Source organism: Cellulomonas phragmiteti (assembly GCF_016862775.1).
GTDB classification, from domain to species: domain Bacteria; phylum Actinomycetota; class Actinomycetes; order Actinomycetales; family Cellulomonadaceae; genus Cellulomonas; species Cellulomonas phragmiteti.
In genome coordinates this window covers 1-114,336 of sequence record NZ_BONP01000005.1, presented here as the reverse complement: position 1 = coordinate 114,336, position 114,336 = coordinate 1, and the positions used below count along the sequence as shown (strand labels likewise).

At 73.9% G+C, this 114,336-nt stretch carries 101 protein-coding genes and 2 tRNA genes (1 of these 103 only partly in view); 69 read left to right on the top strand and 34 right to left on the bottom strand.

Features of this window, described 5'->3' with window-relative positions:
• The 13 genes from Cph01nite_RS06215 to Cph01nite_RS06155 form a co-directional block, all read left to right on the top strand.
• Nucleotides 1–592: the 3' portion of a DUF4190 domain-containing protein gene (locus Cph01nite_RS06215; RefSeq protein WP_203672343.1), read on the top strand. It extends 65 nt beyond the left edge of the window; only the last 592 of its 657 coding nucleotides appear in the window; its start codon lies beyond the left edge, outside the window; its stop codon occupies nucleotides 590–592.
• On the top strand, nucleotides 589–1,047 hold the full coding sequence (locus Cph01nite_RS06210; protein WP_203672341.1) for a DUF2752 domain-containing protein: 459 nt from the start codon (nucleotides 589–591) through the stop codon (nucleotides 1,045–1,047). Before Cph01nite_RS06215 ends, Cph01nite_RS06210 begins: the two co-directional genes overlap by 4 nt.
• Nucleotides 1,048–1,095: 48 nt before the next feature.
• On the top strand, nucleotides 1,096–1,662 hold the full coding sequence (locus Cph01nite_RS06205) for a DUF4190 domain-containing protein (RefSeq protein ID WP_203672339.1): 567 nt from the start codon (nucleotides 1,096–1,098) through the stop codon (nucleotides 1,660–1,662).
• Between the two features lie 147 nt (nucleotides 1,663–1,809).
• Nucleotides 1,810–2,622, top strand: a complete 813-nt coding sequence (trpC, locus tag Cph01nite_RS06200; RefSeq protein ID WP_203672337.1) for an indole-3-glycerol phosphate synthase TrpC — start codon at nucleotides 1,810–1,812, stop codon at nucleotides 2,620–2,622.
• Nucleotides 2,623–2,660: 38 nt separating this feature from the next.
• Nucleotides 2,661–3,938 (top strand): tryptophan synthase subunit beta, encoded by a 1,278-nt coding sequence (gene trpB / locus Cph01nite_RS06195; protein ID WP_203672494.1) that lies wholly within the window; start codon nucleotides 2,661–2,663, stop codon nucleotides 3,936–3,938.
• A complete protein-coding gene (gene trpA, locus Cph01nite_RS06190) occupies nucleotides 3,935–4,771 on the top strand; it encodes a tryptophan synthase subunit alpha (RefSeq protein WP_203672335.1) in 837 nt (278 codons plus the stop codon). The genes trpB and trpA overlap by 4 nt, the downstream gene beginning before the upstream one ends.
• Complete coding sequence (gene lgt, locus Cph01nite_RS06185; RefSeq protein WP_203672333.1) at nucleotides 4,768–5,643, top strand: prolipoprotein diacylglyceryl transferase; 876 nt, start codon at nucleotides 4,768–4,770, stop codon at nucleotides 5,641–5,643. Before trpA ends, lgt begins: the two co-directional genes overlap by 4 nt.
• A 154-nt stretch (nucleotides 5,644–5,797) precedes the next feature.
• Entirely contained in the window at nucleotides 5,798–10,363 is a 4,566-nt protein-coding gene (gltB, locus tag Cph01nite_RS06180) for a glutamate synthase large subunit (RefSeq protein WP_203672330.1), read from the top strand.
• A complete protein-coding gene (locus Cph01nite_RS06175) occupies nucleotides 10,356–11,822 on the top strand; it encodes a glutamate synthase subunit beta (RefSeq protein ID WP_203672329.1) in 1,467 nt (488 codons plus the stop codon). Before gltB ends, Cph01nite_RS06175 begins: the two co-directional genes overlap by 8 nt.
• 106 nt (nucleotides 11,823–11,928) lie before the next feature.
• On the top strand, nucleotides 11,929–13,365 hold the full coding sequence (gene pyk, locus Cph01nite_RS06170) for a pyruvate kinase (RefSeq protein WP_203672327.1): 1,437 nt from the start codon (nucleotides 11,929–11,931) through the stop codon (nucleotides 13,363–13,365).
• Nucleotides 13,366–13,479: 114 nt separating this feature from the next.
• Nucleotides 13,480–16,008 carry a helix-turn-helix transcriptional regulator gene (locus Cph01nite_RS06165; protein ID WP_203672325.1) on the top strand — a complete coding sequence of 843 codons (2,529 nt, stop codon included), beginning with the start codon at nucleotides 13,480–13,482 and terminating at the stop codon, nucleotides 16,006–16,008.
• 201 nt (nucleotides 16,009–16,209) lie between these two features.
• Entirely contained in the window at nucleotides 16,210–17,436 is a 1,227-nt protein-coding gene (locus Cph01nite_RS06160) for a glycosyltransferase family 2 protein (protein WP_203672323.1), read from the top strand.
• The gene (locus Cph01nite_RS06155; RefSeq protein WP_203672321.1) at nucleotides 17,436–17,600 is read left to right on the top strand and encodes a hypothetical protein; all 165 of its coding nucleotides are present in this window, start codon (nucleotides 17,436–17,438) and stop codon (nucleotides 17,598–17,600) included. Before Cph01nite_RS06160 ends, Cph01nite_RS06155 begins: the two co-directional genes overlap by 1 nt.
• A gap of 49 nt (nucleotides 17,601–17,649) precedes the next feature.
• On the opposite strand, the gene Cph01nite_RS06150 is transcribed toward Cph01nite_RS06155, so the two are convergent.
• The gene (locus Cph01nite_RS06150; protein WP_203672319.1) at nucleotides 17,650–18,495 is read right to left on the bottom strand and encodes a hypothetical protein; all 846 of its coding nucleotides are present in this window, start codon (nucleotides 18,493–18,495) and stop codon (nucleotides 17,650–17,652) included.
• Between the two features lie 130 nt (nucleotides 18,496–18,625).
• On the opposite strand from Cph01nite_RS06150, the gene Cph01nite_RS06145 reads away from it, so the two are divergent.
• On the top strand, nucleotides 18,626–19,177 hold the full coding sequence (locus tag Cph01nite_RS06145; protein ID WP_203672316.1) for a cysteine hydrolase family protein: 552 nt from the start codon (nucleotides 18,626–18,628) through the stop codon (nucleotides 19,175–19,177).
• 28 nt (nucleotides 19,178–19,205) lie between these two features.
• On the opposite strand, the gene Cph01nite_RS06140 is transcribed toward Cph01nite_RS06145, so the two are convergent.
• Nucleotides 19,206–19,279: transfer RNA gene (locus Cph01nite_RS06140), tRNA-Leu, on the bottom strand.
• A 120-nt stretch (nucleotides 19,280–19,399) separates the two neighbouring features.
• On the opposite strand from Cph01nite_RS06140, the gene Cph01nite_RS06135 reads away from it, so the two are divergent.
• Nucleotides 19,400–20,086, top strand: coding sequence for an ANTAR domain-containing response regulator (locus Cph01nite_RS06135; RefSeq protein ID WP_203672313.1), 687 nt, complete (start codon nucleotides 19,400–19,402; stop codon nucleotides 20,084–20,086).
• A 205-nt stretch (nucleotides 20,087–20,291) separates the two neighbouring features.
• Complete coding sequence (locus Cph01nite_RS06130; RefSeq protein WP_203672305.1) at nucleotides 20,292–21,575, top strand: ABC transporter substrate-binding protein; 1,284 nt, start codon at nucleotides 20,292–20,294, stop codon at nucleotides 21,573–21,575.
• A 199-nt stretch (nucleotides 21,576–21,774) separates the two neighbouring features.
• Here the strand turns inward: Cph01nite_RS06130 and Cph01nite_RS06125 are convergent, their stop codons facing one another.
• The 4 genes from Cph01nite_RS06125 to Cph01nite_RS06110 are packed head-to-tail and all read right to left on the bottom strand — an operon-like array spanning nucleotide 21,775 to nucleotide 25,971.
• Nucleotides 21,775–22,593 (bottom strand): ABC transporter ATP-binding protein, encoded by an 819-nt coding sequence (locus Cph01nite_RS06125; protein ID WP_203672302.1) that lies wholly within the window; start codon nucleotides 22,591–22,593, stop codon nucleotides 21,775–21,777.
• Nucleotides 22,590–23,543 (bottom strand): ABC transporter ATP-binding protein, encoded by a 954-nt coding sequence (locus Cph01nite_RS06120; RefSeq protein WP_203672299.1) that lies wholly within the window; start codon nucleotides 23,541–23,543, stop codon nucleotides 22,590–22,592. Before Cph01nite_RS06120 ends, Cph01nite_RS06125 begins: the two co-directional genes overlap by 4 nt.
• Nucleotides 23,533–24,519 carry a branched-chain amino acid ABC transporter permease gene (locus Cph01nite_RS06115; RefSeq protein WP_203672297.1) on the bottom strand — a complete coding sequence of 329 codons (987 nt, stop codon included), beginning with the start codon at nucleotides 24,517–24,519 and terminating at the stop codon, nucleotides 23,533–23,535. The genes Cph01nite_RS06120 and Cph01nite_RS06115 overlap by 11 nt, the downstream gene beginning before the upstream one ends.
• A gap of 18 nt (nucleotides 24,520–24,537) precedes the next feature.
• Nucleotides 24,538–25,971 (bottom strand): branched-chain amino acid ABC transporter permease, encoded by a 1,434-nt coding sequence (locus Cph01nite_RS06110; protein ID WP_239069073.1) that lies wholly within the window; start codon nucleotides 25,969–25,971, stop codon nucleotides 24,538–24,540.
• Between the two features lie 326 nt (nucleotides 25,972–26,297).
• Here Cph01nite_RS06110 and Cph01nite_RS06105 point away from each other — a divergent pair, with 326 nt between their 5' ends.
• Nucleotides 26,298–26,966: a GNAT family N-acetyltransferase gene (locus Cph01nite_RS06105; RefSeq protein WP_239069072.1), complete on the top strand. Its 669-nt coding sequence runs from the start codon at nucleotides 26,298–26,300 to the stop codon at nucleotides 26,964–26,966.
• Here the strand turns inward: Cph01nite_RS06105 and Cph01nite_RS06100 are convergent.
• Complete coding sequence (locus tag Cph01nite_RS06100; protein ID WP_203672293.1) at nucleotides 26,882–27,286, bottom strand: PaaI family thioesterase; 405 nt, start codon at nucleotides 27,284–27,286, stop codon at nucleotides 26,882–26,884. The two genes, Cph01nite_RS06105 and Cph01nite_RS06100, sit on opposite strands and share 85 nt — an antisense overlap.
• On the opposite strand from Cph01nite_RS06100, the gene polA reads away from it, so the two are divergent.
• The 3 genes from polA to Cph01nite_RS06085 all read left to right on the top strand — a co-directional run bounded on the left by polA (nucleotide 27,285) and on the right by Cph01nite_RS06085 (nucleotide 32,233).
• Nucleotides 27,285–30,032, top strand: coding sequence for a DNA polymerase I (polA, locus tag Cph01nite_RS06095; RefSeq protein WP_203672292.1), 2,748 nt, complete (start codon nucleotides 27,285–27,287; stop codon nucleotides 30,030–30,032). The genes Cph01nite_RS06100 and polA overlap by 2 nt on opposite strands.
• A 174-nt stretch (nucleotides 30,033–30,206) precedes the next feature.
• Nucleotides 30,207–30,575, top strand: a complete 369-nt coding sequence (locus Cph01nite_RS06090) for a DUF485 domain-containing protein (RefSeq protein ID WP_203672291.1) — start codon at nucleotides 30,207–30,209, stop codon at nucleotides 30,573–30,575.
• Nucleotides 30,572–32,233 (top strand): monocarboxylic acid transporter, encoded by a 1,662-nt coding sequence (locus Cph01nite_RS06085; RefSeq protein ID WP_203672289.1) that lies wholly within the window; start codon nucleotides 30,572–30,574, stop codon nucleotides 32,231–32,233. Before Cph01nite_RS06090 ends, Cph01nite_RS06085 begins: the two co-directional genes overlap by 4 nt.
• A gap of 3 nt (nucleotides 32,234–32,236) precedes the next feature.
• On the opposite strand, the gene Cph01nite_RS06080 is transcribed toward Cph01nite_RS06085, so the two are convergent.
• Entirely contained in the window at nucleotides 32,237–33,064 is an 828-nt protein-coding gene (locus Cph01nite_RS06080; protein WP_203672286.1) for a class I SAM-dependent methyltransferase, read from the bottom strand.
• A gap of 155 nt (nucleotides 33,065–33,219) precedes the next feature.
• Between Cph01nite_RS06080 and Cph01nite_RS06075 the strand changes: the two genes are divergently transcribed.
• The 11 genes from Cph01nite_RS06075 to Cph01nite_RS06025 all read left to right on the top strand — a co-directional run bounded on the left by Cph01nite_RS06075 (nucleotide 33,220) and on the right by Cph01nite_RS06025 (nucleotide 47,315).
• Nucleotides 33,220–34,860, top strand: a complete 1,641-nt coding sequence (locus Cph01nite_RS06075; protein ID WP_203672492.1) for an ABC transporter substrate-binding protein — start codon at nucleotides 33,220–33,222, stop codon at nucleotides 34,858–34,860.
• Nucleotides 34,861–34,876: 16 nt separating this feature from the next.
• Nucleotides 34,877–35,881, top strand: a complete 1,005-nt coding sequence (locus Cph01nite_RS06070) for an ABC transporter permease (RefSeq protein ID WP_203672284.1) — start codon at nucleotides 34,877–34,879, stop codon at nucleotides 35,879–35,881.
• Nucleotides 35,878–36,822 (top strand): ABC transporter permease, encoded by a 945-nt coding sequence (locus tag Cph01nite_RS06065; protein WP_203672281.1) that lies wholly within the window; start codon nucleotides 35,878–35,880, stop codon nucleotides 36,820–36,822. The genes Cph01nite_RS06070 and Cph01nite_RS06065 overlap by 4 nt, the downstream gene beginning before the upstream one ends.
• Nucleotides 36,823–36,824: 2 nt before the next feature.
• Nucleotides 36,825–38,591, top strand: a complete 1,767-nt coding sequence (locus Cph01nite_RS06060) for a dipeptide ABC transporter ATP-binding protein (protein WP_203672278.1) — start codon at nucleotides 36,825–36,827, stop codon at nucleotides 38,589–38,591.
• Nucleotides 38,592–38,746: 155 nt separating this feature from the next.
• Nucleotides 38,747–39,772, top strand: a complete 1,026-nt coding sequence (locus Cph01nite_RS06055; RefSeq protein ID WP_203672275.1) for a 6-phosphofructokinase — start codon at nucleotides 38,747–38,749, stop codon at nucleotides 39,770–39,772.
• 190 nt (nucleotides 39,773–39,962) lie between these two features.
• Nucleotides 39,963–41,459, top strand: a complete 1,497-nt coding sequence (gene rpsA, locus Cph01nite_RS06050; protein ID WP_203672273.1) for a 30S ribosomal protein S1 — start codon at nucleotides 39,963–39,965, stop codon at nucleotides 41,457–41,459.
• A 130-nt stretch (nucleotides 41,460–41,589) separates the two neighbouring features.
• The gene (gene coaE, locus Cph01nite_RS06045) at nucleotides 41,590–42,219 is read left to right on the top strand and encodes a dephospho-CoA kinase (protein ID WP_203672272.1); all 630 of its coding nucleotides are present in this window, start codon (nucleotides 41,590–41,592) and stop codon (nucleotides 42,217–42,219) included.
• 184 nt (nucleotides 42,220–42,403) lie between these two features.
• A complete protein-coding gene (locus Cph01nite_RS06040) occupies nucleotides 42,404–42,850 on the top strand; it encodes a hypothetical protein (protein WP_203672271.1) in 447 nt (148 codons plus the stop codon).
• A 69-nt stretch (nucleotides 42,851–42,919) separates the two neighbouring features.
• On the top strand, nucleotides 42,920–45,025 hold the full coding sequence (gene uvrB, locus Cph01nite_RS06035; RefSeq protein ID WP_203672270.1) for an excinuclease ABC subunit UvrB: 2,106 nt from the start codon (nucleotides 42,920–42,922) through the stop codon (nucleotides 45,023–45,025).
• Between the two features lie 197 nt (nucleotides 45,026–45,222).
• Nucleotides 45,223–46,278, top strand: coding sequence for a TerC family protein (locus Cph01nite_RS06030; protein ID WP_203672269.1), 1,056 nt, complete (start codon nucleotides 45,223–45,225; stop codon nucleotides 46,276–46,278).
• Nucleotides 46,275–47,315: a TerC family protein gene (locus Cph01nite_RS06025; protein ID WP_203672268.1), complete on the top strand. Its 1,041-nt coding sequence runs from the start codon at nucleotides 46,275–46,277 to the stop codon at nucleotides 47,313–47,315. The genes Cph01nite_RS06030 and Cph01nite_RS06025 overlap by 4 nt, the downstream gene beginning before the upstream one ends.
• Before the next feature lie 40 nt (nucleotides 47,316–47,355).
• Here Cph01nite_RS06025 and Cph01nite_RS06020 read toward each other — a convergent pair whose 3' ends face one another.
• From Cph01nite_RS06020 to Cph01nite_RS06010, 3 genes are all read right to left on the bottom strand, one after another.
• On the bottom strand, nucleotides 47,356–47,646 hold the full coding sequence (locus Cph01nite_RS06020) for a YciI family protein (protein WP_203672267.1): 291 nt from the start codon (nucleotides 47,644–47,646) through the stop codon (nucleotides 47,356–47,358).
• Between the two features lie 67 nt (nucleotides 47,647–47,713).
• Nucleotides 47,714–48,430 (bottom strand): MBL fold metallo-hydrolase, encoded by a 717-nt coding sequence (locus Cph01nite_RS06015; RefSeq protein WP_239069071.1) that lies wholly within the window; start codon nucleotides 48,428–48,430, stop codon nucleotides 47,714–47,716.
• Nucleotides 48,427–50,289, bottom strand: a complete 1,863-nt coding sequence (locus tag Cph01nite_RS06010) for a glycoside hydrolase family 15 protein (RefSeq protein ID WP_239069070.1) — start codon at nucleotides 50,287–50,289, stop codon at nucleotides 48,427–48,429. The genes Cph01nite_RS06015 and Cph01nite_RS06010 overlap by 4 nt, the downstream gene beginning before the upstream one ends.
• A 126-nt stretch (nucleotides 50,290–50,415) precedes the next feature.
• Between Cph01nite_RS06010 and uvrA the strand changes: the two genes are divergently transcribed.
• The gene (uvrA, locus tag Cph01nite_RS06005) at nucleotides 50,416–53,277 is read left to right on the top strand and encodes an excinuclease ABC subunit UvrA (RefSeq protein WP_203672489.1); all 2,862 of its coding nucleotides are present in this window, start codon (nucleotides 50,416–50,418) and stop codon (nucleotides 53,275–53,277) included.
• An 8-nt stretch (nucleotides 53,278–53,285) separates the two neighbouring features.
• On the opposite strand, the gene Cph01nite_RS06000 is transcribed toward uvrA, so the two are convergent.
• Nucleotides 53,286–53,795, bottom strand: coding sequence for an OsmC family protein (locus Cph01nite_RS06000; protein WP_203672265.1), 510 nt, complete (start codon nucleotides 53,793–53,795; stop codon nucleotides 53,286–53,288).
• Between the two features lie 100 nt (nucleotides 53,796–53,895).
• Here Cph01nite_RS06000 and uvrC point away from each other — a divergent pair, with 100 nt between their 5' ends.
• From uvrC to Cph01nite_RS05955, 9 genes are all read left to right on the top strand, one after another.
• Nucleotides 53,896–55,929 (top strand): excinuclease ABC subunit UvrC, encoded by a 2,034-nt coding sequence (uvrC, locus tag Cph01nite_RS05995; RefSeq protein WP_203672262.1) that lies wholly within the window; start codon nucleotides 53,896–53,898, stop codon nucleotides 55,927–55,929.
• On the top strand, nucleotides 55,926–56,867 hold the full coding sequence (gene rapZ, locus Cph01nite_RS05990) for an RNase adapter RapZ (RefSeq protein WP_203672245.1): 942 nt from the start codon (nucleotides 55,926–55,928) through the stop codon (nucleotides 56,865–56,867). The genes uvrC and rapZ overlap by 4 nt, the downstream gene beginning before the upstream one ends.
• 11 nt (nucleotides 56,868–56,878) lie before the next feature.
• Complete coding sequence (locus Cph01nite_RS05985) at nucleotides 56,879–57,883, top strand: gluconeogenesis factor YvcK family protein (protein WP_203672238.1); 1,005 nt, start codon at nucleotides 56,879–56,881, stop codon at nucleotides 57,881–57,883.
• Between the two features lie 51 nt (nucleotides 57,884–57,934).
• Nucleotides 57,935–58,915: a DNA-binding protein WhiA gene (gene whiA / locus Cph01nite_RS05980; protein WP_203672228.1), complete on the top strand. Its 981-nt coding sequence runs from the start codon at nucleotides 57,935–57,937 to the stop codon at nucleotides 58,913–58,915.
• Nucleotides 58,916–59,174: 259 nt separating this feature from the next.
• Nucleotides 59,175–60,179, top strand: a complete 1,005-nt coding sequence (gap, locus tag Cph01nite_RS05975; RefSeq protein ID WP_203672221.1) for a type I glyceraldehyde-3-phosphate dehydrogenase — start codon at nucleotides 59,175–59,177, stop codon at nucleotides 60,177–60,179.
• Nucleotides 60,180–60,346: 167 nt separating this feature from the next.
• On the top strand, nucleotides 60,347–61,546 hold the full coding sequence (locus Cph01nite_RS05970; RefSeq protein ID WP_203672207.1) for a phosphoglycerate kinase: 1,200 nt from the start codon (nucleotides 60,347–60,349) through the stop codon (nucleotides 61,544–61,546).
• A 3-nt stretch (nucleotides 61,547–61,549) separates the two neighbouring features.
• Nucleotides 61,550–62,344, top strand: coding sequence for a triose-phosphate isomerase (gene tpiA / locus Cph01nite_RS05965; RefSeq protein ID WP_203672205.1), 795 nt, complete (start codon nucleotides 61,550–61,552; stop codon nucleotides 62,342–62,344).
• 237 nt (nucleotides 62,345–62,581) lie between these two features.
• On the top strand, nucleotides 62,582–62,827 hold the full coding sequence (secG, locus tag Cph01nite_RS05960) for a preprotein translocase subunit SecG (RefSeq protein WP_203672203.1): 246 nt from the start codon (nucleotides 62,582–62,584) through the stop codon (nucleotides 62,825–62,827).
• Between the two features lie 12 nt (nucleotides 62,828–62,839).
• Nucleotides 62,840–63,187, top strand: a complete 348-nt coding sequence (locus tag Cph01nite_RS05955; RefSeq protein ID WP_203672201.1) for an RNA polymerase-binding protein RbpA — start codon at nucleotides 62,840–62,842, stop codon at nucleotides 63,185–63,187.
• Between the two features lie 67 nt (nucleotides 63,188–63,254).
• Here Cph01nite_RS05955 and pgl read toward each other — a convergent pair whose 3' ends face one another.
• The 5 genes from pgl to tkt all read right to left on the bottom strand — a co-directional run bounded on the left by pgl (nucleotide 63,255) and on the right by tkt (nucleotide 70,654).
• Complete coding sequence (gene pgl / locus Cph01nite_RS19315) at nucleotides 63,255–64,742, bottom strand: 6-phosphogluconolactonase (protein WP_203672199.1); 1,488 nt, start codon at nucleotides 64,740–64,742, stop codon at nucleotides 63,255–63,257.
• 75 nt (nucleotides 64,743–64,817) lie between these two features.
• Entirely contained in the window at nucleotides 64,818–65,735 is a 918-nt protein-coding gene (locus tag Cph01nite_RS05945) for a glucose-6-phosphate dehydrogenase assembly protein OpcA (RefSeq protein ID WP_203672191.1), read from the bottom strand.
• Nucleotides 65,732–67,273, bottom strand: a complete 1,542-nt coding sequence (gene zwf, locus Cph01nite_RS05940; protein ID WP_203672189.1) for a glucose-6-phosphate dehydrogenase — start codon at nucleotides 67,271–67,273, stop codon at nucleotides 65,732–65,734. The genes Cph01nite_RS05945 and zwf overlap by 4 nt, the downstream gene beginning before the upstream one ends.
• Nucleotides 67,270–68,403, bottom strand: coding sequence for a transaldolase (gene tal, locus Cph01nite_RS05935; RefSeq protein WP_203672187.1), 1,134 nt, complete (start codon nucleotides 68,401–68,403; stop codon nucleotides 67,270–67,272). Before tal ends, zwf begins: the two co-directional genes overlap by 4 nt.
• Before the next feature lie 82 nt (nucleotides 68,404–68,485).
• Complete coding sequence (tkt, locus tag Cph01nite_RS05930; protein ID WP_203672185.1) at nucleotides 68,486–70,654, bottom strand: transketolase; 2,169 nt, start codon at nucleotides 70,652–70,654, stop codon at nucleotides 68,486–68,488.
• Nucleotides 70,655–71,195: 541 nt separating this feature from the next.
• On the opposite strand from tkt, the gene Cph01nite_RS05925 reads away from it, so the two are divergent.
• From Cph01nite_RS05925 to Cph01nite_RS05870, 12 genes are all read left to right on the top strand, one after another.
• On the top strand, nucleotides 71,196–72,104 hold the full coding sequence (locus Cph01nite_RS05925) for a heme o synthase (protein ID WP_373307548.1): 909 nt from the start codon (nucleotides 71,196–71,198) through the stop codon (nucleotides 72,102–72,104).
• A gap of 10 nt (nucleotides 72,105–72,114) precedes the next feature.
• Nucleotides 72,115–73,047: a site-specific tyrosine recombinase XerD gene (locus Cph01nite_RS05920; RefSeq protein WP_203672183.1), complete on the top strand. Its 933-nt coding sequence runs from the start codon at nucleotides 72,115–72,117 to the stop codon at nucleotides 73,045–73,047.
• A 109-nt stretch (nucleotides 73,048–73,156) separates the two neighbouring features.
• Complete coding sequence (locus Cph01nite_RS05915; protein WP_203672182.1) at nucleotides 73,157–74,020, top strand: ParA family protein; 864 nt, start codon at nucleotides 73,157–73,159, stop codon at nucleotides 74,018–74,020.
• Nucleotides 74,004–74,972, top strand: a complete 969-nt coding sequence (locus Cph01nite_RS05910) for a segregation and condensation protein A (RefSeq protein WP_203672173.1) — start codon at nucleotides 74,004–74,006, stop codon at nucleotides 74,970–74,972. The genes Cph01nite_RS05915 and Cph01nite_RS05910 overlap by 17 nt, the downstream gene beginning before the upstream one ends.
• Complete coding sequence (scpB, locus tag Cph01nite_RS05905) at nucleotides 74,969–75,643, top strand: SMC-Scp complex subunit ScpB (RefSeq protein ID WP_203672171.1); 675 nt, start codon at nucleotides 74,969–74,971, stop codon at nucleotides 75,641–75,643. The genes Cph01nite_RS05910 and scpB overlap by 4 nt, the downstream gene beginning before the upstream one ends.
• On the top strand, nucleotides 75,640–76,515 hold the full coding sequence (locus tag Cph01nite_RS05900) for a pseudouridine synthase (protein ID WP_239069069.1): 876 nt from the start codon (nucleotides 75,640–75,642) through the stop codon (nucleotides 76,513–76,515). The genes scpB and Cph01nite_RS05900 overlap by 4 nt, the downstream gene beginning before the upstream one ends.
• Entirely contained in the window at nucleotides 76,512–77,621 is a 1,110-nt protein-coding gene (locus Cph01nite_RS05895; RefSeq protein WP_203672168.1) for a prephenate dehydrogenase, read from the top strand. Before Cph01nite_RS05900 ends, Cph01nite_RS05895 begins: the two co-directional genes overlap by 4 nt.
• Entirely contained in the window at nucleotides 77,618–78,319 is a 702-nt protein-coding gene (cmk, locus tag Cph01nite_RS05890; protein ID WP_203672164.1) for a (d)CMP kinase, read from the top strand. Before Cph01nite_RS05895 ends, cmk begins: the two co-directional genes overlap by 4 nt.
• Before the next feature lie 29 nt (nucleotides 78,320–78,348).
• Complete coding sequence (locus Cph01nite_RS05885; protein ID WP_239069068.1) at nucleotides 78,349–79,011, top strand: lysophospholipid acyltransferase family protein; 663 nt, start codon at nucleotides 78,349–78,351, stop codon at nucleotides 79,009–79,011.
• A gap of 82 nt (nucleotides 79,012–79,093) precedes the next feature.
• Nucleotides 79,094–80,635: a ribosome biogenesis GTPase Der gene (gene der / locus Cph01nite_RS05880; protein WP_203672158.1), complete on the top strand. Its 1,542-nt coding sequence runs from the start codon at nucleotides 79,094–79,096 to the stop codon at nucleotides 80,633–80,635.
• A 7-nt stretch (nucleotides 80,636–80,642) separates the two neighbouring features.
• Nucleotides 80,643–81,698 (top strand): hypothetical protein, encoded by a 1,056-nt coding sequence (locus Cph01nite_RS05875; protein ID WP_203672155.1) that lies wholly within the window; start codon nucleotides 80,643–80,645, stop codon nucleotides 81,696–81,698.
• Between the two features lie 106 nt (nucleotides 81,699–81,804).
• Nucleotides 81,805–81,878: transfer RNA gene (locus tag Cph01nite_RS05870), tRNA-Pro, on the top strand.
• Between the two features lie 89 nt (nucleotides 81,879–81,967).
• Here Cph01nite_RS05870 and Cph01nite_RS05865 read toward each other — a convergent pair.
• Entirely contained in the window at nucleotides 81,968–82,264 is a 297-nt protein-coding gene (locus Cph01nite_RS05865; RefSeq protein WP_203672153.1) for a hypothetical protein, read from the bottom strand.
• Nucleotides 82,261–82,590, bottom strand: a complete 330-nt coding sequence (locus Cph01nite_RS05860; RefSeq protein WP_239069067.1) for an ArsR/SmtB family transcription factor — start codon at nucleotides 82,588–82,590, stop codon at nucleotides 82,261–82,263. Before Cph01nite_RS05860 ends, Cph01nite_RS05865 begins: the two co-directional genes overlap by 4 nt.
• 170 nt (nucleotides 82,591–82,760) lie before the next feature.
• Here Cph01nite_RS05860 and Cph01nite_RS05855 point away from each other — a divergent pair, with 170 nt between their 5' ends.
• Entirely contained in the window at nucleotides 82,761–83,537 is a 777-nt protein-coding gene (locus Cph01nite_RS05855; RefSeq protein WP_203672147.1) for a DUF899 family protein, read from the top strand.
• A gap of 68 nt (nucleotides 83,538–83,605) precedes the next feature.
• Entirely contained in the window at nucleotides 83,606–84,850 is a 1,245-nt protein-coding gene (locus Cph01nite_RS05850) for a glycosyltransferase family 4 protein (RefSeq protein ID WP_203672144.1), read from the top strand.
• Here the strand turns inward: Cph01nite_RS05850 and Cph01nite_RS05845 are convergent.
• Genes Cph01nite_RS05845 through Cph01nite_RS05830 form a run of 4 tightly spaced genes read right to left on the bottom strand, consistent with a single transcriptional unit; the run spans nucleotide 84,807 to nucleotide 88,847 of the window.
• The gene (locus Cph01nite_RS05845; RefSeq protein ID WP_203672141.1) at nucleotides 84,807–85,616 is read right to left on the bottom strand and encodes a glycosyltransferase family 2 protein; all 810 of its coding nucleotides are present in this window, start codon (nucleotides 85,614–85,616) and stop codon (nucleotides 84,807–84,809) included. The genes Cph01nite_RS05850 and Cph01nite_RS05845 overlap by 44 nt on opposite strands.
• Nucleotides 85,613–86,641 carry a hypothetical protein gene (locus tag Cph01nite_RS05840; protein ID WP_203672130.1) on the bottom strand — a complete coding sequence of 343 codons (1,029 nt, stop codon included), beginning with the start codon at nucleotides 86,639–86,641 and terminating at the stop codon, nucleotides 85,613–85,615. Before Cph01nite_RS05840 ends, Cph01nite_RS05845 begins: the two co-directional genes overlap by 4 nt.
• The gene (locus tag Cph01nite_RS05835; RefSeq protein WP_203672128.1) at nucleotides 86,638–87,741 is read right to left on the bottom strand and encodes a glycosyltransferase; all 1,104 of its coding nucleotides are present in this window, start codon (nucleotides 87,739–87,741) and stop codon (nucleotides 86,638–86,640) included. The genes Cph01nite_RS05840 and Cph01nite_RS05835 overlap by 4 nt, the downstream gene beginning before the upstream one ends.
• Entirely contained in the window at nucleotides 87,738–88,847 is a 1,110-nt protein-coding gene (locus tag Cph01nite_RS05830; protein ID WP_203672483.1) for a glycosyltransferase, read from the bottom strand. Before Cph01nite_RS05830 ends, Cph01nite_RS05835 begins: the two co-directional genes overlap by 4 nt.
• Nucleotides 88,848–88,948: 101 nt before the next feature.
• Between Cph01nite_RS05830 and Cph01nite_RS05825 the strand changes: the two genes are divergently transcribed.
• Together Cph01nite_RS05825 and Cph01nite_RS05820 are read left to right on the top strand one after the other, a co-directional pair.
• Nucleotides 88,949–89,992 (top strand): hypothetical protein, encoded by a 1,044-nt coding sequence (locus Cph01nite_RS05825; protein ID WP_203672126.1) that lies wholly within the window; start codon nucleotides 88,949–88,951, stop codon nucleotides 89,990–89,992.
• Complete coding sequence (locus Cph01nite_RS05820; protein WP_239069066.1) at nucleotides 89,989–91,236, top strand: glycosyltransferase family 2 protein; 1,248 nt, start codon at nucleotides 89,989–89,991, stop codon at nucleotides 91,234–91,236. Before Cph01nite_RS05825 ends, Cph01nite_RS05820 begins: the two co-directional genes overlap by 4 nt.
• A 35-nt stretch (nucleotides 91,237–91,271) precedes the next feature.
• On the opposite strand, the gene Cph01nite_RS05815 is transcribed toward Cph01nite_RS05820, so the two are convergent.
• Nucleotides 91,272–91,946 carry a DUF2231 domain-containing protein gene (locus Cph01nite_RS05815; protein WP_239069065.1) on the bottom strand — a complete coding sequence of 225 codons (675 nt, stop codon included), beginning with the start codon at nucleotides 91,944–91,946 and terminating at the stop codon, nucleotides 91,272–91,274.
• 372 nt (nucleotides 91,947–92,318) lie between these two features.
• On the opposite strand from Cph01nite_RS05815, the gene Cph01nite_RS05810 reads away from it, so the two are divergent.
• The 6 genes from Cph01nite_RS05810 to Cph01nite_RS05785 all read left to right on the top strand — a co-directional run bounded on the left by Cph01nite_RS05810 (nucleotide 92,319) and on the right by Cph01nite_RS05785 (nucleotide 98,196).
• Nucleotides 92,319–92,957, top strand: a complete 639-nt coding sequence (locus Cph01nite_RS05810; RefSeq protein ID WP_239069064.1) for a succinate dehydrogenase cytochrome b subunit — start codon at nucleotides 92,319–92,321, stop codon at nucleotides 92,955–92,957.
• The gene (locus tag Cph01nite_RS05805) at nucleotides 92,954–94,936 is read left to right on the top strand and encodes a fumarate reductase/succinate dehydrogenase flavoprotein subunit (RefSeq protein ID WP_203672120.1); all 1,983 of its coding nucleotides are present in this window, start codon (nucleotides 92,954–92,956) and stop codon (nucleotides 94,934–94,936) included. The genes Cph01nite_RS05810 and Cph01nite_RS05805 overlap by 4 nt, the downstream gene beginning before the upstream one ends.
• Nucleotides 94,933–95,682: a succinate dehydrogenase/fumarate reductase iron-sulfur subunit gene (locus Cph01nite_RS05800; protein ID WP_203672117.1), complete on the top strand. Its 750-nt coding sequence runs from the start codon at nucleotides 94,933–94,935 to the stop codon at nucleotides 95,680–95,682. Before Cph01nite_RS05805 ends, Cph01nite_RS05800 begins: the two co-directional genes overlap by 4 nt.
• Before the next feature lie 39 nt (nucleotides 95,683–95,721).
• Complete coding sequence (locus tag Cph01nite_RS05795) at nucleotides 95,722–97,008, top strand: MFS transporter (protein WP_239069063.1); 1,287 nt, start codon at nucleotides 95,722–95,724, stop codon at nucleotides 97,006–97,008.
• A 70-nt stretch (nucleotides 97,009–97,078) separates the two neighbouring features.
• Nucleotides 97,079–97,582 (top strand): RNA polymerase sigma factor, encoded by a 504-nt coding sequence (locus tag Cph01nite_RS05790; RefSeq protein ID WP_203672114.1) that lies wholly within the window; start codon nucleotides 97,079–97,081, stop codon nucleotides 97,580–97,582.
• Entirely contained in the window at nucleotides 97,579–98,196 is a 618-nt protein-coding gene (locus Cph01nite_RS05785; protein WP_203672112.1) for a methylated-DNA--[protein]-cysteine S-methyltransferase, read from the top strand. The genes Cph01nite_RS05790 and Cph01nite_RS05785 overlap by 4 nt, the downstream gene beginning before the upstream one ends.
• Here the strand turns inward: Cph01nite_RS05785 and Cph01nite_RS05780 are convergent.
• Nucleotides 98,186–98,551, bottom strand: coding sequence for a rhodanese-like domain-containing protein (locus Cph01nite_RS05780; protein WP_239069062.1), 366 nt, complete (start codon nucleotides 98,549–98,551; stop codon nucleotides 98,186–98,188). The two genes, Cph01nite_RS05785 and Cph01nite_RS05780, sit on opposite strands and share 11 nt — an antisense overlap.
• A 140-nt stretch (nucleotides 98,552–98,691) precedes the next feature.
• Between Cph01nite_RS05780 and Cph01nite_RS05775 the strand changes: the two genes are divergently transcribed.
• On the top strand, nucleotides 98,692–98,967 hold the full coding sequence (locus Cph01nite_RS05775; RefSeq protein WP_203672110.1) for a DUF2277 domain-containing protein: 276 nt from the start codon (nucleotides 98,692–98,694) through the stop codon (nucleotides 98,965–98,967).
• Nucleotides 98,968–98,977: 10 nt separating this feature from the next.
• On the opposite strand, the gene Cph01nite_RS05770 is transcribed toward Cph01nite_RS05775, so the two are convergent.
• From Cph01nite_RS05770 to Cph01nite_RS05760, 3 genes are all read right to left on the bottom strand, one after another.
• Complete coding sequence (locus Cph01nite_RS05770) at nucleotides 98,978–99,229, bottom strand: hypothetical protein (RefSeq protein WP_373307547.1); 252 nt, start codon at nucleotides 99,227–99,229, stop codon at nucleotides 98,978–98,980.
• A 70-nt stretch (nucleotides 99,230–99,299) separates the two neighbouring features.
• The gene (gene mqo, locus Cph01nite_RS05765; RefSeq protein WP_203672107.1) at nucleotides 99,300–100,790 is read right to left on the bottom strand and encodes a malate dehydrogenase (quinone); all 1,491 of its coding nucleotides are present in this window, start codon (nucleotides 100,788–100,790) and stop codon (nucleotides 99,300–99,302) included.
• 159 nt (nucleotides 100,791–100,949) lie between these two features.
• A complete protein-coding gene (locus Cph01nite_RS05760; protein WP_203672106.1) occupies nucleotides 100,950–103,751 on the bottom strand; it encodes a cellulose-binding domain-containing protein in 2,802 nt (933 codons plus the stop codon).
• A gap of 305 nt (nucleotides 103,752–104,056) precedes the next feature.
• Here Cph01nite_RS05760 and Cph01nite_RS05755 point away from each other — a divergent pair, with 305 nt between their 5' ends.
• Nucleotides 104,057–104,269, top strand: a complete 213-nt coding sequence (locus Cph01nite_RS05755) for a hypothetical protein (protein WP_203672101.1) — start codon at nucleotides 104,057–104,059, stop codon at nucleotides 104,267–104,269.
• Nucleotides 104,270–104,276: 7 nt separating this feature from the next.
• Here the strand turns inward: Cph01nite_RS05755 and Cph01nite_RS05750 are convergent, their stop codons facing one another.
• The 4 genes from Cph01nite_RS05750 to Cph01nite_RS05735 all read right to left on the bottom strand — a co-directional run bounded on the left by Cph01nite_RS05750 (nucleotide 104,277) and on the right by Cph01nite_RS05735 (nucleotide 108,061).
• Complete coding sequence (locus Cph01nite_RS05750; RefSeq protein ID WP_239069061.1) at nucleotides 104,277–105,473, bottom strand: App1 family protein phosphatidate phosphatase; 1,197 nt, start codon at nucleotides 105,471–105,473, stop codon at nucleotides 104,277–104,279.
• On the bottom strand, nucleotides 105,470–106,045 hold the full coding sequence (locus Cph01nite_RS05745) for a Dps family protein (RefSeq protein ID WP_203672099.1): 576 nt from the start codon (nucleotides 106,043–106,045) through the stop codon (nucleotides 105,470–105,472). The genes Cph01nite_RS05750 and Cph01nite_RS05745 overlap by 4 nt, the downstream gene beginning before the upstream one ends.
• 131 nt (nucleotides 106,046–106,176) lie before the next feature.
• Nucleotides 106,177–107,058 carry a non-homologous end-joining DNA ligase gene (ligD, locus tag Cph01nite_RS05740; protein WP_203672097.1) on the bottom strand — a complete coding sequence of 294 codons (882 nt, stop codon included), beginning with the start codon at nucleotides 107,056–107,058 and terminating at the stop codon, nucleotides 106,177–106,179.
• A 67-nt stretch (nucleotides 107,059–107,125) separates the two neighbouring features.
• Entirely contained in the window at nucleotides 107,126–108,061 is a 936-nt protein-coding gene (locus Cph01nite_RS05735; RefSeq protein ID WP_203672095.1) for an ATP-dependent DNA ligase, read from the bottom strand.
• 84 nt (nucleotides 108,062–108,145) lie between these two features.
• On the opposite strand from Cph01nite_RS05735, the gene ku reads away from it, so the two are divergent.
• The 3 genes from ku to Cph01nite_RS05720 all read left to right on the top strand — a co-directional run bounded on the left by ku (nucleotide 108,146) and on the right by Cph01nite_RS05720 (nucleotide 110,509).
• Nucleotides 108,146–109,054, top strand: a complete 909-nt coding sequence (ku, locus tag Cph01nite_RS05730; RefSeq protein ID WP_203672092.1) for a non-homologous end joining protein Ku — start codon at nucleotides 108,146–108,148, stop codon at nucleotides 109,052–109,054.
• A complete protein-coding gene (locus Cph01nite_RS05725) occupies nucleotides 109,051–110,088 on the top strand; it encodes a PHP domain-containing protein (protein WP_203672083.1) in 1,038 nt (345 codons plus the stop codon). Before ku ends, Cph01nite_RS05725 begins: the two co-directional genes overlap by 4 nt.
• Before the next feature lie 139 nt (nucleotides 110,089–110,227).
• Nucleotides 110,228–110,509, top strand: a complete 282-nt coding sequence (locus tag Cph01nite_RS05720) for an HU family DNA-binding protein (RefSeq protein WP_203672080.1) — start codon at nucleotides 110,228–110,230, stop codon at nucleotides 110,507–110,509.
• A gap of 82 nt (nucleotides 110,510–110,591) precedes the next feature.
• Here the strand turns inward: Cph01nite_RS05720 and Cph01nite_RS05715 are convergent, their stop codons facing one another.
• Nucleotides 110,592–111,128 carry a DUF6328 family protein gene (locus tag Cph01nite_RS05715; RefSeq protein WP_239069060.1) on the bottom strand — a complete coding sequence of 179 codons (537 nt, stop codon included), beginning with the start codon at nucleotides 111,126–111,128 and terminating at the stop codon, nucleotides 110,592–110,594.
• Nucleotides 111,129–111,163: 35 nt separating this feature from the next.
• On the opposite strand from Cph01nite_RS05715, the gene Cph01nite_RS05710 reads away from it, so the two are divergent.
• On the top strand, nucleotides 111,164–112,309 hold the full coding sequence (locus Cph01nite_RS05710) for a threonine aldolase family protein (protein WP_203672077.1): 1,146 nt from the start codon (nucleotides 111,164–111,166) through the stop codon (nucleotides 112,307–112,309).
• A gap of 60 nt (nucleotides 112,310–112,369) precedes the next feature.
• Here Cph01nite_RS05710 and Cph01nite_RS05705 read toward each other — a convergent pair whose 3' ends face one another.
• Entirely contained in the window at nucleotides 112,370–114,145 is a 1,776-nt protein-coding gene (locus Cph01nite_RS05705; protein ID WP_203672074.1) for a cellulase family glycosylhydrolase, read from the bottom strand.
• Nucleotides 114,146–114,336: the final 191 nt, after the last annotated feature.

Genomic DNA, 114,336 nt, shown 5'->3' with positions numbered 1-114,336 from the left:
GGCACCCGACGCCGCGGCTCAGCCGCCGGTGCCGCCGTCGGCGGGCGAGGTCCCGCCGTACCCGGCGGGCACCAGCCCCGACGCGCCGGGCGCTCCGGCGTCGGGTGGCGCTCCGGCGTACGGCCAGTCGCCGCCGCCCGGGTACGGGCAGCCGCCGGCCTACGGTCAGGGTGGGCCCGCGGGGCCCGGCCAGCCCCCGGTCTACGGTCAGGCGCCCGGGTACGGCCAGGAGGCGGGCGGCTACGGCGCCGCCGGGTACGGCGCGCCTGCCGCGCCCACGCGGAACTCCCTCGGTGTCTGGTCGCTGGTGCTCGGCATCGTCTCGCTGGGCCTGTGCTGCGTCGTCGTGGGCCTGGTGCCCGGCGCGATCGGCATCTGGCTCGGCATCAAGGGACGTGCAGCGGCGTCGCGCGGCGAGGCCAGCAACGGCGGGCTCGCGCTCACGGGCATCATCCTCAGCGTGCTCGGTGTCCTGGCGGGCCTGTACTTCCTCGTGAGCTACGGCGTGCTCATGAACCAGTACGGCGGGTGGGACGGCTTCGTCGAGTACCTCCAGCAGGAGATGGAGCGCCAGCAGCAGATGGCCCCGTGACCCCTGGACGGAGCCCTGTGCTGAGCACCGGCACCGCACCCCCGTCGCAGGTCCTGCGGCGGGGTGCGGTGCCGTTCGCCGTCGCGGCGGTCGCCGCGGCGGGCGCCGCCGTGCTGGTCGTGCGCTCGCCCTACACGCCCCTGAGCTACGGGCTCTGCCCGTCGGTGCTCCTGCTCGGGGTCTCCTGCCCCGGGTGCGGCGGCCTGCGCGCGACGCACGACCTGCTCACCGGCGACCTCGCCGGAGCCTGGCTCGCCAACCCCCTCTGGACGCTCACGGCACCGCTGCTGGTGGCGGTGTGGGGCGTCTGGACGGCGCGCCGGCTGCGCGGCGGTCCGCCGCTGACGACGCCGTCCTGGGTGCCCTGGACCGTGCTCGTCGTCGTCGTGGCCTTCACCGTGCTGCGCAACGTGCCCGCGCTCGTCCCGTACCTCGGCCCGGCGCCGCTGCCCTGACGCCGAGCACGCCGCGCCCTCGACCCGATCCGTCCGGAGGTCCCCCCGATGAGCCAGCCGCACGACCGACGACCCGCACCCGTGTACGGGCAGGAGGGTGCGTACGCCACGTACCCCGCCCCTGCCGATCAGCAGCCGGCCGAGCAGCCGCCCGCCGCGCAGCCTGCTGCCGGTCACGACCAGCCGACGGGGCCCTCCTCGACCGCAGGGCCCTCCCCGGCCGCAGGGCCCTCCCCGACCGCGGCCCCATACCCGATCGCGGCCGCCTACCCGACCGCGGGGCCCTACCCGCCGGGCGTGGGGCCGTACCCGCCCGTCGGGGCGCCCTACCGGCCGCGCAACGACCTCGCCGTGTGGTCGCTGGTCCTGGGCCTGCTCGGTGTCCTCGGGTGCGTCTTCTTCACCGGGGTACCGGCCGTCGTGATCGGGGGACGGGCGCGGCGCGCGGCCGCCGCCGGCGAGGCCGACAACGACGGCCTGGCGATCGCCGGCATCGTGCTCGGGTGGGTCGCGACCGGGCTCGGCGTCGTCGTGGTCGCCCTCATGTTCCTCATCGTGCTGCTGCCCGTGGTCGCGGTGGGCCTCACGGTGCCCTTCCTGGACGTCGCGCCGTAGCAGGTCCACGTCGTGCGCGCCGGGTCCCACGCCTCGGGCGGGTGGACGAGTGCGGTGCCCGGCGCGTCTACCATGGCTCGTCGGCGACGGCCCCGGGCAGGGAGCGGAGACGCGCCGCACGAACCGGCCAGAGGGGATGATCCGTCGATGACCGTGCTGGACGACATCGTCGCGGGGGTCAGGGAAGACCTCGCCACGCGGGAGGCAGCGACGCCTCTGGGGGAGCTCAAGGAACGTGCTGCGCGACGGGAGTCGGCGCTGCAGTGCGTCTCCCGTCTCAAGGCGGCCGACGCGGTCACCGTGATCGCGGAGGTGAAGCGCTCGAGCCCGAGCAAGGGCGCGCTCGCCGCGATCTCGGACCCCGCGGCCCTGGCCGCGGAGTACGAGAAGGGCGGTGCGGTCGCCATCTCGGTGCTCACCGAGCAGCGCCGGTTCAACGGCTCGCTGGACGACCTCGACGCGGTGCGTGCCCGGGTCGACGTGCCCGTGCTGCGCAAGGACTTCGTCGTCTCGCCCTACCAGGTCTGGGAGGCGCGCGCGCACGGCGCCGACCTCGTGCTGCTCATCGTGGCGGCGCTCGAGCAGACGGTCCTGGAGTCGCTGGTCGAGCGTGTCCACTCGCTCGGCATGACGGCGCTGGTCGAGGTGCACGACACCGAGGAGGTCGCCCGCGCGGTGGACGCCGGCGCGCGCGTCATCGGCGTCAACGCCCGTGACCTGCGCTCCCTCGAGGTCGACCGCACGACCTTCTCGCGCGTCGCGCCGGCCATCCCGTCCGACGTCGTCAAGGTCGCGGAGTCCGGTGTGCGTGGTCCGCACGACGTCATGGACTACGCCCGGGCCGGCGCGGACGTCGTCCTCGTCGGCGAGGCGCTGGTGACGGACGACGCCCCGCGTCAGTCCGTCGCCGACCTGGTGGCCGCCGGCGCCCACCCCGCGCTGCGGGCGGTGCGGCAGTGAGCGCCCCGGCCCCCGGACGCGGGCAGACCGGCCGCAAGATGCGCGACGCGCTGCTCGCCGGCGGGCCCCTCGCACGGCACGAGGGCCCGTACTTCGGTGACTTCGGCGGACGGTTCGTGCCCGAGGCCCTCATCGGCGCCCTCGACGAGCTGGAGACGCACTACCGCAAGGCGCTGGCCGACCCCGCGTTCTCCGACGAGCTCGAGCGGCTGCACCGCACCTACACGGGTCGCCCGAGCCCGATCACGGAGGTGCCGCGGTTCGCGCGGCACGTCGGCGAGGGTGTGCGGGTCTTCCTCAAGCGGGAGGACCTCAACCACACCGGGTCGCACAAGATCAACAACGTCCTGGGGCAGGCGCTGCTCGTCAAGCGCATGGGCAAGCACCGTGTGATCGCCGAGACGGGTGCGGGGCAGCACGGGGTCGCCACCGCGACCGCCGCCGCGCTCCTCGACCTGGAGTGCGTGGTGTACATGGGCGAGGAGGACACCCAGCGGCAGGCGCTCAACGTCGCCCGCATGGAGCTCCTGGGTGCCACGGTGGTCCCGGTCACGATCGGTGCGCGCACCCTCAAGGACGCGATCAACGAGGCGCTGCGGGACTGGGTCGCGAACGTCGAGACGACCCACTACATGCTGGGCACCGTGACCGGGCCGCACCCGTTCCCGGAGATGGTCCGCGACTTCCACCGGGTCATCGGTGACGAGGCCCGCGCGCAGATGCTCGACGAGACCGGCGCGCTGCCGGACGCCGTCGTCGCGTGCGTCGGCGGCGGGTCGAACGCGATGGGCATCTTCAACGCGTTCCTCGACGACCCGCAGGTGCGCCTGTTCGGCTTCGAGGCCGGCGGTGAGGGGATCGCCTCCGGCCGGCACTCCGCGCGCTTCTCGGGGGGCGCCCCGGGCGTCCTGCACGGCGCGCGCAGCTATCTCCTCCAGGACGAGGACGGGCAGACGCTGCCGAGCCACTCGGTGTCGGCGGGCCTGGACTACCCGAGCGTCGGGCCGGAGCACGCCTGGCTGCACGAGACCGGCCGTGCGCAGTACCGCCCCGTGACGGACGACGAGGCGATGCAGGCGTTCCGCCTGCTGTGCCGCACGGAGGGCATCATCCCGGCCATCGAGTCGGCGCACGCGCTCGCCGGGGCCATCAAGCTCGGCGCCGAGGCGGCGACGTGGGCGCAGGACGGCCGTGAGCCGGTCCTGCTGGTCAACCTCTCGGGACGAGGGGACAAGGACGTCGCGACGGCCGCTGCCTGGTTCGGGCTGATCGAGCCGGAGCCGGTGCTGAAGGCCGACGAGGGGGAGCAGCTGTGAGCGTGACGGACGTGCGGTCGGCCACGGGGGAGAAGCTCGCCGAGCTGGCCGCGGGTCCCGCCCCCCGGGCGGCGCTGATCGGCTACCTCCCGGTCGGCTTCCCGTCGGTGCCCGGGTCGGCACGTGCCGTGCGCACGATGGTCGAGGCCGGGGTCGACATCGTCGAGCTGGGCGTGCCCTACACCGACCCCGTCATGGACGGGCCGGTGATCCAGGCGGCAGCCAACCACGCCCTCGCGCACGGCACGCGGGTGCCCGACACCCTACGCGTCGCCGAGCAGGTGGCCGACGCCGGTGCGCCCGTGCTGGTGATGACCTACTGGAACCTCGTGCTGCGCTACGGCGTGGACGCGTTCGCGCGGGACCTCGCCGCCGCGGGCGGGGCCGGCCTCATCACGCCCGACCTCATCCCGGACGAGGGCGGCGAGTGGATCGCGGCGGCGGACGCCCACGGTCTCGACCGTGTCTTCCTCGTCGCGCCGAGCTCGACCCCCGAGCGGCTCGCCTCCACGGTCGCCGCGAGCCGTGGCTTCGTGTACGCGGCATCGACGATGGGCGTCACCGGCGAGCGCGCGACCGTGGGGGAGCGGGCCGAGCAGCTCGTCGCCGACACGCGCGCGGCAGGGGCGTCCCGCGTCTGCGTCGGCCTGGGTGTCTCGCGGCCCGAGCAGGCGGCGCAGGTCGCCGGGTACGCCGACGGTGTGATCGTCGGCTCGGCACTCGTGCGCCCGCTGCTCGAGGCGACCGACGAGTCCGCCGGTCTCGACGCGCTCGCGGCGGTGGTCGGAGGCCTGGCGGAGGGCGTGCGCTCGGCGTCACGGAACCCCCGATGATCCTGCCGCTCGCGATCCCGAGCCCCTCGCAGGGCGTCTGGTACCTCGGGCCCTTCCCGCTGCGGGCCTACGCGCTCGCGATCCTCCTCGGCATCGTCGTGGCGACCGTGATGACGCAACGGCGCTGGAAGGAGCGCGGCGGGGACCCCGAGGAGGTCCTGGACATCGCCTACTGGGCGGTGCCCTTCGGGATCGTCGGCGGTCGCATCTACCACGTCCTCAGCTCACCGGACGCGTACTTCGGACCCGACGGCGACCCGTGGAAGGCGTTCGCCATCTGGGAGGGCGGTCTCGGCATCTGGGGTGCGGTCGCGCTCGGCGCTGTGGGGGCCTGGATCGGCTGCCGGCGCCGCGGCGTGCGGCTCGCGCCGTTCGCCGACGCCCTGGCACCCGGTCTGCTGGTGGCCCAGGGCATCGGTCGCCTCGGCAACTGGTTCAACCAGGAGCTCTTCGGTGGGCCGACGACGCTGCCGTGGGGGCTGCGCATCGACGACCTGCACCTGCCGGCGGGGTACGACCCCGGCACGCTGTTCCACCCGACGTTCCTGTACGAGCTGCTGTGGAACCTCGCCGCGGCCGCCCTGCTCATCCACCTGGAAAGGCGCCGTCGGCTGGGGCACGGCCGGGTCTTCTGGCTGTACGTGGTGCTCTACACCGCGGGGCGCCTGTGGATCGAGATGCTGCGCATCGACCCGGCGGAGACGGTGCTGGGCGTGCGGCTCAACGTCTGGACGTCGATCCTGCTGGGCCTCGTCGCGCTGGTAGCGTTCGTGGTGGTCGGGCGTCGGCATCCCGAACGTGACACGACCCTCCTGCTGACACCCCCCACCACGCAGGACGACGAGGCGGACATCCCCGACCGCGCCCGGTGACACCCGGTGCGTTGAACGCGATGACGTCCCACGTGGTCATCGCGACCACCCCGCGGGCGGTATCGTCGCCTCACTGCACGGGCCGACGACGTCCCGGTACCCCCCTTGTTCGTGCGACACCCCGGCCCTCCCGGGGACTGTGAGGACGGTGCTGATGTCGACGTCGCCCGTGAGCCCCGGCGCCGCCGTGGCGCCCGCCCGGCACGCCCTCTACGACCCTGCGGCCGAGCACGACGCCTGCGGGTTCGCCTTCGTGGCGACGCTGCGCGGCACGCCCGGCCGCGACATCGTCGACGCCGGCCTGACCGCGCTGCTCAACCTCGACCACCGCGGGGCGGTCGGCGCGGAGGAGGACAGCGGCGACGGGGCCGGCATCCTCACCCAGATCCCCGACGCCTTCCTGCGTGACGTCGTGGACGCCGAGCTGCCGGCCGCGGGCTTCTACGCGATCGGCATGGCGTTCCTGCCGGTCGACGAGGCCGAGCGCGCGCACGTCGTGGCGGCCGTCGAGGCCGTCGCGGCGGAGGAGAAGCTCGAGGTCCTCGCCTGGCGCGACGTCGTCGTGACGGCCGACCTCGTCGGGCCCACGGCCCGGGCCTCGATGCCGGTGTTCCGCCAGCTCGTCGTGGCCGACCCGTCGCGCGAGCTCTCGGGCATCGCGCTCGACCGTCGCGCGTACCGCCTGCGCAAGCGGGCGGAGCGCGAGCACGGCGTCTACTTCGCGTCCCTCTCGGCGCGCACCATCACCTACAAGGGCATGCTGACGACGGGTCAGCTCGAGCCCTTCTTCGCCGACCTCTCGGACCCGCGCTACGCGTCCGAGATCGCGCTGGTCCACTCGCGGTTCTCGACCAACACCTTCCCGTCGTGGCCGCTGGCGCAGCCGTTCCGGATGGTCGCCCACAACGGCGAGATCAACACCGTCCGGGGCAACCGCAACTGGATGGCGGCGCGCGAGGGCATGCTGTCGTCCGAGCTGCTGGGCGACCTGGCGCCGCTGCTGCCGGTCTGCACCCCGGGCGGCTCCGACTCCGGCAGCTTCGACGAGGTACTGGAGCTGCTGCACCTGTCAGGCAGGTCGCTGCCGCACGCCGTGATGATGATGATCCCGGAGCCGTGGGAGAACCACGCGCAGATGGACCCGTCGACGCGGGCGTTCTTCGAGTACCACTCCACGCTCATGGAGCCGTGGGACGGGCCGGCGGCCATGACCTTCACCGACGGGACCCTCATCGGTGCGGTGCAGGACCGCAACGGGCTGCGCCCCGGCCGGTACTGGGTGACGGAGGACGGCCTGGTCGTCTGCGCCTCCGAGGCCGGTGTGCTCGACATCGACCCCGCCGCGATCGTCGCCAAGGGGCGGCTCGAGCCGGGCCAGTTCTTCCTCGTCGACACCGGCCAGGGCCGGATCGTGGCCGACGTCGAGGTGATGGCCCAGCTCGCCGCCCAGCGCCCCTACGCGCAGTGGGTGCAGGAGAACGCGGTGCACCTCTCGCAACTGCCGGACCGTGAGCACGTCGCGCACTCCTCCGCGTCCGTGCGGCGCCGGCAGCGGGCCTTCGGGTACACCGAGGAGGAGCTCAAGATCCTCCTGGCACCGATGGCGTCCGCCGGTGCCGAGCCGCTGGGGGCGATGGGGTCGGACACCCCGGTCGCGGTGCTCTCCAAGCGGCCGCGGCTGCTCTTCGACTACTTCACGCAGATGTTCGCGCAGGTCACCAACCCGCCGCTCGACGCGATCCGCGAGGAGCTCGTCACCTCGATCGGTGGGGCGATCGGCCCGGAGCCGAACCTGCTGGTCGACGGTCCCGAGCACGCGCGCAAGATCATGCTGCCGTTCCCCGTCATCGACAACGACCAGCTCGCCAAGATCGTGCACGTCGCGAAGGAGCCGTCGCTCGGGTTCCGCGCCACGACGATCCGCGGGCTGTACAAGGTCGACGGCGGTGGGGCCGCCCTCGAGCGCCGCCTGGAGGAGATCTTCGCCGAGGTCGACCGCGCGGTCGCCGACGGCGTGAGCTTCCTGGTCCTCTCCGACCGCAACTCCGACGCGGACCTCGCGCCGATCCCGTCACTGCTGCTGCTGTCCGCCGTGCACCACCACACCCTGCGTCGGCACACGCGCACGCAGATCTCCCTCGTGGTCGAGGCCGGTGACGTGCGCGAGGTGCACCACGTGGCCCTGCTCATCGGCTACGGTGCGGCGGCCGTCAACCCGTACCTGGCGATGGAGACGGTCGAGGACCAGGCCCGCAGCGGGTACCTGCCGGGGGTCACTCCCGAGAAGGCCGTCGCGAACCTCATCAAGGCGCTCGGCAAGGGCGTCCTGAAGGTCATGTCGAAGATGGGGATCTCGACGATCGCGTCGTACCGCGGCGCTCAGGTCTTCGAGGCGATCGGGCTGTCCCACGCGCTGGTCGACCGCTACTTCACGGGGACGACGAGCAGGCTCGGGGGCATCGGCCTCGACGTCATCGCCGCGGAGGTCGCGGCCCGGCACGCCGACGCCTACCCGGCGAGCGGCAACCGCCAGGCGCACCAGCGGCTCGCGGTCGGCGGCGAGTACCAGTGGCGCCGCGGGGGCGAGGAGCACCTGTTCGACCCCGAGACGGTGTTCCGCCTGCAGCACTCCACGCGGACGCGTCAGATGGACGTGTTCCGCGAGTACACCGCGCGCGTCGACGAGCAGGCCGAGCGCCTGATGACGCTGCGCGGCCTGCTCCGGTTCAAGGAGGGCGTCCGCCGGCCGGTGCCGATCGACGAGGTCGAGCCCGTCAGCGAGATCGTCAAGCGGTTCAACACCGGCGCCATGTCCTACGGCTCGATCTCCGCCGAGGCGCACGAGACCCTCGCGATCGCCATGAACGAGCTCGGTGGCAAGTCGAACACCGGCGAGGGCGGCGAGGACCCCGACCGCCTGCACGACCCGCGCCGCCGGTCGGCCATCAAGCAGATCGCGTCGGGGCGGTTCGGCGTGACCAGCGAGTACCTCACCAACGCCGACGACATCCAGATCAAGCTCGCGCAGGGCGCCAAGCCCGGCGAGGGCGGCCAGCTGCCCGGGCACAAGGTGTACCCGTGGGTGGCGAGGACCCGGCACTCGACGCCCGGGGTCGGTCTGATCTCGCCGCCCCCGCACCACGACATCTACTCCATCGAGGACCTCGCGCAGCTCATCCACGACGCGAAGAACGCCAACCCGTCGGCCCGCATCCACACCAAGCTCGTCAGCGAGTTCGGGGTGGGGACGGTCGCGGCGGGCGTCGCCAAGGCGCACTCGGACGTCGTCCTGATCTCCGGGCACGACGGCGGGACGGGCGCCAGCCCGCTGACGTCGCTCAAGCACGCCGGCACCCCGTGGGAGATCGGGCTGGCGGAGACCCAGCAGACGCTCGTGCTCAACGACCTGCGCGACCGCGTCGTCGTGCAGGTCGACGGCCAGCTCAAGACCGGGCGCGACGTGCTCGTCGGGGCGCTGCTCGGGGCCGAGGAGTTCGGGTTCGCGACGGCCCCGCTCGTCGTCTCCGGCTGCGTGATGATGCGCGTCTGCCACCTCGACACCTGCCCGGTCGGCGTCGCGACCCAGAACCCGGAGCTGCGGGCACGCTTCACCGGACGGCCCGAGTTCGTCGTCACCTTCTTCGAGTTCATCGCCCAGGAGGTCCGTGAGCATCTCGCCGCACTCGGCTTCCGCTCGATCCAGGAGGCCGTCGGGCGCGTCGAGATGCTCGACACGCGGGACGCGATCGACCACTGGAAGGCCGAGGGACTCGACCTGGCGCCGGTGCTCGCGGTGCCCCAGCCCAAGCCCGGCTCGGCCCTGTCGCACGTCCGGGCGCAGGACCACGGCCTGGAGCGTGCGCTCGACAACCAGCTCATCGCGCTCGCCGCGGACGCGCTCGAGCGCGGCGAGACGGTCCGGATCGACCTGCCCGTGCGCAACGTCAACCGGACCGTCGGGACGATGCTGGGCCACCACGTGACCAAGCGGTACGGCGGGGCCGGTCTGCCCGACGACACGATCGATGTGACGCTGACGGGCTCGGCCGGGCAGTCGTTCGGTGCGTTCCTGCCCCGGGGCATCACGCTGCGGCTGTTCGGCGACGCCAACGACTACGTCGGCAAGGGTCTGTCCGGCGGCCGGATCGTCGTGCGCCCCGACCGCAGCTCGGCGCTCACGAGCCAGCACAACGTCATCGCGGGCAACGTCATCGGCTACGGCGCCACCGGGGGCCAGATCTTCCTGCGCGGGCTCGTGGGGGAGCGGTTCGGGGTGCGCAACTCCGGGGCGACCCTCGTCGTCGAGGGCGTGGGCGACCACGCGTGCGAGTACATGACCGGGGGGACGGTCCTGGTGCTCGGGCCCACGGGTCGCAACCTCGGGGCCGGGATGTCCGGCGGCACCGCCTACGTCCTGGACCTGACGCCCGCGCTGGTCAACCTCGACGCCGTGCGCAGCGGCGAGCTCGCGCTCGACCCGCTCGACGACGACGACCACGACCTCGTCCAGGCGCTGCTGCGGTCCTACGCCGAGGAGACCGGCTCGATCGTGGCCGCCCAGCTGCTCGAGGACCCTGCCGCCACGCGTGCGCGCTTCACCCGTCTGCTGCCCACCGAGTACGCCCGCGTCCGCAGCGCGCTCGCCGAGGCCGAGGCCGAGGGCCTCGACCCGAGCGCGCCCGGCGTGTGGGACAAGATCCTGGAGGTGGCCCGTGGCTGACCCGCGCGGCTTTCTGAAGGTGCGGGACCGCGAGCTCCCGCCGAACCGTCCCGTCGAGGTCCGCCTGCGCGACTGGAAGGACGTCCACGCGCACCTCGAGGAGGGGCAGCCGTTCCTCAAGGAGCAGGCCGGGCGCTGCATGGACTGCGGCATCCCCTTCTGCCACAACGGGTGCCCGCTGGGCAACCTCATCCCCGAGTGGAACGACCTCGTGTGGCGCGGGCAGTGGTCCGACGCGATCGACCGTCTGCACGCGACGAACAACTTCCCCGAGTTCACGGGGCGGATCTGCCCGGCGCCGTGCGAGACCAGCTGCGTGCTGGGGATCAACCAGCCGGCGGTGACGATCAAGAACGTCGAGGTCTCGATCATCGACGAGGCGTTCGCGCGCGGCCTGGTCACCCCCCAGGTGCCGCAACGGCTCACCGGCCACACGGTCGCCGTCGTCGGGTCCGGTCCCGCCGGCCTCGCGGCCGCGCAGCAGCTGACCCGCGCGGGCCACACCGTGGCGGTGTACGAGCGCGACGACGAGATCGGCGGCCTGCTGCGCTACGGCGTGCCGGACTTCAAGCTCGAGAAGATCCACATCGACCGGCGGCTCGAGCAGATGCGCGCCGAAGGAACCCGGTTCCGCCCCGGCGTCGAGGTCGGCAGGGACGTCACCTGGGTGCAGCTGCAGGCCCGGTACGACGCGATCGTGCTCGCCACGGGCGCCACCGTCCCGCGGCAGCTGCAGGTGCCGGGGCTGGAGCTCGAGGGCGTCCACGTCGCCATGGACTACCTGCACCAGGCCAACGCCGTGGTCGCGGGCAAGGACGTGCCCGACCAGATCACCGCCGCGGGGAAGCACGTCGTGATCATCGGCGGCGGCGACACGGGATCCGACTGCCTGGGCACCTCGCTGCGGCAGGGGGCGGCGTCGGTCACCACGTTGGCGATCGGCAAGAAGCCTCCGACCGAGCGACCCGAGTCGCAGCCGTGGCCCACCGACCCGGTGGTGTTCGAGGTCTCGTCCTCGCACGAGGAGGGAGGCGAGCGCGCGTACCTCGCGTCGACGGTCGAGTTCCTCGGCGACGACGGCGGGCACGTGCGGGCCCTGCGGCTCGCCCGCACCGAGTACCTGCCCGACGGCCGCCGCGTCCCGACCCCGGGCACCGAGCGTGACATTCCCGCCGACCTGGTGCTCGTGGCGATGGGCTTCACCGGGCCGGAGACCGAGCATCTCACCGAGCAGATCGGCATCGACCTGACCAGCCGTGGCGCGGTCGCCCGCGACGACGACTACGCCACGAGCGTGCCGGGCGTCTTCGTCGCCGGTGACGCCGGCCGCGGCCAGTCGCTCGTGGTGTGGGCGATCGCGGAGGGCCGCGCAGCTGCCGCCTCCGTCGACGCCTACCTGTCGGGCTCCTCCGAGCTCCCCGCCCCCGTCTCCGCGAGCGCTGTGCCGCTGCGCCCCTGACCACCCGTCCCCCCGTCCCTTCCCGGGACACGTACCCGCAGGCCGGGCGCGACCCCCGGGACGTCCGGCCCTGCGGCCGAAATCCAGGAAGGCATAGTCTCCAGTTATGCGTAGAGCCAAGATCGTCTGCACCATCGGCCCGGCGACGGAGTCGCCCGAGCAGGTCCAGGCCCTCGTCGACGCCGGCATGGACGTCGCGCGCCTGAACCGCAGCCACGGTGACACCGAGGTGCACAAGCGTGTGTACGACAACGTGCGCGCCGCGGCGAAGGCCTCGGGTCGCTCGGTGGCCGTCCTCGTCGACCTCCAGGGCCCCAAGATCCGCCTCGGGCGGTTCGTCGAGGGCAAGCACGACCTCGCGGTCGGTGACGTCTTCACCATCACGACGGACGACGTCGAGGGCACCAAGGAGCGCGTCTCGACGACGTTCAAGGGCCTGACCGGCGACGTCAAGCCCGGTGACCCGATCCTCATCGACGACGGCAAGGTGCTCGTGCGCGTCACCGCCGTCGAGGGCAGCGACGTCATCACGCGCGTCGAGGTGCCCGGCCCGGTGTCGAACAACAAGGGCCTGAACCTCCCCGGCGTCGCGGTGTCCGTCCCGGCGATGAGCGACAAGGACGAGGAGGACCTGCGCTGGGCCCTCAACGTCGGCGCCGACCTCATCGCGCTGTCGTTCGTCCGCACCGCGGCCGACTACGACGACGTGCGTCGCATCATGGAGGAGGAGGGGCGCGTCGTCCCGGTCGTCGCCAAGATCGAGAAGCCGCAGGCCGTCGAGAACCTCTCCGAGATCGTCCAGGCGTTCGACGGCATCATGGTGGCCCGTGGCGACCTGGGCGTCGAGCTCCCGCTCGAGCAGGTGCCGCTGGTGCAGAAGCGGGCCGTCGAGCTCGCCCGCCGCAACGCCAAGCCCGTCATCGTCGCGACCCAGGTGCTCGAGTCGATGATCACGAGCCCGCGCCCGACGCGTGCCGAGGCCTCCGACTGCGCCAACGCGGTGCTCGACGGTGCGGACGCGGTCATGCTGTCCGGCGAGACGAGCGTCGGGGACTTCCCGATCGAGGCCGTGCGGACGATGGCGCGGATCATCGAGAGCACCGAGGAGCTCGGTCGCGAGCGCATCGCGCCCCTCGGCTCGGTGCCCTCGACGCGCGGTGGCGCGATCACCCGGGCCGCAGCCGAGATTGGAGAGCGCATCGGGGTGAAGTACCTCGTGACGTTCACGCAGTCCGGCGACTCCGCCCGGCGGATGTCGCGCCTGCGCGCGCCCATCCCGCTGCTGGCGTTCACGCCCGAGGAGGACGTGCGCAACCGCCTCTCGCTGTCCTGGGGCGTGCAGACGTACCAGGTGCCGCGGGTGGACAGCACCGACTCGATGGTCAGCCAGGTGGACCACACCCTGCGCGCCAACGGCCTGGCCGAGGTCGGCGACTACGTCGTCGTCGTCGCCGGGACGCCCGTCGGCGTGGTCGGCTCGACCAACACCGTCGTCGTGCACAAGATCGGCGACGAGGACACGGCCCGCAGCCGCATCGCCTGAGACGTCCGACCCGACGGCCGTCACCCCTGCGGGGGTGGCGGCCGTCCGTCGTCGTGAGGGCCCTGCCGTCGGCCCCGGCGCGCCGCAGGTCGCCACGATGGCTAGCGTGGGGAGATGCTGGGGCCCTCCGCGCGCGACGTCGTCGTCGAGGGCGCCGTCGACGCCCTGTGCGGGGGCTCGGCCGTCCTGCTCACCGGCCTGGCGGGCGCAGGGGCGTGGGACCTGGCGGAGCGGGCCGCCGCACGCCTGGGGGACGACGGCTGGCACGTCGTCCGGCTCAGGGGGAGCATCGGGGTCTCCGGCCGCGCCTTCGCCGCCCTCGCGCTCGGCGGCATGAGCCCGCGCGGCGCGACCGCCGACGCGTACGCCGCAGGCGTGGCGCGCCTGGTGGACGGCGCCGGCCCGGGGCGGGGTGTCGTGCTCGTGCGGCACGCGGACCTCGTCGACGCCGACACGGCCGCCGTGGTGGCCGCCGCCGGCGCGAGCCGGCTCGGTGTCCTGGTGACGTCGTCCCCGGGACGGGCGTGCCGCACGGCGGCCCTGCGGTCCACCGGTGACCTGACCGTGTGCAGCTGGGAGGCCGCGCCCCTGCGCTTCGACGAGATGCAGGTCCTGGTGCACCGTGAGCTCGCCGGCCGCGCGGACGTCGACCTCGTCAGCCGCGTCTACGGCTTGTCCGGGGGTCTGCCCGGCCTGGCGCGGGCGATCCTGCACGGAGCACGCCGCGACGGTCGCCTCGTCCTGCAGGGCGGCGTGTGGTCGGCCGTGGGCGAGGTGCGCTCGGCGGAGCTCGTCGGCACGGTCGACCGCCTCCTGGCCGGTCTCGGCGGCCGGGAGCTGCGGGCCCTGGAGACGCTGGCCGTGCTCGGACCTGTCGAGCCCGTCGTGGCCCGTCGGGTCGTGCCGTGGCGCACCCTCGTCGCGCTCGAGGACGCGGGCCTGCTGCGGGTGCTGGACCTCGGTGACCGTGACGAGGTCGTCGTGACACCGCCGCTGGTGGCCGAGCACCTCACCGCGGCGCCGGGGCGGGAGCGGCTGGTGCGCACCCGGCGGCGCGTCACCCGTGAGGTGGAGCGGCCCGCCGGACAGGTCGCGGTGGCGTCGCGCGGGGGAGCGCAGATGCCGTCGGAGTGGGGGACGTCGCGCGACGAGGCAGCCGTCCTCGGCCGTCGTCTGCGGCGGTCGCGGGCGACCCGGGTGGACCAGCGCCGCGACGAGTGGGCCGCGGCGCCGTCGACGACCTCGGGGCTCCTGTGGCTCAACGCGCTGCTCGAGGCGGGCTCCGGCGCTGCCCTCCTCGAGGCCGTGGAGGACGAGGTCATCACGCACCTGGACCCGGACGGCGTCCCCGTCGTGGAGTCGTGGCGGGCGCTGCGGCTCGCCTGCGTGGAGCGTGACCCCGGTGCGGCCCGCCGCGTGCTCGTCGGGTCGACCGCCACGGAGCGGACCGCGGTCCTGGACGACACCCGGCGGCGCATCGACCTGTTCCTCGGTACGGGCCCGGTGCCCACCGCGACGACGCCCGGCTCGGACCGTCCCGAGGACCGCTACGTCCGGGGGTGGTCGCTGCTGGCGGCCGGACGGGTCGTCGACGCGGCGGACGTGCTGAGCGGCGAGCCCACCGCTCACGACCCGCTGCGCGTCGACCCCCGGCCGGCCGCCGTCATCGCCGAGCTGCTCGACGGACGTGTCGAGGCAGCGGTGCAGCACGCCTCGCGGCTGCTCGCGGAGGCGCGTTCCGCCCTCGACGGTGCCGCCGTCGAGTCGTGCGCGTACGTCCTCGCGCTGTGCCTCGCGCTCGCCGGCCGCAGCCGCGCCCTGCGCGAGCACCTGTGGGCCAGCCTCGCGGTGGGGGCGTGCGCGCCCTTCGCGCCGCACGCGCGTGCGGCGCTCCTGACGATCGGCGCGTCGCTGGCGGCCAACGACGGGCGGACGGTCCCGGCGCGGGCCATGGCGGACCAGGTCACGGCGACGGCGCTGCCGCTGGGACCGGTGCCGCTCGCGTCGGCGGGTGTCGCGCAGGCGCAGGCGGCGGTCGCGGCGGGGGACCTCGGCGCAGCGGCGGCGCACGGCACGTGGCTCGAGGTGGACGCCCTGCTCGATCGCGGCTGCGTCACCGCAGCGGTGCTGGCGGCGAGTGCAGCGGTCGACGTCGCCGTCGACCACCCGGCGGCGCTGCGGGTCGCGGCCGCGTCCGCGGGCGCCCAGGGGGCGGTGCTGCCGGCGCTCGGCCGCTACGTGTCGGCCGTCGCCGAGGGGCCCGCGGCACGGCTGGCCGACGTGGCCGACGAGCTCCGCGGCTGCGGCCTGCCGGTCCACGCGGTCCGCGCCTACGCCCGGGCCGCGCACCTGGCCACGCTGGCCGGTGACGCCGGCTCCGCAGGTCGGTACCTCGCCGGCGCGGAGGACGTGGCGCGAGGAGCCCGGGGTGACCTGGACCGCCTCCTGGCCCTCGTCGGGCCGGTCGCGTCGTTGTCCGCCCGCGAGGTCGAGGTGGCGCGCCGCGTGGCGGCGGGCGCGCAGAACCGGGAGGTCGCCGCCGCGCTCGGGGTGTCGGTGCGCACGGTCGACAACCACCTGTACCGGATCTACCGCAAGCTGGGCGTCACGGACCGCGAGGGGCTGGCGCGCCGTCTGGCCTGAGGTCGCCGCCTCGCGGCACCCCGCCGGCTGAGTGCCGCCGCGCGCGCTGCTCGCCGCGCGGGGTCGACCCGCTCCATCTCCCCGCCCGCCTGCTCGCCCCGGGACCTGCCGGCCCTGAGTGGTCGTCCGGAGCGCGTGGCATGGGGGTGACGCACCCGGCGGAGCCGCGAGGACCGGGTGCCGGAGCACCCGGAGGACGCCATGACCGATGCCGCTGTCGCGCCGCGCCCGCACGTCGCGACGCGCCGTCACCACGCCGCACGGACGCACGCGACGAGCCGCCCACCCCGGCGGACCGCGTGCCGGACGGTCCCGCGCGCCCGGCTCGTCGTGCTGGTCCCCGCCCACGACGAGGAGGCGGCGCTGCCGACGGTGCTGCGCGCGGTGCGTGACCAGACGTACCGGCCCGCCCACGTCGTGGTCGTGGCCGACCGCTGCACCGACGGCACCGCCGCCGTCGCACGCGCGCACGGCGCCCACGTCCTCACCACGCGCGACAACGCGGACCGCAAGGCGGGGGCGCTCAACCAGTCGCTGGCCGTGCTCGTGGACGCCCCGCCGGACTACGTCATGGTGCTGGACGCGGACACCGTGATCGGCCCGCGGTTCGTCGAGACGGCCCTGTCGCGGCTCGACGCCGACCCGCGGCTGGGTGCGGCGAGCGGGATCTTCCTCGGCCCGGGGGCGCACGGCTGGCTGCAGCGGTGCCAGGCCAACGAGTACACGCGCTACGCCGCGAAGATCGGCTCGACGGGGCGTGTCAGCGTCGTGACGGGCACCGCGTCGGTCTTCCGGTACGCCGCCCTGCGGGACGTGGCGTGCGCGCGCGGGTCGGCGCTGCCCGGCCGTGCCGGCGACGTCTACGACCGCGGGGCCATCACCGAGGACTCGGAGCTGACGCTGGCCCTGCGCACGCGGGGATGGCGCCTCGTCGCACCGCCGGCGTGCGTCTGCCGCACGGAGCTGATGCCCAGCACGGTGGCCCTGCACCGTCAGCGTGTGCGGTGGTACACGGGGATGCTGGACAACCTCCGCGCGTACGGGCTGACCCGCGTCACCGCCGGGTACCACCTGCAGCAGCTCATGCTCACGGTCGGGACGCTGACGCTGTGGGTGCTGCTCGCGCTGACCGTCGGCGCCGCCCTGCTCGGCACCCTCGCGTGGCAGCCGTTCTGGCTCGCGGTCGGGGCGGTGTTCGTCGTCGAGCGGCTGGTGACCGTGTGGGAGGGCGGCTCGACGGCGCGGTGGATCAGCCTGCTGGTCCTGCCCGAGCTCGTCTACGACCTGGTGCTCCAGCGCGCCTACCTGCACGCGTGGTCGTACCACCTGCGCGGGCGGAGCCCGCAGTGGGGCCACCTGACCGTCGCGCACGACCGGCCGTGCGTGGGGACCGCGGCGACCGGCGCCGCACGAGGAGAGGAGGAGTGATGTACCAGATGACGGGCACGGGGACGGGAGCCCTGGCGGCGACCGGGGCGGCCCTGGCCTTCGGGTGGATCGCGACGTGGACGCTGCTCGCGGCAGGGCTGGCGCTCGTGAGCGTCGCACGCGTCCTGAGCAGCAGGGCACGTCGCGCGGGCGCCGGCCGCTGAGGCCGCGGGCGACTCGACCGGCCGACCGCGAGCCGGGACCGCGCGTCGTTCAGCGGGGCCGGCCGGACGGCCGGCCCCGCACCGTGTCGACCTCCCAGAGCTCGACCGTCTGCAGCACCCAGAACGTGGCGAACAGCGCGACGAGCGCGGCCTCGACGACGAGCACGGCGTGCGTCCACGTCGGGACCGTCGCGTGCAGCGCCACGACGACCGACAGCGTCAGCAGCATCAGCGCACCGAGCGCGGAGTAGGCGATCGCCCACCGGGCGGAGGTGGCGCGCGCGAGGAACGCGTGGCGTACCACGACACCGATGACGGCCACGAAGAGGAGCACGGCCGCCGCGTCGTGCGCGCGCGCGACGAGCAGATCGGGCGCGAGCACGAGAGCCGCGGCCGGGACCAGCACCACCAGGGCCGCGGCCCCCCGCGCGAGGTCGCCTGCCGTCGGCGCCCCGCGGACCGCCACCGCCGCACGGGTGAGCGTGACCACCAGACCGACCACCACCAGCGCCGTCAGGCCGGTACGGGCGTCGGCGAGCGCTGCCGGCACGTCGGCCACGCGCGTCGCCGGGCAGCCGGCACCCGGTTGCGTGGGGGAGAGGGCGACGACGAGCGCGAGGAACCCGGCCGCGTCCAGCAGCGCGTCCTCGACGTCGTCCGCACCGGCGTACACGACGAGCAGCACGCCGAGCGCGCTCAGGGCGCCCACGACGACGTCGTGGGCGCCGGTCCAGTAGTACGCGCTCAGGGAGTCCAGCCAGCATCCTGACCGCGCCGCCTCCACCCCGACGGCGGTCGCGAGCATGGCGACCATCGCCACGAGCCCGAGGCGCAGGCTGCGGTACGTGGACCGCACCGCGGGCCGGGGGGACGGCGGTGTCGTCGTCGACTGCACGTGAGGGCACCTCCCGCGCACACCCTGCCACCGGCCGGCGGCGCACGCGCGCCGCGGCGCCGGCCCGGGACGGGGATGTCGGTGGTCGGTCCTAGCGTGGTGCGTGTCTGATCCGACCGCAGGAGGCGTCATGACCACGCTCGAGAACCGCCCAGGAACCGCACTGCTCGTCATCGACCTCCAGGTCGGCGTCGTTGCGGAGGCGTACGAGCGCGACGACGTGGTCGCCCGGGTCGCCGGGCTCGTCGAGCGGGCCCGCGCTTCGGGGACGCCCGTCGTGTGGGTGCAGCACAGCAGCGAGGAGTTCCCGCTCGGCTCCCCGACGTGGCAGATCGTGCCCGAGGTCGCCGTCGGCCCCGGCGACCCGGTCGTGCACAAGCGGTACGGCGACGCGTTCGAGGACACGGACCTCGAGGACGTCCTCGCCGGGCACGACGTCGGCCGGCTGGTCGTCTGCGGGGCCCAGACCGACGCCTGCGTCCGGTCGACCGTGCACGGTGCGTTCACCCGCGGCTACGACGTGACCCTCGTGCAGGACGCCCACACCACCGAGGACCTGTCGGCGTGGGGTGCGCCGTCACCGGCCGACGTCATCGCGCACACGAACCTCTACTGGGGGTTCCAGGAGGCGCCGGGACGGACGGCGCAGACGGCGTCGGCAGCCGAGGTGGCCCTGACGTAGACCGCCGTCGGGCGACGCGGCGGGCAGGTGCCCCGAGTGGGATTCGAACCCACACTGGATCGGGTTTGAGCCGAACGCCTCTGCCGGTTGGGCTATCGGGGCCGCGGCAGCAGCCTAGTGCGGCCTGCCGCATGCTGCGGACTGCGGCACTGCCCCGACACGTGACGGCGGCCACGAGGGCGCGCGCGCCACCACCGGCGGTCGGCGCACTACGCTGTGCACGTGACCAAGGACGACAGCACCGAGCCCACGCAGGACGCGCCGCAGGCCGTGGACCTGTCCGCCGCCGAGCCCGCACCGCGTGCGGCCGTGCCGTCCGCCGGCCGGCCGGCGCGCCGGGCGGTCGTCGCCGAGGACGAGGCGCTGATCCGGATGGACGTCGTCGAGACGCTCACCGAGGCGGGGTTCGAGGTCGTGGGCGAGGCGGGTGACGGTGAGCGCGCCGTGGAGCTCGCGACGGAGCTCAAGCCGGACGTCGTGGTGATGGACGTCAAGATGCCCGTGCTGGACGGGATCTCCGCCGCCGAGCGGATCGGCAAGGCGCACCTCGCGCCGGTCGTGCTGCTGACCGCGTTCTCGCAGACCGAGCTCGTGGAGCGGGCGCGCGACGCCGGGGCGATGGCCTACGTGGTCAAGCCGTTCAGCCCCGCGGACCTGCTGCCGGCGGTCGAGATCGCGATCTCCCGCTACGCGCAGATCACGGCGCTGGAGTCCGAGGTCGCCGACCTCGCGGAGCGCTTCGAGACCCGCAAGCGGGTGGACCGCGCCAAGGGGCTGCTGATGACCAAGATGGGGCTGTCGGAGCCGGAGTCGTTCCGCTGGATCCAGAAGACGTCGATGGACCGCCGGCTGACGATGCGCGAGGTCGCCGACGCCGTCATCGAGCAGGTCGGTGGCGCGGCGTCCTGACGCTGCAGCACCCCGGTCACCGAGCCCGGTCGACGCCCTGCGTCGACCGGGCTCGTCGCGTCCTTGGTCACAAGTGCACAACGACATCGTGGTGAGACGTTGCCATTCACATGGCGGACACAAACGATGAGTACGTTCGCGCCACATCGCCGTGGCCCGCCCCCGGGCCTCGGCCGTGCAGGGCTCACAGAGGGGTACCACACGCATGATTCGTTCCACACGTGCAGGACGCGCGCTGGCGGTCGCAGGAGTGGTCGCACTGGCGCTCACCGCGTGCGCCGGCGGCTCCGACGACGCCGGCGACGACGAGACGGCCGGGACAGGTGGCGGCGAGCCGCTCCTCATCGGCACGATCCTCCCCGTCACCGGGTCGCTCGCGCAGCTGGGCCCGCCGGAGATCGCCGGCGTGGACCTCGCGGTGAAGGAGATCAACGACGCCGGTGGCCTGTTCGGCGCCGACGTCGAGGTGGAGCACACCGACTCCTCGGACGCGCAGAACGCGTCGGTCGCGACGGCCTCGGCCCAGCAGCTGATCTCCTCGGGAGTCTCGGCCATCATCGGCGCGGCGTCCTCGTCCGTCACCAAGAACATCGTGGACGACATCACCGGCGCGGGCATCGTGCAGGTCTCCCCGGCCAACACGGCCACGGACCTGTCGGGCTACTCGGACTTCTACTTCCGGACCGCACCGCCCGACACCGTGCAGGGTGACGTCCTCGGCAACCTCATCGTCAGCGACGGCGCCAGCAACGTCGGCATCCTGGTCTTCAACGACTCCTACGGCACGTCGCTGCGCGACGTCGTCGAGGGCGTCGTCGACGAGGCCGGCGGCTCGGTCGTCTACGGCACCTCGGGCCAGGAGTTCGACCCGGCCGAGACGAACTTCGCGACGATCGTCGCGGACGCGATCTCGTCGGGCCCCGACGCGCTGGCGATCCTCGCGTTCACCGACCAGACCCCGTCGATCGTGCGTGAGCTCGTCGCGCAGGGCTGGGACATGAGCAAGACGTACTTCGTCGACGGCAACCTGCAGAACTTCGGGGTCGACGGTGACGTCGGCTTCCCGGCCGGCACCCTCGAGAACGCCCAGGGCACGCTGCCCGGCGCGTACCCGTCGGAGGAGTTCCAGGCGCGCATGCTCGAGATCGACCCGGACCTGAAGGACTACTCCTACGGTCCCGAGTCGTACGACGCGACGATGCTCGTCGCGCTCGCCGCGCTGAAGGGTGGGGCGTCCGACGGCGCGACCATCCAGGCCAACATGGCGGCGGTCTCCGGCGCGGACGGTGGCACGGAGTGCACCGGCTGGGAGGAGTGCAAGGCGCTCATCGAGGACGGCGAGGACATCGCGTACCAGGCCGTCTCGGGTGTCGGTCCGTTCAACGAGGCCAACGACCCGTCGTCGGCGTTCATCGGGATCTACCAGTTCGGCCCCGAGAACACCTACACGTTCAACCGCTCGGAGGAGGGCGAGGTCCCGCAGGGCTGACCTGCTGACCACCGTCTGAGGGCAGCCCCCGGAGCCGTCGGCTCCGGGGGCTGCCGCGCGTCCAGGGCCGTCCGGGGCGACCGGAGGGGTGCGCGGCGGGGCAGTACCCGGCACGGCGTCGTGCCGGTCGCGGCCTGCCGGCACGACGAGGCCCGGTGGCCGACCTCGTCAGGTCGGCCACCGGGCCTCGTGCGTCCGGTCAGGCGGCGGGGGAGCCCGCCGGCCCGGGCTGCGCGTCCCGTGCGGCGTCCACGTCGGTCGCCAGGGTGCCCAGGTACAGCTCGATGACCTTCGGGTCGTGCATGAGCTCCCGGCCGGGCCCGGAGTAGGCGTTGCGGCCCTGGTCGAGCACGTAGGCGCGGTCGCAGATCTGCAGGGCCCGCCGCGCGTTCTGCTCCACGATGACCACCGACACGCCCGCCTTGTTGATGCGGCGGGTCCGCAGGAACGCCTCGTCCTGCCGGACGGGCGACAGGCCCGCGGAGGGCTCGTCGAGGAGCAGGACGGACGGCTCGGGCATGAGAGCGCGTGCCATCGCGACCATCTGCCGCTCACCGCCGGACAGGGCGCCCGCGCGCTGCTTGCGCCGGTGCGTCAGCTCGGGGAACAGCGCCAGCACGACCTCCAGCCGGTCGGCGAACTTGTGGGGCGTCTGGTAGACGCCCATCTGGAGGTTCTCCTCGATCGTCAGGCTGGGGAACACGTTGTTCGTCTGCGGGACGAAGCCCACGCCCCGCTGCACGAGCGCGTCGGCGCGCAGGCCGGCGATCGACTCGCCCTGCAGCGTCAGCGAGCCCTCGCGGATCGCGACGAGCCCGAAGAGCGACTTGAGCAGGGTCGACTTGCCGGCGCCGTTGGGTCCGATGATCCCGACGAGCTCGCCGGGGTGCAGGACCAGGGAGCACTCGTTGAGGATGTTCACCCCGGGCAGGTACCCGGCGACGAGGGAGTCGGCGTGCAGCAGCGGCTCGCCCTGCGGCGCGCCGCGGTGCAGCGCGGGTGCGGTGGTCTCGGTCACGGCGCCTTCTCCTCAGCCTTCGTCGCCGGGGCCATCTCGGCCTCGGCCTCCGCCTCCGCCTCGGCGTCGATGACGCCGCCCTCGTCCAGCAGGGCGTCGTCACCGAGGTCCGTGTCGTGGTGCGCACCGAGGTAGGCGTCGATGACCGCCTGGTCGGCCATGACCTCGGCCGGCGGACCCTCCGCGACGACCTTGCCCTGCGCCATGACGACGACCCAGTCCGAGATGTGGCGGACCATGTGCATGTCGTGCTCGACGAACAGCACGGTCGTGCCCGAGTCGCGCAGGTCGGTGATGTGTCCCAGCAGGGACTGCGTGAGCGCGGGGTTCACGCCGGCCATGGGCTCGTCGAGCATGACGAGCGTCGGGTCCGACATGAGGGCGCGCGCCATCTCGAGCAGCTTGCGCTGCCCGCCGGACAGCGACCCGGCGAAGTCGTCCTTCTTGGTGTCGAGCTTGAAGCGCTCCAGCAGCGTCATCGCCTTGTCGGTGATCTCGCGCTCGCGTGGCGCCCACAAGGGCTTCACGAGGGCGGTGAAGAGGCCCTCACCGGGCTGCGCGCGTGCACCCAGGCGCATGTTGTCCAGGACCGTCATGCGCGCGAGCGCTTTGGTCAGCTGGAAGGTGCGCACCATGCCGGACTTCGCGACGCGGGACGCGGCGACACCGGCCAGCGGTGTGCCGTCGAAGACCCAGCTGCCCGTGTCCGGCTTGTCAAAGCCGGTCATGAGGTTGAAGAAGGTGGTCTTCCCCGCCCCGTTGGGTCCGATGAGCGCCGTGATGACGTGCTGCTGCACCTCGACGTGCTCGACGTCGACCGCGTTGACGCCGCCGAAGCTGCGCCGCACGCCGTCGGCGACGAGCAGCGCCTGCGGCTTGGGTGCGCCGGGGACGCGGGGGACCTGTGCCAGGCCGTGCCTGGCCTGCTCGACGACGTCCTCAGTGGGCATTGATCGCGAGCTCCTTCTTGTCGCCCAGGATCCCCTGGGGTCGGAAGATGATGAGCATCATCAGCGTCAGTCCGACGAGGATCCAGCCGATCTGCTCGATCTGCTGCACCGACAGCACGTCGGGCGGGACGACCCCGCGCAGGAAGCCGCGCACGAAGACCAGCGCGCCCCAGAAGAGCAGGGAGCCCAGGACGGGTCCGAGCACCGTGGCGGCGCCGCCGAGCAGCAGGATCGTCCAGGTGTTGAACGTCACCGGCCGGCCGAGCGAGTCGGCCTGCACCGAGCTCGCCAGGACGAACACGATGCCACCCAGGGCGCCGAAGACCCCACCCAGGACCAGCGCCTGCAGCTTGTATCCGTAGACGTTCTTGCCGAGCGCCCGCACGGCGTCCTCGTCCTCGCGGATGCCCTTGAGCACGCGGCCCCACGGGCTGCGGATGAGGCGCCACACGAGCAGGCACGCGAGCAGCACGAGGCTCCAGCCGACGATGCGCAGCCACCAGGAGTTGGAGGTGTTGGTCGCCAGCGTGATCGGGCCGAGCGTCCACCGGTCGTCCGGGAACGGCGACGCGTCCTGGAAGGTGCCCTTGAACGCGTTGCCGGTCAGGCCCTCCGAGCCGCCGGTGATGTCGGTCAGCGCCGTCGAGCGCCCCACCATCCGGACGATCTCGGCGGCGGCGATCGTCACGATCGCGAGGTAGTCGCCCCGCAGCTTGAGCGTCGGTAGCCCGAGGAGCAGGGCGAAGATCACCGCGGCGGTGATCGCTACGAGGAAGGCGAGCCACAGCGGGGCGCCCTGGATGGTCGCGACGGCGAAGCCGTACGCGCCCAGCAGCATGAACCCTGCCTGACCCATGTTGATCAGGCCCGTGAGCCCGAAGTGGATGTTCAGCCCGATCGCCGCGAGCGCGTACGCGATCGCGGTGGGGCCCAGCATCTCGTTGAGGACGTTCGTGAAGAGCTGTCCGTAGTCCATGACGGCGACGACCTCCCGCTAACCGATGCGCTCGGCGCGCCCGAGGATGCCCTGCGGCCGCAGCAGCAGGACGAGGATGAGGATCACGAGCGCGCTCGCGTAACGCATGTCGCTCGGCAGGACCAGCGTCGAGAGCTCGACGACCAGGCCGATGACGAGTGCGCCGAGCACGGCGCCGAGCGGGGACCCCAGACCTCCGAGGGTGATCGCGGCGAACATCAGCAGCAGCAGCGTCGACCCGAAGTTGAAGCGTGTGGTGTTGAGGTACAGCGCGAGGAGCACGCCGCCGAGCGAGGCCAGGGCGGCGGAGACGATCCAGACCCTGCTGATGACCGCTTCGACCTTGATGCCCGTGGCGGCGGCGAGCGCCGGGTTGTCGGACACGGCCCGTGTCGCCCGTCCGAGCCGGGTGCGGGCCAGCGCGAAGGCGACGACCGCGAGCACGACCAGGGCGATGCCGACCGACACGAGCGACTGCCCGGAGATCTGCACCGGTCCGATCTGCATGCGCTGGGAGATGCCCGACACGATCGGCGCGGGCCGTGCCCCGAAGAAGAACAGGAAGCCCGACAGCATCGCGAGCGACAGACCGATCGTCACGATCATCTGCTGCGTCACGCCCACGCCACGGCGACGCAGCGGGCCGAACACGACGCGGTTGAGCAGCCACCCGGCCAGCCCGCCCGCGGCGGTCGACACGACGATCGCGAGCCACAGCGGCAGGTCCCACCACTGCACGGCCATGAACGCGGTCATGCCGCCGAGCGTGACGAGCTCACCGTGCGCGAAGTTCGACAGCCCGGTGGTCCCGTAGATGAGGTTGGCCCCGAGCGCAGCCAGCGCGAGCAGCACGCCGAACACCGTCCCGGCGAGCACGAGCTGGGCGTACCGGTTGGTCCCGGGGCCGGCGGACGCCTCCGCGCTCGCCTCCGCCTCGGCACCGGCGTCCAGGTCGGTCCCCGCGGCACCCGTGGTCGGGCCGGCGGACGGGCTGGCCGTCTCGGTCTGCCCGCTCGGCGGGGCCTGGCCCGGGGGGACGACCTGCACGATCCGGCCCGCGGAGCGCCCGAGCGCCACCGTCACGACCGCCGGGTTCTCGTCGGGGTCCCGCAGGACGGTCCCGGCGGGCAGCGTGCTCTCGTCGACGGTGACGGTGTAGTCGCCCGCCGTCGTCAGCGCCACGGAGACCTTGCCGGCGTCGTCGGTCGTGGCGGTGACGGTGCCGTCCTCGCCCTCGACCTCCAGGGCGACCCCGGCGGCGGGTCCGGTGCCGGGGACGGTGACCGTCACGTTGAGGCACGCCGTGGCGTCGTCCGGGCTGCAGGGGGTGGTCGCCGCGTGCGCGGGGCTGCCGACGACGAGCGTCGACAGGGCCGTGAGGAGGACCAGCAGGAGGCCGGCACCTCCTCGTCGCAGGGCGACGGAACGGTCCCGGCACGCGACTGCTCGCACGTCAGACCTCCGTCCTGGTGATCGGGCACGGGCGCCGGGCGCGCCGCACGATGAGGTGAGCCCTCGCCCACCGGTCAGCAGACGATAGGGAGGGATTGTGTCCTGTTCATTACGTGAGCGCGAGAGTTCCCTACCGATCGGTAGGGAACTGCGTCCTGACGCGGGCTGGATCCGGGCGGTTGGTCCGGGTTCACCGGGACGTGACACGCGGCCGCACTAGGCAGACGTGCCCGGGTGGGCCATCATCGAGGCAGGGCGCCCGGACCGGGGGATCGGGCGTCCGGAGTCCGACACTCGTCCCCGGGAGGCCCGCAGTGCGGCCAGGTGTGCACGTCCGACGCGCGGCGTCGTCGGACCTGGAGGATCTCGTCGACCTGTGCCTGCAGGCGCGTGCCGAGTCGGGTGCCGGCCGGCAGCTGTGCGCCGCCGACCGCGGCACGCTGCACCGGCAGCTGGCGGCGCTGGCCTCGGTCCCGGACGGCGTCGTCCTCGTGGCGACGTGCGACGGCGAGCCCGCCGGCATGGTCCTGTGCCGGCTGCTGCGCCCCGGGATGCTGTCCGACGCGGTGGTCCTCAGCCTCGATGCCGTCTACGTGGCGCCGCTGCACCGTCGGCGTGGCCTGGGCCACGCGATGCTGCAGGCCGCGGTCGAGGTCGCCGACGCGGCCGGCGCCCAGGACGTGTACGCCGCCCCGTTGCCCGGCTCGCGCGGGATGCAGCGCTTCCTGGCGCGGCTGGGGTTCGCCCCGGCCGCGGCGCACCGCGTGGTGAGCACCGGCGCGCTGCAGCGACGTCTCGCGCTCGACGTGCCGACGGTGGCGCGGCGCCCGGCGGCACGCGGCCTGGAGGATCTCATCGAGCGACGCCGTCGCGCCCGGGCGCGGGTCGGTGCCGACGAGGACCTCGCGCGTCAGACCGGCGCGTCGATGAGCATGCAGGTGACCCGCGCGGTGCACAGGCGTCGCCCGTCGCCGTCCTCCACGACCACCTCGTAGGAGGCGAGCGAACGTCCTCGGTGCACGGCGCGCGCCGTGCCCGTGACCGTGCCCGCGCGGGCCGATCGGTGGTGGGTGGCGTTGAGCTCGATCCCGACCGCGGCGCGTCCCGGCCCGGCGTGGGCCGCGGCAGCCAGCGAGCCCAGCGTCTCGGCGAGCGCGGCGGACGCGCCGCCGTGGAGCAGCCCGTAGGGCTGGGTGTTGCCGGCGACCGGCATGCGGCCCGTCGCCCCCTCGGCGTCGACGTGCAGGATCTCCATCCCCAGGCGCTCCAGGAGGGTGTCGTCGGTCGGCGGGATGGCGAAGGGGATGTCGGACATGGCAGATAGGTTGGCACCCGTGAGTGCCGACCAGCCAGCGACCACCGGCTCGACGACCCCCCGCCTGCTCCTCATCGACGGGCACTCGATGGCGTACCGCGCCTTCTACGCCCTGCCGGTGGAGAACTTCGCGACCTCCACCGGCCAGCCGACCAACGCCGTGTTCGGGTTCACGTCCATGCTCGCGAACCTGCTCCGCGACGAGGAGCCCACGCACGTGGCCGTGGCGTTCGACGCCGGCCGCACCACGTTCCGCACCGAGCGCCTCGAGTCGTACAAGGGCAACCGGGCCTCGACCCCCGAGCCGTTCCGCGGGCAGGTCGACATCATCCGGGCGCTGCTGGCCACCCTGCACGTGCAGGTGCTCGACAAGCCCGGCGTCGAGGCGGACGACATCCTGGCCACCCTCACGGCGCAGGCGCGCGACCAGGGCATGGAGGTCCTGGTCTGCTCGGGCGACCGCGACACGTTCCAGCTCGTCGGGCCCACCGTGACCGTCCTGTACCCGGTGCGCGGCGTGTCGGAGATGTCCCGCATGACGCCGGACGCGGTCGAGGCGAAGTACGGCCTGCCCCCGGCGCGCTACCCGGACCTGGCTGCGCTCGTCGGCGAGACGAGCGACAACCTCCCCGGCGTGCCCGGCGTCGGCCCCAAGACGGCGGCCAAGTGGATCACCCAGTACGACGGGCTCCCGGGCGTGCTGGAGAACGCCGAGCGCATCACCGGCAAGGCCGGCGAGTCGCTGCGGGCGCACCTCGCCCAGGTGGAGCTCAACCGTGAGCTCAACCGGCTCCTCGTCGACGTGGAGCTGCCCGTCGGGCCCGAGGACCTGGCCGTGCGTCCGTGGGACCGCCAGGCGCTGCACGAGATGCTCGACGAGCTCGAGTTCCGCACGCTGCGTGACCGGCTGTTCGCGATGCTGCCCGACGAGACGCGCGACGAGAGGGTGGCCACGGCCGCCGCCCTCGACCTGGTGCAGACCGGTGACGGCGGGCTCGGCGCGTGGCTCGACGCCCGCGCCGACGAGGTGCTCGGGCTCGACGTCCGCGGCTCGGGAGCACCCGCCCGCGGCGACGCCTGGGGGGTCGCGATCGCGGACGGCGCCGGTCAGGCCGTGGCCTACGACCTGACCGCGATCGAGCCGGCCGACGACGCGGCGCTCGCTGCCTGGTTGGGCGACCCCGACCGCGGCAAGTCGCTGCACGCCGCCAAGGAGGCGTGGCACGCGCTCGACGGGCGCGGGCTGGCCCTGCGCGGCGTCCGCTTCGACACCGAGCTCGCCGCCTACCTGTGCCAGCCGGACCGGCGCGCGTACGACCTGCCCGACCTGGCGATCGGGTACCTGCGACGCGAGCTGAGCAGCGACGCGGCCACGTCCGCCGGGCAGGGCGCGCTCGACCTGGAGGTCGACGGCGCCGACGAGGGCAGGCGTGCCGCGGTCCGCGCGGCCGCGGTGCGGGACCTGGTCGACGTCCTCGGGGGCGAGGTCGCCGACCGGGGGGCGACGACCCTGCTCACGGACCTCGAGCTCCCGCTGCAGGACGTGCTGGCGCGCATGGAGCGCACGGGCATCGCGATCGACCGCGGCTACCTCTCGTCGCTCGAGCAGGAGTTCGACGGGCGGGTCCAGGGCGCCGCCGCGGACGCCTACGCCGTCATCGGGCGTGAGGTGAACCTCGGCTCGCCGAAGCAGCTGCAGGAGGTGCTCTTCGACCAGCTCGGCATGCCGAGGACGAAGCGCATCAAGACCGGGTGGACCACCGACGCGGCCGCGCTCACCGACCTGTTCGCGCGGACCGGCCACCCCTTCCTCGAGCACCTGCTGGCCCACCGCGACGCGATCCGGCTGCGCCAGACGGTCGAGGGGCTGCTGCGCTCGGTCGGCGACGACGGGCGCATCCACACCACGTTCCAGCAGACCATCGCCGCGACCGGGCGGCTGTCCTCGGCGGACCCGAACCTGCAGAACATCCCGATCCGCACGGAGGCCGGCCGCCAGATCCGGCGCGCGTTCGTCGTGGGACCGGGCTACTCCACGCTGCTGACCGCCGACTACTCGCAGATCGAGATGCGGATCATGGCGCACCTGTCGGGCGACGAGGGCCTCATCGCGGCGTTCCGCTCGGGGGAGGACCTGCACAGCTACGTCGGGTCCCGGGTGTTCGGCGTCGCCACGGGTGACGTGACCCCGGCGATGCGCTCGAAGATCAAGGCCATGAGCTACGGCCTGGCCTACGGCCTGTCGTCGTACGGGCTCTCCCAGCAGCTCGCGATCGAGGTCTCGGAGGCGTCCGCGCTCATGACGGACTACTTCGAGCGCTTCGGCGGTGTCCGCGACTACCTCACCGGGGTCGTGGACGAGGCACGGGCCACCGGGTACACGGCGACGATCCTCGGCCGCCGGCGCTACCTGCCGGACCTCACCAGCGACAACCGGCAACGGCGCGAGACGGCGGAGCGCATGGCGCTCAACGCACCCATCCAGGGCAGCGCCGCGGACCTCATCAAGGTCGCGATGCTCGGGGTGGACGCCGAGCTCACGCGGCGGGGGCTGCGCTCGCGGATGCTGCTGCAGGTCCACGACGAGCTGGTGCTCGAGGTGGCCGAGGGGGAGCGCGAGGAGGTCGAGTCGGTCGTCCGCACGCAGATGGCGCACGCGGGCGACGGCGTCCCCGGTGGCGCGCTCGACGTGCCGCTCGACGTGTCGGTCGGTGTCGGCGCGAGCTGGCACGAGGCGGGTCACTGAGCGGCGGCGCACCCCCCACGGTCCGGCAGGGAGTCACCAGAACGTGTGACCCCCGTCGAGGACATTCGCACTCCGGTTGATCTCGACGGCCGCGATGTCTGGAAATGTCGGGTGTTGTGCGTCACAGTGGTCCCCGCGGCGGCGACGAGGCCGTCCGGACCAGCGGAGGTGCACGTGTCCGAGAGTCCTCAGGAGACCGACTACCAGCGCGTTCAACGCTCACCGGAGTTCCAGGACCTGCGCCGCAGGTTCCGTCGCTTCGTGTTCCCCATGACCGCGCTGTTCCTGGCCTGGTACTTCCTGTACGTCCTTCTCGCGAACTACGCCCAGGCGTTCATGAGCCAGCGTGTCGTCGGCAACATCACCGTCGGGCTGCTGCTCGGGCTCGGCCAGTTCGTGTCCACCTTCGTCATCACGATGACCTACGCCCGCTGGGCGAACCGGAAGCAGGACGCCGTCGCCGCGAACCTCCGCGAGCACATCGAGTCCGGCGCCCTCATCGACGGCGGCGCGGACGCCCGGCACGGCGGGAGCCTCGCATGACGCGGTCCGACGCCACCGTCCTCGCAGTGGCCGCCGACTCCGGGCAGATCGGCGACCCGCTCGTGAACATCGCGATCTTCGGCGCCTTCGTCCTCGTGACGCTGGTCATCGTGTTCCGCGCGTCGCGCAACAACAGGAGCGCCGCGGACTACTACGCCGCCGGGCGGTCCTTCACCGGCCCGCAGAACGGGACGGCGATCGCGGGCGACTACCTGTCGGCCGCGTCGTTCCTCGGCATCTGCGGCGCGATCGCGATCTACGGCTACGACGGGTTCCTCTACTCCATCGGGTTCCTCGTCGCGTGGCTCGTGGCGCTGCTGCTCGTCGCCGAGCTGCTGCGCAACACGGGCCGGTTCACCATGGCCGACGTGCTGTCGTTCCGGCTGCGCCAGCGACCCGTGCGCATGGCCGCCGCGCTGTCGACGCTCGCCGTCGTCTTCTTCTACCTCCTCGCGCAGATGGCCGGTGCCGGCGGGCTGGTGGCGCTGCTGCTCGGGATCGACGGGGCAGCGGGTCAGGGTGTCGTCATCGCCGTCGTCGGCGCGCTGATGATCTTCTACGTCCTCGTCGGTGGCATGAAGGGCACCACCTGGGTCCAGATCATCAAGGCCATCCTGCTCATCGCCGGCGCAGGGGTCATGACCGTCTGGGTGCTCGCGAGGTACGGGTTCGACCTGTCCGCGCTCCTGCAGGGCGCGATCGACACCGCGGGCGAGGGCGGCGAGACGCTCATCGAGCCCGGGCGCCAGTACGGGGCGTCCTCGCTGACCCAGCTGAACTTCCTGTCGCTGGCGCTCGCGCTGGTGCTCGGCACGGCCGGGCTGCCCCACGTGCTCATGCGGTTCTACACGGTGCCGTCCGCCAAGGAGGCCCGGCGCTCGGTCGTGTGGGCGATCTGGTTGATCGGCATCTTCTACCTGTTCACGCTCGTGCTCGGGTACGGCGCGGGGGCCCTGGTGGGGCCCGAGGCGATCATGGCGGCACCCGGCCGGGCGAACTCCGCCGCGCCGCTGCTCGCCTACGAGCTCGGTGGGGTGCTCCTGCTCGGGGTGATCTCCGCCGTCGCGTTCGCGACGATCCTCGCGGTGGTGGCGGGCCTGACGATCACGGCCGCGGCGTCGTTCGCGCACGACATCTACGCCTCGGTCATCAAGCGTGGTGAGGTCGCTCCCGACGGTGAGGTGCGGGTCGCGCGGATCACGGTGCTCGTCATCGGGGCCCTGGCGATCGTGGGCGGCATCTTCGCGAACGGCCAGAACGTCGCGTTCCTCGTGGCGCTGGCGTTCGCGGTCGCGGCGTCGGCGAACCTGCCGACGATCATCTACTCGCTGTTCTGGAAGCGGTTCAACACCGCCGGCGCGCTGTGGAGCATGTACGGCGGCCTGCTCTCGTGCGTCGTGCTCATCGCCCTGTCACCGGTGGTGTCCGGCAAGGTCGACCCGGTGACCGGTGAGAGCCTGTCGATGATCCGGGACACGTCGGTCGACTTCGCGGTGTTCCCGCTGGAGAACCCCGGGATCGTCTCGATCCCGCTGGCCTTCCTGCTCGGCATCGTCGGGACGCTGCTGTCCAAGGAGCAGCCGCACCCCGAGAAGTTCGCCGAGATGGAGGTGCGCTCGCTGACCGGCGCCGGGGCGGAGAAGGCCACGAGCCACTGACGATCAGGCGGGCGGCCGGTGCGCACGCACGATGAGCGTCCCGGGCAACCGGGCGCCGCGCACCGGCCCCCAGCCGCCCCACACCCGGCGGTGGTCGGGGGGCCACTCGGGCTCGACCAGGCCGTCGAGGACGAACCCGGCGCCGACGACGTCGGCCACGTGGTCGCCCACCGTGCGGTGGTACTCCGCGTACAGCACCCGCCCGTCGGCGGCCGACTCGACGTAGGGCCGGCGGTCGAAGTAGGAGCGCGTCGCGGTGAGCCCGCCGGCACCGGGGTCGTCCGGGAACGCCCACCGCAGCGGGTGGGTGACCGCGAAGACCCAGCGCCCGCCCGGGCGCAGCACCCGCAGGACCTCGGCGTGGACGCGCGGCACGTCGGGCACGAACGGCAGCGCACCGAAGGCGGTGAAGACGATGTCGAAGGACCCGTCCGCGAACGGCAGCGCCCGGGCGTCGGCCTGGACGAGGGGTGTCCGGGTGCCGGCGGTCGCGTCGAGCCGGGCGCCGGCGGCGAGCATGCCGGCGGAGACGTCGGTCGCGACCGCCTGCGCACCGGCGACCGTGCGCAGCCAGCGGGTGCCCTGGGCCGCGCCGGCGCCGACCTCGAGCACGCGCGCGCCCCGCACGTCCCCGAGGAGCCGCGCCTGCGACTCCCGCACACCCTCGGGACACCACAGCAGGTCGGCCGGCCCCAGGAAGTCGCCGTGCTCGTCGAGGTACTCCGCGGCGTTCGCGTCCCACCAGCCGCGCGCGGCGGCACCGCCCTGGTCGTCCGGCACCTCGCGGTACCCGGCGTCCGCCAGGGCGTCGTCCCGTGACTCGTCCGACATGCCGCCAGTGTGTCCGACGCCTGATCCGTACCGGTCCGTAACACCCGTGTGACACGCCGCACCTAGCGTTCGCCGGGTCCCGCGGCGTGGTGCACACCACGCCCTGACGAGAGGTGGCAGCAGTGAGGACCAGATGGCAGACCGTCGCGGCCGGGATGGTGGTCGGGCTCGCCCTGACCGCGTGCGCCGCCAGCGACCGTGACTCCGGGGCGGACGCCGGCGACGGCGCGACCAGCGGTGGGCGCGACACCTTCATCTTCGCGGCGTCGAGCGACCCCGCGACGCTGGACCCCGCGTTCGCCAGCGACGGTGAGACCTTCCGCGTGGCACGTCAGATCTTCGAGGGCCTCGTCGGCGTCGAGCCCGGCACGGCCGACCCCGCCCCGCTGCTCGCCGAGTCGTGGGAGGTCAGCGACGACGGCCTGGAGTACACGTTCGCGCTCAAGGAGGACGTGACGTTCCACGACGGCACCGACTTCGACGCCGACGCGGTGTGCTTCAACTTCGAGCGCTGGAACAACTTCACCGGGGTGCTGCAGTCCGAGTCCCTCTCGTACTACTGGCAGAAGGTCAACGGCGGCTTCGCGAGCAGCGACGTCGCGAGCCTGGACGGCACCGGGAAGTACGAGTCGTGCGAGGCGCCCGACCCGGCGACCGCCGTGATCCGGCTGCGCAGCCCGCTGCCCGAGCTCGTCTCGGCCCTGTCGCTGCCGTCGTTCTCGATGCAGTCGCCGACCGCGCTGCAGGAGTACGACGCCGACGGCGTGACGGGGGACGGGCAGGCGCCCGTGCTCCCGGCGTACTCGACGGCGCACCCCACGGGCACCGGTCCCTTCCGGTTCAAGTCGTGGAGCCCCGGCGAGGAGGTCGTGCTCAGCGCGTACGACGGGTACTGGGGCGAGCAGGGACAGGTCCGACGCGTCGTGTTCCCGGTCATCTCCGACGCGACCGCGCGGCGGCAGGCGCTGCAGGCCGGCGACATCGACGGCTACGACCTCGTCGGGCCCGCCGACGTCGTCGCGCTGGAGGACGCCGGCTACCAGATCGTCAACCGGGAGCCGTTCAACGTGCTGTACCTCGGCATGAACCAGGCGAACCCCGACCTGGCCGAGCTCAAGGTGCGGCAGGCCATCGCCCACGCGATCAACAAGGAGGCACTGGTCGCCCAGACGCTCCCCGAGGGCACGGAGGTCGCCACGAACTTCGTCCCGCCGTCGGTCGCCGGGTGGAACCCCGACGTCGTCACCTACGAGTACGACCCGGACAAGGCGCGCGCCCTGCTCGCCGAGGTCGGCCGGTCGGACCTGACGCTCGACTTCAACTACCCGACCAACGTGTCGCGCCCGTACATGCCCACGCCCGAGCAGGTGTTCACGGCCATCGAGGCCGACCTCGAGGCCGTCGGCATCACGATCAACCCGGTCCCGGACCCGTGGAACCCGGAGTACCTCGACAAGATCCAGGGCGGCGCGGACCACGGGCTGCACCTGCTGGGGTGGACCGGCGACTACAACGACACGTACAACTTCATCGGCGTGTTCTTCGGTGGCACCTCCAACGAGTGGGGCTTCGACAACCCGTCCCTGTTCTCCGCCATCAACGACGCCCGGTACGTGGCCGACGTCGACGACCAGACGGTGGCGTACGAGCAGGCCAACGCGGCGATCCTCGAGTTCCTGCCCGGCATCCCGCTGGCGCACCCGGTCCCGTCGCTGGCCTTCACGGCCGAGGTGAAGGGCTACCCGGCCTCGCCGGTGCAGGACGAGGTCTTCAACGTGATCACGCTCGGCGACTGAGGAGCTGCACCACCCGATGACCCGACTGATCCTGCGGCGCCTCGCGCTGCTCGTCCCCACCCTGCTCGGGTTGTCGGTGCTGCTGTTCCTGTGGGTGCGTGCTCTCCCAGGAGGGCCGGCGACGGCTCTCCTGGGCGAGCGCGCCACCCCCGAGGCGGTCGCGCGCATCAACCAGCTCTACGGCTTCGACCGGCCGCTGCCCCAGCAGTACCTGACCTGGCTCGGGCAGCTCCTGCAGGGCAACTTCGGGGTGTCGACCCGCACCGGGCGGCCCGTGCTCGACGAGTTCCTCGCCAGGTTCCCCGCGACGATCGAGCTGTCGCTGCTCGGCCTGCTCGTGGCCGTGGGCCTCGGCATCCCGCTGGGGTACGTCGCCGCCCGCCGGCAGGGGAGGCTCGTCGACCACGCCGCGGTCGTCGCCTCGCTGCTCGGCGTGACGATCCCCGTGTTCTTCCTGGCGTTCCTGCTCAAGTGGCTCTTCGCCGTGCAGCTCGGCTGGTTCCCCTCGGCGGGTCGGCAGAGCTCCGCGATGATCGCCACGCACCCCACGGGGTTCTACGTGCTCGACGGCGTGCTGACCCGCGAGTGGGACGCGAGCTGGAACGCCCTGACGCACCTCGTGCTGCCGGCGCTCGCCCTCGGCACGATCCCGCTGGCGATCATCGCGCGCATCACGCGCGCGTCGGTGATCGACGTGCAGCACGCCGACTACGTCCGCACCGCGCGCGCCAAGGGCCTGTCGGGCCCCCACGTGCGCGGCCGCGTCATCCTGCACAACGCGATGCTGCCGGTCTCGACGACCATCGGCCTGCAGATCGGGCTGCTGCTCTCGGGGGCCGTGCTCACCGAGACCGTCTTCGCCTTCCCCGGCGTCGGCAAGTTCCTCGCCGACGCCGTCTTCGACCTCGACTACGCGGTGCTGCAGGGCTTCATCTTGCTCATCGCCGTGGTCTACGCCCTCGTGAACCTCGCGGTGGACGTGTCGTACGGCCTGATCGACCCGAGGATGAGGACGCGATGAGCGCACCCGAGGTGTACGAGGTCCCGCAGCAGGGCCCGGTCGACGCGGGCGCCGCGCTCGCCGAGGACCGACGGGCCGGCGAGGCGCTGTGGCGCGTCGCGCTGCGGCGCCTGGTGCGCAACCCTGCCGCGATCCTCGGCGCCCTGGTGGTCGTCGCGTTCGTGCTCGTCGCGCTGCTGGCACCCGTCATCGCGCCGTTCGGCCCGGGCGAGCTGCCCGGCCGCGCCGACGTGCGACCCACGTTCATCCCCGGCCCGTCGGCCGACCACCCGCTGGGGATCGACCGCTACGGGGCCGACCTGTTCTCCCAACTGGTGTGGGGCGCACGCGCGTCCCTGCTGATCGGGGTCCTCGCGACGCTCCTGGGCCTGGCCGGGGGGATGCTGCTCGGCCTGGTCGCGGGAACGTTCGGCGGCTGGGTCGACTCGGCCGCGATGCGCCTCGTCGACCTCATGCTCGCCGTGCCCAGCCTGCTGCTCGCCGTCTCCATCGCCGCCGTGGCCGGGCAGAGCCCCTCGTCCGTCGTCCTGGCGATCGGCGTCGTCCAGGTGCCCGTCTTCGCGCGTCTGCTGCGCGGGTCGATGCTCGCGCAGAAGGGGCAGGACTACGTGCTCGCGGCACGGTCCCTGGGGCTGTCCCGACGCACCGTCACCATGAGCCACGTCCTGCCCAACAGCGTCTCCCCGGTGATCGTGCAGGCCACGCTGCTGCTGGCGACCGCCGTGATCGAGGCGGCCGCGCTGTCGTTCCTCGGCCTGGGCGGGGGCTCGCCGACGACCGCGGAGTGGGGGCGCATGCTCGTCGCCGCGCAGAACGAGCTCGAGATCGCGCCTCGTCTGGCCCTGTGGCCCGGCATCTGCATCTCCGTGACGGCCCTCGGCTTCACCCTGTTCGGCGAGGCGCTGCGCGAGGCCCTCGACCCGCGATCGAGGAGGCGGTGAGCATGACGGACGCACCCCAGCACCCCGCAGGCGGCACGGAGCCGCTGCTGAGCATCCGCGACCTCGAGGTCACGTTCCGCACCGAGGCCGGCAGCGCGACCGCCGTGCGCGGCGTCTCGTTCGACGTCCGCGCCGGCCAGACCGTCGCCGTGGTGGGGGAGTCCGGCTCCGGGAAGTCCACGACGGCCGCCGCGGTCATCGGCCTGCTCGCCGGCAACGGCTCCGTCACCGCCGGGCAGATCCTCTTCGAGGGCGAGGACCTCGTCGCTCTCGGCCCCGAGGCGATGCACCGCCTGCGCGGCAGCCGGATCGGCATGGTGCCGCAGGACCCCATGTCCAACCTCAACCCCGTCCGCCGGGTCGGTGCCCAGGTCGACGAGACCCTCGAGGACAACGGCGTCGCCCGCGGTGCTGCCGCCCGTGCCCGCACCGTCGAGCTGCTCACCGAGGCGGGCCTGCCCGACGCCGAGCGACGTGCCCAGCAGTACCCCCACGAGTTCTCCGGCGGCATGCGGCAGCGCGCGCTCATCGCCATGGGGCTGGCGGCGCGTCCCCGGCTCCTCATCGCCGACGAGCCGACCTCCGCGCTCGACGTCACCGTCCAGCGCACGATCCTCGACGGGCTCACGGATCTCACCGACCGCCTCGGGGTCGCGGTGCTGCTCATCACGCACGACCTGGGGCTCGCCGCCGAGCGGGCCGACCGCGTCGTGGTGATGTACCGCGGCGAGGTGGTCGAGGAGGGCGACGCGCGGACCATCCTCACCGCGCCGCGGCACGAGTACACGCGCCGCCTGCTCGCGGCCGCGCCCTCGCTGGCGTCGCGCCGCATCGAGCTCGCGCGCCACGGGGGGCACGTCGACGAGCCCGCGCCCGCCGACGTGCCCCCCGACGGGTCCCCGGAGCACCGCGGCACCGCGCCCGCGTCGGCGTCGCCCGCGCTCGCGGCCGACGCCTCCGCGCCCCCGCTCGTCGAGGTGGAGCACGTCACGAAGGTCTTCACCATCCGCGGCCGCGGGCTGCTGGGCCGGTCCTCCGGCTTCACGGCCGTCGACGACGTCAGCTTCGTCGTCCCCCGCGGACGCACCCTGGCGGTCGTCGGGGAGTCCGGCTCCGGCAAGTCGACGGTCGCCCGCATGATGCTCGCGCTCCTCGCGCCGACGTCGGGCACGATCCGGTTCGACGGCACGGACGTCACGCAGCCCGACCGCTCCGCCGAGGTCGCGTTCCGGCGCCGCGTGCAACCGATCTTCCAGGACCCGTACGCCTCGCTCGACCCGCTGTTCACCGTCTACCGCACCGTCGAGGAGCCGTTGCGGGTGCACGGGATCGGTGACCGGGCCCAGCGGCACGCCCGCGTCCGCGAGCTCCTGGACCAGGTGGCCCTGCCCGCCGGCCTGCTGCGCCGCTACCCGGCCGAGCTGTCCGGCGGGCAGCGGCAGCGCGTGGCGATCGCCCGAGCGCTGGCCCTCGAGCCGGACCTCGTGGTGTGCGACGAGGCCGTCTCGGCCCTCGACGTCATCGTCCAGTCCCAGATCCTGCACCTGCTCGCCGACCTGCAGGAGCGGCTCGGCCTGACGTACCTGTTCATCAGCCACGACCTGGCCGTGGTCCGCCAGATCGCCGACGAGGTCTGCGTCATGCAGGAGGGGCGCATCGTGGAGCGGGGCACGGTCGACGACGTGTTCGACACGCCGCGCACGACCTACACGCGCACCCTGCTCGACGCCATCCCCGGGCGGGACCTGGACCTCGGGCGCCCGGCCTGAGGTCGACCGCGCCCGCGGTCGTGCGCCGTCCACCGGGACCGAAGGCGTACCGGTCGCGCGTCCGGGATGGCTAGGGTGGTGCGCGACGCCGCGTCGACGCGCGTCAGCCCCCGCGGACCTCGACGGGGTGACCCCTGCGAACGAGGAGCTCCAGCGTGCGAGTCGGTCTGCTCACCGGTGGCGGCGACGTCCCCGGCCTGAACGCCGCGATCCGAGCGGTCGTCAAGCGGGGGGAGGGCGAGCACGGGCACTCGATCATCGGCTTCCGCAACGGCTGGAAGGGTGTGGTCGACGGCGACGTCATGCCGCTGACCCGGCGGGACATCCGCAACGTCCTGCCGACGGGCGGCACGCTGCTCGGGACGGCGCGGTACCACCCCCACGCGTCGGACGGTGGCCTCGATGCCGCCCTCGCCACGCTGGAGGCCGAGCGCATCGAGGCGCTCATCTGCATCGGCGGTGACGGCACCCTGAACGCCGCGAGCAAGGTCGCCGCGGCGGGCGTCAAGGTCGTCGGGATCCCCAAGACGATCGACAACGACGTGTGGGGGACCGACGCGTCGATCGGCTTCGACACCGCGGTGAGCATCGCGACGGAGGCGATCGACCGGATCCACACGACGGCCGAGTCGCACAACCGGGTCATGATCGTCGAGGTGATGGGCCGGCACGCGGGGTGGATCGCCGTGACCTCCGGCATCGCCGGAGGCGCCGAGCTGGTCCTGGCACCGGAGGAGCCGTTCGACATCGGCCGCATCGAACGCTTCCTCAAGCACCGGCACCGGGCGCACGCCAGCTTCTCGATCGTCGTCGTCGCCGAGGGCGCGGTCCCCGCGGAGGGCACGCCGATGCACTACGAGACGCAGGTCGGCAAGTTCGGCGAGATCGTCGCCGGCGCCATCGGCGAGCGGCTCAAGGTCGAGATCGAGCAGCGCACGGGGTTCGACACCCGCGTCACCGTGCTGGGTCACACGCAGCGCGGTGGCATCCCGACCGCCGCGGACCGGATCCTCGCCTCGCGCTTCGGCGTCGCCGCGATCGACGCCGTCACGGCGGGAACGTCGAACGTCATGACGGCGATCCAGGGCGAGCAGGTCGTGCTGCTGCCGCTCGACGAGGTCGCGGGCAAGGTCAAGTTCGTGCCGCAGGACCTGCTGACCGTCGCGCGGGCACTGGCCTGACGCTCCCTTTGCCTGCGCCGCCGTCCACCCGATAGGGTGGACGGCGGTGCCGCGCGTCCTGGTGCCACCGAGTCCTCGAGGTCTCCCGGTCCGCCGGCGACGAGGTCGTGGTGGACGGGACGCGGACGTTCTCGTCCACGCACCATCCCTGTCCGTCCTACTTCCTGTCCGCATCGGAGCCCACCACTACATGAGCATCTCCACCCCCGCGAAGCCCGCCAGCCCGCAGGTCGCGGTGAACGACATCGGTACGGCCGAGGACTTCCTCGCCGCGATCGACGCCACCATCAAGTACTTCAACGACGGTGACATCGTCGAGGGCACCATCGTCAAGGTCGACCGCGACGAGGTCCTGCTCGACATCGGTTACAAGACCGAGGGCGTCATCCCCTCCCGCGAGCTGTCCATCAAGCACGACGTGGACCCCGGCGAGGTCGTGAAGGTCGGTGACGAGGTCGAGGCCCTCGTCCTCCAGAAGGAGGACAAGGAAGGCCGTCTGATCCTGTCCAAGAAGCGCGCGCAGTACGAGCGCGCCTGGGGCACGATCGAGAAGATCAAGGAGGAGGACGGCGTCGTCACCGGCACCGTCATCGAGGTCGTCAAGGGTGGGCTCATCCTCGACATCGGCCTGCGCGGCTTCCTGCCCGCCTCCCTCGTCGAGATGCGCCGCGTGCGCGACCTCCAGCCGTACGTCGGCAAGGAGATCGAGGCGAAGATCATCGAGCTCGACAAGAACCGCAACAACGTCGTGCTGTCGCGGCGTGCGTGGCTCGAGCAGACGCAGTCCGAGGTGCGCTCGACGTTCCTGCAGACCCTGCAGAAGGGCCAGGTCCGTCCCGGCGTCGTGTCCTCGATCGTCAACTTCGGCGCGTTCGTGGACCTGGGTGGCGTCGACGGCCTCGTGCACGTCTCCGAGCTGTCCTGGAAGCACATCGACCACCCCTCCGAGGTCGTCGAGGTCGGCCAGGAGGTCACGGTCGAGGTGCTCGAGGTCGACTTCGACCGCGAGCGGGTCTCCCTGTCGCTGAAGGCGACGCAGGAGGACCCGTGGCAGGCGTTCGCCCGGACGCACGCCATCGGCCAGGTCGTGCCCGGCAAGGTCACCAAGCTCGTCCCGTTCGGTGCGTTCGTGCGCGTCGAGGACGGCATCGAGGGCCTGGTGCACATCTCCGAGCTCGCCGTGCGTCACGTCGAGATCCCGGAGCAGGTCGTCCAGGTGGGCGACGACGTCTTCGTCAAGGTCATCGACATCGACCTCGAGCGTCGCCGGATCTCGCTGTCGCTCAAGCAGGCCAACGAGGGCTTCGACCCCGAGTCGGAGGACTTCGACCCCGCGCTGTACGGCATGGCGGCGGAGTACGACGAGCAGGGGAACTACAAGTACCCCGAGGGCTTCGACCCGACCACCAACGAGTGGCTCGAGGGCTTCGAGACGCAGCGTGAGGCGTGGGAGGCCCAGTACGCGGCCGCGCACGAGCGCTGGGAGGCGCACCGCAAGCAGGTCTCCGCGGCCGCCCAGGCGGACCTCGAGGCCTCGACGTCGGAGTCCGCTCCCGCTGCGAGCAGCAGCACCACGAGCAGCGGCCCCGCGCCGTCGACGTACTCGTCGGCGTCCGACGAGGCCACGGGCACGCTCGCGTCCGACGAGGCGCTCGCCGCACTGCGGGAGAAGCTCACGGGCAACTGACGCCGCGCGGGCCGCGCCCGCACCGGCATCTCGACGACGGCCGGTCACCCTCGGGTGGCCGGCCGTCGGCGTGCCCGCGGCCCCGCGACCCGGGGTCGCGCGGACGCGTCGTGGACGCCACGATGGAGCGATGCAGAGGATCGGGCTGACCGGAGGCATCGCGGCGGGCAAGTCGGTCGCCGCGCGCAGGTTCGACGAGCTCGGGGCGGTGGTCGTCGACGCCGACGTGCTCGCCCGGGACGCGGTGGCGCCGGGCACCGCAGGCCTGGAGGACGTGGTCGCGGAGTTCGGCCCGGGGGCGCTCGACGCCGCCGGCGGGCTGGACCGGGCGGCGCTCGGAGCGATCGTGTTCGCCGACGCGGGTGCGCGCGCCCGGCTCGACGCGATCGTGCACCCGGTCGTGCGGCGCCTGGCGGCCGAGCGCGAGGCGGCCGCGGCCGCGCTCGACGCCGGCGCGGTCGTCGTCCACGACATCCCCCTGCTCGTGGAGACGGGTCAGGCCGACGGCTTCCACGTCGTGGTGGTGGTGCACGCCCCGGCGGTGCTGCGGGTGGAGCGTCTGGTGCGGCTGCGCGGCATGTCGCGCCCGGACGCGGAGGCGCGAGTCGCTGCGCAGGCGCGCGACGAGGAGCGGCTGGCGGTCGCGGACGTCGTGCTGGACGGCACGGGCAGCGAGGCCGACCTGCTGCTGCAGGTCGACGACCTCTGGGCGCGGCTCGCCGTGGAGCGCGCCGACGAGCGGGCCGCCGACGCCCGCTGAGGAGCGGCGGTGTGCGGTGCAGGACCTTCGTCCTCCGTACTGGGGAGTAACCTTCACCTGTTCGAGTGAATTGAACGCTTGTCCACGCGAGGAGTAGCGTTCACACGCCGATCACTCGGATGGACGCGCGCTGCGCGTCCGGGGGCCGCGTCGGGCGGCCCGAGGCAACGGAGCCGGAGGAACGATGGCGGTCCAGTCGGTCGGTAGCGGGTGGGAGGCGCGCCCGCTGCAGTCCAAGGCCTCGATGTCGGTGGCCACGGGCGCACTGTCAGCCACGCAGGTGCTCGACCTGGTGACGACGGCGGCCTCCACGGTCGAGGACGAGAACGGCTGGCTGCGCGTGGGTGAGCGCAGCGCGAACAAGGTGTCGGTCTCGGTCCGTGACATGACGCGGGAGAGCACGGAACCCGTGCTGTTCTTCGACGTCGAGGTCGACCGCGCCGTGGGTCGCGTGACGGTGCGCACGCTCATCACCAGCTACGTCGTCAAGTCCGGGGGCATGAGCGCCCTGGTGCCGATGGCCAAGCGCAAGATCGGCGGCTTCAGCGCCTACCGCGGCTTCATGGACCGGTACGCCAAGCTGCTCTCCCAGGCGGACCCGGCCGCCCACGTCTCCTTCAGCGGGGACTGACGCGCCGGGTCGGTGAGGCCCGGCCCGTGACGCCGGGTCGATGTCGGTGGGTCGACGTACCGTGGGGCCATGCGCCCCGTCACCGATCTGCAGCGGACCGTCGCGCCGTTCGAGGTGGTCTCCGAGTACACCCCCAGCGGCGACCAGCCGGCGGCGATCGCCGAGCTCGCGGCACGGGTCCGTGCGGGCGAGAAGGACGTCGTCCTGCTCGGCGCCACCGGCACCGGGAAGTCGGCGACGACGGCCTGGCTCATCGAGCAGCTGCAGCGGCCGACGCTCGTCATGGCGCCCAACAAGACCCTCGCCGCCCAGCTGGCGACGGAGTTCCGCGAGCTGCTGCCGAACAACGCGGTCGAGTACTTCGTCTCGTACTACGACTACTACCAGCCCGAGGCGTACATCGCTCAGTCCGACACCTACATCGAGAAGGACTCCTCGATCAACGAGGAGGTCGAGCGGCTGCGGCACTCCGCGACGAGCTCGTTGCTGACCCGCCGCGACGTCATCGTCGTCTCGACGGTCTCGTGCATCTACGGCCTGGGCACGCCGCAGGAGTACGTGGACCGCATGGTGACGCTCGCGGTCGGCGACCAGGTGGACCGCGACCAGCTGCTGCGCAGGTTCGTCACGATGCAGTACACGCGCAACGACATGGCGTTCACCCGCGGGACGTTCCGGGTGCGGGGCGACACGGTCGAGATCATCCCCGTCTACGAGGAGCTCGCGGTCCGCATCGAGTTCTTCGGCGACGAGATCGAGGCGATCGCCACGCTGCACCCCCTCACGGGTGACGTGGTCCGCTCGGAGCAGCAGATGCACGTGTTCCCGGCGACCCACTACGTCGCCGGCCCCGAGCGCATGGAGCGGGCGATCACGGGCATCGAGGCGGAGCTGGAGCAGCGGCTCGCCGAGCTGGAGCAGCAGAACAAGCTCCTCGAGGCGCAGCGGCTGCAGATGCGTACGACGTACGACATCGAGATGATGCGCCAGATCGGCTCGTGCTCGGGCATCGAGAACTACTCCCGCCACATCGACGGGCGGGCGCCCGGCTCCGCACCGAACACGCTCATCGACTACTTCCCCGAGGACTTCCTGCTCGTCATCGACGAGTCCCACGTGACCGTCCCGCAGATCGGGGCGATGTTCGAGGGCGACATGTCGCGCAAGCGCGCCCTCGTCGACCACGGCTTCCGGCTCCCCAGCGCGGTCGACAACCGGCCGCTGCGCTGGGAGGAGTTCGTCGAGCGGATCGGCCAGACGGTCTACCTGTCGGCCACGCCCGGCGACTACGAGCTGTCGATGTCCGACGGGGTCGTCGAGCAGATCATCCGGCCGACCGGCCTGGTCGACCCGCAGGTGCTCGTCAAGCCCACCACCGGGCAGATCGACGACCTCCTGGGGGAGATCCGGGACCGCGTGGAGCGCGACGAGCGCGTCCTGGTCACGACGCTGACCAAGAAGATGTCCGAGGACCTCACCGACTACCTCCTCGAGAAGGACGTACGGGTGCGCTACCTGCACTCGGAGGTCGACACCCTGCGCCGTGTCGAGCTGCTGCGTGAGCTGCGGCTGGGGGAGTACGACGTCCTGGTCGGCATCAACCTCCTGCGGGAGGGCCTCGACCTGCCCGAGGTCTCCCTGGTCGCGATCCTCGACGCCGACAAGCAGGGCTTCCTGCGGTCGGGCAAGTCGCTGATCCAGACCATCGGCCGCGCGGCGCGCAACGTGTCCGGGCAGGTGCACATGTACGCGGACACGGTGACGCCGGCGATGCGGCAGGCGCTCGACGAGACCGAACGCCGCCGCGACCGTCAGATCGCCTACAACCTCGAGCACGGCATCGACCCGCAGCCGCTGCGCAAGCGGATCGGCGACATCACGGACATGCTCGCGCGGGAGGACGCCGACACCGCCGAGCTGCTCGGCGGCAGCGGACGGCAGAGCAGCCGCGGCAAGTCGCCCGTCCCGGGACTGGGCTCGCGCGCCGGCGGGCACGACGAGCGCACCCGCCTGGCGGGCGCCGCCGCCCACGACCTGGCCGGACTCGTCCAGGAGCTCACCGACCAGATGCACGCGGCAGCCGCGGAGCTGCAGTTCGAGCTGGCAGCGCGCCTGCGTGACGAGATCTCCGGGCTGAAGAAGGAGCTGCGCCAGATGCAGTCGGCCACGGCCTGACCCCGGGCTGGCGCGCCCAGGATCGTCACCTATAGTTCTGCGCGGAGGGGAGTACTCCCCACGACGTCATCGTCATCACGGTCGCCAGCGCAGCCGGCCCGGTGCGTCGGCCGCGCGCACGACCTCGCCCCCGGGTGCGGGAGGCGCTGGCGGAAGAGACCTCCGATCCCCTGTCGAACCGTTCCGGAGGTCTGTTCGTGGATGTTCCTCTCTGGGTGTGGGGTGCCACCGTCGGTGTCATCCTGCTCATGCTGGCCGTCGACTACGTCGGGCACGTGCGCTCGCCGCACGAGCCGACCCTGCGGGAGTCGAGCTGGTGGTCGGCCGGCTACGTCGGCATCGCGCTGGTGTTCGGGGTCCTCGTCTGGGCCGTCTGGGGGTCGACGTACGGCGCGGAGTACTTCGCCGGGTACGTGACCGAGAAGAGCCTGTCGGTCGACAACCTCTTCGTCTTCGTCCTCATCATGGCCAGCTTCCGGGTGCCGCGGCTCTACCAGCAGAAGGTGCTGCTCATCGGCATCACGATCGCGCTCGTCCTGCGGACCGCCTTCATCTTCGTCGGTGCGGCGATGATCGAGAACCTGTCGTGGATCTTCTACATCTTCGGCGGGTTCCTCATCTACACGGCGTGGACCCAGATCAGGGCCGGCGCGCAGGACGAGGACGAGTACCACGAGAACCGGGTGCTGCGCTGGACGCGGCGGGTCTTCCCGACCACCGACGACTACGTCGGCGACAAGATGGTCGTGCGCCGCGACGGCACCCGCTTCATCACCCCGATGCTCATCGTGATGATCGCCATCGGGACCGCGGACATCATCTTCGCGGTCGACTCGATCCCGGCGATCTTCGGCCTCACGCAGGAGACCTACCTCGTCTTCACCGCGAACGCGTTCTCCCTGCTCGGCCTGCGCCAGCTCTTCTTCCTCATCGACGGCCTGCTGGACAAGCTCGTCTACCTGTCCTACGGGCTCGGCGTGATCCTCGGCTTCATCGGCATCAAGCTGCTCATCCACGCGCTGCACACCAACGAGGTCGCCTTCATCAACGGGGGCGAGCACGTCACGGTGGTCCCGGAGATCGGCACCTGGGTGTCGCTCGGCGTCATCGTCGGCACGCTCGCGGTGACGACCGTGCTCTCGCTGCGCCGCACGCGCCGGGACGAGGCGGCCAGCGCCCTCGCGGCGTCGCGCGCGGCGACCCACGGCCTGGCCGCCGACCCCGACGAGGGCGGGGCCGAGGGCCGCCCGTGACCCACGAGCTCCCCGCCGCCTTCCAGGTGGCGACGCTCGTCGCGGTCGGCGGGATCCTCCTGCTCGACCTGGCCATCGTGCGGCGACGCCCGCACGTCCCCTCGATCCGCGAGAGCCTCCTGTGGGTGCTGGTGTACGTCGGCCTCGCGCTCGTGTTCGCGGCGCTGCTCGCGGTCGTCGGGGGACCGGCGCCGTCCGGGGAGTTCGTGGCGGGGTGGCTGACCGAGTACAGCCTGTCCGTCGACAACCTCTTCGTGTTCCTGCTCATCATGTCGGGCTTCGCGGTCCCGCGTGAGCAGCAGCAGCGCGTGCTCATGGTCGGCATCATCGTGGCGCTCGTCCTGCGCGCGGGCTTCATCCTCGCCGGGGCGGCGATCATCGAGCGCTACACGTGGGTCTTCTACGTGTTCGGCGCGTTCCTCGTCTGGACCGCGGTCCGGCTGGTCCGGGAGGGCGTGGGCGGCGCCGACGAGGAGTACACGGAGAACGCGCTGATCCGCGGGGTCCGCCGTGTCCTGCCGCTGTCGCCCGCCTACGACGGCGGCCGGCTCCGCACGACCCACGGCGGTCGTCGGGTCTTCACGCCGCTGCTCGTCGTCCTCGTGGCGATCGGCACGACGGACCTGCTGTTCGCCTTCGACTCGATCCCGGCGATCTTCGGTCTGACGCACGACCCCTTCATCGTGTTCACGGCCAACGTCTTCGCGCTGATGGGGCTGCGTCAGCTGTACTTCCTGCTCGGCGGGCTGCTCGACCGGCTGGTCTACCTGCCCTACGGCCTCGCGGCCGTCCTGGCCTTCATCGGGGGCAAGCTCGTGCTCGAGGCGCTCGCGACCAACTCGCTCGGCTTCCTCAACGGTGGCCGGCCCGTGGGCTGGGCCCCGGAGGTCCCGTCGTGGGTCTCGCTCGCGGTGATCGGTGCTGCGCTCGTCGTCGCGACCGCCGCGAGCCTGGTCCGCACGCGCCGGACCGTCGCCCGGTCGTCGGGTGTCGCGCCCGCGGACGAGGTCCGGCCGGACGGGCCCGGCGCTGCCTGACCGGCGTCGGGTCGGCGCCGCGCGGCCGGACCGGGTCGGTTCAGGCGTCGGTCGCCCACGGGCCGAGGACCAGGTGCCAGCCGCGGACCTCCGTCTGCGCGATCAGGCCCTCGCGCGCGAACGGGTCCTGCTGCAGCACGGACCGCAGCGCGCTCTCGTCGTCCGCCTGCAGGACCAGCAGGGCCCCGGGGGTGCCCTCCGTGAACGGCCCGGACCCCAGCAGCACGCCGGCCGCGGCCAGCTCGGACAACCAGGCGCGGTGCTCGGGGCGGACCACGTCGCGGACCTCGGCCCGCTCGTCGTAGGTGTACCGGACGGCGAAGGTGCTCATGGCACCATCCTGCCCGAGGCGCGCCCCCACGCGGCGGGACGTGCGCCCGTGCCGCGCGGTGCGCTGCTCACCAGCCCCGCGCCGCCCACGCCGCGAGGTGCGGACGCTCGGCACCGAGCGTGGTGCCGTCGCCGTGCCCGGGGTACACGCACGTGTCGTCCCGGTACCGGTCGAAGAGCCGGGTGCGCACGTCGTCGAGCAGCCGCGTGAAGCGTTCCGGGTCGCCCTGGGTGCTGCCGACACCGCCGGGGAACAGCGAGTCGCCGGTGAAGAGGTGGACGCGCCCGGGGGTGGCGCCGGGCGCGTGCGCGTCCTCGGGCTCGGTGAGTGCGAGCGCGACCGACCCCGGCGTGTGGCCGCGCAGGGCGACGACCTCGAGCTCCAGGTCGCCCACGGTGAGCCGGTCGCCGTGCCGGAGCCGCGTGTCGACGGTCCGGCCGCACGCACGTCCGACCTCGTCGGCGTCGTGCTCCCCGGCGGCGAGCCGTGCGCCCGTGCGCGCGACGACGGCCGCGGCCGCGCCGAGGTGGTCGCCGTGCCGGTGCGTGACGACCAGGACGTCGAGCCGTCCGGTCCCGTCGCCCTCCCGCACGAGGGACAGCAGGCGGTCCGGGTCCGTCGGGGCGTCGACGAGCAGCTGGGCGCCCGAGCGCCGGCACGTCACGAGGTAGGCGTCGTTGTCCATCTCGCCGACGGACGCCGTGCGGATCTCCGCGCGGTCGAGCACGCGGACCGCGCTCTCGCCGCCGGGCACCACTCGGCCCGTCCACCCGGCCGCGGTCACCGCGACACCCCGCCGCTCACCGCCGACGCGCGCCGCACGGCGAGGTCGTGGCTGTGCGCCGCTCGCACGAGCGCCAGGTGCGACAGGGCCTGGGGCACGTTGCCGACCATGCGCCGCCGCACCGGGTCGTACTGCTCGGCGAGCATCCCGACGTCGTTCGCCAGCGGCACGAGCGCGTCGAGCACCTGCGTCGCCCCGTCGACGTCGTCGGCCCGGGCGAGCGCGTCGGCGAGCCAGAACGAGCACGCGAGGAAGGGGGACTCGGCCCCCGGCAGGCCGTCGTCCGTCCGCTCCGTGCGGTAGCGCAGCAGCAGCCCCGGAGCGACCTCGAGCTCCGCGCGGACCGCGGCGATCGTCGCCCGGGCGTGCGGGCCGTCGGCCGGCACGAACCCGACCTGCACCACCTGCAGGAGGGAGGCGTCGGTGTGCCGGGCGCCGTAGTGCTGCACGAAGGTCCCGAGCTCCGGGCTCCAGCCGTGCTCGAGCACGTCCGCGCGGATCTCCTCGCGCACCTGCCGCCACCGCTCGACGGGCCCAGGGAGCGCGTGCTCCTCGACGGCGCGGACCGCCCGGTCGAGCGCCGCCCACGCCATCACCTTCGAGTGCGTGAAGTGCTGCGGGTCCCCGCGCACCTCCCAGATGCCGCGGTCGGGCTCCCGCCACGTGGCCGCGAGGTCGTCGACGAGGACGCGCTGCAGCGCCCACGTGTCCGCGGTCTCCGCGAGCCCGGCGTCCCGCGCCATCGCGAGGGCCGACATGACCTCGCCCAGCACGTCGTGCTGCACCTGGCCGACGGCGGCGTTCCCCAGCCGCACGGGCCGCGAGCCGGCGTACCCGGGCAGGTGCTCGAGGTGCGACTCCGGGAGCCGTCGCCCGCCGTCCACGCGGTACATGATCTGCAGGTCCTTGGGATCCCCGGCCACGGCGCGGGCGAGCCAGTCCCGCCACAGGGTCGCCTCCTGCCGGAACCCCTGCTCGAGCAGCGCCTCGAGGGTGAGCGCGGCGTCGCGCAGCCAGCAGTACCGGTAGTCCCAGTTCCGCTCCCCGCCGAACGCCTCGGGCAACGAGGTCGTGGGCGCGGCGACGATCCCACCCGTGGTCACGTCCGAGAGCATCCGCAGGACGAGCAGCGACCGGACCACCGCCTCGCGGTACGGGCCGTCGTACGTGCACCCGCGGGCCCACAGCCCCCACACGACGGCGGTCGCGTCGACCTGGTCGGGGACCGACAGCCGCGGCGGTATCGGCTCCCACGAGTGCACCCAGGTGAGCGACAGCTCCAGGCTCTCGCCCGCGCGCAGGGTCAGCAGGTCGCGGTACCCGTGGTCGACGCGGCGCGGCAGCCGGTCGCCGCGCAGCACGAGGGAGTCCGGTCCCGCGACGGCCCGCAGGGTGTCGCAGCCGTCCGCGTCGGTCTCGTGCCGGACCCACGGCTCGACGGCGCCGTACCCGAACCGCGCCACCCACTCGTGCTCGACCTCGACCTCGCCCTGCGTGCACTCCAGGTGCCGGACGAGGTCGGCGCGACCGTCGCCCAGCGGCATCGTCTCGGTCACCACGGCCGCGCCGCGCGCGGTGCGGTACGTCGTCTCCAGGACGAACGAGTCCCCCCGGTACCGGCGGGTCACCTCGGTGGCGTCCCGCACGGTGAGCAGCCAGCGACCGTGGTCGGGCGTGCCCAGGAGGGCGGCGAAGCAGGCGTCGGAGTCGAAGCGCGGCAGGCACAGCCAGTCGACCGAGCCGCGGCGCGAGACCAGGGCGCAGGTGTGCCCGTCGCCCAGCACGGCGTAGTCCTCGATCGGCACCTGGGCCCCGAGCAGTCCGGGGCCGGTGGGCGGGGGAGCGGGCGTGGCGTCCATCGGCACCAGCATGGCCTGCGTCGGCGCGTGCCGCGCTCCACCGCCCCGGCGAGGGACGCACGTCACGTCGAACACGTGTGCGATTGTCGGTGGCCGCACGTAGACTCGTCGGCTGTGACCCATCCTCTGTCCGACCGTCTCGTGGTCCGCGGCGCCCGGGAGCACAACCTCCGCAACGTCGACATCGACCTGCCCCGCGACGCCCTCATCGCGTTCACCGGGCTGTCGGGGTCCGGCAAGTCGTCGTTGGCGTTCGACACGATCTTCGCCGAGGGGCAGCGGCGGTACGTCGAGTCGCTCTCGGCGTACGCCCGGCAGTTCCTCGGGCAGATGGACAAGCCGGACGTCGACTTCATCGAGGGGCTGTCGCCGGCGGTCTCGATCGACCAGAAGTCGACGAACCGCAACCCGCGGTCCACGGTCGGGACGATCACTGAGGTGTACGACTACCTGCGCCTGCTGTTCGCCCGTGCGGGCACCCAGCACTGCCCCGTGTGCGGCGAGCGCGTCACCGCGCAGACCCCGCAGCAGATCGTCGACCGCCTGCTCGAGCTGCCCGAGGGCACCCGCTACCAGGTCCTGGCTCCCGTCGTGCGCGGTCGCAAGGGCGAGTACGCCGACCTGTTCCGCGAGCTGCAGGGCAAGGGGTTCTCCCGCGCCCGTGTCGACGGCGAGGTCGTCCAGCTCGCGACCCCGCCCACCCTGGAGAAGAAGCTCAAGCACGACATCGAGGTCGTCGTCGACCGGCTGGTCTCGCGCGAGGGCGTGCAGCGGCGGCTCACCGACTCCGTGGAGACGGCGCTCGGCCTCGCGGGAGGTCTGCTCGTCGTCGAGCTCGTCGACGCCGACGCCGACGACCCCCAGCGTGAGCGCCGGTTCTCCGAGAACCGGGCGTGCCCCAACGACCACGTCCTGACGCTGGAGGAGGTCGAGCCCCGCACGTTCTCCTTCAACGCGCCCTACGGCGCGTGCCCCGAGTGCACGGGCATCGGGTCCCGGCTCGAGGTGGACCCCGAGCTGGTCATCCCCGACGACGACCTCTCGCTCGCGCAGGGTGCGGTCGCGCCCTGGGCGCAGACCTCCTCGGAGTACTTCCAGCGGGTGCTGTCCGCGCTGGCGTCGGACCTCGGGTTCTCCATGGACACCCCGTGGCGTGCGCTGCCGCAGCGGGCGCGCGACTCGGTGCTGCACGGGCAGAACCACGAGGTGCACGTCCGCTACCGCAACCGGTGGGGACGGGAGCGGCAGTACTCGACCGGTTTCGAGGGCGTCATCACCTTCCTCCAGCGCCGTCATGCCGAGACGGACTCGGAGTGGAGCAAGGAGAAGTACGAGGCGTTCATGCGGGAGGTGCCGTGCCCCGCGTGCGACGGGGCGCGCCTCAAGCCCGAGGTGCTCGCGGTCAAGGTCGGCGGCCGCTCGATCGCCGACGTCTGCGCGCTGCCGATCGACGAGGCCCGCGCGTTCATCGACGGCCTCGAGCTGGGTGAGCGGGAGCGGGCCATCGCGGCCCAGGTCGTCAAGGAGATCCAGGCGCGGCTGGGGTTCCTGCTGGACGTCGGGCTGGACTACCTCTCGCTCATGCGCCCGGCCGGCACGCTGTCGGGCGGCGAGGCGCAGCGGATCCGGCTCGCGACGCAGATCGGCTCGGGCCTCGTCGGCGTGCTGTACGTGCTCGACGAGCCCTCGATCGGTCTGCACCAGCGCGACAACCGTCGGCTCATCGACACGCTGACCCGGCTGCGGGACCTGGGGAACACGCTCATCGTCGTCGAGCACGACGAGGACACCATCCGGACGGCCGACTGGATCGTCGACATCGGCCCCGGTGCCGGCGAGCACGGGGGCCGCGTCGTGCACTCCGGGGACCTCGACGGCCTGCTGGCCTCGCAGGAGTCCGTCACGGGCGCCTACCTCTCGGGCCGCCGGAGCATCCCCATGCCGGCACAGCGCCGACCCGTCGACAGGTCGCGCCAGGTCACCGTCGTCGGCGCCCGGGAGAACAACCTCCGCGGGATCGACGTGTCGTTCCCGCTCGGGGTGCTCACCGCCGTGACCGGGGTGTCGGGCTCAGGGAAGTCGACCCTCGTCAACTCGATCCTGTACACCGTCATGGCGAACGAGCTCAACGGCGCGCGGCAGGTCGCCGGCCGGCACAAGCGCGTGACCGGGCTCGACCAGCTCGACAAGGTCGTGCACGTCGACCAGGGACCCATCGGGCGCACCCCGCGGTCCAACCCGGCGACGTACACCGGGGTCTGGGACCACGTCCGCAAGCTCTTCGCGGAGACGACCGAGGCCAAGGTGCGCGGCTACACACCCGGGCGGTTCTCGTTCAACGTCAAGGGCGGCCGCTGCGAGGCGTGCTCGGGCGACGGCACGCTCAAGATCGAGATGAACTTCCTCCCGGACGTCTACGTGCCGTGCGAGGTGTGCCACGGTGCGCGCTACAACCGCGAGACGCTCGAGGTCCACTTCAAGGGCAAGACCGTCGCGGACGTCCTGTCCATGCCCATCGAGGAGGCGGCGGAGTTCTTCGCCGCCGTGCCCGCCATCGCCCGGCACCTGCGCACGCTGGTCGACGTGGGCCTCGGGTACGTCCGCCTCGGGCAGCCCGCCCCGACGCTGTCGGGCGGCGAGGCGCAGCGCGTCAAGCTCGCGGCCGAGCTGCAGCGGCGCTCGACGGGACGCACGATCTACGTCCTCGACGAGCCGACCACGGGACTGCACTTCGAGGACATCCGCAAGCTGCTCGGCGTCCTGCAGTCGCTGGTCGACAAGGGCAACACGGTCCTGGTGATCGAGCACAACCTCGACGTCATCAAGAACGCCGACTGGGTCGTCGACATGGGCCCGGAGGGCGGCTCCGGCGGCGGCACCGTCGTCGCCGAGGGGACGCCGGAGCACGTCGCGAGCGTCCCCGAGAGCCACACCGGCCGGTTCCTCGCCGAGGCGCTGGCTCCCGAGCGCGTCGAGGTGACGGTCTGAGCTGCCGGTCAGACCGAGGAGGGCTCGTGCACCAGCGGCCCCGCCTCGTGGCGGACCGGGAAGTTCACGGACCGGGCGATGAAGCAGTGCTCCTGCGCGCTGTGGTGGATCCCTGCGAGCAGCTCGTCGTCGACGACCGTGCCGTCGTCCAACGTCGCGTTGCGCACGGTGACGCGGGGACGCAGCACGACCTCCGTGAACTGACCGTGGCCGGCCGCCTCGATGCGCATGGTGCCCGAGGCGGAGTCCGTGTAGCCGACGACCACGACGCCGGCGGTCGCCGCGAGGTGCAGGAACCACAGCATGTGGCACTGCGAGAGCGCCCCGACGAGAAGGTCCTCGGGGGACCACCGTGCGGGATCGCCGCGGAATCCGGGGTCGGAGGTCCCCAGCAGCGCCGGGCGCGCGCCCGACGTCAGGGTGTGGTCGCGTCCGTACGAGGTGTACGTGGCCGTCCCGGCGTCACGGGCGCCGGTCCACGTCAGGTCGACCGAGAACTGGTGCAGGAGCTGTCCCATGACCCGACCCTAGTGGCGCGCGTCACACCCGCGCGCCCGGGCTCGGCCGAGGCGGGTCGACGGCGCGGCGCTGTCGGCCCCCGGACCTAGGCTCGGGCGCATGGCCGACCCCGCGACCTACCGACCCGCCCCCGGGGAGATCCCGGACGCCCCGGGCGTCTACCGCTTCCGGGACGAGCACGGCCGCGTCGTCTACGTCGGCAAGGCCAAGAGCCTGCGCAGCCGCCTCAACAGCTACTTCCAGGACCTCGCGGGCCTGCACCCCCGCACGCAGCAGATGGTGACGACCGCCGCCTCGGTCCAGTGGACGGTCGTCGGGACCGAGGTCGAGGCCCTCGCGCTCGAGTACTCCTGGATCAAGGAGTTCGACCCCCGCTTCAACGTCAAGTACCGCGACGACAAGTCCTACCCGTACCTCGCGGTCACGATGGCCGACGAGGTGCCACGCGTCCAGGTGATGCGGGGCGCGAAGCGCCGCGGCACCCGCTACTTCGGTCCGTACGCGCACGCCTGGGCGATCCGCGAGACGGTCGACCTGCTGCTGCGCGTCTTCCCGGTCCGCACGTGCTCCGCCGGCGTCTTCCAGCGCGCGCGCCAGCAGGGACGCCCGTGCCTGCTGGGGTACATCGACAAGTGCGCGGCGCCCTGCGTGGGGCGGATCGGCGTCGACGAGCACCACCAGCTCGCCCAGGACTTCTGCGACTTCATGGCCGGTGACACCGCCCGCTTCACCCGGCGTCTCACGCGGGCGATGAAGGACGCAGCGTCCGAGCTCGACTACGAGCGCGCCGCGCGGCTGCGGGACGACATCGCGACGCTCGAGAAGGCCACCGAGAAGAACGCGGTCGTGCTGTCCGACGGCACCGACGCCGACGTCTTCGCGATGGCCGGCGACGAGCTGGAGGCCGCGGTCCAGGTGTTCCACGTGCGCGACGGGCGGATCCGCGGGCAGCGCGGCTGGGTGGTCGAGAAGGTCGAGGACCTCGACGACGGTGCGCTCGTGGAGCACCTGCTGCAGCAGGTGTACGGCAGCGAGGACCCCGAGTCGGCGACCGCCGCGGTGCCGCGGGAGGTCCTGGTCCCGGTGCTCCCCACGGACGTCGAGCAGGTGCAGACCTGGCTGACGGGCCTGCGGGGGAGCAAGGTGCAGGTGCGCGTCCCCCAGCGCGGGGACAAGCGCGAGCTGGCCGCGACCGTGCGGCGCAACGCCGAGCACGCCCTCGCGCTGCACCGCACGCGCCGCGCAGGTGACCTCACGTCCCGCAGCATGGCACTGCGCGAGATCCAGGAGGCGCTGGACCTGCCGTCCGCCCCGTTGCGGATCGAGTGCTACGACGTGTCGCACAACCAGGGCACCTACCAGTCCGCGTCGATGGTCGTCTTCGAGGACGGCCTGGCGCGCAAGAACGAGTACCGCCTCTTCACGGTCCGCGGCCCGCAGGGGCAGGGTGCGCGCGACGACACCGCGGCCATGCACGAGGTGATCACGCGGCGCTTCCGGCGCTACCTGGCGGACCGCGCGGACGCGCGCGACCTGGAGCTGGGGGACGGCGAGGAGGACGACGCACCGCGCAGCGGCCCCGTCGACGAGCGCACGGGCCGGCCGACGAGGTTCGCCTACCCGCCGAACCTCGTCGTCGTCGACGGCGGGCCGCCGCAGGTCGCCGCCGCCGCGGCCGCGCTGGCCGAGCTCGGGATCGACGACGTGGCGCTGTGCGGACTGGCCAAGCGGCTCGAGGAGGTGTGGCTGCCGGGGGAGGACTACCCCGTGATCCTGCGGCGGGCCTCGGAGGGTCTGTACCTGCTGCAGCGCGTGCGTGACGAGGCGCACCGGTTCGCCATCACGGCCCACCGCAAGCGGCGCAGCAAGGGCATGACGGTGTCGGTGCTCGACGACGTCCCCGGTCTCGGCCCGGCCCGCCGGGCGGCGCTGCTGCGGCACTTCGGCTCCGTCAAGCGGCTGCGGGCCGCGTCCGCGGAGGAGATCGCCACCGTGCCCGGCATGGGGGCGCGGACGGCCGAGGCCGTGGTCGCCGCGCTCGCCGGCACGGTCGGTCAGAACGCGGCGGGAGCCGACGCCACCGGCGGGTCCGGCGGGTCGCCCGCGGGCGAGCCTGGCATCCTGGAGGCATGAGCGAGCCCTCGCCGATCACGGTGCCCTCGGGCATCCCCGCCCTCGAGGCGGCCGCCGAGTCGCCCGTGCTCGAGCAGCCGCAGGTCCTGGTCATCACCGGCATGTCGGGGGCGGGGCGCACCCGCACGGCTGCCGTGCTGGAGGACCTGGGCTGGTACGTCGTCGACAACCTGCCGGCGCAGATGCTCACGCACCTGGTCGGCATGCTCACCAGCGGGCCCGTCGGCACCGGCGCGCGGCGCCTCGCCGCGGTGATCGACGTGCGCGGGCGGGAGTACTTCGCCGCGCTCACCGGGGTGCTGGACCACCTGCAGGGCGCCGGCGTCGAGCTGCGGCTGCTGTTCCTCGACTCCTCCGACGAGGTCCTGGTGCGACGGTTCGAGCAGGTGCGCCGCCCGCACCCCCTGCAGGGCGACGGTCGCATCCTCGACGGCATCGCGCACGAGCGTGCGCTCCTGTCGGACCTGCGCGAGCGGGCCGACACGGTCATCGACACCTCCGACCTCAACGTGCACGACCTGGCGCGCGTCGTGCGCGCCGGCGTCGCGGGCCCCGGCGACGACGTGCTGCACCTGTCCGTCCTGTCGTTCGGGTTCAAGTACGGCATCCCGCTGGACGCCGACCACGTCGTCGACGTGCGGTTCCTGGCCAACCCGTACTGGATCACCGAGCTGCGGCACCTGTCGGGCCGCGACGCACCCGTCCGGGACTACGTGCTCGGCCTGCCGGGGGCGACGACGTTCGTCGAGCGGTACGTCGACGCGCTCGAGCCCGTGCTCGCGGGCTACCTGCACGAGGAGAAGCGGTACGCCACGATCGCCGTGGGCTGCACGGGGGGCAAGCACCGCTCCGTGGCGATCAGCGAGGCGGTGGGCGCACGGCTGCGCGAGCGCGGCCACCGGGTGCAGGTGACGGCGCGGGACCTGGGCAAGGAGTGAGCGCGTCGCCGGTGAGCCGGTTCGGTGACCCGACGCGGCCGGCGGTCGTCGCGCTCGGCGGGGGCCACGGCCTGTCGGCGTCCCTGTCGGCGCTGCGGCTGATGACGGACCGGATCACCGCCGTGGTGACGGTCGCGGACGACGGCGGGTCGTCGGGCCGGCTCCGCGACGAGATGGGCGTGCTGCCGCCCGGCGACCTGCGGATGGCGCTGTCCGCCCTGTGCGACGACTCGGAGTGGGGTCGCACGTGGCGCGACCTGCTGCAGCACCGCTTCGCCACCGCAGGGCCGCTCGACCAGCACTCGGTGGGGAACCTCCTGATCGTCGCGCTCTGGGAGCTGCTGGGCGACACCGTCGAGGGCCTGGACCTCGTGGGTCGGCTCCTGGGCGCACGCGGGCGCGTGCTGCCCATGGCGTCCGTGCCGCTGCGCATCGAGGCGGACGTGCGCACGGCCGACGGGCAGCGGCAGGTGGTGCGCGGCCAGACGCAGGTCGCCGTGACCGAGCACCGGATCGAGCAGCTGCGCATCCACCCGGTCGACCCGCCCGCCTGCGCCGAGGCCGTGGCGGCGGTGCGCGAGGCCGACTGGGTCGTCCTGGGGCCCGGGTCCTGGTACTCGTCCGTCCTGCCGCACCTGCTGGTCCCGCAGCTGCGCGCGGCCCTGCTGGAGACGACGGCGCGCATCGTGGTCGTCCTCAACCTGAGCCCCGACGACGAGACGGCCGGCATGCGCACCGTCGACCACCTGGCGGTGCTGCGTGCGCACGCACCCCGGCTGCCCGTGCACGCCGTGGTCGCGGACCCGCTGACGCTCGACGACGTGGGGGAGCTGTCGGAGCTGTGCGCGGCGATGGGCAGCCGGCTCCTGGTCCGCCAGGTGCGCCGCGGCGACCAGAGTGCGGTGCACGACCCCCTGCGCCTCGCGGCCGCGCTGCGCGACGTGGTCGAGGACTACCTCGGGGACGTCGGGACCCGCGCCGGGCGCGCGACCGGCAGCGGTGACACCCAGGAGTGACGGGTCACAGGACGGTCACGACCACCCGGGTGGCAGTGGCAGGATGACGCCATGGCGCTGACGGCACAGGTGAAGGACGAGCTCGCCCGGCTGAAGGTGGACAGGACCTCCTGCCGCAAGGCGGAGATCTCGGCGACCCTGCGGTTCGCCGGCGGGCTGCACATCATCTCCGGGCGCATCGTCATCGAGGCGGAGCTGGACACCGGGATCGCCGCACGGCGCCTGCGGCAGGCGATCGCCGAGGTGTACGGGCACGAGAGCGACATCATCGTGGTGTCCGCCGGTGGTCTGCGCCGCGGGAGCCGCTACGTCGTGCGCGTGGTGAAGGACGGTGAGTCCCTGGCACGCCAGACGGGCCTGCTGGACAACCGCGGCCGTCCGGTGCGGGGCCTGCCGCCGCAGGTGGTGTCCGCGGGCATCGGCGAGGCGGAGGCCGCCTGGCGCGGCGCGTTCCTCGCGCACGGCTCGCTGACCGAGCCCGGCCGGTCGTCGTCGCTCGAGGTGACGTGCCCCGGCCCGGAGGCGGCGCTCGCGCTGGTCGGCGCCGCGCGACGGCTCGGCGTGGCCGCCAAGGCGCGGGACGTGCGCGGCGTGGACCGCGTCGTGATCCGCGACGGTGACGCGATCGGGGTCATGCTCACGCGTCTGGGGGCGCACGACGCGATGCTCGTGTGGGAGGAGCGACGGGTGCGCCGCGAGGTGCGCGGGACCGCCAACCGTCTGGCCAACTTCGACGACGCGAACCTGCGGCGCTCGGCGCGCGCGGCCGTCGCCGCCGGCGCCCGCGTCGACCGGGCGTTCGAGATCCTCGGCGACGACCTGCCCGAGCACCTGCGGCAGGCCGGCGAGCTGCGGCTCGCGCACAAGGAGGCGTCGCTCGAGGAGCTGGGCAAGCTGGCGGACCCGCCGCTGACCAAGGACGCCGTCGCCGGTCGCATCCGCCGGCTCCTGGCGACGGCCGACCGGCGGGCGGCCGAGCTCGGGATCCCGGACACCGAGGCCGGCCTGAGCCCGGACCTGCTCGACCTGTGAGACGTCGCCACCCGCGACGCGGGGTGGCGAGCGGGCCGGATGGTCCAGCATGCGAACGGCCCAGGAGGGTGGACCTTCGTCTTGGACGGTCCCCGCGCCTCGGGGTATAGGCTCGGGTCATCCGATCGCAACGAGGACGCAACGCGCTGGGCACGACCCGGCCGGTCGTGGTCAGTGGCGGTCGGGACGCACAGCGGCGTGCGTGACCGAACACCAACTGTGTGCGCCGGCTTTGAACGGCGCGTGCCGAGGAGGGCAAGTGACCATCAAGGTCGGCATCAACGGCTTCGGCCGCATCGGGCGGAACTTCTACCGCGCCATCCTGGCCTCGGGGGCCGACATCGAGATCGTCGGTGTCAACGACCTGACGGACAACAAGACCCTGGCCCACCTGCTGAAGTACGACACGGTCCTGGGCGTCTTCCCCCAGAGCGTGGACTACGACGACGAGAACATCATCGTCGACGGCAAGCCGATCCGGGCACTCGCCGAGCGGAACCCGGCGGACCTGCCCTGGGCAGCGCTGGGCGCGGACATCGTCATCGAGTCCACGGGCTTCTTCACGGACGCGACCAAGGCGAAGGCGCACATCGACGCCGGCGCCAAGAAGGTCATCATCTCGGCCCCGGCCAAGAACGAGGACGGCACGTTCGTCGTCGGCGTGAACCACACCGACTACGACCCGGCCACGCAGCACATCATCTCGAACGCGTCGTGCACGACGAACTGCCTCGCCCCCGTGGCCAAGGCGCTCAACGACGCGATCGGCATCGAGCGCGGTCTCATGACCACGATCCACGCGTACACCGGTGACCAGAACCTGCAGGACGGTCCCCACAAGGACCTGCGTCGCGCCCGCGCGGCCGCGCAGAACATCGTCCCGACCACGACGGGTGCGGCCAAGGCCGTGGCGCTCGTGCTGCCCGAGCTCAAGGGCAAGCTGGACGGCTTCGCGCTGCGCGTGCCGACGATCACCGGCTCGGCCACCGACCTGACCTTCACCGCCTCGCGCGAGGTCACGGTCGAGGAGGTCAACGCCGCGGTCAAGGCGGCCGCCGAGGGCTCGCTCAAGGGCACGCTGGAGTACACCGAGGACGAGATCGTGTCCTCGGACATCGTCACCAACCCGCACCAGAGCATCTTCGACGCGAAGCTCACCAAGGTGAGCGGTGACCTGGTCAAGATCATCGCCTGGTACGACAACGAGTGGGGCTACAGCTCCAGCCTCGTCAAGCTCACGGAGTACGTGGGCGCGCGTCTCTGACGTCGAGCCGTCCACCCATGCGTCCGCGTGCGCCGAGGCCGTCGGCCCGGCGCACGCGGACGCCGGCATGTCAGGGGCGTGACGCCCCACCCGCACGGCCCCGGCGGCGCGCCGGGGAGGGACCCCCGCACGTCGGCCCGCGGCCGGCGGCAGCCTGGTAGGAGACCATGAAGACCATCGACGACCTCGGCGACCTGCGCGGCAAGCGCGTCCTCGTCCGATCCGACTTCAACGTGCCGCTCGACGGCACCACCATCACCGACGACGGCCGGATCCGTGCCGCGCTGCCGACGCTCCAGGCGCTGCTGGCCCGGGGTGCGCGCGTCGTCGTGGTCGCCCACCTCGGCCGCCCGAAGGGTGCGCCGGAGGCGAAGTACTCCCTCGCCCCGGTCGCGGCCCGCCTCGGCGAGCTGCTGGGCCAGGACGTCGCGCTGGCCGACGACCTCGTCGGCGACTCGGCCAAGGCGACCGTGGCCGCTCTCGAGGACGGGCAGATCGCCCTCCTGGAGAACGTCCGGTTCGACGCGCGGGAGACGTCCAAGGACGAGGCCGAGCGCGGTGCCCTCGCCGACGAGCTCGCGGCCCTGGTCGACGCCTACGTGTCCGACGGCTTCGGCGTGGTGCACCGCAAGCAGGCGTCGGTGTACGACGTCGCGCAGCGCGTGCCGCACGCCGTGGGCCAGCTCGTGCTCAAGGAGGTCGAGTCGCTGCGCAAGGCGACGGACGACCCTGCGCGCCCCTACGTCGTGGTCCTGGGCGGGTCCAAGGTCTCCGACAAGCTGGGCGTCATCGAGAATCTGCTCAGCAAGGCGGACCGGCTGCTCATCGGCGGCGGCATGCTGTTCACGTTCCTCGCGGCGCAGGGCCACGCGGTCGGCAAGAGCCTGCTCGAGCAGGACCAGATCGAGACGGTCAAGGGCTACCTCGCCCTCGCGCAGGAGAAGGGCGTCGAGATCGTCCTGCCCGTCGACGTCGTCGTCGCGCCGCAGTTCGCGGCCGACGCACCCGCCACGGTCGTCGGGATCGACGCGATCCCGGCCGACGAGATGGGCCTGGACATCGGCCCGCGCAGCGCCGAGCTGTTCGCCTCGAAGATCGTCGACGCCAAGACCGTGGTGTGGAACGGCCCGGCCGGCGTGTTCGAGTTCGAGGCGTTCGCGAACGGCACCCGTGCCGTCGCGCAGGCACTGGTCGACGCGGGCACCCGCGGCGGGTTCACGATCGTCGGCGGCGGCGACTCGGCGGCTGCCGTGCGCACGCTCGGCTTCGACGAGGCCGGCTTCGGCCACATCTCCACGGGCGGCGGCGCGTCCCTGGAGTTCCTCGAGGGCAAGACCCTCCCCGGCATCGCCGTCCTGGAGGACTGACGCATGGCAGGCACCCGTACCCCGCTGATGGCGGGCAACTGGAAGATGAACCTGGACCACCACCAGGCCACCCACACTGTGCAGAAGCTGGCGTGGACCCTCAAGGACGCCAAGCACGACTACGCGGCCGTCGAGGTCGCCGTGCTGCCGCCGTTCACCGACCTGCGCAGCGTGCAGACGCTCGTGGACGCGGACAAGCTGGAGATCGTCTACGGCGCGCAGGACGTCTCGGCGCACGAGTCCGGGGCCTACACCGGGGAGATCTCCCCGCTGTTCCTCGCGAAGCTGGGCGTCACGTACGTCGCGGTCGGCCACTCCGAGCGCCGGCAGCTCCACCACGAGGACGACGCGCTCGTCAACGCCAAGGTGAGGTCGGCCCTGTCCGCCGGGCTGGTCCCGATCCTGTGCGTGGGCGAGCCGCTCGAGGTGCGCAAGGCGGGCGAGCACGTGCCCCACACGCTCGCGCAGCTCGACGGCGCGCTCGAGGGCCTCAGCGCGGCGCAGGTCGCCGGCCTCGTGGTCGCCTATGAGCCCGTCTGGGCCATCGGCACCGGTGAGACGGCGACGCCCGAGGACGCCCAGGAGCTGTGCGAGGCGATCCGCGTGCGGATCGCCGAGCTCTACGACCAGCTGACGGCCGACGCCGTGCGCGTGCTGTACGGCGGTTCGGTGAAGTCGTCGAACGTCGCGTCGATCATGGCCAAGCCGGACGTGGACGGCGCCCTCGTCGGCGGTGCGAGCCTCGACCCCGAGGAGTTCGCGAAGATCGCGCGGTACCAGGCGCACACCGTCGCCTGAGCCCGTCGCCGGGATCGGCCGCCGCCCCGCGGCCGGCCGGTCCCGGCGCCGGTCGTCCCACGGGTGGCGCGGTGGTGGAACGCACCGCCCCGCGTCGCCTACCCTGTACCGCGGTCACCACGTCGACGCACCCTGCCGACGACGACCGCCTGGCACCACCGGCACCACACGCTCCGCCGCCGATCGTGGCCCGGCGCACCGCTGCACCGAACCGCCCGAGTGAGGAATCCCACCGACGTGACTGGCCTTCGTATCACCCTCCAGGTGCTGCTGGTTCTCATGAGCCTGCTGCTCGTCCCGCTGGTGCTGCTGCACAAGGGCAAGGGCGGCGGCCTGTCGGACATGTTCGGCGGTGGCATCACGGCCGGCGCCGGCTCGTCCGGGGTCGCCGAGCGCAACCTCAACCGGATCACGGTCGCGGTCGCCCTGCTGTGGACGGTCATGATCGTCCTGCTCGGCCTCATCGAGAAGTTCTCGGAGTAAGGGGACCTGGCCATGGCGAGCGGGAGTGCGATCAGGGGGTCGCGCGTGGGGGCCGGCCCGATGGGCGAGGCCGAACGCGGCGACGCGGCTCCGCGCGTGTGGATCTCCTACTGGTGCGCGAACGGCCACGAGACGCGGCCCAGCTTCGCGGAGGAGGCCGCCGAGGAGGCACCTGCCACGTGGGACTGCCCGCGCTGCGGCTTCCCCGCCGGGCAGGACCCCGAGTCCCCGCCGGCGCCCGTGCGGAACGAGCCGTACAAGACCCACCTCGCGTACGTGAAGGAGCGGCGCAGCGAGGAGGACGGCGCCGCGATCCTCGACGAGGCGCTCGCCGCGCTGCGGGCACGACGGGGTCGCTGAGACCTCCCGCGTCCGCGACCTGTGCCGGGGCAGCCCGGCCGCGCGTGCGCGAGGCGGTGCGTCCGCGTCAGTGCACGAGGAGCAGCGCGAACCCGTCGTAGCCCTTCTCGCCGACGGTCTGCACGACCGTCCCGGTGACACGGCCCTCCTGCGCGGCGCGGGTGAGGAACGTGCGCACGCCCTGGACACGGTCGTCCGGGTGGTCGGGGTCGATGACGCCCCCGGCCCGCACGACGTTGTCGACCACGACGAGGGTGCCGGGCCGGGACAGCGCGAGGGCGCCGTCCATGTAGTCGGCGAGCCGCTGCTTGTCGGCGTCGACGAAGACGAGGTCGAAGGGCTCGGTGCCGGCGGCGGTCAGCGCGGCGAGGGAGTCGAGCGCCGGCCCCACCACGACGTCCACCCGGTCCGCCAGCCCGGCCTCGGCGAGCGAGCGCCGGGCGGTGTGCGCGTGCGTCTCGTCGATCTCGAGCGTCACGACCCGTCCGCCGCCGCGCACCGCCTGCGCCAGCCACCACGTGCTGTAGCCGCCGAGGGTGCCGATCTCCAGCACGCGCCGCGCGCCGACGGCGCGGGCGAGGACGTCGAGCAGCCGTCCCTGAGCCGCGCTCACCGCGATGTCGGGCAGGCCGGCCGCGGCGGCCGCGCGCCGCACGTCCGCGGCGGGTGCGGGCTCGTCGACGAGGGGCCCGACGTACGCGTCGACCGCTGCCCACGTCGCCTCCGCCGCGGACGTCGTCGGTCGCCGCCCGGGCGCCGGCTCGGCCGCGGCGGACCCCGGAGCCGCGGTGTCGGTGCCCGGCAGCGCGGCGGCGGCCGCCACGTCGAGCAGCCACAGGGTGCGGTCGGTCCCGTGGGCCCCGGCGGCCGGGGTCGCGCGGACGTCGTCGCCCGCCAGCGCGCGCGCCACGGCCGGGGCCTTCTCGGCCCCGGCGGCGACGACCCACACCTCGCGGGCCGACTGCACCAGCGGGAACGTCAGCGACACCCGCTCCGACGGCGGCTTGGGGGAGTCGTGCTCGGCCACCACCAGAGCGTGAGCCTCGAACAGCGCCGGGCGGCCGGGGAACAGCGACGCGACGTGCCCGTCCGGCCCCATGCCCAGCAGCAGCACGTCGAACCGGGGCGCGAGGGCGTCGCCGGTCGCGTGCGCCCGCAGCTCGGCGGCGTACCGGCGGGCAGCGGTCTCGCCGTCGGGCACGTCGGCGCCCGGCCCGGGAACGGGATGGACGTTGCGGTGGGGGAGCGCAGGTCCCAGCGCGGTGAGCAGCGCGTCGCGCGCCTGCGTCTCGTTGCGGTCGGGGTCCCCGTCGGGCAGGAAGCGCTCGTCGCCCCACCACAGGTGCACGCCCGACCAGTCCACCGCGTCCCGGACAGGGGACGCGGCGACGGCCCGCAGGGCCGCGATGCCGACGGTGCCGCCGGTGAGCACGACGTGCACGGGGGACCGGTGCGACTGCAGGTCGACGATCCGCGTCAGCAGGCGTGCCGCCGTCGCGGCGGCGAGCACGTCGGCGTCGGGGTGGACGAGGACCTCGGGCGGGGCGGGGCTCATGCGTCTCCTCCGGAGCCCGGCGCCGCCGGGCCGTCGTCGCGGGGTCGGGCGCACCGGCGGCGCCCCCGACCGGGGTCAGGCGTCGATGCGGGCCAGGCCCTTCTGCAGGACCTCGCCGTAGATCTCGTCGGCGTCCAGGCGGCGCAGCTCCTCCACGAGGCACTCGCGCAGCTGGCGGATCGGCAGGGAGATGCGGTGCTCCGGCTGGTCGGGCTGGCGGAGCGCCGCGGTCTTGCCGTCGGGCCGGTCGAGGACGATGTCGCCCGACGTCCGCACGAGCCGCACCTGCGTGATCGCCGGTGCGCCCGGGACGCGCTCGATGTCCACGGGGCACCGCAGCGACTGGGCGAGCCAGGCGGCCATGAGGTCGACGGAGGGGTGCGTGCTCTCCCCGATGACGACGGCACGGTGCACCGGCTCGAAGGGCGGCTGGTCGAGGGTCGCGGCGATGAGGCCGCGCCACAGCGTCGCACGCGTCCACGCCAGGTCGGTGTCGCCGTCGGCGTAGACCCCGGCGAGGTTGCGCAGCGCACGGGTGGGACGCGAGCAGGTCGTCGTGTCGGTGATGCGACGCTGCGCCATGCGTCCGAGCGGGTGCTCGGCGGGGTTCGCCGGCACGTCGTACGGCCACCAGACGACGATCGGGGCGTCGGGCAGCAGCAACGGCATGACCAGCGTGTCGACGTGCCGGGTGACACCTCCGGAGATCCGCAGCACGACGACCTCGCTGGCGCCGGCGTCGCCGCCGAGGCGGATCTGGGCGTCCAGGGCGGAGTCCTGGTCGCCCGTGCGCTCGGTGATGACGATGATCCGGCACGGGTGCTCGCGGCTGGCCGCGTTCGCCGCCTCGATGGCGTCCTCGGGGTCGTGGGCGTCGGCGTCGATGATGAGGGTCAGGACGCGTCCGAGCGCGACCGCGCCGCCCTCCTCGCGCTCCTTGAGCAGCCGGCGGTTGATGTCCCGGGTGCTGGTGTCCGGCATGTCGATGATCACGGCAGCCTCCAGGCGCGTCCGTCGCGGGCCATCATCTCGTCGGCGGACGCCGGGCCCCAGGTCCCGGCGCGGTACTCGTCGGGCTTGCCCTTGGAGGCCCAGTACGCGGTGACCGGGTCGAGGATCTTCCAGGAGAGCTCGACCTCCTCGTGCTGCGGGAACAGCGGCGGGTCGCCGAGCAGGACGTCGAGGATGAGGCGCTCGTACGCCTCGGGCGAGGACTCCGTGAACGAGTGCCCGTACCCGAAGTCCATCGTGACGTCGCGGACCTCCATCGCGGTGCCGGGCACCTTGGCGCCGAAGCGCAGCGTCACGCCCTCGTCGGGCTGCACGCGGATGACCAGGGCGTTCTTGCCGAGCTCGGTGGCCGCGGTCGCCTCGAACGGCAGGTGCGGCGCCTTCTTGAACACCACGGCGATCTCGGTGACGCGCCGGCCGAGCCGCTTGCCGGTCCGCAGGTAGAACGGCACGCCCGCCCAGCGGCGGGTGTCGATGTCGACGCGGATCGCGGCATACGTCTCGGTGGTGGACTCGGGGTTGAAGCCCTCCTCGTCCGCGTAGCCCACGACCTTCTCGCCGCCCTGCCAGCCGGCGGTGTACTGCCCGCGGGCGGTGTGGCGACCGAGGTCGCGCGGCAGCCGCAGCGCGGAGAGCACCTTGGTCTTCTCGGCGCGCAGGGAGGCCGCGTCGAACGAGACCGGCTCCTCCATCGCGGTGAGGGCCAGCAGCTGCAGCAGGTGGTTCTGGATGACGTCGCGAGCGGCACCGATGCCGTCGTAGTACCCCGCACGCCCGCCGATCCCGATGTCCTCGGCCATCGTGATCTGCACGTGGTCCACGTGGTTGCCGTTCCAGATCGGCTCGAACAGCTGGTTCGCGAAGCGCAGCGCCAGCAGGTTCTGGACCGTCTCCTTGCCCAGGTAGTGGTCGATGCGGAAGATGTCGTCGGGGCGGAAGACCTGGGACACGATGTCGTTGAGCTCGCGGGCCGACTCCAGGTCGTGCCCGAAGGGCTTCTCGATGACGACGCGTCGCCAGGTGCCCTCCTGCGGCTGCGAGAGCCCGGAGCGCGCGAGCTGCTCGCAGACCACGGGGAACGACGAGGGCGGGACCGACAGGTAGAACGCGTGGTTCCCCCCGGTCCCGCGAGTGACGTCGAGCTCCTCGACGGTCGTGCGCAGCTGGTCGAAGGCGGCGGCGTCGTCGAACGTGCCCTGGACGAACCGGATGCCCTCGGACAGCTGGCGCCAGGTGGCCTCGCGGAAGGGCGTGCGGGCGTACTGCTTCACGGAGTCGTGGACGACCTGCTCGAAGTCCTGGGTCTCCCAGTCGCGGCGGGCGAACCCGGTGAGCGCGAAGCCGGGGGGCAGCAGCCCACGGTTGGTGAGGTCGTACACCGCCGGCATGAGCTTCTTGCGCGCGAGGTCGCCGGTCACGCCGAAGATGACCAGGCCGCAGGGTCCGGCGATCCGCGGGAGGCGGCGGTCCCGGGCGTCGCGCAGCGGGTTGTGGTCCGGCCCGACCTTCGCCGGGCTCACCTGCCGGCCTCTGCGGGCCCGGCGACGCGCGCGAGACCCGCCTCGACGGTGCCGAGCAGCTCGGCCCACGACGCCTCGAACTTCTGCAGGCCCTCGACCTCGAGCTGCTCCGTGACCTCGTCGACCGAGATGCCGAGCGCCTCGATGCGGTCCAGCAGCGCCGCCGAGGCGTCCTGCGTGCCGGTGACGGTGTCGCCGCGCACGTCGCCGTGGTCGGCGACCGCGTCGAGGGTCTTCTCCGGCATCGTGTTGACGGTGCCGGCCACGACCAAGTCGTCGACGTACCGCGTGTCGGGGTACGCCGGGTCCTTCACGCCCGTGGACGCCCACAGCGGGCGCTGGGGGCGTGCGCCGGCGGCGGCGAGGGCCTGCCAGCGCTCCCCGGCGACCACGTCCTGGTACACGCCCCACGCGAGCCGTGCGTTCGCGATGGCCGCGGTGCCGCGCAGCGCGGCCGCCTCGTCGGAGCCGAGGGCGTCGAGCCGCGGGTCGATCGCGGCGTCGACGCGCGAGACGAAGAAGGACGCGACCGAGCCGATGGGGGCCAGGTCGATCCCGGCGGCGTGCGCCTGCTCCAGGCCGTCGACGAACGCGTCGAGCACCGCGCGGTAGCGCTGCAGCGAGAAGATCAGCGTGACGTTGACGCTGATGCCCTGCGCCAGCGCGGCGGTGATCGCCGGCAGGCCCTCGACGGTCGCCGGGATCTTGATGTACAGGTTCGGCCGCCCGATCTGCGACCACAGCGTCTGTGCGGACGCGATCGTGGCCGCGGTGTCGCGGGCGAGCCGCGGGTCGACCTCGATCGACACCCGGCCGTCGACGCCGCCGGTCGCCTCGTGCACGGGCCGCAGGACGTCGCACGCGTCGCGCACGTCGTCCGTCGTGATGCGCGTGACGGCCTCCTCGACGGCGACGCCGTCGGCCGCGAGCGTGCGCAGCTGCTCGTCGTAGGCGTCGCCGGTCGCCAGCGCGGAGGCGAAGATCGTCGGGTTCGTCGTCACGCCGACCACGCCGCGCGCGACGAGGTCGGCCAGCCCGCCGGAGGCGATCCGCTGCCGGGACAGGTCGTCGAGCCAGACGGCGACGCCGGCGTCCCGCAGCGCGTGCAGGGGGGTGGTGCTGGAGGTCATGGTCGTTCCCCTTCGTCCACGAGGTGGATCGGTCCTGCACGTGGCGGGGCCGGCGGCGTGCCGGCCCCGCCACGGTCGTGCGTCAGGCGGGCAGGTCGCCCGTCCCCGACTCCGTCGGGGTGCCGGGGGTGCCGGACGGGTCGTGCGCCCCACGCGCCGCCGCGACCGACTCGTGCGCCGCGGCCACGACGGCCTCGGCGGTGATCCCGAACTCCCGGTACAGCGTCGCGGCGTCGGCCGAGGCGCCGTAGTGCTCGATCGACACCGAGCGACCCGCGTCACCGACGATCTTGTGCCACGACAGCGCGATGCCGGCCTCGACCGACACGCGAGCGCGCACCGACGAGGGCAGCACCGACTCGCGGTACTCCTCGTCCTGCTCGGCGAACCACTCGAGGCACGGGGCGGACACGACCCGGGTGGCGATCCCCGCGGCCTCGAGCGTCGTGCGCGCCTCGACCGCGAGCTGGACCTCCGAGCCGGTGCCGATGAGCACGACGTCCGGCGTGCCGCCCGTCGCCTCGAGCAGCACGTACGCGCCGCGGGCCAGGCCCTCGGTGGTGGCGAAGCCCTCCTCGCCGCGCGGGAACGTCGGGACGTTCTGCCGGGTCAGCACGAGCGCGACGGGACCGTCGGTGCGCTCGAGCGTGGCCCGCCAGGCCGCGGCGGTCTCGTTGGCGTCGGCGGGCCGGACGACGGCCAGGCCCGGGATCGCCCGCACGGCGGTGAGGTGCTCGATCGGCTGGTGCGTCGGGCCGTCCTCGCCCAGGCCGATCGAGTCGTGGGTCCACACGTACGTGACGTTGACGCCCATGAGCGCCGCGAGACGCACGGCGCCGCGCATGTAGTCCGAGAACGTGAAGAACGTGCCGCCGTAGGGCCGGGTCAGGCCGTGCAGCCGGATGCCCGACAGGATCGCGCCCATCGCGTGCTCGCGGATGCCGAAGTGCAGCGTGCGGCCGTACTGGTCGCCGGCGAACTCGTGCGACGAGCGGTGCGCCGGCAGGAAGGACGGCTCACCCTTCATCGTCGTGTTGTTCGACCCGGCGAGGTCCGCCGACCCGCCCCACAGCTCCGGCAGGACCGGGGCCAGCGCGGACAGGACCTCGCCGGACGCGGCGCGCGTCGCGACGGACTTGCCTGCGGGGAACGTCGGCAGGGCGTCCGTCCAGCCCTCGGGCAGGGTGTCCGTGCGCAGCCGGTCGAGCAGCGCCTTGCGGTCGGGGTTCGCCGCGGCCCACGCGTCGAACGACTCCTGCCAGATGGCGCGTGCGGTGGCCGCGCGGTCGGCGAGGGACCGTGTGTGGGCGATGACCTCGGGCGCCACCTCGAAGGTCCGCTCGGGGTCGAAGCCGAGGATCTCCTTGAGGCCCCGGATGGCGTCCGTGCCCAGCTTGGAGCCGTGCGACGAGTGGTCGTCGGTCTTGCCGGGCGTGGGCCACGCGATGAGCGTGCGCAGGCCGATGAACGAGGGCTTGTCGGTGACGGCCTTCGCGGCCTCGATCGCGGCGTGCAGCGCGTCGACGTCCTCGCGGTACTCACCGCCGACGGTCCAGTCGACGTACTGCACGTGCCAGCCGTAGGACTCGTAGCGCGCCAGGACGTCCTCGGTGAACGCGATCTGCGTGTCGCCCTCGATCGAGATGTGGTTGTCGTCCCACAGCACGACGAGGTTCCCGAGCTCCTGGGTGCCGGCGATCGAGGAGGCCTCGCTCGTCACGCCCTCCTGCAGGTCGCCGTCGGAGGCGATGACGTAGACGTGGTGGTCGAACGGGCTGGTGCCGGGCGCGGCCTCGGGGTCGAGCAGGCCGCGCTCGCGCCGCGCCGCCATCGCGAAGCCGACGGCCGAGGCCAGGCCCTGCCCGAGCGGGCCGGTGGTGATCTCCACCCCGGCGGTGTGCCGGAACTCGGGGTGCCCGGGCGTCTTGGAGCCCCAGGTGCGCAGCGCCTCGATGTCCTCGAGCTCGAGGCCGAAGCCTGCGAGGTACAGCTGGATGTACTGGGTGAGGCTGGAGTGCCCCGCCGACAGCACGAACCGGTCGCGGCCGAGCCAGTGCGGGTCGGTCGGGTCGTGCCGCATGACGGTCTGGTACAGCAGGTAGGCGGCGGGAGCGAGGCTGATCGCCGTCCCGGGGTGCCCGTTGCCGACCTTCTCGACCGCGTCCGCCGCGAGCACGCGGGTGGTGTCCACCGCCCGCAGGTCCAGGTCTGACCAGCCGACGTTCGTGGCCAGGGGAGCCTTCGCGTTCACCGCACCTCATTCCCGTCCCGCACGCGCGGGGCGTCGTTCCGAGCGTCTCCGGGCAGCGGCCGCGGGGGAGCGGTGCGTCCGGCTGGGGCCCCGTCGCATCGTCGGACGGGGATGTCTGCTGACGGCGAGCCTATAGCGCACCGCAGGCGTCCCGCTCACGCGGTCCACGGTGGTGGCAATCGCTTGCCATGACGTCCGGGGCGCTACGGGGGCCGGTGCGACCTGCGGGTGCGACCCATCTCACTGCCCGGGCCGCGGTCCTGCCCGGGGCGGCACCCGCCGTCCGGGCGGCAGGGTGCGTACCATGTCAGGCGGGACCTCGGTCCCACCCGCCGGTGGCCGTGAGGCGCCGAGGGGTCCCGTCCGCCCTCCCGAACGGATACCGAAGCGCGTGCGCCTGTCCACCCCCGCGTCCGTCGACGCGACCAGCCCCGGTGCCGCGGTCGGTGCGGCAGGAGCGGCGCAGCGCGACGAGGTGCAGCAGGGACGAGCCGTCGACGCGCCGGACGCGCCGCGGGAGGCCGGGGCGCACGACACCGACCTGCGCCCGGCCGGGGGACGGTCGGGCGTGCTCGGCACGGTCGCGGCCTACGTCGCGCTCACCAAGCCGCGCGTGATCGAGCTGCTGCTCATCACGACGATCCCGACGATGTTCCTCGCCGCACGCGGGATGCCGTCGCTCGGGCTCGTCGCCGCCACCCTCCTCGGGGGCGCCGGTGCCGCGGGGGCCGCGAACACGCTGAACCAGTACCTCGAGCACGACATCGACGCGGTGATGAACCGCACGCGGCGCCGGCCGATCGTCACCGGACGCATCACGCCGCGCGCGGCGCTGGTCTTCGGGCTGGTGCTGGGCGCGGCCTCGCTCACGTGGATGTGGTTCGTGGTGAACCCGGCCTCGGCGATGTGGACGGCCTCGGCGATCCTCATCTACGTCGTCGGCTACACGATGATCCTCAAGCGGCGCACGCCGCAGAACATCGTGTGGGGCGGGGCGGCCGGGTGCATGCCCGTGGTCATCGGGTGGTCCGCCGTGACCGGTGGGATCTCGTGGGAGGCCGTGCTGCTCTTCGGCGTCGTCTTCTTCTGGACCCCGCCGCACTACTGGCCGCTGTCGATGAAGTTCCGCCGGGACTACGCGGCCGCCGGGGTGCCGATGCTGCCCGTCGTGGCCGCCGACACCAAGGTCGCGCGCGAGATGATCGCCTACACCCTCGCGATGATCGCGTGCTCGCTGCTGCTCGTGCCCGTCGGCGGCATGACGTGGGTGTACGCCGTGGTCGCCGCGGCGCTGGGCGTGTGGTTCCTGTGGCTGTGCGTGGCGCTGCTGCGCCGCGCGCGCGACCCCCGGCACCCGCCGCTGCGCGCGATGACGGTGTTCCACGGCTCGATCACGTACCTCACGCTGCTGTCCGTCGCCGTCGCGGTGGACGTGTTCCTCCCGCTGTGACGTCGCGGCCGTGGCCGACCGTCTGACCGCCGCCCTCGAGGGGTACCTCGCGCACCTCGCGGTCGAGCGCGGCCTCGCGGTGCACACGCTGGCGGCGTACCGGCGCGACCTGACGCGGTACGTCGATCACCTGCGCGCCTCGGGACGCACCGACCCCGCGCAGGTCACCGAGCGGGACGCGGAGGACTACGTGCTCGTCCTGCGCACCGGGTCGGACGGGCGCGCCGTGCTCTCGCCCGCGTCCGCGGCCCGCAGCGTCGTCGCGCTGCGCGGGTGGCACCGGTTCCTGGCGCTCGACGGCCTCGCGCCGACCGACGCCGCAGCGGACGTGCGTCCGCCCGCGCAGCCCCGTCGCCTGCCCAAGGCCATCTCCGTCGAGGACGTCGGCCGCCTCCTCGACGCGGCGGGTGTCGGCGACGGCCCCGTGCCGCTGCGGGACCGCGCCCTGCTCGAGCTGGTGTACTCCACGGGCGCCAGGATCTCCGAGGCCGTCGGTCTGGACGTCGACGACCTCGACCTCGCCCCGGACCGTGCCGCCGTCCGCCTGCTGGGCAAGGGTGGCAAGGAGCGCGTGGTGCCCGTCGGGTCCTACGCGGCACGGGCCGTCGAGGCGTACCTCGTGCGCGGACGGCCCGTCCTGGCCGCGGCCGGGCGCGGCAACGCGGCGATCTTCCTCAACACCCGGGGGGCGCCCCTGAGCCGGCAGTCCGCGTGGGCGGTGCTGCGTGCGGCTGCCGAGCGCGCCGGCCTCGGGTCCGACCACGTGTCGCCGCACACCCTGCGGCACTCCTTCGCCACCCACCTGCTCGCCGGCGGGGCCGACGTGCGTGTCGTGCAGGAGCTGCTGGGCCACGCGTCGGTGACCACGACGCAGATCTACACGATGGTGACCCCGGACACGATGCGTGAGGTGTACGCGGCGAGCCACCCGCGTGCCCGATGACGCGGATCGCAGGCCGCCCGGTCTGTCGCACCCGGTGCACGGGTGGTGCTCGGGTAGGTTGTCCCGCGAGGTGGGCCCGGACGGGCGACGGGGAGCAGATGGTGAGCCGATGAGCCAGGACACGACCGAGCAGCCGCTCGACGCGGTGGGACGCCCGCTGCCCGCATTCCCCGTGCCCGCGCCCCTGGCGTCGCACGGGCCCGCGCGGGTCATCGCGATGTGCAACCAGAAGGGCGGCGTCGGCAAGACGACGACGACCATCAACCTCGCCGCGGCGCTGGCCGAGTACGGCCGCCGCGTGCTCATCGTCGACTTCGACCCGCAGGGTGCCGCGTCCGTGGGCCTGGGCATCAGCCCGCACGAGCTGGACCGCACGGTCTACAACCTGCTCATGGAGCGGGACGCGGACGTCCACGACGTCCTGCGCCACACCGCGGTGCCGAACCTGGACCTGCTGCCGGCCAACATCGACCTGTCCGCCGCCGAGGTCCAGCTCGTGGGGGAGGTCGCGCGCGAGTCCGTGCTCTCGCGCGCGCTGCGGCCCGTGATGGACGACTACGACGTCGTGTTCATCGACTGCCAGCCGTCGCTGGGTCTGCTGACCGTCAACGCGCTCACCGCGTCGCACGGGGTCCTCATCCCGCTGGAGTGCGAGTTCTTCGCGCTGCGCGGTGTCGCGCTGCTCATCGAGACCATCGAGAAGGTCCGCGACCGCCTCAACCCGCGCCTCGAGGTCGACGGCATCCTCGCGACCATGTACGACTCGCGCACCCTGCACGCCCGCGAGGTCGTCGCCCGGGTCAACGAGGCGTTCGGCGACACGCTGCTGCACACGGTGATCGGCCGGACGGTGAAGTTCCCCGACGCCACCGTCGCCGCGGAGCCGATCACCCAGTACGCCCCGACCCACGCCGGCGCCGAGGCCTACCGCCAGCTCGCCCGCGAGCTCGTGGCGCGTGGCGACGCCGCCTGACGGCGCGCCCGACGCGACGACGGGGCGGCAGGAGCCGGGGGACGGCGCACCGGGGGACGGCGCGGCGGGGGAGGGCGCCCCGGCAGGGTCCTCCGGCTTCGAGGTCCACCTCGACGTGTTCAGCGGCCCGTTCGACCTGCTGCTCGGCCTGATCGCCAAGCACAAGCTCGACATCACCGAGATCGCGCTGGCCCAGGTCACCGACGAGTTCATCGCGCACATCCGTGCCGGCGAGCGGGCGGCCGCCCTCGGCGGCAAGGACTGGGACCTGTCCCAGGCCAGCGAGTTCCTGCTCGTCGCCGCCACGCTCCTCGACCTCAAGGCCGCGCGCCTGCTGCCGTCGGCGCAGGTCGAGGACGCCGAGGACCTCGAGCTGCTCGAGGCCCGCGACCTGCTGTTCGCGCGGCTGCTGCAGTACCGCGCCTACAAGGTCGTCGCCGCGGACCTGGGCGCCCACCTCGACGCCGGCGCACGACGCCACGGCCGCGACGTCCAGCTCGAGCCGCACCTGGCGGCGCTGCTGCCCGAGCTCGTCTGGCAGATGGGACCGGAGCAGCTCGCGGTGCTCGCCGCGCGCGCCCTCGCGCCCAAGGCGCCACCACCCGGGGTCGACATCAGCCACCTGCACGCGCCCCTCGTCAGCGTCCGCGAGCAGGCCGCGGTGCTCGTCGACCGGTTGCGGCGGCAGGGGGCCACCACCTTCCGGGCGCTGACCGCCGACGCCGGGGAGCCGGTCGTCGTGGTCGTCCGGTTCCTCGCGCTGCTCGAGCTCTTCCGCGAGGGCGCCGTCTCCTTCGACCAGGTGGAGCCGCTCGGGGAGCTCACCGTGCGGTGGACCGGCAGCGACGACGGCGACGTCGCGGTGTCCGACGACTTCGACCTCGAGGACGGCCCTGCGCCGCCACCCGCCGAGCCCGAGGCGGCACGCCCCGACGAGGAGGCTGGACCATGACCGAGCACGTGACCCCCCACGGGCCGCACGACCCCCCGCACGCCACCGGGGCGCAGGAGGCCACCGACGTCGTCGAGGTCGACGTCGCAGCACTGCCCGGCGGCGCCCTCGCCGCGCTCGAGGCCGTCCTCATGGTGGTCGACGAGCCCGTCCCGGCCGTGCGGCTGGCCACCGCGCTGTCCCTGCCCACCGACCAGGTCGAGGACCTGCTCGCGCAGCTCGCCGCCGAGTACCGCGGCGAGCTCGGCGGCCGACCCCGCGGGTTCGAGCTGCGTCGGGCCGCGGACGGCTGGCGCATCTACTCGGCCGGCACGTACGGCGACGTCGTCGGACGCTTCGTCGTCGACGGCCAGACCCAGCGGCTCACCCAGGCCGCGCTCGAGACCCTCGCGGTCGTCGCCTACCGCCAGCCCGTCAGCCGCGGGCAGGTCTCGGCCGTCCGCGGCGTCAGCGTCGACGGCGTCATGCGCACCCTGTCGACCCGCGGCCTGGTCGCCGAGGTCGGCCATGACGCGGCCACTGGTGCGGTCCTCTACGGGACCACGGGATACTTCCTGGAGCGGATGGGACTGTCGAGCCTCGACGAGCTGCCCCCGCTGGCGCCCTACCTGCCGGACATCGAGTCGCTGGAGGGCATCGACACGTACCACGGACGAGAGGACCCACGATGAGCGGCACGGGAGCGCGGAGCCACCGAGGTGGCGGACGCGCGGAGGGTGCGGGCCGCCCGGGCGGCGGGACCGGTGGACGCGGCGGGCGCAACGCCGGGCGGCCACGGCGTCCCGCCCAGGTCGCCGAGCCGATCGACGTCCACGACCCCGAGGGCGTCCGCCTGCAGAAGGTGCTCGCCTCGGCAGGGCTGGGCTCGCGCCGCGCCTGCGAGGAGCTGATCGCCGCCGGTCGCGTCACCGTCGGCGGGCAGGTCGTCACCGAGCTCGGCGTGCGGGTCGACCCCACGACCGCCGTCATCCACCTCGACGGCATGCGCGTCCAGCTCGACTCCTCGATCATCACCCTCGCGCTGAACAAGCCGGTCGGTGTCGTGTCCACCATGCACGACCCCGACGGGCGGCCCTCGCTCGCGCAGTACGTCGCGAACCGCGAGGAGCGGCTGTTCCACGTCGGACGCCTCGACGCGGACTCCGAGGGGCTGCTGCTGCTCACCAACGACGGCGAGCTGGCCAACCGGCTCGCCCACCCCTCGCACGGGGTGCCCAAGACCTACCTCGTCGAGGTCGAGGGTCGCGTCCGCGAGGCGCTGGGGCAGCAGCTCAAGCACGGCATCGCGCTCGAGGACGGCACCGTGCAGGTCGACTCGTTCAAGATCGTCCAGGTCGCCAGCCACGCCAGCCTCGTCGAGGTCGTCCTGCACGAGGGTCGCAACCGCGTCGTCCGCCGCGTGTTCGACGAGGTCGGGCACCCCGTGGCGCGCCTCGTGCGCACCCGCATCGGCCCCATCCGCCTCGGTGACCTGCGGCCCGGTCGCACCCGCGTCCTGTCGAAGACGGAGGTCGGGTCGCTCATGACGGCGGTGGGCATGTGAACGTCGCGACCACCGGTCCGGTCCGCGTCGTCGGCACCGGCCTGCTCGGCGCGTCCCTCGGCCTGGCGCTGACCCGCCACGGCGTGCCCGTCCAGCTCCAGGACCCGTCGCGCACCGCGCTGGCGCTCGCCCGCGACGTCGGTGCCGGCGCACCCGCCGGCACCACCGCGGACCCGCCGGCGCTCGTCGTCGTCGCCGCACCCCCCGACGTGACCGCCGGTGCGGTCGCCGCCGCGCTCGCGGACCACCCCGACGCGGTCGTCACCGACGTCGCGAGCGTCAAGGGCCACGTGCTGGCCGAGCTCCGCGCGTGCGGCGCCGACCTGACCCGGTACGTCGGCTCGCACCCGATGGCAGGTCGCGAGCGCTCCGGGCCGTCGGCCGCGGTCCCCGACCTGTTCCTCGGGCGCCCGTGGGTCATCACGGACTCCGGCGCGTCCCGTGACGACGCGCTGCTGGCGGTGCGGCACCTGGCCGTCGACGTCGGCGCCGTGCCCGTCGTCATGGACGCCGACGAGCACGACGCCGCGGTCGCGGTGGTCTCGCACGTGCCGCAGCTCGCGTCGTCGCTGGTCGCCGCGCGCCTGCGGGGCGCGGACGACGCGACCCTGGCCCTCGCCGGCCAGGGGCTGCGTGACGTCACCCGGCTCGCCGCGTCGGACCCCGCGCTGTGGACGTCGATCCTCGCGGCCAACGCCGCAGCGGTCCGCGACGTGCTCGTCGCCCTGCGCACCGACCTCGACGTGGTCGTCGCCGCGCTCGACCAGGCGACCGAGGCGAACGGGCCCGAGGACGTGCAGCTCGGGGCCCTGGCCACGATCGCCCGCGCCCTCACCGACGGCGGCACCGGCGCCGCCCGCATCCCCGGCAAGCACGGCGGGGCACGCAAGCAGTACGCCGTGACCACCGTGCTCGTCCCGGACCAGCCGGGTGAGCTCGCACGGCTGCTCGGCGACGTCGGCGCCGCCGGCGTCAACCTGGAGGACCTGCAGCTCGAGCACGCGGCGGGACGCCCGGTCGGCATGGCGTCGATCGCCGTGCTCCCCGCCCGTGCCGAGCACCTGGAGACCGAGCTGACCGCTCGGGGTTGGAGGTTGGTGACGTGAGCACCGTCGTGGCGGTGGACGGACCGTCGGGGTCCGGCAAGTCGAGCGTGTCGCGCCAGGTCGCGCGACGACTCGGCCTGGCCTACCTCGACACGGGCGCGATGTACCGCGCCGCGACCTGGTGGTGCCTCGACCAGGGCGTCCCGCTGACCGACCACCGCGCGGTCGCCGACGCCGTGCGCGACCTGCCGCTGGCCATGGGCCTCGACCCCGAGGGGCCCACGGTCGTCGTCGACGGGCGCGACGTCGGCGTCGCCATCCGGACCACCGAGATCTCCTCGCACGTCAGCGCCGTGGCGACCAACCTGGACGCGCGCACCGAGCTCGGACGCCGCCAGCGTGCGGTCATCGACGCCGAACGCGACGGCGGGTGGTCCGACGGGCGGGGCGTGGTCGCCGAGGGACGCGACATCACCACCGTCGTCGCCCCCGACGCCGACGTCCGCGTGCTGCTGACCGCCTCGCAGGACGCACGCCTCGCCCGCCGGGCGCGCGAGCTGCACGGCACCGACGACGCCGCCGCGATCTCCGCGACCCACGACCAGGTGGTGCGCCGCGACGCCGACGACTCCACCGTCGTGCAGTTCCACGTCGCCGCGGACGGCGTCGTCACCGTGGACTCCTCCGAGCTCGACCTCGAGCAGACCGTCGACGCCGTCCTGCGGGTCGTCGAGCAGTCGGTCGGACGGCCCGCGTGACGCGACCCGCACCACGACCCGAGCCCCGCGTGCCGTCGGGGCGTGGCCCGGTCTGGGCGCGCCCGGTCGGGTGGTTCCTCGCCCACGTCCTGTGGGACGCGCACGTCACCGGGGCCGAGCGCGTGCCCCGCACGGGGCCGGTCGTGCTGGCCGCCAACCACGTCGCCGCGCTCGACGGCCCCCTCCTGGTCGGGACCGCACCACGCGGACTGCACGTCCTGGTCAAGGCCGAGATGTTCCGCGGCCCGCTCGGCGGCCTCCTGCGCGCCGCCGGCCAGATCCCCGTCGACCGGACCATGGCACGCCCCGCGCTGCAGTCCGCCCTCGGCGTGCTGCGCCGCGGGGGAGCGGTCGGGATCTTCCCCGAGGGCACCCGCGGCGGCGGCACCGTCGAGCAGGTCCGCGCCGGCGCCGCCTGGCTTGCCGTGAACGGCGACGCGCAGGTCGTCCCCGTCGCCATCCTCGGGGCACGACGCCCCGGCGACCCGCCGCGCGGGCTGCCGGCGCTGCGCCGCACGCTCCACGTCGAGTTCGGCGACCCGGTCGACGTCCGCTCCGCCGCAGGACCGCGCCGGGCGGCGATCGACCACGCCGCCGGCGTGATCCGGGACGCGCTCGCGGACCTCGTCGTGGCCGCGCAGGAGCGCACCGGCGTCCGGCTGCCGGCGGACGACCCCCGCTCGACCGTCTGACGCAGGCGTGCGCGCGGCTCGCCGCCGACCCGCGCGCACGCCCGTGGCAGGACGCGGGCGCCCGGCAGGGGACAATGGGCCCATGGAGCAGCCCGACCCCACGACGACGCACGCCCCGGACGACGACCGCACCGCCCCCGACGCCACCGCCCCCGAGGCACCGGCGGCCCCGGACGCGACGGACGACGTCGACGACGCCGCGCGGGAGCGGGCGCTGCTCGCCGGCCTGGCGGAGTACGAGCTCGGCGACGAGGACCTCGCGCTGCTGCACGGGGGCGGCGCGGACGGCGACGACCGCGAGATCGCCACGACCCTGCCCGTGCTGGCTGTCGTGGGGCGCCCCAACGTCGGCAAGTCGACCCTGGTCAACCGCATCATCGGTCGCCGCGAGGCCGTCGTCGAGGACAACCCCGGGGTGACCCGTGACCGGGTCAGCTACCCCGCCGAGTGGTCGGGACGCCGGTTCACCCTCGTCGACACCGGTGGCTGGGAGGTCGACGTCGCGGGCATCCACAAGCGCGTGGCCCAGCAGGCCGAGGTCGCCATCGAGCTCGCCGACGCCGTGCTGTTCGTCGTCGACGCCACCGTGGGCTCCACCGACACCGACGAGCAGGTCGTGCGCCTCCTGCGCCGCTCGGGCAAGCCCGTCGTGCTCGTCGCCAACAAGGTCGACGGGCCCGCGGTCGAGGCCGACGCGTCCGCGCTGTGGTCCCTCGGCCTGGGCCAGCCGCACCCGATCTCCGCGCTGCACGGACGCGGCACGGGCGACCTGCTCGACGCCGCCATGGACGCGCTGCCCACGGTCTCGGCGCACGCCACGCCGCTGCCCGACGGCCCGCGGCGCGTCGCCCTCGTCGGGCGTCCCAACGTCGGCAAGTCGTCCCTGCTCAACAAGGTCGTCGGCTCCGAGCGGGTCGTGGTCGACGACGTCGCGGGCACCACCCGCGACCCCGTCGACGAGCTCGTCGCGCTCGGCGGCAAGCCGTGGGTCTTCGTCGACACCGCCGGCATCCGGCGTCGCGTGCACCAGACGTCGGGCGCGGACTTCTACGCCTCGCTGCGCACGCAGGCGGCGGTCGAGAAGGCCGAGGTCGCCGTCGTCCTCGTCGACGCCTCGGCGCCCATGACCGAGCAGGACATCCGCATCATCCAGCACGTCATCGACGCCGGCCGTGCGCTGGTCGTCGCGTACAACAAGTGGGACCTCATGGACGAGGACCGCCGCCCCTTCCTCGAGCGGGAGATCGAGCAGCAGCTCGTCCAGGTCCAGTGGGCGCCGCGCGTCAACGTGTCCGCCCGCACCGGCTGGCACACCGACCGCCTCGTGCCCGCTCTCGAGCGGTCTCTCGCCTCGTGGGACACCCGCATCTCCACCGGGCGCCTCAACGCGTTCCTGGGCGAGCTCGTCTCGGCGCACCCGCACCCGCTGCGCGGCGGCAAGCAGCCGCGCATCCTGTTCGCCACGCAGGCCTCGACCCGCCCGCCCCGGTTCGTGATCTTCGCCACCGGGTTCCTCGAGCCGACGTACCGGCGGTTCATCGAGCGTCGCCTGCGCGAGACCTTCGGCTTCGAGGGGACGCCCATCACGATCTCCGTGCGCGTGCGCGAGAAGCGCAAGCGGTGACCCGGGAGTGACCGCCCGGCGACCCGAGCGCCCGGCGCGCGCGACACCGCACGTGCTGCTGCGCCTCGGGCTGCCGCGCGACCCCCGTGGGCCTCGGCACCTCGCGACCTTCCTCGTCGCGACCGCGGCGACGGTGCTGCTCACCCGGGCGCTGCTCGCCGCGACCGGGTACCCGCAGCTCGGGGGCGACGGTCTGCACATCGCCCACGTGCTGTGGGGTGGGCTGCTGATGGCCGTCGCCTTCGTGCTGCTCCTGTCGTTCACCGGTCCGTCGCTGCGGCCGCTCGGTGCCCTGGTCGGCGGCGTCGGGTTCGGGCTCTTCGTCGACGAGGTCGGCAAGTTCGTCACGTCCGACAACGACTACTTCTACGAGCCGACCGCGGCGATCATCTACGCGACCGTCGTGGCCCTGGGTCTGGTCGCCGACGCCCTGCACGGACGCCGCCCGCCCGACCCGCGCGAGGCGCTCGCGGGCGCCGTGGACGAGGCGGTGGCCGGGGTCGTCGGCGGGTTCACCCCGGCGGCGCGGCACCGTGCCGAGGCGCACCTGGCCGACGCCGGGGACGTGCCGGGTGCGCGCGAGACCCGGGCGCTGCTGCGCAGCATCGAGGACGACCAGGCCGAGCTGCCGGACCCGGTCGGGCTGGTCGCCTCGGGGGTCGTGCGCGTGCTGCACACGCTGGTGCGCGCGCGGTTCGTGCCCTGGCTCGCGGTCGCCGTGCTCGTGGGGACGTCGGGCGTGACGGTCAGCGGTGCCGTCGCCCGGTGGTGGGGCGGCGACCGGTCGCCGGGCTGGGTGGTCGCCGGCGCGCTGGTCGCCGGGGCGGTGAGCGTCGTGCTGGCGGGCGTGGGCCTGGCACGGGTGCGGCACGACGCCGTCCACGGGTACCTGTGGTTCCGCCGTGCGGTGCTGGTGAGCCTGCTGGTCACCCAGTTCTTCCTCTTCCGGCTCTCGCAGTGGGACGCCTCGTGGGGGCTGCTGGTCGACCTGCTGGTGCTCGGCGTCGTGGGCGCCGAGCTCGAGGTGCTGCGCCGGCGGCGCGAGGAGCGCGCGGCCGGGTGAGGAGGCGGGCACCGGCGGGGTTCGTGGCGGGACGTGCCGGCCGGGGGTGGTCGAGTGAGCCGCGTCGGGTGCGATAGAGTCTTCGACGGCCCCCGCGGGGGCACGACGGGCTGTGGCGCAGCTTGGTAGCGCACTTGACTGGGGGTCAAGGGGTCGCAGGTTCAAATCCTGTCAGCCCGACGTCGTGGCAGATCGAGGCCCGCACCGCAGCAGCGGTGCGGGCCTCGTCGCGTCCGCCGGCGCCCTGCGGACACGGACGCCGTGGTGCGTCAGTGCTCGTCGTAGTGGTCGTCGTGGGCGGCGTGCCGGTGCCCGTCGTGGACGTAGTCGGTGTGGTCGTCGTGCGGGACGGCCTCGTGGCCGCAGTCGCCGCCGTGGGCGTGCTGCTCGGTGGTGTGCTCGGCGACGGCCTCGTGCTCGTCGTAGTGGTCGCCGTGCTCGGCGTGCCGGTGGGTGCCGTGGACGTAGTCGACGTGGTCGCCGTGGGGCACGGCCTCGTGGCCGCAGGCCGCGCCGTGGGCGTGCTCGGCGAGCGTGTGCTCGGCGTGCGTGTCGGTGACGGTCATGGGTGGTCCTCCTGGGGTCCGTGGGGCCGCCCCTGGGGGGTCGGCTCCGTGACGTGGGCGAGCGCGTCGGTGACGACGTGCGTCACGTGCTCGTCGGTGACGCGGTAGGTGACCTCGCGCCCGTGGCGGGTCGCGGTGACGAGGCCGCTCTGACGCAGCGTGCGCAGGTGCTGGGAGACCAGCGGCTGCGTGCTGCCCGTCGCCGCCACGAGTGCGCCGACGGTGCGCGGCTCCGTGGCCAGCAGCAGCAGGAGCGTGAGCCTGGACTCGTGGCCCAGCACCTTGAACAGCTCTGCCGCCGCGTGGAGCCCCGGTTGACCGTGCACGCGCGCCAGCACACCACAGATATTGCGACATGGCAATGTGGCTATGTATCGCGAACGGGAGTCGTTCCCGTGAGCCCGCCGCCCCGCGGCCGGACACTTCGCGACGTCCGGCAGGTCGGCACCCATGACCCCGGTGGGCGCCCGCCCGCCCCGACACCGCGGAGGACACCATGACGACGCCCCACGAGTCCGCCACCCGACCCGGCCGACCGCCTGTGGTCGACCACGCCACGTGGCAGGCGGCCCGCGACGAGCTGCTCGTGCGCGAGAAGGCCCACACCCGCGCGGGCGACGCGATCGCCGCCGCGCGCCGCCGGCTGCCGATGGTGGAGGTCGACGGCGCGGTCCCGGTCGTCGGACCGGACGGACCGATCCCGTTCCGCGACGTGTTCGACGGACGCGAGGAGCTCGTCGTCTACCAGCACATGTGGCACGACGGTGCGCCGCACCAGGGCCAGTGCGAGGGCTGCACCGTCAGCGCCTGGCAGCTGCGGGACGCGCCCTACCTCGCGGCCCGGGGCGTCGCGTTCGCGATCCTCACCACGGGCGCGTGGGACGAGGTGGCGCCGTACCTGCAGTTCATGGGCTACACCCAGCGCTGGTACTCCGTGCGCGGGGTGACCGGGCCCGTCGGTGAGGAGATGGGGAGGTTCGCCTGCTTCCTGCGGGACGGCGACCGTGTGTTCCTCACCTACACGACCACCGGTCGGGGAGTCGAGGTCGCCTCGCCCTCCTTCCAGCTGCTCGACATGACCCCGTACGGCCGCGGCGAGGCCTGGCAGGACGTGCCCGACGGCTGGCCCGCCGGCGCCGAGCCCGGCTGGTACTGGCGAACCGACGAGCGGGGGCGCGGCACGTGGGGCCCCACCGGCCGCCCCACCCCCCAGTGGACGCGACCCGGCGCGACCCCGGTGGAGACGTCGGGCAGGCGCGGGTCGCACCACTGACCGCGGGCGGGTCGCCCGTCGGGGGTGCCGGCCGAGCGGGCCGCCGCCCCCGCGGGCAGACTCGGGACATGACCCCGACGCGTCGAGACGGCGGCCGGTGGCTGGTCGCGACCACCGAGTACGCCGGTCTGACCGCCTACACCGGGGGGATCGGGACCCACTACGCCGGGCTGGCCCCCGCTCTGGTCGCGGCCGGAGCGCAGGTCGACCTGCTGGTCGTCGCCCCGGGGCCGTTGCTGTCGGACCGGGCCCCGGGCGGCGTGCACCTCCTGGCGTCGGCAGCGGTGCCCGGGTCCGGGGTGGCGGCGCTGTCGCGACGAGCCCACGTCGTCGCGTCGGCCGCACGGCGGGGGCGCTACGACCGCGTGTTCCTCCCGGAGTGGGGGGCGCTGGGTGCCCGGCTGCCCGCCCGCGCCCCGGTGCTGACCAACCTCGCGACCAGCACGGCGCTGCAGAACGCGGTCGCGGGCTTCACCCCGGCCTCGTTCGGCTGGCGGCAGGGGACGGTGCAGGTCGTGCAGTCGTTCCTGGAGACGCGGCAGATCCGCCGGTCGGCCGGGTTGATCGCCATCTCCACCGCGATGGCGGACCGGACGCGGCGCACGCTGGGCGAGGTCCCCCCGCTGCGTGTCGTCCCGAACACGGTCGACGTCGCGCAGGTCCGTCGGCTGGCCGGCGCGGGCCCGACGCCGACCTGGTGGCCCGGAGCCGCCGGGCCGGTGATCCTGTTCGTCGGTCGGCTGGAACGACGCAAGGGCGTGCTGACCGCGACCGAGGCGTTCGCGCGGGTGGCCGCCGCCCACCCCGACGTCCAGCTGGTCCTGGCCGGCGCCAGCGGGGACGCCCGCTTCGAGCCGGACCGTGACGAGCTGCTGTGCGCGGTCCCGCCCGCCGCGCGCTCGCGGGTGCACCTGGTCGGGCACCTGTCGGCCGAGCAGCTGCACCCGTGCGTGCGGGCCGCGACGCTCGTGCTGTGCCCGTCGGTGTGGGAGGGGTTCGGCAACGCGGCCCTGGAGGCCCGTGCGATCGGCGCGCCGGTCGTCGTCACGCGGGGGAGCGGGTTCGACGACTTCTGCACCGACGGGCGCGACGCGCTGGTGGTGGACCCGGGCGACGTCGGCGAGCTCGCCCGCGCCGTGACCCGCCTGCTGGCCGAGCCCGCGCTGCGCGAGCGGCTGGGTCGCGCGGCGGCGACCTCGGCGGACGACTACGCCCCGGAGCGCGTGGCGCCGCTGCTGCTCGACGCGGCCGACGAGCTGCTCGGGGCCCTCACCGGGCGGACGTACGGCGCCACGTCCCCCCGTCCCAGGTGATCGCCCCGGCGGCGGCGAACGCCTCCAGCCAGCCACCCATCGGCCACCGCCCCCAGCGCTGCGCGAAGCGCGCGCCGTTGCGCAGGATGTCGTCGAGGTGCTGCCACGGGGGGGACTGCGTGGGGTGGAACTGGTGGTACGCGTGCGCGCCGCCGACCCACAGCAGCGGGACGCCCCGCGCCCGCAGGGCACAGGCGTAGTCCGTGTCCTCGGCGCCGTAGCCCTCGAACCCCTCGTCGAACCGCGGTCCGTCGGCCCACCGGGTGGCCGCGACCGCGAACGACAACGACCAGAACAGGTCGTACTCCTCGGGCGTCGCCGCACGCAGCTCGCCGTCGCCCGGGTCCGGGCGGGCGGCGTGCGGGGCGGTGCGACGCGCGAGCTCGCGGGGGTCGTCGACGTCGACGCCCGCGGGCAGGTAGCTGACCGGGCCGCACAGCACGGCGTCGGGCCGGGCGGCGACCGTCGCGGCGTACCGGTCCAGCGTCCCCGGCCCGGGGACGCAGTCGGCGTCGAGGAGGACCAGGGCGTCGGCACCGCGTCGTACCGCCTCGTCGGCGGCGGCGTTGCGCGCGGCGGCGACCGGCAGCCCCGCCGTGCCGGGCGGCACGCGCAGCACCACGTCGGCGTCGACGTCGTCGACCGGTCCCGGGCCGATCCACGCGACGACGTAGAGGTCGGCGTGCTGCCGGCGCACGGCCACCGCCTGGTGCCCGAGGTGCTCGCGGCGGCCGGCCGAGCACACGGTGAGGACGGCCGTGGTCATGCGGCCCCGCCCTCGGCGACCTCGTGCACGACCTGCGCGGCCCGGCGCGCCGCCCCGTCGACCTGCCAGCGCTCCCACCGCGGCTCCAGGTGCCGGGCCTCCTCGAGCAGGTCGGGCCAGTGCTGCGGGCTCGGCCAGGACGGGCGGACGACCGCGAGCCGCGCGTCGCGCAGCGCGTGCCCGGTCGCGTGCTGCTCACCGAACGGCCGGTCCTGCGGCAGCACGACAGCGCGTGCACCCGCCGCCGCGAGGTCGGCGACCGCGTTCTGCCCCGCCCAGCTGACGACGACCTCCGCGGACGACAGCGCCTGCCAGGGGTCGTCCACCCACCGGCCCGACGCGTCGCCGAGCGTGCCCGCGAGCCTCCAGTCGCGTCCGGGGGTCGCGTCCTGCGCCCGACGCAGGTCGTCGCCTCCGACGGCGGCACCCCCACCACCCGCGAGCAGCAGCACGCTGCCGGACCTCACCGGGTCGGGACGGCGACCCTCGAACCGGCTGATCCCGCCGGTGAACGTCACCGCGTCGCGCACCCGCGCCAGGTGCGCCGGCTCCAGCAGACCCGCCGGCCACGGGGCGATGACCCGGGTCGCCGCGGCGAGGCCGACCGCGTGGGCGGCGTCGTCGCGGGCACCGGGCTGGGTGACGAGCACCGTCGGTATCCCCAGGAGCCTGCCGAGCAGGGTCACCTCGACGGACGTGTCGACCACGAGCGCGCCGACGTCGTGCCGGTCGAGCCCCTCGACCAGCCGGGCGAGCCGGCGCCGGTGACCCCGGTGCCCCCGCGGTGCCCAGTGCAGGAGCCCGCCCACGGTCGGGTCCAGCACCTGCGGCGGGAGGCTGCCCGGCTCCGTGCCGTCGTCGCGCTCGAGACGGGTCCACGTGACGCTCTCGGGCAGCTGCGGCGGTCGCTCCATCGAGCCGAACGCCGCGACGGGCTCGTCCAGGTGCCTGCTGATCGCCCGCAGCCGGGTCGCGTGACCGGACCCGTGGTGGTGGACGTACCACCCGACCGTGCGCCCGCTCATGCCACCTCCTGCCCGGCGGCCACGACCGCGTGCGTGAGCAGCTCGTCGAGCCGGCGCATCCGGACGTCCAGCGAGAACGCGTCGCGCACCGAGGCCCGGACCTGCGCGCGGTAGCGCGGGTGGCGTCCGCGCGCGACCAATGGCGCGGCGGCACGGGCCATCGCCGCGACGTCACCCGGCGGCGCCACCGCCATCCCGACGCGACCCCGCTGGACCTCGGGGAGCCCGCCGACCGCGAAGCCGACCACCGGCGTGCCGCAGCTCAGGGACTCCGGCGCGACCAGACCGAACGGCTCCTCCCACACCGACGTGACCAGCGTCGTGGCGCTGCGCCCCACGAGCCGGGCGAGCCGGCGCTGATCGAGGTGCCCGCTCCACCGCACGTCGGCGCCCAGCCTCGGAGCGATCTGCGTGCGCATGTACCCCTCGTCGCCGACCCGGCCGGCCAGGACGATGCGTCGGCCGAGCCGGCGCGCCACCTCCACCGCCAGGTGGGGCGCCTTCTCCGGGACGATCCGGCCGAACCACACCAGGTCCGGCCCGCCGGGCCCGACGGGCCACTCCTCGACCCGCACCCCGTTGTGCAGCAGGGTCGAGGCGACCCCCGCCCGCGCCCACGACGCCCGGGTGTGCTCGCTGACGGCCACGAACCGGGCCGTGGCGGGCGCCAGGCGCGCGGCCTCGACCAGCGCCGGCTCCGGCGGGGTGTGCAGGACCGTGACGACAGGCGCTCCGAGCCCCGCCGCCCGCAGCACCGGCAGCGGGTGCAGGCAGTGGTTGAGCACCACGTCCCACCGCCGCGCCGCCGCGACCTCGTCCAGTGCGTCGTCGAGCGCGCCGACCGTGCGTGCCAGGGAGTCGGTCGGCCAGGTGTCGTCCGTGGCCACGTCCGACGCGTCCCAGGTGACCGCCGGGAGGCGGAACCGGGGGAGCCCCGGGTCCAGCTGGTCGGACCCCTCGACCGCGACGAGGTCGACGCGGTGGCCGCGTTCGCGCAGCGCGCGGACCTCGTTCCACACCATCGACTCGAGCCCACCGGCGTGCGGCGGGCCGAGCGGGAAGCGCAGGGGGGCGACGACGAGGACGTCGAGCGCGCTCACCGGCGAGCCGCGATCAGCTGCCGGTACAGCTCGCGGTGGTGCTGGACGGACGCCTCGTCCGTGCGGGTCCGGTGGTGGGCGCGCTCCCGGACCAGCGCGTCGCGCTCGCGGCTGCCCGCCGCCGGCAGGTCGAGCGCGAGCCCCAGCGCGCCCGCGAGGTCCGTCGCGGCACCGGGCCGGTCGAACGGCGTGGTCGTGACGACCGAGCCGTCCGGGTGCTGCTCGGACAGGTGGCCGATCTCCGGGGCGACCACGGGCACGCCGAGGTCCCAGCACAGCTCCAGCCAGCCGGAGTGGGTGCCGTGCCCGTACGGCAGAAGGCACGCGTCGAGCCCGGACAGGTGCTCGGCCAGCGCGTCGTCGCTCGGACGCGCGTGCTCCACCAGGGTCACCGACGACCCGTCGCACAGGTCACGCACCCGCGCAGCGGCCCGGTCGTCGCGCGTCCTGTCCCGCAGGTGCACCTCCACCTCGAGGTCGAGCCCGGCACCGGCCAGTCGCCGCGTCGCCCCCACGAGCGCTGCGACCGCCCCCGCGCCGTCCACGCCCGGGCGCAGATCCTTGAGGTGGGTCGCCACCCGCCGGACGGACCGCCCGCCGCCCGCGGGCGGCGTCCAGCCCGTGCGCAGGACGCGAGGGTGCGGCACGACCGCGGCACGGCGCCCCCAGCGGCGGGCGATCGCCGCGGCGCCGCCCGCCGTGAGCGTGATCACGCCGTCCGCGGCCGCGAGCAGCACGCCCAGCTGTGCCACGTGGTGGTCCTGGTCCGTCAGCTGCGGGTTCTCGAGGTCGTGCACGGTCACGACGACCGGCCAGCCGACGCGGTGCGCGGCGTCGAGGGCCGCGCGCAGGTGCCCGACGCCGAACGACTCGGTGCCGAAGTGCACGTGGAGCAGGTCGGCCTCGTCGCGGTGGGCCTCGATCCACGCCGCGTCCAGCGCGACGGGCGGCCACCACTGCCCGGGCTGACCGCCCGGGACCGGCGGGTCGGGCAGGACGACGACCGACGGGTCCGCCGTCGCCGCCCTCACGTAGGGGTGGTCCGCGGGCACGCAGACGGCACGCACGGTGCTCGGACGGGGGTCGTCGAGGACGACGAGGGGCATGGCTGCCACGGCGTGCACCACCATCCGATCTGTTCTCGCCTGCGGGGTGGCGTCAGTGTGTCCCGGTGGCCCCGGACGCGCGACCGGGCGACGATGCGTGCATGCCGACGCCCGTCCCCGACCTCGTCGTGCTCGGACCGCCGGGCCACGGCGTCACCGGCTACGCAGCCGACCTCGCCGCCGCCGTGCGCTCCCGGCGCCCCGACGTGCGGGTGCTCGAGGTCGAGGACCCCACCGCGCTCGTCGAGCTCGCCGGACGCGGGCGCCCGCTGCACCTGCACGTGACGGACCACCTCCTCGGGCGCTCCGCGCTCGAGGCGGCCGACGTGGTCGAGGCGGTCGCCACCCGGTGCGCGCTGTCGCTGACCCTCCACGACGTGCCGCAGGCCTCCGACGGACCCGGACGGCTGGAGCGGCGGGCGTCGGGGTACCGGCGGATGGCGCTCGCGGCCCGCCTGGTGGTCGTGAGTAGCGAGCACGAGCGTGCCCTGCTGCACGAGCACGTCGGAGCCGGTGTGGCCGCCACCGCGCACGTGGTCCCTCTGGGGTCGGCGGCACCGGTCCCCACCGTGCCTGCCCCCGGCGGGCCGGTCGTCGAGCGTGCCGAGGGCCTGCGGGTCCTGCTGGCCGGCTGGGTCTACCCCGGCAAGGGGCACCTCGAGGCGGCGCGCTCCGCGGTGGAGGCCGCGGCGGGGCTCTCGGGCGACCGCGCTGCCGTCACCGTCGTCGCCGTCGGCGGGGCGTCGCCCGGCCACGAGTCCGAGCTCCTCGACCTGCGGGCCGCGGTCCGCAGCGTCGGCGCGGAGCTGCAGGTCACGGGCGTGCTGAGCCGTGACGCCTACCGCGCCCAGCTCGCCGGCCCGGGCGTCCCCGTGGTCGCGCACCAGCACGTCTCGGCGTCCCGGACGCTGCTGGAGTGGGCCGAGCACGGGCGGCGCGCGGTCGTCCTGCGCTCGCGGTACACCGAGGAGATGGCGGCCTTGCGCCCGGGCCTCGTCGAGGTCGTCGACCCTTCGGGGCTCGCCACCGCGATCGCCGCTGCCTGGGGCGCCCCGGAGCGGACGTGGCTCCCGGCGACCGCCGACCTGCGCCCGGACCTCGCCGACGCGGCCGCCGCGCACCTGGCGATCTGGGAGGCCGCGTGACGCGGCCGCGCGCCGTCCCGCAGAACCGGTGGGACCTGCTCGACGGCCTGTGGCCCGACCCGCTGCCCGGCGTCTCGGTGGTCGTCGCCCACTACGACCAGCCCGCGCAGCTGGCGCGCACGTTGGCGGCGGTCCGTGCCCAGGACTACCCCGACGACCTGCTCGACGTGGTCGTCGTCGACGACGGCTCGCCCGTGGCGCCCGAGGTGCCCCCGTGGGCCCGCCTCGTCCGGCAGCCGGACCGTGGCTTCCGGCTCGCGGCCGCGCGGAACCTGGGGATCAGCACCGCGCGGCACGACCTGGTCGTCCAGCTCGACGCCGACACCGCACCCGAACCCGGCTACGTGCGGGCCCTGACCCGGCTGCCCGCGCTCGCCCCCGACTGCCTGACGGTGGGGCGCCGCCGCCATGCACGGTTCGACGGCGTCCCGGCGGGGACGCCGGTGGGGGCCGCAGGCCCCGACCACGAGCTGCCGGAGCCCGCGTGGTTGCGTGACGCCTACGGGCGCACGCGCAACCTGCTCGATGCGGACGACCGCAGCTACCGGTACGTCATCGGAGCGGTCACCGCCTTCTCCCGCCGGCTGTACGAGGCGACCGGCGGGTACGACGAGGGCTTCACGGCGTACGGCGGGGAGGACTGGGAGTGGGCGTACCGGGCGTGGCTCGCCGGCGCCGTCGTGGCCCACGTGCCCGGGGCCGTGGCCTGGCACGACGGTCCCGACGCCGCCGGTCGGGCCGGGAGCACGCTCGCTGCGAAGAACGACGAGGCGCTCCGGCTGGCCGAGCTGGTTCCCCTGCCCGGCTCGGGTCCGCGCGGCCACGTGCCGAGGTACGTGGACGTCCTGGCCCACCTGCCGGACGAGGTGGACGACGCCTGGGCCTACGTCCTGGGCGACCAGGTGCTGGCCGACCTTCCCCACGCCGCGGTGCGAGGACGACCTGAGGACGCGGACCGGGTGCACGACCGCGTGCGGATGGACGTCCAGGTCCTGCGGCCCGTGCTCCTGCGGCCCGGCACCGTGCGCGCCGCCGTCGACACGGTCGCGCGGGAGCAGCTGGGCGTGCTCGAGCTCGCCGACCCGTCAGGCACTCCGTGCGTGCGCGTCTCCTCCCGGCGCGCCGCCGCCCGTGGCGCGCGGCACGGTGGCGACCTGTTCCCGACGCGGGCCCTGCGCACTCCCGACTGCCGTGCCGTGGACGGACCGCCGGACGTCGAGGCGTACCTCGGCGGCTGGGCGTAGCACCCGCCCGGCCGGTCCGACGCGGTCGACCGGCGTCAGAGCGCGGAGGAGGGTCCGACCTGGTCGGCGGTCGCGTCCACCTCGTCGGCGTCGGGCGTCGGTCGGGTGGTCGGAGGGCCGCTGTGCCCCCGGGGCGGGGCGCCGAGACGGGACGACATGTGCCCCCCGAGGTAGCCGCTCGCGCTGACGAGCCCGGTCGCGGCCAGCGACGCCGCGACCCCGAGGGGGCGCGCGCCGCGGCGGCGCAGCACCCAGGAGCCCGCGTACAGCACCAGGCCGGCGGAGTTCAGCGCGGCGTGAGCGACCCCGACGCGCCGGGTGCGTCGGCCCGAGACCGCCCAGTCGGCGAGACCGGTGAGGGACGTCGGCAGCGCAGCGAGGATCCCGAGCCCGAGCAGCCGGTCGGCGTGCGGGCCGGCCGACGGCCCCCCGGTGAGGTCCAGCACGGCGGCGGACGTCCACAGACCGATCGGTGTGTCGGTCATGAGGGGGTGCAGCGCGTGCCCGAGGGGGCGCCCGTGCAGGAGGCGCGCGAGGCCGGGCTGCCGGTCGAGCGCGCGGACCACCCACGGGTGCAGGCGCTCGACGACGGGGTCGAGCGCCGGGGACTCCTCGAGCGTGCGGGTGGCGCGCAGGAGTCGGGGGGAGCGGTCGTCGGCGTGGCTCATGCGGTTCTCCCGGTCGTCGACGGTGGGATCGTCGTCGAGCATCGCACGCAGGTCCCACGGGCGCAGCGTGGGCGGCGAACGACCCAGACTGGCTGATAACGGAACCTAGCGGACCCATCGGTCCGTCACCAGGAGCTGCACCGTCGAACCGCACAGGCCTGCCTGGACCGCGGCAGACGTCGGCGAGCCGGCGGACCCTGCCCGCGGGGGACTCCGGTCCCACGCGACCCACCCGGCGGGGTGGGACCGTCGTGCTGCTGGACGCGCGCACCCGCGCCGCGTCCATGACACGGAGGTCAAGCAGCGGTGGCAGTCCCGACCAGCACGCGACCCGAACCCGACCGAGTTCCCGCGGTCGAGCGACCCTCCGCCGGTCCGCAGCCACAGCCGGCGACCTGGGTCCTCAAGGTGGTCATGGCGGTCACGGGGACCGTGTTCGCGCTCTTCGTCGTCGTGCACCTCGTCGGCAACCTCAAGGTGTTCCTGGGCCCGGAGGAGTTCGACGGCTACGCCCACTGGCTGCAGCGCGACCTCCTGGCGCCCCTGGTGCCGCACGGCTGGTTCATCTGGATCTTCCGGTCCACCCTGCTGACCTGCCTCGTGGCGCACGTCTGGGCCGCCGTCGTGCTGCGCCACCGGGCGCGCGTCGCGCGCGGGCCGCACCGCCGCCAGGGCCTGCGCAGCTTCCGCAGCTTCCAGGCGCGCAGCATGCTCGTGACGGGCGTCGTCCTGCTGTTCTTCGTGGTCTTCCACGTCCTCGACCTCACGACGGGGACCCGACCGGCGGCCACGGGCGAGTTCGTCGCCGGCCAGGCGTACGCCAACCTCGTGAGCTCCTTCCAGCGGCCCGCCGTCGCGGCCTTCTACGTCCTGGCGATCGGCACGCTGTTCCTCCACCTGGCGCACGGGCTGTGGAGCGTCGTCAACGACCTGGGCGCCACCGGCCGCCGCCTGCGAGCGATCGGCGCCGCCGTCGCCGGGGCCGTCGGCCTCCTCGTGCTCGTCGGCAACCTGCTCATCCCGGTCGCCGTCCTCACGGGGGTCGTGGCGTGACCGCCCCCGGGACGCCGCCGCCCCTGACGCCGGACGACGTCCGGACGGTCGGCACACCCGTCGACGGGCGCGTGCCGGACGTCGCACCGGAGAGTGCCTGGGACGACCGCCGGCTGCACTACGACCTGGTCGCTCCCGCCAACCGCCGCAAGTTCACCGTGATCGTGGTGGGAACCGGCCTGGCCGGTGCAGGTGCCGCGGCCGCGCTGGGGGAGCTCGGCTACCAGGTCGAGTGCTTCACCATCCACGACGCGCCGCGCCGCGCGCACTCGGTGGCCGCGCAGGGCGGCATCAACGCCGCGCGGGCCCGCAAGGTCGACAACGACTCCGTCCACCGGTTCGTCAAGGACACCGTCAAGGGCGGCGACTTCCGGGGCCGGGAGGCCGACGCCTACCGCCTGGGGCAGGAGTCGGTGCGCGTCATCGACCACATGAACGCGATCGGTGCGCCGTTCGCGCGCGAGTACGGCGGCGCGCTGGCCACCCGGTCGTTCGGCGGCGTCCAGGTCTCGCGCACCTACTACACACGCGGTCAGACCGGCCAGCAGCTGCAGGTCGCCGGCGCGAACGCGCTCCTGCGCCAGGTGGCCGCCGGCACGGTCACGCTGCACACGCGCCAGGAGATGCTCGACGTCGTCGTGGCCGACGGTCGCGCGCAGGGCGTCGTCGTCCGCGACCTCGTGACGGGTGAGGTCCGGGCCGTGACCGCGCACGCCGTGGTCCTGGCGACCGGTGGGTACGGCAACATCTACTGCAAGTCCACGCTCGCCCGGAACTCCAACGCGACGGCCGCCTGGCGCGCGCACCGCCGCGGCGCGCACTTCGCCAACCCCGCGTTCGTCCAGTTCCACCCCACGGCCCTGCCCCTGATGAGCCAGTGGCAGTCCAAGACCATCCTCATGTCCGAGTCCCTGCGCAACGACGGCCGGATCTGGGTCCCGGTGCGCGCCGACGACGACCGCGCGCCGGGCGACATCCCGGAGGAGGAGCGGGACTACTACCTCGAGCGCCGCTACCCGACGTTCGGCAACCTCACACCGCGCGACGTCGCGTCGCGTGCCGCCCGCGAGCGCATCGACGCCGGGTACGGGGTCGGCCCGCTGAAGAATGCCGTGTACCTCGACTTCGCGGACGCGGTGCAGCGCCTGGGCAGGGCGACCGTCGTGTCGCGCTACTCCAACCTGTTCCACATGTACGAGCAGGCCACGGGCGACGACCCGCTGCGCACTCCCATGCGGATCGCTCCGGGGGCGCACTTCGCGATGGGCGGTCTCTGGTCGGACTACGACCTCATGACGTCCGTCCCGGGCCTGTTCGTCGGGGGCGAGGTCGGCTGGGGCTACCACGGCGCCAACCGGCTGGGTGCCAACTCGCTGCTCTCGGCGTGCGTCGACGGGTGGTTCACGCTGCCGTACGCGGTCCCGGGGTACCTGGCCCCGCTCCTGGGGACACCGCGCCTCGCGGCGGACGACGCCGCGGTGCTCGATGCGCTCGAGGCGGTGCGCGCGCGGACCGAGCGGCTCCTGAAGAACGACGGGACGCAGGGCCCCGACCGGTTCCACCGCCGGCTGGGCGAGATCCTGTACCGGTGCGCGGGTGTGACCCGCACGCCCGAGGGGCTGGCGCAGGGGATCGTGGAGATCCGCGCGCTGCGCGAGGAGTTCTGGCGCGACGTGCGGGTCCTGGGGGAGGGCGCGGCCCTGAACCAGGAGCTTGAGCGGGCCGGACGCGTCGCGGACTACCTCGAGATGGCCGAGCTGCTGTGCGTCGACGGTCTCGACCGTGACGAGAGCTGCGGGGCGCACTTCCGCGCCGACCACCAGACACCCGACGGCGAGGCGCTGCGTGACGACGCGGCGTGGTGCCGGGTCTCGGCGTGGGAGTCACCGGCTCCCGACGCCGCCGACGGACGGTTCGTCCGGCACGACGAACCCCTGACGTTCCAGGCCGTGCCGCTGCAGACGAGGAACTACGCGTGAAGCTCACCCTGGACGTCTGGCGCCAGCCCGACGCGGCCTCACCCGGCGCCTTCGAGACGTACGTCGTGACGGATGCCACGGCGGAGATGACGCTGCTCGAGCTGCTGGACCGGCTCAACGACCAGCTCGTCGAGGACGGCCGTGAGCCGGTCGCCTTCGAGTCGGACTGCCGCGAGGGCATCTGCGGGTGCTGCGGCGTGGACGTCGACGGCCGCCCGCACGGGCCGCAGGCCAACACGCCGTCGTGCGAGCAGCACGTGCGCTCGTTCGCCGACGGCGACCGTGTGGTGCTGGAGCCGCTGCGTGCAGCGGCCTTCCCCGTCGTCAAGGACCTCGTGGTGGACCGGTCGGCGCTCGACCGGGTCGTCCAGGCGGGCGGGCACGTCGCCGTCGACGCCGGGACGGCCCCGGACGCCGACGCGGCACGGATCGGTCACGAGACCGCGGAGACGGCGCTGGACTTCGCGGCCTGCATCGGGTGCGGCGCCTGCGTCGCGGCGTGTCCCAACGGCTCGGCGTCGCTGTTCACGGGTGCGAAGCTCACCCACCTGGCCACGCTGCCCCAGACCCGGACCGAGCGGGGGCGACGCGCTGTCGACATGGTCGCCCAGATGGAGCACGACTTCGGGCCGTGCTCGACGTACGGCGAGTGTGCGGTCGTGTGCCCGGCGGGGATCCCGCTGAGCGCGATCGCGGCCGTCGGCAAGGAGCGGATGCGCGCCTTCCTGCGGGGCCGGACGGGCTGACGCCGTCGGGGCTGCGCAGGGGTGCGCTAGCGTCGCGCCGTGACCTCGCCCGGTGACCGCCCCGCGTCCCTGACGGGCGGTGCCGTCGTCCCGGCGGCACCCGTCGACGTCGACCGCCTGCGGCGCCGCACGGTGGCGGTGCTCGCGACCGCGCAGGTGCTGGGCGGGCTGGCGGCCGGGTCCGTGGTCTCGGTGGGGTCGCTGCTGGCCGTGGGCCTGTCCGGCACGGACGCGTGGGCCGGCTCGGTGACGACCGCCGCCACCCTCGGGGCCGCGCTGGGATCTCTCGGGCTGGCCCGGCTGGCGGTGGCGCGCGGTCGGCGCCGGGCGTTGTCCACGGGGCTGGCCCTGGCCGCGGTGGGTGCGTCCGGGATCGTGGTGGCGGCGGTCCTCGCGTCGTTCCCGCTGCTGCTCGTCGGCGGTGCGCTGATGGGCGTCGGCTCTGCGGTCAACCTGCAGTCGCGCTTCGCCGCCACGGACCTGTCGACGTCGGCGACACGGTCGCGCGACCTGTCGCTGGTGGTGTGGGCCAGCACGGTCGGCGCCGTCGTGGGACCTAACCTCGTGCACCTGGACGGCGCCGTCGCGCGCCTGACCGGCCTGCCGGACCTGGCGAGCGTGTTCGTGTTCGCCGGGGTCGGCATGCTCGGGGCGCTGCTCGTCGTCCAGGTGGGGCTGCGGCCCGAGCCGCTCGACGTCGCGGGCCGCGAGCACGGGGTCGCCGGTACGCGGCAGCACGTGCCGTTGCGGGTCGCCCTCACGACGCTGGGCCGGCACCCGCGGGCCGTCGCGGCCGTCCTGGGCGTCGTCGCGGCGCACGCGGTCATGGTCGCGGTCATGTCGGTGACGCCCGTCCACATGGAGGGCCACGGTGCGGCCATCACCCTGGTCGGGCTGACCGTGAGCCTGCACCTCGCGGCGATGTTCGCGCTCGCCCCTGTGATGGGCGTGCTCGCCGACCGGGTCGGTGCGCGTCGCACGCTCGTCGGTGGTCTCGTGCTGGTCGCCGTCGCGGCCGCTGTGTGCGGGGGAGGAGGCGGGGACCACGTGCTCGTCACGGCCGGGCTGGCGCTGCTGGGGCTCGGCTGGTCGGCCGCGACCGTGGCCGGGTCGAGCATCGTCGCCGGGGACGTGCCCGGCCCGGAGCGGGTCGCGATCCAGGGGCTCTCCGACGCGGCGATGTCGCTCGCCGGCGCCGGCGGTGGTGCGCTGGCCGGCGTGGGGCTCGCGGTCGTCGGCTACGGGGGCCTGAACGCCGCGGCCGTGCTGGTGGCGGTGGGCGCGACGGCGGCGGTGCTCGTCGTGTCGCGGCGGCGTCCGCACTGACGGTCGCCCGTGGGGCGGCCCGCCCCGGACCTCACGTCCGGGACGGGGCGCACGTCTGCACACTGTGGGGATGACCGAGCCGTTCGAGGACGTCGTGCGCGTGCACGGCGGCACCGTGCTGCGCGTGTGCCGCGCCGTCCTGGGTGCCCGGGACGCCGAGGACGCGTGGTCCGAGACCTTCCTCGCGGCGCTGCGCGCGTGGCCCGACCTGCCGGTGGGCACCAACGTCGAGGCGTGGCTCGTCACCGTGGCACGGCGCAAGGCGATCGACGAGGTCCGCCGCCGCGCGCGGCACGCGGTGCCCGTCGATGACCCCGGCGCCACGGGCACGCCCCTGGTGGCACCCGACGCCGGGCCCGGGTCGCGCGACCTGGACCTGTGGCACGCGGTCGGCGCGCTGCCCGGCAAGCAGCGCCGCGTCGTCGTGCTGCACCACCTCGGCGGCCTGCCCTACGCCGAGGTCGCAGCCCTGGTCGGCGGCACGGACGCAGCAGCGCGCCGCGCAGGGGCGGACGGCGTCGCCGCCCTGCGGCGCACGTACGACGGATGGCGGACCGAGGAGGGGACGGCATGACCACGCAGATCACGGAGCGCGGCACGGGCGGCGGCGCCGGGGACGACCGGGTGCTGCGCGACCTGCACGCACGCCTCGTCGACTCGGCGCAGACCGCGGGGCTGCTGGACGTCACGTACCGGGTCGTGGACACCCCGGTCGGGCGTCTGCTCGTGGCCGCGGGGGAGCGGGGCGTGCTGCGGGTGGCGTTCGACGTGCAGGGCCACGAGGCGGCGCTCGAGGAGCTGGCGGCGCGGGTGAGCCCGCGGGTGCTCGAGGGCGGGCGACGCCTCGACCCGGTGCTGCGGGAGCTCGACGAGTACTTCGCCGGTGCGCGTCGCGCGTTCGACGTGGCCGTCGACCTGCGGCTCGTCGCCGGCTTCCGCCGTCAGGTCGTCGCCGCGCTGCCCACGGTGGCGTACGGCACCACGGCGTCGTACACCGAGGTCGCCGGGGTGGCCGGCAGCCCCCGGGCGGCCCGTGCGGTCGGTACCGCGTGCGCCCGCAACCCGGTGCCCGTGCTGCTGCCGTGCCACCGGGTCGTGTGCGCGGGCGGGTCCCCCGGTCGCTACGCCGGGGGCGCGGCCGCCAAGGGCACGCTGCTGGAGCTGGAGCGGCGCGGCGTCACGGGGTGACGACGGCCAGGCCGGTGCTCGCCGCGGCGTCCGCCATGGCGCCCGCGTCGGTGACCTCCAGCCCGGCCGTCGCCATCGTCGCGGCCGCGGCGGCGGACCGGTTGCCGGAGCGGCAGTAGACGACGTACGGCACCTCGGGATCGAGGGCGGCGACGGCGTCCGCGAAGGCAGGGTCCTGCACGTCGAGGTGGAGGGCCCCCTCGAGGTGGCCCTCGGCGTACTCGGCGGCCGTGCGGACGTCGACGACGACGGCGTCCGGCGCCGGCGCGGGAGCGTCCGAGCAGGCCGCCAGCAGCAGCGTGAGGGCGAGGAGCAGGGCAGGGCGCAGCAGACGCACGAGAGCCTCCAGGAGCACGGTGGTCCGAGCCTCGCAGCCCGCGCGGTCCGTGGCGCGGGACGTTCGGCCGGACGTGGGTCGACCTCCGACGATACCCCAGGGGGTATCACGACATCCATCCTCGCGCACGGCGCGGTCGGGGCGTAGTTTCGGCTGGCATGTGCAGGAACATCACCACGCTGCGCGGCCTGGAGCCGCACGCCACCGACGACGAGATCGAGGCAGCGGCCCGCCAGTACGTCCGCAAGGTCACGGGTGTCCAGCAGCTGTCCGACGCCACGCGCGAGCCGTTCGAGCGCGCCGTCGCCCAGATCGCGCACATCACGGCGCACCTGCTGGACGAGCTGCCCGAGCGCCGACGACCACCCGCGACCGTGCCGCCGCTGCGGCGGCCCGAGGTCGTCGAGCGCCTCGCGGCGCGAGGCGCCGACTGAGGTCCGGCGCTCAGGCCCCGTCCACCGCGGGTCCGCCGGGGTGGGGCGCCAGCCGGGGGATGCCGGCCGGGGCCACGGCGGACAGGGCGAGGAACCGCGCCTCGGCACGGTGCAGGCGGATGTGCTCGTCGAGCGACCACCCCGGACCGTTGGTGAGCGTCATGCCGCATGCGCAGCCGATCGTCACCGCACCGTCGCGGTCGACGACGACCTGGCCCACCGTGGTGTGGTCGGTGGAGGCCCGCACCTTCGCGTGCCGCATCGGTGCGCTGACCGGGACGGGCAGCTCCTCGGCGGGCAGGGTGGGCGTGTCCTCGTCGTCGTGCACGGGGTCAGTGTCCGCCCGTGAGCGTCCCGTCGTCCACGAGCTGCTGGAGCTCGAGCGCGGCGTCCCACTCGCCGCCACCGAGGCTCGGCATCAGCTGCTGCAGCTGGGGGCGCCAGGCGTCGACGCGTGCGGGGAAGCAGCGCTCGAGGAGGTCGAGCATCGTGGCGACCGCCGTGGAGGCGCCGGGGGACGCCCCGAGCAGGCCCGCGATCGACCCGTCGGCGGACGCGACGAGCTCCGTGCCGAACTCCAGGACGCCACCGCCCGGGCCGCGCTTGATGACCTGGACGCGCTGGCCCGCGGTGATGAGCTCCCAGTCACGGGGGTCCGCCGACGGCATGTACGCGCGCAGCGCACGCAGCCGGGCGGTGTCGCCGGCAGTCACCTCGCGGACCAGGTACGTCACGAGATCCAGGTTGCGCAGCCCGACGGCGATCATCGGGACCAGGTTGCCCGGGCGCACCGAGCGCAGCAGGTCGGTCCACGAGCCCCGCTTGAGGAACTTCATGCTCCACCCGGCGTACGGTCCGAACATCAGCGCACGGCCGCCGTCGACGACCCGGGCGTCCAGGTGCGGCACGGACATCGGCGGGGCGCCGATCGCGGCCTTGCCGTACACCTTGGCCCGGTGCTGGTCCACGACCTGCGGCTTGGTGGTGCGCAGGAACTGCCCGCTGATCGGGAAGCCCGCGTAGCCGCGGATCTCCTTGATCCGCGAGCGCTGCAGCAGGTGCAGTGCGCCACCACCGGCGCCGACGAAGACGAATCGCGCCGTGAGCGTGCGCGGCGGACGGCCGTTCCACCGCCGGTCGGCGACGGTGACGCGCCAGCGCCCGTCGCGCAGCTGCCGGAGCCGGGTGACCTCGCTGCTGGTGTGCAGGGCCGCGCCACGGTCGACCGCGTCGTCGAGCATCGCGCGGGTGAGCGCACCGAAGTCGACGTCGGTGCCCCAGGTGGCGCGGGTCGCGGCGACCGGCTCGTCGTCGGTGCGGTCGGCGACGAGCAGGGGCGCCCAGCGGGCGATCACGGCGGGGTCGGTCGTGAACTCGAGGTCGGCGAAGAGCCGGTGGGCGCGCAGCGCCTCCCAGCGCCGGCGCAGGAACTCGACGTCGTCGGCGCCGCGCACGAACGTCAGGTGCGGCGTCGTGGTGACGGCGTCCTCGGCGCCCGGCAGCCGCCCGGCGGCCGCGAGGTGGTGCCACAGCTCGCGGGACAGCTCGTACTGCTCGTTGATCGTGACGGCCTTGGTGACGTCCACCGTGCCGTCGGGGCGCTGCGGCGTGTAGTTGAGCTCGCACAGGGCGGCGTGCCCCGTGCCGGCGTTGTTCCACGCGTTCGAGCTCTCGAGCGCAGGAGCGTCGAGCCTCTCGTGGATCTCGATGCGCCAGCTGGGCTCGAGGGTCCCGAGCAGCGCCGCGAGGGTCGCGCTCATGATGCCCCCGCCGACCAGGAGGACGTCGACGTCTGCTGCGGTGTCCTGCGCTCGAGGTGCCACGAGCGCGATGCTAGGTCGGCCTCGGAGCAACTCCCAGACGAAGTCATGTGATGTTTCTCTCGTGGGACCTACGTCACAGGCGGCGCCCTGACCTGCGGCGACGCACCGCGGCGCCCCGGCGGCAGAGGGCTGCCGGGGCGCCGCGTGGGGTGCACGAGGTCAGGACAGGGTGCAGGCCGACCCGTTCAGCGTGGCCGTCACGGGCGCGGCCGCGGTGCCGGTGTGCGTCCCGTTGAACCCGACGTCCACGCTGGCGCCCGGCGCGAGGTTCCCGTTCCACGCCGCGTTCGTCGCGGTGACGACGGACCCGGACTGCGACCAGGTCGCGCTCCAGCCCTGCTCCAGGCGCTGGCCGCCGTCGTAGGTCAGCCGCAGGGTCCAGCCGTCCAGCGACGTCGTGCCGTCGTTGGTGATCCTCACCCCGGCGGTGAACCCGGTGGTCCACCCGTTGGCCGTGTAGCGCACCGTGCACGAGGTGGCCGGGGGCGCGGTCGGGCCGGGCGTGGGGGTCGGGGTCGCGGTGGGACCGGCGGTCGGGGACTGCGTGGGGGTGGCCGACGCCGTGGGCGTGGGCGTGGGTGTCGACGTGGGTGCCGGCGTCGGCGTGGGTGCCGGCGTCGGCGTGGCTGTCGGCGTCGGCGTCGCGCTCGGCGTCGGGGTCGTCCCGTCGGACGACCCGACGACGATGCCGCGGCCGTTGGTGCCGACGTAGACGCGGCCGAACACGTCGGGGTCACCGGTGATGGCGGCTCCGGTCCACGCGTACTGGTGCTCGTCGTCGTTGATCCGGACCCACGACGACCCGCCGTCGACCGACCGGAAGAACCCGCGGACGCCCTCGCGCAGGGACGTCGTGTAGATCGCCGGGTACGACGCACCGGGTGCGGCCTTGCCGAACCCCACCGCACCGCCGTCCTCGAACCCGGGGACCCGGGTGAAGGTCGCTCCGGCGTCCGTCGAGCGGTACAGGCCGTTCTCGGCGGCGAGCCAGACGTGCCCCTCGTGCCCGGGGACGGCGCCGTAGCGCACGTTCCCCTCGGTCGGGAAGCCGGTGGCGGGGGACGCGGTGAAGGACGTCCCGCCGTCGGTCGACGTGTAGAACCTGCCGGCCGCGTACGCGTAGAACGTCGTCGGGTTCACGCGGTCGGACTCCACCTGCGCCCCGGCGGGGACACCCGTGGACGGGGTCCACGACGAGCCCAGCGTCGTCGAGACGTGCACGCCCGTGCCCTGCGGGCTCCACACGATCCGCCCGCCGTCGGCCGCCATCGCGACCGTGCCCGAGCTCGTGACGCCCGCCGGCTCCTGGCCGGCCCACCAGGAGGCGCCCGAGGACGTCGACACGGCGATGTGCGACTCGACCGCGCCGCCCACCGCGTGCCCGACCCGCACGACCGTGGCGGGCTTGCTCTGCGCGAAGTCCACACCTGAGACGGACCCGTGCACCGGCTGGGTGTAGATGCTCCGGGGGACCTCGCCGATGTCCTCGTGCACGAACCCGCCGATGTCGCCCAGGCCGGAGTAGAGCTCGACGGGACCGGGAGGTGCCGCCAGGTCCAGCACGGCGGTCTCCTCGATGCCGCGCGCCCGGATGGTGAGGTCGATCCTGCCGCCGGTGTCCCAGTCCGTGAGGTTGTCGGTGCCCCAGACGGTCGCGCCGGTGCCGTACATCATCGCGTCGGAGTCGAACGGGTCGATCTCGAGCGACTCCGTCATCCACCCGAGCTTGACGAGCGGCTCCGGCTCGTTGGCGGAGGTCGCGCCCATGGTGATCCAGGGGGTGGCCGAGTAGTCCATCGTGTACCGCAGGGTGCGGGCGGGGTAACCGTCCCAGTCCCAGATGCGGGACCACGTCGCGCCGCGGTCGGTCGATCGGTAGAACACGACGTCGGGCCACCAGGAGACCTGGGAGGCGACCATGATCGTGTCGGGGTCCTGGCGGTCGATGGTCAGCCCCGAGAAGCCGTAGTGCAGCTCCTCGGACGTCAGGGGCAGCGGTGAGATGTCGGTCCACGTGCCGGTGCGCGCGTCCAGACGGGCCACCTGGCCCTTGGCGCCGTCGTACGGGCCGCCGGTGTCGGACGTCGCGATGTACAGCTGCCCGCCCTGCGCGTCGTAGACGCCCTTGTGGGGCAGGAAGCCGGTCGGCTGGCCGGGGACCCGCTGCCAGGTCACGCCCGCGTCGGTGGAGCGGTAGACGCCGTTCTCCTTGTCCGCCACGCCGACGTAGATGGTGCTCGTGCGCGTGCCCGGGGACCCCGAGGTCGGGTCGAACGTCACCCACACCACGCCCTGGTTCTGCGTGACGTAGGAGTTGTCGGACGTCGGGTCCTGCGCGTAGTTCCCGGCGTTCGGGAAGCTGGCGACCTTCGCCCACGTCACGCCACGGTCCGTCGAGCGCCACAGCCCGTTGCCGCTCTCGGTGCCGAGGTACAGGACACGGTTGTCGTTCGGGTCGATCTGCAGGCGCTCGCCCATCCCGCGACCCGGCATGTTGCCGCCGACCTTGAAGGGCAGGACCGTCCGCTGCCAGGTCTCCCCGCGGTCGGACGAGCGCAGGACGGCACCGTTGAGCGGGTCCCACTCGTTGGTGTAGGTGCCGACCGCGGCGTAGACGCGGTCGGGGTCGACGGCGTCGGTCGCGAGCGACAGGACGCCGGTGTAGCTCCACTCGTCCCAGCCGACGTGGTCCAGCAGGGGGACCCAGCGTCGGGTCGCCGTGTCCATCCGGTAGGCGCCGCCGATGTCGGTACGTGCGTAGACGAGCCCCGGCTCGCCCTGGTTGTAGATGATCCCGGGGACGAACCCGCCGCCCCCGATCTCGACGTTGCCCCACGTGTACCCGGAGGCGGCCGCCGCGGCGGGGGACGCCGCGGCGACACCTCCGGTCAGGGCGCCGACCGCGAGCGCCGCGACGGCTCCCGCCGCGGCGAGGGGGGCGATCACAGGGGGGAGACGCATCCGCTGCTCCTTCGCAGGGCGCGGCGGGCGGCCACGGGGGCGGCCGGCACCGCGACGGTGGCGGGCCCGCCGGGCGGCATCCCGGCGGGCGAGGACCGGTGCGGCCGGGGCCGTGGGTCTGCGCGTCACCGTATCGATGCGCTTCGACGTGCCGTAGCCGACAAAACGCTTAGGTCCGACTCCCGCGGACGCTCGGGCCCCTGGTCCCTCGCGCACGGGCGACACGCCGGTCGTGCGCGGCGCGACACGCAGGCGGCCGGTGCGACCGGGTGCGGGACCGCCCCGGCTCTTGGTACAACCGGTGCATGAGCTCGAACCGATCGCGCGACCTGACGTCCGACCCCGCGGCCCACCACCTCGCCGACCAGCCGCTGGCGCAGGCCGAGCTGGACGCGGCGGACGCCCGTGCGGGCGGTGACGCCGCACGGGCGCCGCGCTCCCTGCGGGCGGCCGAGCTGGAGCCGGACGACGAGGCGATCGCGTCGAGCGACGACTGGGACGACCCGGCGCGGCTCTGAGCGCGCGTCAGCGCACGAGCCCGACCTCCCGGACCCGCCGCAGGAGCTCCTCGCCGTCCTCTCCCAGGACGACCTCGATGCCGGAGGTGTCGGCCTCGTCCTGGGACTCCTCCTGCTCCGGCGTGGGGGCCGGCAGGCCGTGGGACAGGACGTGCTCGCCCGCGGTCAGCTGACGGATGAGGACCGCCTCGACCTTGTCGGGGTGGCGTGCCACGGCACCGGCGTAGATCTGCGGGTCGTGCTGGCCGTCGTCGCCGACGAGGATCCACCGGACCTGCGGCAGCTCGTCGAACAGCCGGCGCAGCTGCGTGACCTTGTGCCGCTGACCGCTGCGGAAGAGGCCGGTGTTGGTCGGGCCCCAGTCGGTGAGCAGGAGCGGACCGGCGGGGTAGTCGTGGCGACGCAGGAACCGCCCGATGGCCGGTGCGGCGTTCCACGCCCCGGTCGACAGGTACACCACCGGCGAGTCCGGCCGTGCGGCACGGATCTCGCGGTAGAGGTTCGACATGCCCGGGACGGCCTCGCGGGCGTTCTCGTGCCGGACGAACACGTTCCAGGCGGCCACCAGGGGCCGCGGCAGCCGCGTGACCATCACGGTGTCGTCGATGTCGCTGACGATGCCCACGGTGGGCTCGGGTCCCACGACCACGACGCGCGCGGTCGTACGCGCGTCGTCGAGCGAGGTGAGCGTGACGTCGTGCCACCCGGGCTCGAGGTCCGACTCGACGACCGCGTCGACGTAGCCGCCGCGGTCGGTGGTCAGGTGGTGGGTCCGCCCGCCGACGGTCACGTCGACCGGGGCGCCCGCGACGGCGGCGGTGAAGAAGGAGCGCCATCCCCGGACCGGGTCCGCGGGCCGCTCACCGGTCTGCGCGCCGCCGCCCGCGTCGGGCAGGTCCCGCTGGCGAACGGCCGGCGACGCCAGCATCGTGCGGGCCATCACCCGCACGTGCCCGGCAGAGCCGTAGCCGGCGTACCCGACCACGCGGACCGTCCAGCCGCGTCGGCGCAGCACGTGCGCCAGGGCGGCGTCGAACCGGTCCTCGAGACGTGCGGCCACGTGCGGACGCGGCAGGGGGGAGCCGTCGGGGTTCTCGAGCCGGGGCGTCACACGTCCCGTGCGCAGGCCGTCCCCGTCCGACGCCGGGGCGTCGGCGGGGCCGGTCGTGGCGGGGCGGGTGCGCCGGCGTGCGTCCGTGCTCACGGGGCCTCGTGCGACGCTGCGGACCGGGCGGCCGCGGCCGCGTCCTTCTCCGTCGACGCCCCGGCGGTCGACAGCGCACCGCCGGACGACTCGAGGTGGGCGCGGACGAACCAGTGGAACAGCTCGAGCTCGTGCAGGTGACCGACCAGGAGGTCGTTCGTCACGGTGTCGAGGTCCTCGGTGTCCGCCGCGGCCCGGCGGTGGTCCGTGATGACCCCGACGTAGACCTCGTCGAGGGCGCCGAGGTGCTCGGCCGTGCTCGCGCGGCCGATCGAGTAGTCGTCCCAGGCGCGTGCGGCGACGAGGGCGCCGGGCGTGCCGACGGGTGCCGACCCGAGCGTCGCGATGCGCTCGGCCACGGCGTCGACCATGAGCCGCACGGCGTCGACCTGGGGGTCGAGCATCTCGTGGACCGCGATGAAGTGCGGACCCACGACGTTCCAGTGGATGTGCTTGAGGGTGAGCGCCAGGTCGTTGAGGGCGTGGAGCCGTTCCTGCAGGATGGCCGCCACCTTCGCGCCGTCCTCGGGGGTGAGGGACGGGACGGTGTACTTCGGCAGATCGCGGGCCATGACCACTCCTTCGCGTACGTGCCGGGCTCGACCGGCCCGGGTGACGTCCACGCTGCCAGGCCGCGCCGGGGCCCGCCATCGGAGCGGCGGACGTCCTGACGACCCGTGCACCGTCCTCACGGACCGTGTCCTCACAGGTCGAACGGGTCGCCGTCGCGCGCCAGGCGCGCCGCCGCCTCGTCGGCCGTCAGCTGCTGCAGCCCGGGACCGATCTCGTCCCAGTCGCGCGGCGCGGCCACGGTCGGGCGGTCCCGACCGCGCAGGGACCACGGCGTGATCGTCGTCTTCGCCGGGTGGTTCTGCGACCAGTCCAGCAGCACCTTGCCGCGGCGGGCCTCCTTGCGCTGGACGGCGACGACGAGGCCCGGGTGCTCGTCCGCGAGCGCGAGCGCGAGGGTGCGGGCGTCCTCGCGGACGGTCGCGGGGGGCCGGGGGCGGGGGAGCGGGACGTACAGCTGCAGGCCCTGGGAGCCGGACGTCACGGGGACCGTGCGGGTCAGGCCCTGGTCCCGCAGCCGATCGGCGACGAGGTGGGCCACGCGGGCGCACTCGTCCAGCCCGGCGCCGGGTCCGGGATCGAGGTCGACCACGAGGCGGTCGGCACCGCGCAGGCCGCCGCGCGGCCCCACGGTCCACTGCGGCGTGTGCAGCTCCAGGGCGCCGGCGTTGGCGGCCCACACGAGGCCGGCGAGGTCGTCGAGGAACGGCAGGTCGAGGACGGTGCCCGGGTCGTCCGAGCCGGGGGAGGCGGGCAGCTGCAGGTGGCGCAGCCAGGACGGGGCGCCGCGCGGGGTGTTCTTCTCGAAGAACTTCTCGCCACCGACGCCGTCGGGCCACCGGACGCGGGTGACGGGACGGTCCCGCAGCTGGCGCAGGATCGCGGGCTCGACGCGGACGAGGTAGTCCATGACCTCGGCCTTGGTCGTGCCGGTGGAGGGGTAGAGGACCTTGTCGAGGTGCGTCAGCCGGACGGGGCGTCCGCCGACGTCCACGGTGCGGCGCTCGTCGCTCATCGGGTCCCTCCCCGGCCGCAGGCCCCTCGGCCGCAGGCCCCTCGGCCGCGGGCCCCTCGGTCGCGCGTCACGGCTGCGCCCAGGGATCGGCGGTCGTGTCGGTGCGCACGCCCTTGACGACCGGCTGCCGCAGACGACCCGACGGCGTGCGGGCCAGGTACAGCGTCTCGACGACGACCAGGGGGTCGCACCACACGGCCCCGCGCGCGTCGACGGCCGGCACGTCGTCGCCGAACGGGCTGTCGGTGCGCTCGTGCGCGGCCAGCAGGTCCCGCATGACGCGAGCAGCCGGCCCGCCGAGCCCCGACCCGGCGCGGCCGAGGTAGCGCAGCCCGGCGGGCGCGTCGGGTGCCCCGAGCAGCAGGGCACCGAGCCTGCCGGTGCCCGTCGACTCGGGACGCCAGCCGCCGACCAGGGCCGTCCGGGTGCGTCGGTGCGCAGCCTTCACCCAGTCGGGCGACCGCTGACCGGGGCGGTACGGGGCGTCACGACGCTTGGCGACGACGCCCTCCAGACCGTGCTCGCGGGTGACGCGCCACAGGTCGTCGCCGTCGTCGTACCAGGGTGAGGGCTGCACGTGCTCGGGCAGCGTGAGGCCGTCGAGCACGCAGCGGCGCTCCTCGAGCGGGCGGGCGGCGAGGTCCTGCCCCTCGCGGCGCAGGACGTCGAACACGAGGTAGGTCACCGGCCGGGCCGCCGCCAGCGCCGCAGCACGCCGGGGGTCGCGGACGTGCATCCGGTCCGCGAGCGCGGCGAACGAGGGCCGGCCGCCGTCCATGAGCACGACCTCCCCGTCGAGCAGCACGTCCCCGAGCCCGGCCAGGCCGCCGAGCTCGGGGTAGGCGGGGGTGACGTCACGTCCGGTGCGGCTGGCCAGCCGCAGCCGCCCGTCGCGCACGTCGGCGAGCACCCGGACGCCGTCCCACTTGACCTCGAACACCCACGAGCGGCCGTGCGGGAGCGCGGCGGGTGCGGGCGCCGGGGTGGCGAGCATGGGCTCCACGGGTCCATCCTGCCCGTGGACGGTGCAGCAGGTCGCGTGGGGCGGCCGTGCGGGCGACGCCGCCACGACGAGGGAGGACGTGCCGTGCGGGCGATCTGGAAGGGCGCTGTGGCCTTCGGCCTCGTGAACGTGCCGGTGCGTCTGTACGCGGCCACGGGTGAGCACGAGGTGCGGCTCCACCAGGTTCACCGCGAGGACGGCGGACGCATCCGGTACCGCAAGGTCTGCAGCGTCGACGGCGAGAGCGTCGAGTGGTCGGACATCGCCAAGGGCTACGAGACCGAGGACGGGGAGCTCGTGGTCCTCACGGACGAGGACTTCCGCCGGCTGCCGCTGTCGACCGAGCGGGAGATCGAGGTCCTCGAGTTCGTGCCGGCCGACCAGGTCGACCCGATCCTGCTGCAGAAGACGTACTTCCTGGAGCCCGACAAGGCTGCCGTCAAGCCGTACGCGCTGCTGCGCGGCGCGCTCGAGGAGACCGACCGGGTCGCCGTGGTGAAGGTCGCGATCCGGCAGCGCGAGTCGATGGCGGTGCTGCGCGTGCGGGACAAGGTCATCGTGCTGCAGACGCTGCTGTGGCCCGACGAGGTCCGCGAGGCCGACTTCCCCGTGCTGGACGACGACGTCACGGTCCGGCCGCAGGAGCTGACGATGGCCTCCTCGCTCGTGGAGTCGCTGGCCGCGGACTTCGACCCCTCGCAGTACGAGGACGCGTACGTCGCGGCCCTCGAGCAGCTCATCGCGGCGAAGGTGTCCTCGGGCGACACGCAGGCGCCGCCGGCACCGCCCTCGCAGGAGGACGACACCGAGGGTGGCGGCGAGGTGGTCGACCTGCTGGCGGCGCTGCAGCGCTCCGTCGACAAGGCCCGGGCCGCGCGCGGTGAGGACGTCGAGGAGACACCGGCGGGCGCCGACGAGGCCACGTCGAAGCCGGCCGGCAAGAAGCCGGCGGCGAAGAAGGCGGCGTCCCGCAAGGCCACCAAGGCGTCGTGAGCGACGGCGAGGACCAGGACCGCGCCGTCGCGACCCTGCGGCGCATCGCGTTCCTCCTCGAGCGGGCGCAGGCCAGCCGCTACCGCGCCGAGGCGTACCGGGCCGCGGCGCGCACGGTCGAGCGGCAGGACGCGGCGCGGCTGCACGCGCTGGCCGCGGCCGGTGCCCTGACCGACCTGCCGGGGGTCGGGCGCAGCACGGCGGAGGTGGTGGCGCACGTCCTGGCCGGGCGGGCGGTGCCCACGCTGGACACGCTCGAGTCGCAGGCCCGCACGGCGGACGCCGAGCTGGCGCCGCAGGCGGCGGAGCTGCACGCCGCGCTGCGCGGTGACCTGCACAGCCACACCGACGCCAGCGACGGGGCGACCTCGGTGCAGGAGATGGTCCTGGCCGCGATCGACCTGGGCCGGGACTACCTCGCCGTGACCGACCACTCACCACGTCTGACGGTGGCCCACGGGCTGTCGGCGGCGCGGTTGCGGGCCCAGCTCGCCCAGCTCGCGGCGCTGCGGCCCGCGGTCGCGCCGTTCGAGGTGCTCAGCGGCATCGAGGTCGACATCCTCGACGACGGTGCGCTCGACCAGGACCCCGACCTGCTGGACGAGCTCGACGTGGTCGTCGCGTCGGTGCACTCCAAGCTCCGGATGGACAGGGCGGCGATGACGCGGCGCATGCTCGCAGCCGTGCGCAATCCGCGCACCGACGTGCTGGGCCACTGCACCGGCCGGCAGGTGGCCGGCAAGCAGCGGCCGCCGAGCGAGTTCGACGCGCGCGCCGTGTTCGACGCGTGCGCCGAGCACGGCGTCGCGGTCGAGATCAACTGCCGCCCCGACCGTCTCGACCCCCCGCACGAGCTGCTGCAGATCGCGGCCGACGCGGGGTGCGAGTTCACCATCGACTCCGACGCGCACGCACCCGGACAGCTCGACTGGTTGCGTGCGGGATGCGCGCGGGCCGCCGCGCACGGCATCGGTCCGGACCGTGTCGTGACGACGCGCGGCGCCGCGCACGTGCGCACCCGGGGCCGGCGGTGACCGACGACACGGGGCGCGTCGGCGCGCCACGCCCAGGACACGACGTTAGTGTCGGTCCCCGTGCGCACGCTCGTCGTGCGGCACCGCCCCGGCCCGCACCGCGCCGGGGATCTGAACCGAGTACCGAGGAGCACCCGTCGTGAGCGTCAACCGCACCGAGCTCGTCCAGGCCGTCGCCGAGAAGGCCGGGCTGACCAACGCCGACACCGACAAGGCACTCAAGGCCCTGCAGGAGGTCGTGGTCGAGCAGCTCGCCGCCGGCGGCAGCGTGTCGATCCCCGGCTTCCTCGCGGTGGCGCGTGCCGACCGCGCCGCGCGCACCGGGGTCAACCCGCAGACGGGCGAGAAGCTGGAGATCCCCGCGGGTCACCGCGTGAAGATCACGGCCGGCAGCGCCCTCAAGCGCGCCGTCCAGGGCTGAGCCGACCACTCCGGCCGAGCACACCGACGGCCCCGTGCCGCACCGTTCCCGGTGCGGCACGGGGCCGTCGTCGTGCTGCCCCTCAGGGACGTCCGGCGTCCTCGGCGTCGGCGCGCCGGGCGATGACGTGGGGGAGCACCACCCAGGCCAGCGCGATGACGAGCAGCAGGGCCCCGCCCGCGACGCGCCCCGCCGCCCGGCTCAGCACCACGTCGAACAGCAGCACGGTGGCGCCGGTCAGGACGAGCGCCAGCGCTGCCAGACCCGCACGGGCGAACCAGTGACCGGCATCGACGAGCTGCGGCTTCAGGCGCCGCCGGAACAGCAGCCGGTGCAGGCTGACCGGGGCGATGATCAGGACCGTCGCCAGTGACGCGAGCACGACGAGCACGAGGTACAGGTCGCGCTGGAACGCGTCGAGGTCGGCGAAGCGGGCCTGGAACGGCAGCGTCAGCAGGAACCCGGTGAGGATCTGCGCGCCGGTCTGCGTCACGCGCAGCTCCTGGAGCAGCTCCTCCCAGTTGCGGTCCATCCGCTCGGTGAACGTCTCGTTGCGGTCGTCCCCGGTGGGGGCGACGACAGCGTCCACGTGCCGTGGACCACCGTGGTCGCGGGTCATGGTCGGGCTCCTCCGGTCGGTCGGCTGCACGGATCATGCCGCCCCCGCACGCGTCGTGCACGACGACGACCCGCAGGGCGCCGCGGGTCGGGGAGACTGGGGTCGTGACCGACCTGCACGCGCCCGCCGTCCGCCACTTCGCCTCCGACAACTACGCCGGCGTGCACCCCGAGGTGCTCGCCGCGGTCGCCGCCGCCAACGTCGGCCACGTCCCGGCGTACGGGGACGACCCGTGGACGGAGCGGCTCCAGGACGTCGTCCGCGCGCAGCTGGGCGAGCAGGCGGTGGCCTACCCGGTCGTCAACGGCACCGGCGCGAACGTGGTGGCGCTGCAGGCGATGCTGCCGCGGTGGGGCGCGGTGGTCTGCACCGAGTCGGCGCACGTGCACACCGACGAGAACGGCGCCCCCGAGCGCGTCGGCGGGCTGAAGCTGCTGACGGTCCCGACCCCCGACGGGCGGCTCACGCCCGAGCTGGTCGCGCGCCAGGCGTGGGGATTCGGGGACGTCCACCGCGCGCAGCCGGGCGTCGTGTCGCTCACGCAGTCGACCGAGCTCGGCACCGTGTACACGCCGGAGGCGGTCCGCGAGCTGTGCGACCAGGCGCACGCGCTGGGCATGCGCGTGCACGTGGACGGGGCGCGGCTGTCGAACGCCGCGGCGAGCCTGGGCCTGCCGCTGCGCGCCCTGACGACCGACTGCGGTGTCGACGTGCTGTCGCTGGGTGGCACGAAGAACGGCCTGCTGCTCGCGGAGGCCGTCGTCGTCCTCGACCCGTCGGCCGTCGACGGCGTGGAGTACCTGCGCAAGGCCGGCATGCAGCTCGCGTCGAAGATGCGCTTCGTCTCCGCCCAGCTGGTCGCCCTGTACGAGCAGGACCTGTGGCGGCGGTCCGCGCACCACGCCAACGCGATGGCGGCGCGTCTGCGTGCCGGCATCGACGCGATCGGCACGCTGCAGGTCACGCAGCCGACCGAGGCGAACGCGGTCTTCGTCCGCCTGCCCGCCGACGTCGCGCAGGCGCTGCGGCGGCGGTGGCGGTTCTACGACTGGGACGTGGCCGACGGCACCGTGCGGCTGATGTGCGCGTTCGACACGACGGAGCAGGACGTCGACGACCTCCTGGCCGCCCTGCGGTCCGCGGTGGGGGGCACCGGTCCGGCGCGGACCACGCCCGTCTGACGACGGGCCGGCCGCCGCACCGTGCACGGGTGCGGCGGCCGGCCTCGCGGACCGGTGGCGTCAGCGCGCCGCGCAGGCGGTGCCGTTGAGCGCGAAGCCCGTCGGGGCGCCGGCCGACCCGGCGTGCGACGCGTTGAACCCGATCTCGACCGTGCCGCCGGCCGCGAGCGCACCGTTCCAGGCGGCGTTGGTCACGGTGACCTGCGCCCCCGTCTGCGTCCACGTGCCGCCCCAGCCCTGCGTGACGGTCACACCGGCCGGTGCGGTGAAGGACAGGGTCCAGCCGGACAGTGCGGCTCCGGCGTTCGTCAGCCGCACCGACCCGGTCAGACCCGAGCTCCACGAGCTCGCGCCGTAGACGACGGTGCACGCTCCGGTGCCCGCGGTCGGGCTCGGCCCCGGCGTCGGCGTGATCGACGGGGTCGGGGAGACCGACGGGGTCGGTGTGGGAGTCGGTGTGGGCGTGACGGTGGGCGTCGGTGTCGGCGTGGGGGTCGACGTCGGGCTCGGCCCGGACCCGCCGAGCTGGGACAGGGAGATGCCGGTCGTGCTGCCGGCACCGCCGAGCGGCACGTCGTGGTCGAGGCCCACGAACTTGCCGCCGTGCTGCCACAGCGCGGGCTCGAGGAGCGCGTACTTCTCCTCGTCCCAGGTGGTCCAGTCGTAGCCGAGCAGGCCGCCGGTGTCCCCGGAGTTCGGGTTCAGCACCCAGAACGTGTGGCTCAGTCGCCGGTCGACGATGAGGTCGCGCAGCGCGAGCATCCACTTCTCGTTGGGCCCGCCGTCCATGAACCCGCCCCACTCGCCGATGAGCAGCGGTGCGGTGTTCTCCTTGTGCAGGTAGAGCCAGTTCGGGTCCCACACGTCGCGCTCGAGGCTCGCGCGGTCGAACTCGCCCCTGAACCACGGCTGGAGGTGGACCAGCGGTCCGTAGTCGTGCGGGGAGTACACGAGCTGGTCCTGGTTCGCGCCCAGGTCGATGGGGAAGTCACGCACGCCGCGCAGGTTCCCGCCCCACCACATGGTGTGGTAGTCGGTCAGGCCGGTCGAGGTCCACGACACCCCCTCCTTGGGGTACACCTCGATGCCCTCGACGAAGACCAGCCAGTTCGGGTTGATCGCGAGGATCTTGCGGGACGCGGTCTCGGCGAAGTGCTTGAAGTTGTCCTTGTCCGTCGAGGCGTCCCACTTGGCGCGCTCGGTCGCGCCCTGCGTGCCGTGGGGCTCGTTCTTGATGTCCGCGCCGATCATCGTGTCGTTGGTCCTCCAGCGGGTCGCCGCCCACTCCCAGCCCTCGTACACGTGCTCGGTGGTGATGGCGCCCTTCCACCACACGGGGTGGACGTGCCCGGAGTTGTCCGCCTCGGCGCTGTGCACGTCCAGGAAGACCTTGAGGCCGTACTCCTCGCACATGTCCAGCCACTTCTCGAAGATCTGGAGGCTGTTGAGCCCGGCGAGCTCGGGGTTCGCGTACTCGTTGACGTTGGGCCGGGTGAACGTGCCCGCCTTCCACTCCAGCAGCAGCTGGGTGGAGATGGGGACGCGGACGACGTTCATGCCGCGCTCGGCGATGCCCCGGGTCATGGTGCGCATGTTGGCGGACCACAGTCCGTGGAAGACGCGCTCGGAGGCGTTGAACCCGAACCAGTTGACGCCCGTGAGCCACACCTCCTTCCCGGAGGAGTCGACGATCTTGTTGCCCTCGACGTGCAGCCAGTCGGGGGCGGGGGCTGCCTGCGCCGGAGCGGCGGACAGCGCGAGGGGGAGGGCGAGGACGCCCGCGGCGAGAGCGCCGCCGAGCACGGTGCGCAAGCGGCGCACACGGGAGGTGGACACGGTTCTCCTGACGGATGCGGTGGGGGAGGTGCGGGGAGGGAGATACGGCGGAGAAGGTGCGGTGGGGAGGCGCGGTGGGGTGGTGCGTCGCCATGGCTGCCGCCGCGAAGGGGCCCCCCCGGACTGGTCCGGGAGGGCCCCTTCGTCGTGCGTCAGGCGTCCAGGACGCCCGGTCGGCTCGTCAGCCCACC

Coding starts and splice junctions, on each gene's coding strand:
- Cph01nite_RS05900 (WP_239069069.1), top strand. CDS start 75,640: ATGAGCGGCACGGGAGCGCGGAGCCACCGAGGTGGCGGACGCGCGGAG.
- Cph01nite_RS06065 (WP_203672281.1), top strand. CDS start 35,878: ATGAGCGCACCCGAGGTGTACGAGGTCCCGCAGCAGGGCCCGGTCGAC.
- trpB (WP_203672494.1), top strand. CDS start 2,661: ATGCGCGACGCGCTGCTCGCCGGCGGGCCCCTCGCACGGCACGAGGGC.
- Cph01nite_RS05815 (WP_239069065.1), bottom strand. CDS start 91,946: ATGCTCGACGACGATCCCACCGTCGACGACCGGGAGAACCGCATGAGC.
- Cph01nite_RS06145 (WP_203672316.1), top strand. CDS start 18,626: ATGACCACGCTCGAGAACCGCCCAGGAACCGCACTGCTCGTCATCGAC.
- gltB (WP_203672330.1), top strand. CDS start 5,798: ATGTCGACGTCGCCCGTGAGCCCCGGCGCCGCCGTGGCGCCCGCCCGG.
- Cph01nite_RS06000 (WP_203672265.1), bottom strand. CDS start 53,795: ATGGGACAGCTCCTGCACCAGTTCTCGGTCGACCTGACGTGGACCGGC.
- Cph01nite_RS05775 (WP_203672110.1), top strand. CDS start 98,692: ATGTGCAGGAACATCACCACGCTGCGCGGCCTGGAGCCGCACGCCACC.
- Cph01nite_RS05790 (WP_203672114.1), top strand. CDS start 97,079: ATGACCGAGCCGTTCGAGGACGTCGTGCGCGTGCACGGCGGCACCGTG.
- Cph01nite_RS06085 (WP_203672289.1), top strand. CDS start 30,572: ATGACGCGGTCCGACGCCACCGTCCTCGCAGTGGCCGCCGACTCCGGG.
- Cph01nite_RS05855 (WP_203672147.1), top strand. CDS start 82,761: ATGACGACGCCCCACGAGTCCGCCACCCGACCCGGCCGACCGCCTGTG.
- pyk (WP_203672327.1), top strand. CDS start 11,929: ATGCGTAGAGCCAAGATCGTCTGCACCATCGGCCCGGCGACGGAGTCG.
- uvrB (WP_203672270.1), top strand. CDS start 42,920: ATGCGCCCCGTCACCGATCTGCAGCGGACCGTCGCGCCGTTCGAGGTG.
- Cph01nite_RS06010 (WP_239069070.1), bottom strand. CDS start 50,289: ATGGACGCCACGCCCGCTCCCCCGCCCACCGGCCCCGGACTGCTCGGG.
- pgl (WP_203672199.1), bottom strand. CDS start 64,742: ATGAGCCCCGCCCCGCCCGAGGTCCTCGTCCACCCCGACGCCGACGTG.
- polA (WP_203672292.1), top strand. CDS start 27,285: ATGGCAGATAGGTTGGCACCCGTGAGTGCCGACCAGCCAGCGACCACC.
- uvrC (WP_203672262.1), top strand. CDS start 53,896: ATGGCCGACCCCGCGACCTACCGACCCGCCCCCGGGGAGATCCCGGAC.
- tal (WP_203672187.1), bottom strand. CDS start 68,403: ATGACCTCCAGCACCACCCCCCTGCACGCGCTGCGGGACGCCGGCGTC.
- Cph01nite_RS06165 (WP_203672325.1), top strand. CDS start 13,480: ATGCTGGGGCCCTCCGCGCGCGACGTCGTCGTCGAGGGCGCCGTCGAC.
- Cph01nite_RS06040 (WP_203672271.1), top strand. CDS start 42,404: ATGGCGGTCCAGTCGGTCGGTAGCGGGTGGGAGGCGCGCCCGCTGCAG.
- Cph01nite_RS06060 (WP_203672278.1), top strand. CDS start 36,825: ATGACGGACGCACCCCAGCACCCCGCAGGCGGCACGGAGCCGCTGCTG.
- Cph01nite_RS05955 (WP_203672201.1), top strand. CDS start 62,840: ATGGCGAGCGGGAGTGCGATCAGGGGGTCGCGCGTGGGGGCCGGCCCG.
- scpB (WP_203672171.1), top strand. CDS start 74,969: ATGACCGAGCACGTGACCCCCCACGGGCCGCACGACCCCCCGCACGCC.
- Cph01nite_RS06100 (WP_203672293.1), bottom strand. CDS start 27,286: ATGTCCGACATCCCCTTCGCCATCCCGCCGACCGACGACACCCTCCTG.
- Cph01nite_RS06070 (WP_203672284.1), top strand. CDS start 34,877: ATGACCCGACTGATCCTGCGGCGCCTCGCGCTGCTCGTCCCCACCCTG.
- Cph01nite_RS05755 (WP_203672101.1), top strand. CDS start 104,057: ATGAGCTCGAACCGATCGCGCGACCTGACGTCCGACCCCGCGGCCCAC.
- Cph01nite_RS05845 (WP_203672141.1), bottom strand. CDS start 85,616: ATGACCACGGCCGTCCTCACCGTGTGCTCGGCCGGCCGCCGCGAGCAC.
- Cph01nite_RS05785 (WP_203672112.1), top strand. CDS start 97,579: ATGACCACGCAGATCACGGAGCGCGGCACGGGCGGCGGCGCCGGGGAC.
- trpC (WP_203672337.1), top strand. CDS start 1,810: ATGACCGTGCTGGACGACATCGTCGCGGGGGTCAGGGAAGACCTCGCC.
- coaE (WP_203672272.1), top strand. CDS start 41,590: ATGCAGAGGATCGGGCTGACCGGAGGCATCGCGGCGGGCAAGTCGGTC.
- Cph01nite_RS06160 (WP_203672323.1), top strand. CDS start 16,210: ATGACCGATGCCGCTGTCGCGCCGCGCCCGCACGTCGCGACGCGCCGT.
- whiA (WP_203672228.1), top strand. CDS start 57,935: ATGGCGCTGACGGCACAGGTGAAGGACGAGCTCGCCCGGCTGAAGGTG.
- Cph01nite_RS06205 (WP_203672339.1), top strand. CDS start 1,096: ATGAGCCAGCCGCACGACCGACGACCCGCACCCGTGTACGGGCAGGAG.
- Cph01nite_RS05715 (WP_239069060.1), bottom strand. CDS start 111,128: ATGACCCGCGACCACGGTGGTCCACGGCACGTGGACGCTGTCGTCGCC.
- Cph01nite_RS05710 (WP_203672077.1), top strand. CDS start 111,164: ATGCCGCCCCCGCACGCGTCGTGCACGACGACGACCCGCAGGGCGCCG.
- Cph01nite_RS06130 (WP_203672305.1), top strand. CDS start 20,292: ATGATTCGTTCCACACGTGCAGGACGCGCGCTGGCGGTCGCAGGAGTG.
- ligD (WP_203672097.1), bottom strand. CDS start 107,058: ATGAGCGACGAGCGCCGCACCGTGGACGTCGGCGGACGCCCCGTCCGG.
- Cph01nite_RS05830 (WP_203672483.1), bottom strand. CDS start 88,847: ATGCCCCTCGTCGTCCTCGACGACCCCCGTCCGAGCACCGTGCGTGCC.
- Cph01nite_RS05970 (WP_203672207.1), top strand. CDS start 60,347: ATGAAGACCATCGACGACCTCGGCGACCTGCGCGGCAAGCGCGTCCTC.
- lgt (WP_203672333.1), top strand. CDS start 4,768: ATGATCCTGCCGCTCGCGATCCCGAGCCCCTCGCAGGGCGTCTGGTAC.
- Cph01nite_RS05915 (WP_203672182.1), top strand. CDS start 73,157: ATGAGCCAGGACACGACCGAGCAGCCGCTCGACGCGGTGGGACGCCCG.
- Cph01nite_RS05745 (WP_203672099.1), bottom strand. CDS start 106,045: ATGGCCCGCGATCTGCCGAAGTACACCGTCCCGTCCCTCACCCCCGAG.
- Cph01nite_RS05760 (WP_203672106.1), bottom strand. CDS start 103,751: ATGCGTCTCCCCCCTGTGATCGCCCCCCTCGCCGCGGCGGGAGCCGTC.
- Cph01nite_RS06155 (WP_203672321.1), top strand. CDS start 17,436: ATGTACCAGATGACGGGCACGGGGACGGGAGCCCTGGCGGCGACCGGG.
- Cph01nite_RS05840 (WP_203672130.1), bottom strand. CDS start 86,641: ATGAGCGGGCGCACGGTCGGGTGGTACGTCCACCACCACGGGTCCGGT.
- Cph01nite_RS05810 (WP_239069064.1), top strand. CDS start 92,319: ATGGCGGTCACGGGGACCGTGTTCGCGCTCTTCGTCGTCGTGCACCTC.
- Cph01nite_RS05850 (WP_203672144.1), top strand. CDS start 83,606: ATGACCCCGACGCGTCGAGACGGCGGCCGGTGGCTGGTCGCGACCACC.
- rpsA (WP_203672273.1), top strand. CDS start 39,963: ATGAGCATCTCCACCCCCGCGAAGCCCGCCAGCCCGCAGGTCGCGGTG.
- Cph01nite_RS06120 (WP_203672299.1), bottom strand. CDS start 23,543: ATGCCCACTGAGGACGTCGTCGAGCAGGCCAGGCACGGCCTGGCACAG.
- Cph01nite_RS06020 (WP_203672267.1), bottom strand. CDS start 47,646: ATGAGCACCTTCGCCGTCCGGTACACCTACGACGAGCGGGCCGAGGTC.
- Cph01nite_RS06115 (WP_203672297.1), bottom strand. CDS start 24,519: ATGGACTACGGACAGCTCTTCACGAACGTCCTCAACGAGATGCTGGGC.
- rapZ (WP_203672245.1), top strand. CDS start 55,926: ATGAGCGAGCCCTCGCCGATCACGGTGCCCTCGGGCATCCCCGCCCTC.
- Cph01nite_RS05865 (WP_203672153.1), bottom strand. CDS start 82,264: ATGACCGTCACCGACACGCACGCCGAGCACACGCTCGCCGAGCACGCC.
- Cph01nite_RS06080 (WP_203672286.1), bottom strand. CDS start 33,064: ATGTCGGACGAGTCACGGGACGACGCCCTGGCGGACGCCGGGTACCGC.
- Cph01nite_RS05770 (WP_373307547.1), bottom strand. CDS start 99,229: ATGCGGCACGCGAAGGTGCGGGCCTCCACCGACCACACCACGGTGGGC.
- Cph01nite_RS06075 (WP_203672492.1), top strand. CDS start 33,220: ATGGTGGTCGGGCTCGCCCTGACCGCGTGCGCCGCCAGCGACCGTGAC.
- der (WP_203672158.1), top strand. CDS start 79,094: ATGGAGCAGCCCGACCCCACGACGACGCACGCCCCGGACGACGACCGC.
- Cph01nite_RS05825 (WP_203672126.1), top strand. CDS start 88,949: ATGCCGACGCCCGTCCCCGACCTCGTCGTGCTCGGACCGCCGGGCCAC.
- tpiA (WP_203672205.1), top strand. CDS start 61,550: ATGGCAGGCACCCGTACCCCGCTGATGGCGGGCAACTGGAAGATGAAC.